This window comes from Methanosarcina sp. UBA411, from assembly GCF_002495725.1.
Lineage (GTDB): Archaea > Halobacteriota > Methanosarcinia > Methanosarcinales > Methanosarcinaceae > Methanosarcina.
Genome location: NZ_DAGK01000017.1, coordinates 37,247 through 152,589, shown reverse-complemented (window position 1 = coordinate 152,589; position 115,343 = coordinate 37,247). Strand labels below are relative to the sequence as shown.

Genomic DNA, 115,343 nt, shown 5'->3' with positions numbered 1-115,343 from the left:
TCACTGTTGTCTTTGCAGCCTGTGCTGTAATCGCAATAGCCCTCAACAATATATACCCTGAAATCGCAGAAATGGGTTATCCTGCAGGAATGGCCCTTGCAGAGCCCGCACTCTTATCCTTTGTCGTTGAACGCTTTGTCTCTTCACCTGCAATAATAGCTTTCAGTGCAATAGGGCTCGCAGCAGCTTCCATGTCCTGTACGGACACTTTTTCAACCTCAGGGGCATCCTGTATCTCAAGGGATATTTACCAGAGATATATAAATCCGGATGCCACAATGAAGGAAATGATGCTGGTAAACAGGATCAGTGTACTGTTTATTATAGTCGCTGCAACAGCAGGCTCATTTGTCATCACCAACATTATTGATGCCATTCACATCGCAACTTTCGTTGCAAGTTCCTCTTACTTCTTTCCACTTATGGGCGGGCTATACTGGAAGCGAGCTACCAAGGAAGGAGCTTTTGCAGGCATGGTGGTAGGGTTTATTGCTCAGGTGGCCCTTGTGGCACTTGACCTGATATATACCCCTCCTTTTGCTACTAATTATCTGGAAAGTATTCACCCGGTTCTCATGGGCCATGGAGTTATCGTAGGAATGGCTCTGAGTGCAATCGCTTTCTTTGGAGTTTCCCTTATGACAAAACCCTCAAGCAAGGTGAACCTTGCGCCTTTCTTCGAAGAAGAGGCGGAAGAACTTGCCCGCTATGAGGCACGTGATATCAGTGAAAAAGATCCTGAATATGGCGTTTTCCTTGAAAATCTAGATGAGAAAGTTACAGGAGAACGTGTTCACCTCCAGCTCAACCTTCATATTTCTGGAAATATTAGCTGGAAAGAATTAGTTGAAAAGCTTAAGACAATCTCCCCTGCCTGGGTAACGCCTACAGGGCTTGATTCAATATATAGATTGACCCATGGAGACATGCTCGCTTGTGTTGCAGTTACAAGAGGTACCGAAGAGAGGGATATCTGGCTCAAAGCAGAGCCCAGACTTGAAACTCTCGGAAGGCAGAGAAAAGAGCTTTTCACGGCTTATGAAGAGTTGAAAAAAGTATTTGGCCAGAAAGGAATTAAACTGGATTACTTTTAAATGATCTGGGTCCCAAGTAAGCTAAGGTTCTTAGTCGAACCTTTGCTTCTCTTTTTTACAATTTTAATATATTTTAAAGCTTTAAGGCGTTTTCAAGGGTCTTTTTTCCAAAAAGGAGGTCTTCAAGGGAAAATACTTCAAAATTGTAGACCCCTCTATATCCAGAAAGCAGTTTCAAGACTGAAAAGTCCACACAACCTTCTCCAGGAGCCATGTGTTCATCTCCATCGTATTTTTCTGTCCATTGTCCACTATTATCATGCAGGTGAAGATGAATTATATGTTCCTGCAAGGTTCGGACAAATTTCCTTAGCTTCTCTGGATTGCCTCCGCAGGTAAGGTTTGCGTGTCCTATATCAAAGGTAGCTTTCAGGTGTCCTGAATCCACAGCCTCTATGGTCTGGGAAAGCTCTTCGGCCTCACAGCAAAAGTTCGAAGGATCTGTACCTTCCTTATTTTCAAGACCTATAGTAACTCCGTAATCTTCAGCTACGGATGCAAGCTTGTTAAGGTTTTTGACCATGGAGAAATAAGATTTTTCCCTATCATGGCCAACCCTGCCTGGGTGTATTACCACAACAGAGGCTCCGATCCGGCTTGCAAGTGCAATTGATTCTTCCATAAGGGTAAATTCTCTCTTGCCCATTTGTGCAGTGTCAACTTGGAGAGCTGAAGGATATTTCAAATCTCCCGCAAAGTAAGGGGCATGAACTGTGACTGCAAAATCATAGATCGAGATTTCGTCAAGCACTCTGTCAAGCTTTTCTATTTCAAGCGCTGAGCCATTGTAGATTCCAAGTTTGGGAATATATAACTCTATTGACTCAACATGTTCCTTTAAATCCTCAGGGGGGCTGGTAAAGGATGAAGCTCCTAGAATCACACATTATGCAAGGAAATTAAATATAAAATCCTTTTCTGCTACTTGCAGAACTAAAGTTTGTGTGACTTTTATAAATAATTGACCAACATTGTCATCAAATTAAAAACATGAAGGAAGTTTCTCTTAAATTGTAGCCAAACTTTCTCATGCTACTAATAGGATAAAATTAGGCTATTGTCAGCCAACATATTTATATATAAATAAATGTTTTCTGGGAAACAGTATAATATTATTTATAACAATTCTTTAAAATAAATATATAGTTTCTTGTGATAAATATATTTTATTAATAATATATACAGTATTAAATAATTTGCACTTTATGTTCAGAAAACATATTTTATTTTTTTATTCGAGTACACGATGAAGTTAACACAATTTACATTTTATATTATTCAATATTATAAAAACTACAGCGGAAAACTCATTAATATAAAAATAAAAATTATATATTTAAATCTAAACAAAAAAAATTTATTATTTATAATCGGAATCTTTATATTATATTGGAAAAAGTAGAATTTTTTTATTTATATAAATATAAGATTTTGTTTATTTTAACCAGCTTTATCTGTCTTATAAAATTGATTATATATTATATGCCTATCTAATAATATTTTAAAAGCCTACATATTTCGAAAGGTTTATGAATGATCCTCTCTAATCAAAAAATTAACGCGCGTCATAATCATATTTATTTGTAATGATATGGCAGACGATTTCAAAAAAATGTACAGCGTTTTTTGAATCCAATTTATTACATGTAATAATATAAAGGAGGAAAATGAATGGAACCACTCATAAGCATGGGAGTGCTTGCACTTATCGGAGTGGCTGCGACCATTGCAGGTGCCTCGGAAGACCTGGAATCTGATATAGGCTCGCAGAGTAACCCTAACTCTCAGGTGCAGTTAGCTCCCCAAATGATGTTTCCCCACAGAATATACAACAAAGCAATATCTGGAGAACCACCATCTAATGCATTAATGTGTTCTATTGGTGCAGCCATTGCAACAGTATTAATTAGTGAATTTACACTTTCCCCATTATTTGCACTGGTATTTGGTTCCCTCATTGCAGCATGCGTACATGGTACCTTTTCGGTAACTGCTACAATGGGTAGATGTGCTAGTCAGAGTCGGTTCAAGCAACCGATTTATCTTGATATGATAAGATCTCACACCCCTGCAATTATGGGATATTCGTTCATAACTACTTTCTGTGTTCTAGTGGTATCATATTTGATGACCGTTGTACTCGGACACCCCTTCCCGCTAACTATGCTGGCTTTTATCTGGGGTATCACAGTAGGTGCAATCGGATCGTCAACAGGCGATGTTCACTACGGTGCAGAGCGTGAATTCCAGCAGTTTGAATTCGGTTCAGGACTGAACGCTTCAAACTCAGGAAATATTGTAAGATATGCCGAATCTGGGCTGAGGAATAGTTTTGATAACTCCTGGTTCTGTGCTAAGTTTGGAGGTCCTGTTACAGGGCTTGCTTTTGGTATGACCGTATTCCTGGGAAGCTGGATAACCACTATTTTTGATCCTGCAAAAGGCCTGACCATGGGATGGCTTTCTGTTATTGCAGGTGTTGTTATTGTCCTTATTTTAATTATCTGGAACTGGAAAATCGAAGTTGGAGCCCGCAAGGCATTTGGGCCTTACAAGGAAGACAAGTCTGAGGAGGCTTCAGCATGATGGACGCTATCTTAGGAAACATCATCTGGATGATCGCCATCACTATCGGCGGCGCTCTTATTTCCTGGAGTGTTCACTTCGTGCCTGTAGGTGGTGCACCGGCAGCTATGGCTCAGGCGACAGGTATCGGTACCGGTACAGTGCAGCTGGCAGCAGGCGCAGGTCTGACAGGACTTGTTAGTGCAGGCTTCATGATGAACGTAACAGACAACCTTGCCCTGATTCTTGCCTCAGGAGCAGTGGGTGCAATGATCATGATCGCTGTGACCATGATTGTCGGTACCTGGGTCTATGTATATGGTGTAGGATGTGTGCCTTCTTCCGCAAAAGTAAAGTATGATCCTTTTACAAAGTACAGGCAGGATCTGTATGTATCCCAGGGTACTGAAGGGCACGGACTCCCTACAGTCAGTTTTGTAAGCGGAGTTATCGGCGCTGCGCTTGGTGGAATTGGAGGTTCCCTTGTTTATTATTCACTCATCGAAGTGGGTATGAGCGTAGGCCTGCAGGGTTCTGGAGTTACCAATTCAGTCACAGGCAACGCGCTTGTAGCAGTTGCAGCAATATTTGCAATAGGCATTTTCTTTGTGAACGCTGTAATTCCTTCCTATAACATAGGAGGTACAATTGAAGGGTTCCACGATCCGAAATTCAAAAAATGGCCAAAGGCGGTAATTTCTTCCCTCATAGCAACACTACTGTGTGCTATCGTGGCGGTAATTGCAATCGCACAGCTAGGAGGTATTTAATATGTCTGTAGGTGGAGCAGGAGGAGCTAAAGGCGGATATTCTCCACAAAATATAATGGCTTTAGGTATAGTTGGCGGCCTTGTCGGGATTTACCTTGGTCACTTCGCACCTCCAGCATATTCCTTCTTCGGAGGACTTGGAGCAATCTGTGCAACAGTCTGGGGTGCTGATGCTGTCAGGCGTGTTGCAAGCTACGGTCTCGGTACAGGTGTCCCATCAATTGGTATGTTGGCCCTTGGTATGGGTATTATAGCAGCCCTCTTCGGACTTGCAGTAGGAGGTATTGCAGGGCCTATAGTTGCTTTCATTGTTGCAGCAATTATAGGTGGTGTAATCGGTGCTCTCTCAAACAGGGTAATCGGCATGGGTATCCCTATTATGGAACAGGCTATGGTAGAGATTGCAGGCGCAGGTACTCTTGTAATTCTCGGGTTGAGCGTCGTCATTGCTGGGTCCTTTGATTATGCTGCAGTCGTTCAATATGTAGTCGCAAACGGATACATTGCACTGATCTTCATTATAGGTGGTATGGGAATCCTTCATCCCTTCAACGCTAGCCTGGGACCTGATGAGAAGCAGGACAGAACCCTTATGCTTGCTGTTGAAAAGGGAGCCATTGCACTAATAATTACAGGCTTTGCCTCTTCACTCCATGAAGGATTAATGGCTGCTGGCTTAAACATGCTTATAGGAATTGTCATCTGGTATGTTGCTTTCAACAAGCACTATGCACTTATTAAGAGAGATGCATATGCAGTGGTTGGAACCGGTCTGCTGCCAAGTGCGGAGGAACTACAATGAGCATGGTTAGAATAGCTCCCGAGTTAAATTTAGTTATGGACCCGGAAACGGGAACCGTGACACAAGAACGGAAAGACTCGATTCAGTATTCCATGGAGCCCGTCTTTGAGAGAATGGACAAACTGGATACAATTGCAGATGACCTGCTGAATTCCCTTTCGCCCAGCAAACCGCTCCTTAATTCCTGGCCAGGCCGTGAGAATACCTCCTACGTGGCAGGAATTTACGGAAACTCTTTCTACGGAGTCGTTGTAGGTCTTGCCTTCAGCGGGCTACTGGCCCTTATCATTTATATATCAAGTTTGATGAAAGGGGTGGTGTAAAATGGCAGATAAGAGAGAACCAGCCCCAGGATGGCCTATCCTGAAAGGTGAATATGAAGTAGGCAATGTCAAGAACTGCGTACTGGTAATTACCTGCGGATCACACCTTCCCGGAAATCCAATCCTTGATGCAGGAGCAGCCGTTACCGGATCATGTAAAACTGAAAACCTCGGTATTGAAAAGGTAGTTGCTCACATTATCTCAAACCCTAACATCAGATACCTGCTTGTAACTGGCTCTGAGGTTAAAGGACACATTATCGGACAGTCAATCCTGAGCCTTCACGCAAATGGTGTAAAAGACAACAGGATTTCAGGGGCACTGGGTGCAATTCCATATGTCGAAAACCTGGATGCAGCCGCAATTGCCCGTTTCCAGGAACAGGTTCAGACTGTCAACCTTATTGATACCGAGGATATGGGTGCCATTACTTCCAAAGTGAGAGAACTCGCCTCAAAAGACCCGGGTGCTTTTGATGCAGAACCTATGATTGTTGAGATCAGTGAGGCAGGTGAAGAAGAAGAAGAAGGCGGCGTTGTCAGGCCGGTCTCCGGGGAAATTGCAGTTATCCGCAGCAGACTGAAGGCAATCGAAGCCCGCATGATGGATATAGGAAACTTGAACAAGTTCCACTCAGGAGTTCACGCAGGAAAGATCGAAGGCGCCATGATAGGGTTGACAATAACCATATCCCTGCTTGGATTATTACTAATAGGGAGGGTATGAAAATGGCAGAAGAATACGATAAAGGCGTACCAATGGTGCTTGCTCCTCAGATGGGTGCAATTGATGCTACTCTTGAGAGCATTCGATATAGAGCACAGTTGATTGCGAGAAACCAGAAGCTTGACTCCGGGGTTGCGGCTACCGGAATAGTCGGCTTTGCAGCAGGTTTCATCTTTTCGCTGCTGATGGTCATTGTACTCCCGTTACTTGTCTGGTGAGGTGAATAATATGGATGGAAAAGCACCAGCAGCGTTTGTAGAGCCAGGTGAATTTAACGAAGTAATGAAAAGGCTCGATAAGATCGATGAGAAGATTGAGTTTGTCAACAGTGAAGTTGCACAAAAAATAGGAAAGAAAGTAGGAAGGGATATTGGAATTCTGTACGGTGGAGTCATTGGCCTGCTGCTCTTCCTGCTGTATACCTTTGTATCATCAATGTTCATTTAAGTGAGGGATCAAAATGTTCAAGTTTGACAAGAAACAGGAAGTTTTTGAAATCGGCGGAGTTAAGTTCGGTGGACAGCCGGGTGAATTCCCAACCGTGTTAGTCAGTACTATGTTCTATGCAAGGCACAAGATTGTGACCGATGAAGACAAGGGTATCTTCGACAGGGCTGCTGCAGAAACCCTCTGGAACACCCAGGTCTCAATGAGCGATGCCACAGGAAACCCCTATGTAAACCAAATTGTAGGAGAAACCCCCGAATCAATTAATCGCTACATTGACTGGTTTGTTGAGATCGACGACAGGACACCTTTCCTGATTGACTCCTCAGCCGGAAATGTGCGTGCAGCCGCAGCTCAGCACTGTACCGAAATCGGTGTTGCAGACAGGGCAATTCACAACTCGATCAACGCAAGTATTGAACAGGAAGAAATCGATATCCTCACAGAAAGCGACGTAAAAGCTTCAATCGTTCTGGCTTTCAACGCAACTGATCCAACCGTAAAAGGAAAGATGGACATTCTTGAAGTCGGTGGTTCTGGATTAACAAAAGGAATGCTTCAGATCGCAAAAGAATGTGGAATCGAGTATCCCTTAATCGATGTCGCGGCAATGCCTCTTGGTGCAGGTTCTGGCCCTACTATCCGCTCGATACCCACAATGAAAGCAAAATTCGGATTGCCAATCGGCGGTGGATACCACAACATGGCTTCTGCATGGGATTGGCTCCGCAAATTCAAGAAGACCCAGCCTGACCCCAAGGCAATCTACATGCCTGCAGACATTGGTACCAACCTGGTAGCCCAGATTGCAGGTTCCGACTACCTGCTCTATGGTCCTATCGAGAACGTCAACCATATTTTCCCGGCTGTTGCAATGGTCGACATCATGCTTGGAGAAACTGCAAAGGATCTTGGCGTCGAGATCGCAGACCTGGCAAACCACCCGGTAACCAAGCTGACATAAGCAAAAAAACAAAATTAAAAAGAGTCTCAGGACTCAAAAGCAGAGGAAAATTTCCTTTGCTTTTTTCTTCTTTTGAATATTTTTGTAGCTTTTTATCTAATTTAGTCTTTTATTCTCTTTACCTTTCTGACCTTATTACTTGTCATTTTCGGGAAAACTTAGTTCTATTTGTCTACTTTTAGAACATCCAGACTTACCTGGAGATAAGATGTTTTGATAGGCCAGAGAAAACCTAATTCTCAAGCGAATCAGAAAAATATGAATTTATGTCAGTCAAAAAGAATATGCCATGGATGAACCCGAAAGGAAAAACGATAAAATATTTCCTAAAGGTTTATGTCACTTTCTCGGGAGAAAAGTACCTGGCTAGCCAAACAATTCCATCTTAATTTGCCAGGTACTTATGAATCCACTCCCAAACTCGCTTTTTGGGACTGTTATCGCCTTTGAAGATCGTGAGTTTTCAGGATAACTAATAATAACCTGTGAGTTTTTACCCTGTGCTTAAAGCAAGAGCCATAATCTACTCCTAAACACACAGCTTTCGAAAATGTCAACCTATGACCTTCAACTGATGCTCTTGAGATTAATTAGGGTAAACAATAAAAGGTTAGACAAACTTGCAAGGACAGGGTGAAATCAATAACGCAATCTTCCAGGTTATAGCAGTCCAATATACATTAGAACTTTTTTGATTTACATGTCGTACACTCTCTTAACATATATATATAAAGAGTTGTGAACTGGTGTCATTGATTTCTGTTAATTTGTCAAGCTTTTCACTTTTAACATTTGACTGAAAATCAAATCAAGATTCGAAAGTACGACAAAATATAAACATGTGCATCCAAGTAAATCGACAAAATTTATAAGTATGAAAATATTGTAATAACACATCAAGATCTATAGGAATAATTCGTGTAATATGTACCGATTTTGTTCATAAAGAAGTAGTACTAAATAGAAAGATTTAAGATTCGGTAGCACTTACCAGTAACATAAATAAGGCTCTAAGTAAAAACTTTTGGATTTACAAAGTACTTCTTTATAAATAAATTTTTTCTCACTTTTTAACCGAAGCTATATAATAGTCCTGATCTTACGGGTATCAAAACGGATCATAGCATAAAGAGCCAGGAAACCGAATACATCGGGTGGAAAATATGCTGATCAGAAAGAACATATCCCTGGATGATAAGTACCTTAAAAAGTTACAGCCCCTTCTGGATGCCAATAATGGGAATTTAAGCGCTGCAGTCAGGGACACCATTGAAGTTGCGGATACAGCTCTTACAAATCATAAAAGTATTGAGGAAGCAATCGAATTTTTAAAAGAAACTCCTGCAAAAGAAGAGTTAAATGAGACTATCCAGAGTGGAGAAAATATTGTTATAAATACAACAATGCTTGAATGGTTGTTCAGGTGTACCAGGGGTAGGCTTACTGATGAAGAACTTGTTAATGAGCTTATCAATCCGTTTGAAATTCAGGACATGAAACAATTAGAGGATTATCTTAACAGAGTTTCCAGAAGCTATCAATGGGCAATTCGAACTTCAATAAAGTGCGAAGATATTAATAATCCTGAATCTGCATTGGTGCTTATTTCAAACTCTACTGTAAACAGCAGAGATTTTTTTGCCCAGCTGGTGGCTCATTTTCTTTCCAGATGGAGACAGCTTGATGTTGAGCATGTTTTCAGGAGATCAAACTCGACTCAAATCTCTTTCAAAAAGAACGCATCTGTCTCTTCGAATGAGATTATGCCCGGAATCCGAAAACACTTTGGATATCTTGATGTTTTATGTAAGGAACTAGACGACAATACCGAATTCTGGACTCAGCTTATGTATACTTATAATGCTGAGAGGTTCAATCTCGTGACTCTCCATCGGAGTCAGTTTGAAGTTTTTGCAACAGGAGAAGTCCCAAACCCGACAAAAATCATTGAGCGCCTTTGCAAGCAGTCGGTAAGTGATATGACTCTTCCAGAACTGCTGGTTCATTTCAGAAAAATGTACCTTGCAACCCAGCTTGTTAAAAATATAGAAATCTCCCTTGAACCTGGAAACGAATCAGTAACCATTTTTCATGACTTCAAGGATGAAAGGGTTATTCGTAACCTTGTTGGATATTTTTCAAACATATTCAGGGAAAATGGCACGCCTTTTAAGGCATTCTCGTATTCAAGTATGATTGTATTTAGATTCTTCCAAGGACGAGAACCTGACAATTCGGATTTACTTTTAATGGAAAAAATGGAAGAACCCGAATAATACTAAGAAATTCAAATTTCTATGTACCAGATCAATTGATTCCCTAATATTATTTTAAAGAGAGTTTAAAATAAATTAAGGGTTAAAACTTCAGCCCTTAGGCTAAAGTTTTCACGAAAGCTTCAATATCTAAAGCCTACATTTTCTAACGTTTATTATTTAACGATCAGACTGTTTTCTCACTTAGCCTTTTGCAACCCCTAAAGGAAGAACTCTTGCGACCTTACGGGCAATGCCCAGTTCGTGCACGACATTTACTACGTCGCTGCTAGACTTATATACACCTGGAGCTTCTTCTGCAATTACTGATGGGTGTGTGGCTCTTACTGTAATACCATGAGCTTCGAGGTTTTCTTTTATGCTCTGTCCGCGGAATTCTTTTTTTGCGTGTGCTCTACTCATGACCCTGCCGGCCCCGTGGCAGGCACTACCGAAAGAAACATTCATAGCTTCTTCTGAACCGCATAATATAAATGAGGGTGTACCCATACTTCCAGGAATCAAAACCGGTTGCCCTACATCTCTGTACACGGCCGGAACTTCAGGATGGCCTGGAGGAAAGGCTCTTGTTGCCCCTTTCCTGTGCACATATACCTCTTTTTTCCTTCCATCCACGATATGTTTTTCAAGTTTTGCCACATTGTGAGCAACGTCATAAAGCAGATTCATGCCCAGGTCGTCAGCATCTCTTCTAAATATCTTTTCAAATGATTCCCTTGTCCAGTGAGTAATTATCTGACGGTTTGCCCACGCATAATTTGCAGCACAGAGCATGGCTTTAAAATAGTTCTGGGCTTCCCTTGACTGGGCAGGGGCACAGGCAAGCTGTTTGTCCGGAATTTCAATTTTATAATTCTTTACAGCCTGAGAAAGTTCCTTCAGGTGGTCAGTACAAATCTGGTGCCCTGCCCCCCTTGAGCCACAGTGGATCATTACCGTAACCTGGCCTTCTTCAAGTCCAAAAGTTGAAGCCATTTCCTGATCATAGATTTTATCAACATACTGAACCTCAAGGAAGTGGTTGCCGCTTCCGAGAGTTCCTAACTGAGGTTTTCCCCTAGTTCTGGCTTTCGTGCTTACCTGGGAAGGATCGGCCCCCTCCATATACCCGTTTGCCTCACAGTGTTCGACATCAGCTTCCACGCCATACCCGGCCTCTACAGCCCATCTCGCCCCTTCCAGAAAGGCACTGTCCAGTTCTTGGTCAGAAGCTCTGATCCGACTTTTGGAACCAACACCTGCAGGCACATTATTAAAAAGCTCGTCAGTTAACTTCTTTATGTTCGGAATTACCTCTTCCTTCTGAAGGTTAGTACGAATGAGCCTTACCCCACAGTTGATATCAAAGCCCACCCCGCCCGGGCTGATAATCCCTTCTTCTACATCAAAAGCCGCAACCCCCCCTATAGCAAAACCATAGCCAAGATGAGCATCAGGCATTGCCATGGAATACTTTTGAATGCCAGGGAGAGTTGCCACATTTGCAATCTGGTCAATAGTTCCAGGTTCAATGCCTTCAAGCAAATTTCTGGATACAAACAGGCGGCCCGGAACCCGCATATTTGGGATGTGCCCTACAGGAATCTCCCATTCGTTTTCGGAAAGCTTCTTTACCATACCCCTTACATCCTCCTGTACATTTTCCGTGCTTAATTCCTCAATAGCCGTATCTTCATTTTCTACCATGGTTTATGCTCCCTGTTCCTTTATGCTTTATATATAATTCTGGAACTACTGATTTACCTTCTGTTTCCCGAGGATTCTGCAAATTACTTGGAAATATAATCAAGATACACTGTGTCAGGCTGGATTAAAACCACAATGAATTTTGGAAACGCCTGATTAAGATCGGTTCGATATAACAACATCGATCTAAATATGACTGAATCAATTCAGGACTAGATAACTCAACTTGAGATATGCTTGAAATATTATAGTACTTGAGTTTTATATTGAAGGATAGGATAATAATTCCTATACATGAAGATATGCATGGCGCAAATGGTTAGAGAAGAAAGAGCCAGTATCCGGGAAGCCAGTTCCAGGTAGGAAGAAAACTTCTACTCCCTCAAATATCCACAACTATTTGAGCCTTCCAGCCGTCAGCAGTCTTCGTTATTTCTAACTGGTTATAGGTAACAGCTTTAATTTCAGTCTCAAAGGGGAGGCTTTCAAGATCGTATTTTTTGCCCAGTGCCTGAGCTGTTATTGAGTATTCATCTTTTTCTTCCTTGATTTTTTCAACCCGAAACTCCCTGAACGCGATTTCATCAACTTCAAATAGATATAAAAGCTCGGAAAGCCAGTCCACAAGCAGGGATTCAAGGTCAGGCGACTTAAGAAATATTTCCCTTGAGGTATTTCCAGAGACTTTTTCTGTATCAATTATAACATTGAACATAGCGAGAGCCGCATTTTCGAATACTTCTTCCTTAGTTTTTCCATAAGCCTGGAACTTGATATCTGCAGTGTGATCCAGATACTCATATTGTTTTCCTTGAAACGACATAGCCAGATAGTTGTGTTTTGTGTTACATTAACTTATTCGCCGTAAACTTGTGTTCAAGTCTGAGTAAAATTTTCTCTGACTGAGATTACGAACTGAGATAACATATTTTAAAAATTATAAAAAAGGTGTATTATCTCAGTTCCTTCCATATATAATAAATTCTCTGGACTGCCGTTACATGGCTGGTTACAGCAATAAGGATAACAGCCCAACCCAGAATTGAAAAACCTGCAATTAGCACTGGAAAGGCAAAGTTGCCGAAGGCTGCGAGAATTATAACTACAAGCCGGTCAGCCCTACCCATGATTCCTCCATAATATCTCCCAAGGTTGAGCGCTTGGGCCTGAGTTCCCAGATAACTGGTAAGCAGTACACCTACAATTGCCGCAACTCCTACCTGCCAGGAGGCATAACCTGCAAAAAAGATGCTACATATAATAAAGACATCAGAGTAGCGGTCGATAACGTGATCCAGAAAATCACCCCTTGGGGTGGCCTTATTCGATTTCCGTGCAATTACTCCGTCAAGAGCGTCAAAAATCGAGTTAAGTATTACTAGGATACCTGCCAGCAGGATGAATTCCCTGGAAGCAGGTGAGTAATAAAAACTCACTCCTGCAAAGAACGCACAGATAAGGGAAATTATGGAAACCGCATTAGGTGAGACCTCATATCTTATGAAAAAGTCTGCCAGTGGTTCGATAACTTTTGAGGCAAAAGGTCTCAGGGTATTAAACGTCATGGTGCTCGAGATTCTTCCTTTCGGTGATACCCTTAATAGAAAGCCGTACCAGAAACAGGCACTTTATCTTGTTCAGTATCCCGATTTGGATTTGCTTTTTTATATCATTTCTGTGTTTACCTGCTTTTTTATATTTATACTTAAGCTGTATGGCTATCCTCTTACTCAATACCTAAGTTTACTTATTTCCTTTTTCTGTTTTTCAAGCTCTTACTTATAAGCGCGGATTAAATGGGCGAGCGTTTATAGTTTACTTATTTTCCTTTTTCTGCTGCCGCACACGTTCATACAAGTACTTAACTTTGCAGGAGTGCTCAAGTTGTGTGGTCACTATATAAGCGTCTCCAAGTGTTCTCCCGACTGCAAAAGTTCCGTGACTATAAACTATAGCACCTCTATGCCTTGAGAGCGCGTTTGCAAGATTTCCTGCAAGCTCGCAGCTCCCTATTCCTCCTCCAACAACTGGAATTTCGCCAAGGAAGTACTGTCCTTCACTATCTACAGGTGAAATTTTTTCTCCAGGGCCTGCGAGCAGAGACTCAACAACTGCATATGGAGCGTGAGCGTGAATGATTGCAAGTGCGGAGGTCTGCCTGTAAATTTCCCTATGTACGACAGCTTCGGAAGATGCGATTATATCCATAGAGGAGGTATCTCGAATATCAACTTCAACAACGTTATTTACTGTAATTTCATCAAGTGCGGCCCCTGTCCGGGTAATAATCATCCTGTCGCCAGCCCTGAGGCTGATATTCCCGAAGTTAGATTCGACAAGCCCGTGTTCAACCAGTTTGCGCCCGTATTTTGCGATTTCCTGCCACATCTTAGCGAGATATAAACAAAGGACTCCATAAAGTTTATGTACTATAACCTCGGGAACCCGGCAAAAAAAAGGAAAAATAACAGGCAAAAGACTATGGTTTGCCTCCGGATAAAGAAACCTGCCATAAAGTTTATCTGTGAGTATTGTATTTAGGTAAGTCGCAGTATTTTCCAATTGCCTCGTTGGCTCAGCCCGGTAGAGCGAGTGACTTGTAATCACTAGGTCGCGTGTTCAAATCACGCACGGGGCTTATCCTTTTTTAAATTCAAAGCCTACTTTTTCATTGGAATAAGTGATAAAAATACACTCATTTTTTATAGTAGGTTGCTAATTCACGGACATAATTTAAAAAGAATTAATTTTTATCACTTTTTACTGGTGTTTAACAGTGTCCAAGAAAACTCCTAAACAGATGTCCCGTAAAGAACACGATCAAATGAAACGCAATAAAATAGATAATAACAAACCATCGAATAATAACAAATCGTCAAACAATAACAAACCATTGAATAACAAGACATCGAATAACAAACCGTCATGTAATAAGAAATCTGCGCCGCAGAATCAAAATATAATAGAAAAATTCAAGAATCTTCTCAAGGAAAAAACTCAGAGAATTAAGTAAAATAAGATTAAAAATTACTTCTACTAGGATTTCAGATTCATTATGCGCTTTACGGTGCACTTTATCTAGAGAAAAGAAATAGAGTTTTTATAGTCATTTCAAAAATGTTGATTATTCAATACACTTTTATTTACATTATTTTTACTTCTTTTCTCACAATTTTTTAAATCCAACTCATTCTTCATGTAATTTTTATAGTTTATACTAACTTTGAACCTTCTCTCGTTTCAATCGATACTTCATACTGACAAAAATCTTAACAGGTCAGCAGACAGACAATTTATTAAAGATAGATGATTTTATTAAATTGGGGAAATTTACCATGAGCGAGATTAAAATCGGGGATAAAATCCAGGATTTCAGGTTAAAAGATCAAAAACAGAATGAAGTGCACCTCTATGACTTTGCTGGCAAAAAAGTCCTCTTATCATTTCATCCTCTTGCCTGGACGAACGTGTGTGCAGAACAGATGAAATCACTTGAGGAAAACCACGAAATCTTTACCAGGCTGAACACAGTGGCTTTTGGAATAAGTGTCGATCCCATCCCATCAAAAAGAGCCTGGGCCAAGGAACTGGGAATTACGCACACCAAGCTTCTTTCGGACTTCTGGCCGCATGGAGAGGTTGCAAGAGCATATGGAATATTCAGGGAAAAAGAAGGGGTCTCTCAGAGGGCGAACATAATTATCGATGAGGAACAGAAAATCATATTCTTCGAAGAATATCCTATGCATGAACTTCCTGATGTTGCAAAAATTACAAAAGTTTTGGAACAGTAAACTATATGGTCCAAGATATAGAGTTCAGATCTATAAAACAAAAGAATACACCTAAAAGACAAACTCTAACCATGACTATGAAACTTTAAGCAAGGTTCAGTACTATAATAGAATTAAAAACGCGAAAGAAATCTAAAGAAAATGGTTGGAAAAGGTAATAATCCTCACCAACTAAATACTTTTTCACTAAATACTTTTTCAATTTTCTATAAGCCTATAATTAAAGCCCATAATTATTTACTTCCATGTAAATCCAATATTATTTAATTCCGTATCAATTCCATCAAAGAGTTCCATCAGTGCTATCCTGAGCCTGCGGGCTTCCACCTGCCAGATTCTTTTGCTGACCTGCGTGTTTCCTCCGGCTTTGACAGCTGCAATCCATGAGTATTTTCTTGCGATTTTTGCGTTGTTTGAGGGAAAATCGAAAGCTTTTCCTGTTTTATGGTTAGTGTATTTTTCATTGATCAGAAATTCGTATATCTCCTGAACTCTTTCAAGCAGTTTTTTTTCACTTTCGGAACCTGATGCTCCAAACATCACAAGATTCCATAGGCGAAACTGCACATTATGAAGCTTGATGGAAAGCTTCTTAGAAGCCGAGACTTTCAGCATCTTACTGAATTCAAGATAAATGTCCGTGTTTCCGAAACCTGAAGGCAGGATGTTTCCAATCGAGATCATAACGTGAATGCACTCGTGAAAAAGAATTCTGGCTATCAGGAATTCAACCCTCTCCTGCAAATTCCAGAATTTGTTTACAATAGCCTCGTCCCAGAGCTGGTAAGGGTTAACCAGGATCATGGACCTGTAGACAATCCTTTTTTCTTTCTGTGAAACCAGGCGTTTGGGATAAAGAGTCATTCCCAGCATTTTTCCGAAAAACTGAATCCTGACAGCCAGATCCCAGCAGTACTCCCACTCCCCTGAACTTACACACTTTATCCTGTAGTAATTTCCATCAAAGTGAACTTTCTCAAGTAGTCGGTACATATCTTTACTGTGTACCTTGATCAGTGATTTTACCCTAGACTCCCGATAGATCCTAAGATCAAAATAAGGCGCATTCGGGATAGAAGCAGAAGATAAATCATGTGACGTAATATTTAGATCCTGGAATCCATAAGACCATAAACTTGAGTTCTCGTCCAAACCATTGACTTCCTTCTCAACTGGAATGGTCTTCTTTCTCATCAAATCCCCTCGCACAAGATTCCCTGTAATAAGATCCCCTATAGGATATTATTACTGAAGATATATATAAATTGGCTAATAGACAACAGGAACTTGAAATAAAGGTTTACCCTGGTTTGGAAAGGTGAAATTTTTCATTTATTTTCGCTTTTTTCCTTAAGATTTCCGCAAACAGGGCAATTGTTTAACTTTGATAGTGAAATTTCACTGAAATTTCCTGAAAGCCCGTTCCAGAACAGAAGGCGGCCTTCCAAAAGCTTACCCTGCCCTGTCAGGAATTTAATCACCTCATTTGCCTGAATGGAACCGATAATCCCCGGGGTTGCCCCTAAAACCGGAAAAACTTCCTTTTTAGAAATGCGCGGGAAAATACAGTAAAAGCAGGGAGTTTCTCCAGGCATTATTGTTGTTACTTGGCCGTCATATCCGGTAACTGCTCCATGGATTAAAGGAATCCTTCTTTTTACGGCAAGCCTGTTAAGCATATGTCTCGTTTCAAGGTTATCAAGCGCATCAACTATAACGTCACATTCGGGAACTAGGGCTTCGAGATTTGATTCGGTAAGCATTTCGGCTATGGTTTCAACCTCAATATCCGGGTTCATGGAAAGCAGTTTTTCCTTTGCCGATTCTACCTTAAGCCTTCCGATATCTTTTTCGTGATGTAGGAACTGCCTGTTTAGATTGCTAGGATCTACGGAATCAAAATCAGCAAGAATTATTTTTCCGACGCCTGCGATTGCAAGATAGGTGGAAACCGGACTTCCCAGCCCGCCTGCTCCGGCAACTAGCACTTTTGCTTTCTTCAACTTTTCCTGCCCTTCTTCCCCAAATAGAAGGATCTGCCGGCTATATTTTTCACGTTCGAAATCATTCATGTAAGGACTTCCGGAATTTGCTCTATCTCTGGATACTGGCTAATTTCAGGATACCAATTGATCTGGTATTAATTAATTTCAGGGTACTGGTAATTTAAGGACGTTAATTAATTTCAGGAAATTGGTCTCTCAAAATACGATTTCTATTTTTCATCACCAGGAATATTCTCATTCAGGTGGATTTGAATCGTTCTCATTAGTGATCGACTTCTTTATGCATAACTTCTTCGGATGGCAAAAGGCAGAATCGGTAGGAACTTTAGTCAAGGTGGATACCAGACCAATCCATAAAATCTGATAAAACCAGGCTTCCGTATTAAGGCAGAAAGATATATCTCTGAGAAGAAACATAATCCGCAGACATATTGGTATTAGGGACATATTGGGTAGGGACAAGAATTTTTAGAAAAATTAATTAAGGCAAGGCCCATAAAAATATGGAGTTCATTTTTAACAATATTCAAGCAGGCTATTGCAATCCATTATTGTAGCATTTTTCTCATATACTGATGGCTTGGTGCTGAAAAAGAGAAATTTATAAAGGTTTTGGAGCTTATGAGAGTCCTGGATTTAAAAAATACGGTTATCAATATTAAACAGGAATTTTCAGACTACTTTAAAGAACGGGATGCGGAAATCAATGGGTCTCTTCTTGCACTCCTTTCCGGCGAACATATCCTTTTACTGGGTCCTCCAGGAACTGCAAAAACTCTTCTTGCAAACAAGATTTGCGAAACTATTGAGGGAGGAAACTTTTTCCATTATCTCCTGACTCGCTTCTCCACTCCTGAAGAGGTATTTGGACCACTTTCACTTAAGGCGCTTGAGAGGGACGAGTTCAGCAGGCGAGTAGAAGGCTACCTTCCAACTGCCCATATAGCCTTGCTTGACGAAATTTTCAAAGCCAATAGCTCCATCTTAAACAGCTTGTTAACTGTATTGAATGAGAGGAAGTACCACAACGGCAAGGAACTTATTGAGGTACCTCTTTTTACTGTTTTTGGGGCTTCCAACGAGCTTCCCGAAGAAGATGAAAGTCTCGAAGCTCTTTACGACCGTTTTTTGTTCCGGTACAGGGTGGATTATATCCAGCACGAAGAGAACCTTGAAGACCTGATCTTCAAAAACACCGATGATTTCATACCCTCAACAAAACTCAATATAGAAGATATAAGGGAAATCCAGAAGAGAGCAAGGGATCTCCCGGTTGATCCCGAGGTTAGGGTAATTATAAAAGCACTCAGAAGAGAACTTAAGAACTCAAATATCTTTATCTCGGACAGGCGCTGGAAAAAAACTGTAAGTATACTTAGGGTTGCTTCAGTCGTAAATGGACATACCAGCGTAAACCGGATGACTGCTGTCCTGCTACAGCACATGCTCTGGGAAGTGCCGGAACAGAAGGAAGCAATCAGGAAGCTTATTCTGAATAGTGTTGTTTCAGGGGGTACAGATACTGGAAAACTGAAACTGGATGTTTTTGACCTAAAAAACTCTATTTACAGTTGCTTGCAGCAGGAACTTCCAGATCTTGTAGCTTGTAATAAGTGCTACGAAGAAGATAGAAGAATAACAGGAAACCTGAAAAGCTCAAGGTTTTCAGGGGTGAAAGCCCAGAAGAACCTCACATTTGACAATGCCCTTGATCTGCTGAAACACCATACCGAGTTTCCAACCCATACTTACAGTTTCGGGCTCGATTTCAGCAATGTCAATAGCTCTCTGAATTTCGAGTCTCTTGCAGAGCAATTCCGCAGGAAATACGGATTTGAGTTCAAGATCAGCCTTGACTACGGCGATAAGAAGCTCTATGAAAAAGAGTACGAAAATTTGGAAGAGCGACTGAACTATTTCAGAAGGCAAATCCAGGAAGAAGAAAAAGCGCTTGAGAAAACCCTGAGGGAAAATCTATGGGTTTCAGAGCAGGACAGCCAGGAAATCCTGATTAAATATCGCTCCAAAAACACGGATATTTACGAGATTGCAAGCAATCTAAACGAAATAAGGCTCTTGCTGGAAAAACCCAGGGTATTTGATGTGACCGTTGAGAAAGCAGAAGAGGTCGCCTGAATACTGAAAAGCCTTTGAGAAATAAGAGATGAATGAAATTAAATTTTTCTACGAATTCTAAAAGTTTCTTGAAATCTATGAAACACTCTCAAAGCTTAAAAAAAATTCCCGGAAAAGAAAGATATGCAGGAAATAAAAAGGCGGAAGGAAGATATCGAAGGCACTCTCGGATCAGGATCGTCCTTATCGTTCAGCCATGCTTTCAATCCTTCTGCAATATTAAATCTCGAACTCAGGGAAGTATTGGCTACTCCGCGAACAATGCCAAGGAAAATCAGGGAAGAAATTGCGGAAATTCTTATTTATGAACTTTTTTCAGAAAATGGGTACGAAATAAAAGATGAAAAGCTATTTATGAGTAAATTCGGAGCTTTTTATCCGATTTTATTAAGTTTGAGGGACTTCAAAGCCTGGACTGAAATAAAAGCTCTTGCCGAAACTAATAACCTGGCAGGTGTTTTCATCCTTAGGACTTTGCTTGAAGAACTCTTTACACTTCTGGATGAGTATGGAAAGATAAAGTCTAAATCTTCAAAAAAGTTTGCAAATAGCTTCGAAAAAAGCCTTAAAGCCCTGAAGAATCTGATCGAGGAAACTCAATCAGTATGGGAAAGAAACAGAGTACATGATATTGAGAAAAATTTCCCATTGCAGGATAATCCAGATAGGTTGCGGGATAATCCGGATATATTCAATCAACAGTCAACTCAAGAAAGCAAACAACAAAGTTCCCTCAAACAGGAAAGTTTCCTACAAGACCCTGAATACGAAAACTCGGAAGATCCAGATCTTCAGGCTGGAAAAGCTGCGGGATCCGAAAGACTTGCTTCAATGACTCTGAACTTCATGTCTTCAGAGAAGGCAGGAGAGGCGTTGGATTCTGTTATAGAAGAAAGCATAGCTGTAAAAATTGAAGAGCTTATCCCTGTGCTTGAAGATCACCTTGAAGTGCTTGAAATTCTCTCAATGCTTTTTCCTGGCAGAGCCTGGGATCATTCCTTGAAGGCTCTTCACAGAGAATATTTCGGAAACCTTGAAAAATACGCTTCAATTCTGAAAAAGAGTTCTGATCTTAATGAGATTCTAGAGCAGGTCGGAAGAATTGAACTTGAGTACGGCTCAAAAAAGCTGAGCCTATCGCCATACAGTAAAAATGAGGTTCATTCGGTCACTTTTTCAGGTGATATCCAGACATTACTTCCAGCAGAAACCGTAAAGTTAAAAAATCCTCTCTTGAAGCGAAAATTCTATGCTGATATGCTTGAAGGAAAACTCCTGACCTACCAGCTAAAAGGAGAGAACTGGAACTCGGATACTGCGGGTAAAAAAAGAAAAGGGCCTGTAGTCGCCCTAGTAGATACTTCTGCGTCGATGCGAGGAAGTCCCGAACTTCTTGCAAAAGCCGTGATTCTGGCAGTTACAAGAAGAATGCTGAAAGAAAACAGGGATGTTAAAGTAATCCTTTTCTCATCTAAGTGGCAGACTGTTGAGATTGAGCTTACAAATAAAAAGCGTATGGGAAAGGAATTTCTTGAATTTCTGAAATTTACTTTCGGCGGCGGTACCGACTTCAATACAGCGCTCCGTGCAGGCCTTAAAGCTATGAAAAATGAAAAAGCCTTTGAGGGAGCTGATCTCCTTTTCCTTACCGATGGTTTTTCAGAACTCTCAGAGAGGCCACTTATCCGGGAATGGAATGAGATAAAAGCTGAAAGAAGAGCCAGGATCTTTTCTCTAATTATCGGAAATTATGATGCCGGCGGGCTGCAACAGGTTTCTGACTACACGTATCTTATAGGGAATGCCGAAAATTGGGATGTTGGGGAAAGCCCTGCAAGTTTTGTGAAGGCAATAAGCAAGCCCTACAGGTTTTAAGTTCTCGGATTTTTTTAAGATATTTCCTGTCTTCTTGCTTCAACTCCTGCGCTTGAAAAGTTTTTGCAGACCCTCTGCGAAGTCCTCTAGGTCTTTCCTGCCTGGGGTTTGATGTCTGGAGATACTTGACAGGATAGCAAACGTAGCCTGTTTACTCCGGCTGGCTCCTTTAAGCAGCCCGATTTCTATCATTGCTACTATCAATTCGGAGATAATTTTGCGATCTCTAGGGCTCAGGTTATTCCATTTTTCATTGAGCTTTCTCGAGGAATCCATTATTGATTCTTTTCTTTCGGATGCTATAGATGAGGCTTTTGAGGAAGCAACTTTTGAAACGCTAATTATCTGCTTCCTTCCATAGGAAGCCGTTTCCAGAAATACTTTAAAGGCATTTCTTGAGATCTTTTTTATTTTTGTTCTTTGATTAATAGGGATTTCCTCTCCAGACTCCTTTTGGAAATTCCTTTCAGAAGCTCTGCTCTCCAGAATTTTACGGACCTCTTCAAAGATTTCGGAAATTTCCTCCTGAGACCTCGTTCTAAGGTATTCTCTGAGACCCTCCAGAAGGTCAGGGTCAACTGACCCGGAATTCAGCTTAGTAGAAGAATCCGGATCGTGGAAAAAAGTTTCATCTATTTCCACGAAATCAGCATCAATTATAGAACTGGATCCAAAAAGATCTTCATGCGATGAAACCTTTCTGAATTTGGATTTCTTTCTGACCCTAAAACCTGCGTCTGAAAATCTGTCGAACACTCTCTCTTTAAGCAAGAAAAATGCACTCCTTAGTGAATAAATGCCTTCGTTCTTAAAATGAAAATCCTCTATTTATTTCGGAACAATTCATAGCCCGGATAACTTTGGCATCAACTCGCTGTTACATATATAAATATATACATATATAAATATAATTAACTGTGTCTCAGTTTATTACCTATCAGGAATTTAACTTTAAGATTTGATATCTTTTTCTGTTCATGGTTTTTGAGTCTTTTTAATTTTTCCCGATTTTGTCCCATGTACGATATTCTCTATAAAATGAATACATGTTCCATTATATTATCGTATAAGATGTAAAATCTTTTGAGAATATACAACAGCGCTGATAATCGTATCAGAGCGTATTTCTCATAAAAATGAAAAGTTTCCTAAAAAGGAAAAATAAGAAGATATACTTCTTTCCGTTTTTTCGTTAATGAGTTCCCAGATTCATTTAATTAAAAAAATATTTTTTACTCAGGGATAATTCACTGTGTATCCTGCGGCTGCGCCATCGTCAACGGCTGTAACTCCACTTCCCTTATCATGGGGAACCCAGACCTGACAGGATCCTGTTGCCGTATTTCCGGATGCATCCATAACTTTATAATTAATTGTGTACACCCTGCCGTTTCCATCTCCCTGTCTTTCTGCTCTTAAGTCAACTGTTTGAGGACTCTTGATAACGATATCCTCTAGGGTATTCCCATCTCCTTCGCCAGAAGCTTCCTTAGGTTCATCGCTGCTCACTGATGTGATTACTATATCATCCATGTTTACATCAGGGTCGCAGGTATCAGTTACAGAAATTCCGCAGTCGGATATTGAGACAGTTTGATATTTATGGTTTGGTGGCCAGAGCACTACTGGTTTACCTGAAGTTGTTATAGTCGGTGCGGTTGTATCCTTCACTGTTATGTCAACGGTATCAGTACTTGAGAATTCCCCATCAAAGACAGTAAGAGTCACTGTTGTTGTTCCCTGGGGAAGGTTTACTATAGGGTTTATACCTTCGGCTGATCCACCGTTCCATGTCCAAGTATATGTCAATGGTGAAATCTGGCCGTCATCAGTAGAGCCTGATCCATCAAGAGTTAAGTCTGCACCTTCTGGATTAGCCTGCTCAAGGACCTGATCAGGACCAGCATTTGCTACTGGCGCGTTATTAGCTGCCATAACTGTTATATAGTTCACAAATTTTTCAGAACATACGCCCTTAGCGTTCCATACCTGTAATCTGACAGTATATACCCCGGGTTTAGTGTAAGTATGTGTTGGATTCTGTTCTCTTGACAGAGCACCATCACCATCACCGAAATACCACATCCATGCAGTTGGACCGCCTGTGCTTTTATCAATAAATTGTACCGTAAATGGCGCTGTTCCTGTTTTACTAACTGCAGTAAGGTGTGCCATTGGTGTTTCTGTTGCTGGATCTGTACCAGGAACTGTTATATTGTGAGAAGCTGTGCTGTAGTAGGGTCCTCTTGTTATTTTCAAAGTAACGGTGTAATCCCCAGGTTCTAGATATGTATGTCCAGGGTTCTTATTTCTTGATGTGCCTCCGTCACCGAAATCCCACATGTAAACCGAAGGGCTTCCGGTACTTTTATCGGTAAATAATACAACGAGCGGTGCGTTTCCGGAAGTTGGGTCCGGAATAAAGTCCGCCTGCAGAACCTCAGCACTTGCAGGCATTGCAAAAATTATTAGCACCACGAGTGATGCTAAAATTAGCGATGCTAGGGAGTTTCTTTTGTTCATTTATGTTCGCCAGATTTATGCTGTTGAAGATTTTCTTTAATGGTCGATGGTAATATGCTTATGAACATCGATCTTAAAAAATATATTATTTATAACTCATATATAAGTGATAAGCCAAATGAGAATACTTTTTATTGCTCAGTGATTTTTGATTAATTGCAGTCAATTGCTATTGTAAATGATGGTATATTTTGGTGATTCTAGAAGATGTTAAAAAGTCTCTAGTCTTTTGGTAACGTCTTAATTTCCGTATCGTGCTAGCAAAAACTGGGGCTAGGTAAAAGTTGGGACTCTGGAAGTAATTAAATTACTTTTTTGAACAAGATACGTAAAAAAGGTGGAAATCAAAAAATAATCTTTCAAAAATAATCTTTCTTATCCTTTATTCTCTAAAAATAACTGCAAATTGGTTCGAAGTTTAAGTAATTATTTTATATGTTTCACGCCTTAGTAGATAATGAGCGAGGTGAAAAGTATGCGTATATTGGATATTAAGGCATTAAAAGGAATTGTATACGGACTCCTTGTCATAGCAGTCCTTTCGGTTGCCTGTGCAGGAGCAGGGGATGAAGATACTGCTGCCATACCTGTAAAAGAAGAAGTACAACCAAAAGTGGCGGCAGATACCGTATCATCTTCGAGTTATGCAGGAGATTATTTCCCCAAATTTGAGAAAATCAAGGTTGACCCGGCTTATAAGCACCTGGAAATTAAACCCGGAGACAGTAAAAATTTTATTGTAACCGTTGAGAACAAAGATAACAAGACAATTGAATTGAAGCCGAAGCCTATAATCACTCCTTACACGGAAAATTTCATAAACGAAAGCTGGATCAGCATAAGTCCTTCCGAAAAGGCTCTTAAGCCCGGAGAAAAACAGGAATTTCAGGTAACGGTGGACATACCGAAGGATGCGGACCTTGGAAGCTATGCCGTACTCCTTGCTTTAACGGAAAAAGTGCCTGAAGGAGACGTAGCCGGTCCTTATTCAAATTTCCCGGGCACGATGCAGCTGAACATACAGGTATGGGTCAAACCATCAATCCAGATTCTTACACCTTATGTAAATGACCTTGTCGAAGCCGGAAAGAATTATACTTATGAAATCAAGCTGAGGAATACAGGCAGTAAAGATATCACAATTTCCCCTGAGCTTACTAAAGACATGTTTTACTCTATGGGAATGCCGGAACAGGCCTTCGGAGACGATGCAATACGCGTAGAAGCTCCTGACAAAATAAAAGCCGGACAGACAGCTATTGTAAAACTTACACTTGCAGTTCCATCTACTGCAAAGGGCAGCTATAGCGGTAGTATTGACCTGAATATTGACGACCCTGGGGTTCGCGAATACGAAGGAATGATTTCCCTGAACTTCCGTATCCTTCCGGTTCCTGAAAAGCCTTATGAAAATACATTCGAAGCCGGAACCGATGGCCCCATTACCCTGGAAATTAGAGCTAACCAGTACGGATACGGCCTGTATACCACCGGAGGAAATCGAAATCTTACGCCTTCCTTTAATGTGAGCCTGATAGATCCTTCAGGAAATAAGGTTACCCCTACCTTTGTAGATACGAAATATAGCGGCTCGGTAACCATAGTAGATGATGCGTACCCGCAGCCATTCTATTTTGCTTCATATCCATTCTTTAGAGGTGAAGGCGATATGGCAACTGGCGGTATGGAAACTAAAAATCAAGGAAGTTACCAGGGAGGAACTACAACCTTTGTTAAAACTTATACCGCACCAGGAGCTGTGGGAAAATGGAAGCTTTCTATCTTTCCCGAAAATACAGAGAACTTTGATTATACAGTAACAATCGGAGCTGCTGAAAAATAAGTAGCTTCTACTTTTTTTCTTTATTCCAGGGCTTTTTTTCTTTTTATTCAGGTATCAGGAGAGAATATAAGTCAGGTTTTTATTTAACTTCTGAATTATGAAAGTTCTAGACTGTTTCAGAATTTTTAAATTTTTTCAATCCTTTTTTATCTTAATCATTTTATTCTTTTTCCTTTCTTTTTTACCCGATTTTGCAGTATATAAAATATGTTAAAGGACTGGTGTGTCTTAAGCTAGAGTAAAAATCAACAATTTTTATACTGGTTAACATATAATTTACACGAGGAATTATTTTGAGGTTTTGGGGAAAAAGCAGAGGGCAACACCTTCAATTAAAGCAAACTTTTGTATGTAAAAAGGGTGTAGTAAACCCGAAGGAATAAAATAGTCTTAAGATAAGATGGGGCTTTCATACAATAAAGAGACTCACACGATAAAGAGAAAATCTATAATATTATGGTTTTATTTTCATATTTTTGCTGGAGGTAAAAAATCTATGAGAGAAGGTCCAGACCCATTTGGGGTAAGAGACACTATTGAAACAGCTGCTGGAAAAGCTACAATTTACAGATTGGGCAAACTGGAAGAAAAAGGCTTTGAGGGAATTTCCCTGCTTCCTTACTCCATAAGGATCCTGCTGGAATCCCTGCTCAGGCACGCAGATACTGAAAAGCATATAATAACTGCCGAGGATGTGGAGGCTCTTGCCCGCTGGAGCCCTGAAAACGTAAGTGACAGGGATATCCCGTTCATTCCGTCAAGGGTAATTATGCAGGACTTTACAGGAGTTCCGGCTGTAGTAGACCTTGCAGCCCTTCGCTCGGCAATGCAGCGCCTTGGAGGCGATCCTACGAAAATAAACCCTGTTATCCCTGCCGACCTTGTTATTGATCATTCGGTCCAGGTGGATTCCTACGGCACGGCATATTCCCTTGAGGAAAATGAGAAAAAGGAATTTGAACGCAATACAGAGCGTTATTCCGTCCTGCGCTGGGCCCAGAAAGCCTTTGATAATCTCAGAGTGGTGCCTCCTGGAAGGGGAATTATCCATCAGGTGAACCTTGAGTACCTGACCCCACTTGTGCATCTCAAAGAGAAAAATGGGGAGTTATTTGCATTTCCTGACACCCTTGTAGGGACAGACTCTCACACTACAATGATTAACGGGATTGGAGTACTCGGCTGGGGAGTAGGAGGCATAGAAGCCGAGGCTGTAATGCTCGGGCAACCTTACTATATGCCTGTACCTGAGGTCGTAGGCTTCAAGCTCTACGGGAAACTTGCACAGGGAGTCACTGCCACTGATCTTGTCCTGACAATTACGAAGATGCTTAGAAAAGTGGGAGTTGTCGGCAAATTCGTGGAGTTTTACGGACCAGGTTTAAACTCACTCAGTCTTCCTGATAGGGCAACGATCTCCAATATGGCTCCTGAATATGGAGCAACCCTTGGAATTTTTCCACCAGATGCCGAGACCCTTGCCTACCTGAGAAGAACTGGCAGGAGCGAAGAACAGGTTGACCTTGTGAAAAAGTATCTGGAAGCCCAGGATCTTCTGTACTCCGTTAACAAGCCTGATCCCGTTTTCAGTACTACCCTGGAACTGGATATGAGCACGGTGAAGCCCTGTCTTGCAGGCCCGAAACGCCCTCAGGACCAGCTTTTCTTGAGTGAGGTGCCTGAAAACTTCCGTGAAACTATGCAGCAGACCTTTATCCGAAAGAAAGATTCAGGGCTTGAACTTTCCCAGGATCCTGCTTATCAGCGCTGGATTAGTGACGGAGGGGCGCCTGTAGAGGAACCTGAAACCTATGTTACAGAAGAGGAAAAAGCAGAATCTCTGGAGAAAGCCTTCAGGGTAACACACGGCTCCGTAGTGATTGCAGCAATTACTTCCTGTACCAATACCTCAAATCCTTCAGTTCTGATAGGGGCCGGGCTGCTTGCGAAGAAGGCTGTAGAAAAGGGCCTTCATGTCAAGCCTTTTGTAAAAACAAGTTTCTCCCCAGGCTCAAGGGTAGCTACGGAATATCTTAGAACTGCAGGCCTTTTGCCTTATCTCGAAGCTCTTGGTTTCCACCAGGTAGGTTACGGCTGTACAACCTGTATAGGTAACAGTGGTCCTTTACCTGAAAAAGTCGCTAAGGAGATTGAGGAAAATGACCTTACTGTTGCAGCCGTACTCAGCGGAAACCGGAACTTCGAAGGTCGGATTAACCCTCTTGTCAGGGCAAATTTCCTTGCTTCTCCACCTCTTGTTGTAGCCTATGCAATCGCAGGTACTGTAAATATCAATCTTGAAACAGATCCACTTGCTTATGACCCCAACGGGCGCCCGGTTTACCTCAAGGATATCTGGCCTGCAGAGGAGGAGATCAGGGATGCTGAAAAGAACAGCATCAAACCTTCAATGTTCGAAAAAGAATATTCCGGTGCGCTTGAAGGCCCCAAACGCTGGAAAGAGCTGGAAGCCCCGACAGGTACCCTATATGATTGGAACCCTATGTCCACATACATTCAGGAACCTCCATATTTCATGGATTTCCCGCCTGCTTCACCATCACCTGCGGATATAAAGAATGCAAGAGTCCTGGCCCTTTTCGGGGACAGTATTACTACTGACCACATTTCTCCTGCAGGGGATATCCCGTCAGACAGTCCTGCAGGCAGGTACCTGATTTCCTGGGGTGTGAGCCCTGAAGATTTCAATTCTTATGGGTCTCGAAGAGGTAATCACGAGGTAATGATGCGCGGAACTTTCGGGAATATTCGGCTCAGGAACAGGCTTGTGGACAGGGAAGGAGGCTGGACCGTATACCATTCCAGGAAAGAGGACTTCCCCGAGGAAGCCTGCGGAGGAATCCCAATTTATGACGCGGCTATGCTTTATGCGGAAAATAATATTCCCCTGATCGTTATTGCAGGAAGAGAATATGGGACCGGCAGTTCCAGGGACTGGGCGGCCAAAGGTACGTTCCTGCTCGGAGTTAAAGCAGTTATTGCCGAGTCTTTCGAGCGTATTCACAGAAGCAACCTTGTAGGCATGGGAGTTCTTCCATTGCAGTTTAAAGAAGGTGAGAACGCCGATATCCTTGGTCTCACAGGAAAAGAAAGCTATGATATTCTGGGCATTGAATACATGGAACCCCACGGAAAACTTATTGTGAGGGCAAAGGACGAAAATGGTAATGAAGTGCAGTTCCAGGTTACTTTGAGGCTGGATTCGGCCGTAGAAATCGAGTATTACACGAATGGCGGGATTTTGCATAAATTCCTGCGAGATTCAGTGAAGAAAAAATAACAGGTTAGCAGTACCAGAATTAGACAAAGAATCTTTTTGAAAGGGTTTCACAAGCTTTATATAAACTCTCCTGTTTTTTTGAAACCTTTTCTTTTTCTTGGATCGAAATGAGGGTTATAGAGAGTTCTTTTAATTCTCAAAGGCATTTTGAGGGAAACTTTATTCTAAAAGAGCATATTTCTTTTTTAATATAACCTATAGGTTTAAGGCCGTGGCATCTTTAATATTTAAAAAATAATTATAAAGATTCAGAGATATAATTTCAACAAATTTAATATACTTATTCGATAATAATAGGAATGAATTGTCACCCTATTTTTGGGTCCTAATAAGACCCTTCGTGTTAAATCTTCCACGTATAAGCAGAGGATTCCCCAAACTTCAAAGTTTTTTGAAAATCCTCTAGGCATAACTGTGAGGTAGAAAATGAGTAAAAATATATGTTTCATCGATGGGTTAGAGGGCATTCTGAAATACAGGGAGGTAGATATTAACCAGCTGGTTGAGCTTTCCTATGATGCCGTTTCCTATCTGCTTATCCAGGGAGAGCTCCCCGGAGATAAGGAACTTGCCGAGTATTCAGCCTGCCTGCATGGGGAGCGTGAAGTCAATAGGGAGGTTCTGGACGTTATCCACATGTGCAATTTCAATATTGATTCTATGGAAGCGCTGCGTACAATAGTTTCCTTTATATCTCAGTTCGATCCGGACATTAACGACAGCTCTCCTGAAGGAAATATGAGAAAAGCCACACGGTTAATTGCCAAGATCCCAACGATAGTTGCTGCGTATTATAGAATCGCAAATGGAAAGGAACCTGTGCCCCCTGATCCCTCTCTCTCCCACGGAGCTAACTTCCTGTATATGATCAGGGGAAGCAAACCAAGTCAATTGGAAGCTGAGATCATGGAAAAAGACTTCATCCTCAGCGCCGAACACGAATTAAATGCCTCTACTTTTTCTTCAAGAGTTACTGCCTCTACCCTTTCAGACCTCTATTCTGCTGTTGTTTCAGGACTCTGTACCCTTAAAGGTCCTCTGCATGGAGGGGCAAGATCAGAAGTTGTGAACATGATCGAAGAAATTGCCTATCCGGAGAATGCGGAGAAGGTTGTGCTTGAGAAACTCGCAAAGAAAGAAAAGATAATGGGTTTCGGGCATAGAGTATACAAGACTTATGATCCAAGGGGCTTAATCTTTAAGCAGCTTGCCAAGCAACTCGCCGAAGCAAAAAGGGATATGCACTGGTACGAAATAGCGGAAATAATAGAAAATACTGTTGTCTGCGAACTTGTGGAAAAGAAAGGAAAGCCAATTTATCCCAACGTTGATTTCTACTCGGGAGTTGTTTACAAGTATATGGATATTCCCCCTCAACTTGCAACATCAATTTTTGCAATCGGGCGGGTCTCAGGCTGGATAGCTCATTGCTTTGACCAGTATGAGAAGAAAAGGATTATAAGGCCAAGAGCTTTCATGCTTGACGAGTGTTAAATGACTTTTGGTCAAGCACAACCATTGCGCAGTTGATCACGCCAAGTCGAGCCTTTGGTTAAGCTTTCCTTAGGAAAGGTTGCGATCAAACCTTTTTTAAAAAGGTTTGCGGACAATCTTTTTATTATCTGACAGCTTTTTGATATCCAGATGCCCATGAGTTTTAGAGTTTTCATCGACCAGTTGAAAGAAAACGGAAAACTGGTAGAGATTTCGCATCCCGTTTCTCCGAGGTTCGAGGCTTCGCGAATTGCGAAAAATACAAAAGCTCCTGTTCTTTTCCATAATATTTCGGGTTCAAAAGTCATAATGAACCTTCTTGGATCAAGGGATGAACTGGCTTCCATGCTCGGAGTCCCTAAGGAAGAAATCATAAAAAGACTTTCGAAAGTTTCTCCTGAAGGGGAAGTGCGACTGGTTTCAAAGTCTCCAACCCTTGAGGTAATAGAAAACGAGGTTGACCTGACAAAACTTCCTATTCTTACACATTTTGAGAAAGACGGGGCCCCGTATATAACAGCAGGGATTGTAGTTTCCGAGTATGGAGGCACGATTAACGCTTCCATTCACCGTCTTATGCTTGTAGGAAAAGATAAACTTGCAGTCCGCTTGGTTCCTCCAAGGCATACCTATCTCCTGCACAAAAAAGCTGCCGAAAAAGGCGAATCTCTGCCTGTTGCAATCGTGCTTGGCTGCGACCCGGCAATTATTTACGCGACTTCTACAAGGGTTCCTGTAGGAAAAGAATTCGAATACGCAGCCGCCCTACGAGGAGCTCCTGTTGAGCTTTTTGAGTGTGCAAATGGGGTAAAAGTTCCTCATGCTGAGATTGTGCTTGAAGGTTATATTGATCCTGTAGAGAAGGTTGATGAAGGGCCTTTTGTGGACATTACCGGAACCTATGATGTGGTAAGAAAAGAACCTGTTATTCATATTACCCGAATCATTCACAGAAAAGACCCAATCTATCACGGGATTCTGCCAGCCGGCCCTGAGCATCTCCTTATGATGGGCGTGCCTTACGAACCAAGGATTTACAGGGCTGTCGGGGAGGTTACGACTGTCAAAAACGTTGTGTTGACCGAAGGAGGATGCTGTTATCTCCATGCAGTCGTTCAGATTGAGAAGCAGACTGAAGGGGATGGAAAAAATGCTATTATGGCAGCCTTTGCAGCCCACACGAGCCTTAAGCATGTAGTGGTTGTGGATGAGGATATAAATATTTTTGACCCGAACGATGTTGAGTTTGCAATTGCCACGAGGGTAAAAGGAGATATGGATATTCTGATTATTCCCAATGTCAGGGGCAGTTCTCTGGATCCGCGGGGAGCTCCTGACGGAACGACTACAAAAGTGGGAATTGATGCTACAAAAGTGCTTGTAGAAAAGGAAAATTTTGAAAGGGCCGTAATTCCGGAAGAATAAATAAAGGTTATTTTAAGCATCTGGCAATTACCGAGTGAATTTCAATGTATCTTACAAAAGAAGAAGAGCGAATCTTGAATGGAGAAACCGGAGAGACTCTAAGGCAGGCTATCGAAATCTTGGTGGCTCTTGGAGATATTTACAGTGCAGACAGGCTTATTCCCATCAAAAGCGCCCAGATTGCAGGGGTTTCTTACAAAACTATGGGCGATGCAGGCCTTGAATGGATTTCAGACCTGCAGGGCAAGGTTAAGGTTCCTGCGATTCTGAATCCTGCCGGGATGGATCTGCAAGACTGGAAAAGGCTCAAAATCTCGCCCGATTTTGCGGAAAAACAAAAATTGATTGTTCAGGCATATGAAAAACTGGGAATTCGATGTGAGTGCACATGTACGCCTTATACTCTTGAGGGTTTTGACGCCGGTTACGGCGACCACCTGGCATGGAGCGAATCGTCAGCCGTCTCTTATGCAAATTCTGTACTTGGAGCCAGGACAAACCGGGAAGGTGGACCGTCAGCCCTTTCTGCGGCACTTCTCGGGAAAACTGCAAATTATGGATTCCATCTGGATGAAAATCGTGTGCCTGAGGTCTCATTTGACGTAGAATCTCCATTAAAGGGGTCAGATTATGGTGCTCTCGGTTATGTAGCTGGCAAACTTGCAGGTAGCAAAGTACCTGTTTTTCAACTCAGGAATACACCGGATGCGGATGAATTAAAAGCACTCGGAGCTGCAATGGCAGCTTCAGGAGCAGTTGCCCTTTACCATGTGGAAGGAGTGACGCCTGAGATTTGTAGAGTGAATTTTGAAGCCCCGGCAGAAAAAATAACTATTGAGAGAAGCCAGCTTGACGAGGTTTATGAGAGCCTGAAAGAAGCCTGCAAAAAACCCGAATTGATAACTATAGGATGTCCTCACTGCTCGGCAAGGGAGCTTGAGAAAGCAGCCGAACTGCTGAGAGGAAAAACGGTTTCAAAAGAGTTCTGGATATTTACCTCAAGGGAACTTGCAAACCGCTATCCGGAGTATATCAGGACTATCGAGAAAAGCGGAGCTAAGGTTGTCTGCGATACCTGTATGGTAGTTTCTCCTGCTACCAACAGCTATTCCTGCGTTATGGTAAACTCAGGAAAAGCGCTTGCTTACGTGCCAGGGATGTGCGGGGCTGAAGCCGTATACGGAAGTATGGAGGCGTGTGTAGAGGAAGCAGTCGGCAGGACTGAAAACAAGGCAGGTGATTCCAATTAAACTTAAAGGCAGGACAATTTCCAGAGGATGTGCAAAAGGGGAAGTACTACTCTCTAGAGATCCCATTTCCTTCCTTGGCAGTGTAGACCCGAAAACCGGGGTTGTAATTGAAGAAAATCATGCCCTTGAAGGAAAATCAATCCAGAATAAGGTTCTTGTTTTCCCCCATGGAAAAGGCTCTACAGTTGGCTCGTATGTTATGTATCAACTGAAAAAAAACGGAGTCGCCCCTTCAGCGATAATAAATCTGGAAACCGAACCTATAGTTGCAGTTGGAGCTATTATTTCTGAAATCCCACTTGTTGATATGCTTGAGAGAAACCCTTACGAAGTATTAAATGATGGAGACCTTGTTCTGGTTAACGGAAGCAAAGGATATGTTGAGCTTCTCAAACAGGAAACTAATAAACCTGAAAACGATGAAATGAAAGATAATCAGGAAAATTAAAAACGGTAATTTAAGGCCCAAAGGCTGACAGATAAAACTGAGAATGAATAAATCTAAAATAAAATCTTAATCTGGGAGATAGGAACTCCAAAATGAACCAGGAAAACCATAAGAAAGGCAAAGGAAAATTCAATGCCGAAGAAACGGTTTCGCGTTTGTACCCTTACATAGTTAGGGTATTTGACGTTTATGAGATCCAGAATTCCGGGGAAGCCCTTTACTTATATGGAACTCCTAAAACCGATGCTGCAAATATTACGGGAGAACTCTGGGAGCCTTTACAGCAATTTGGGTTTGGATGCACGCTGAAGTACGAGCTTGGAGAATATGTACTGCTGGTTTTTCCTGAAAAGAAGAAAAAGGAAAAGACCTGGGTAAACATTGTTCTTTTCATAGCGACATTTTTTACAACCATGGTTTGTGGAGCCTGGATGTCCGGAGCGGACCTAGAAAACGGGCCTCTCCAGCTTTTCCGGGGCTTACCCTTTACCCTTGCGATAATGGCTGTTCTCGGTTCCCATGAAATGGCTCACTATGTAATGGCCAAGTATCATGGAATGGAGGCATCTCTTCCTTATTTCATTCCTTTTCCCACATTTATCGGGACTATGGGAGCGTTAATTCGCTATAAAGGACCTGTGCCTAGCCGAAAAGCACTTTTTGATGTGGGAGTTGCAGGGCCACTGGCAGGTCTGCTCATGTCAGTTGCAGTTACTGTAATAGGACTTAACCTTGAGGCGCCTACAGTAAATCCCTTGACCAATTCTACGATGCTTGATCTCGGCCTGCCTCCCCTTTTCGTGTTTATCCAGAATCTTGTCGGAGCTACAGGAGAAACCCTTCATCCTGTAGCCTTTGCAGGCTGGGTAGGAATGTTCGTAACCCTACTCAACCTTCTTCCTGCAGGGCAACTTGACGGTGGGCACATCCTCAGGGCTATGATGGGTAAAAAAGCGGAGAAGATCTCGTTTCTAATGCCGCGTATTATGTTGTTGATAGGGCTTTATGTAATTTACTGGCTGAAGGAAGATGGATTTATATGGGTTTCCTGGGCTCTTTTACTCTGGATTTTTGCGGCGGCAGGACATCCTTCTCCCCTGCACGACAAAGTAGAACTGGACAAAAAACGTATCTTTATAGGGATCATTACTTTTATCCTGGGCTTACTATGCTTTACTCTGATACCTTTTAAGTCAATTTCCTAAATGAGCTCGGGGTTCTAAAAACGGAGGAAAATAATGGATGTAAACTTCCGGTACAGCAAAAAAAACTCTTACAGCTTTGCAGTCCTTTCGCCTTTACTGCCGGAAGCCGGGTTTGTAGATAGGCCTGTAAACGGGATCATGATTTACAGCTTTACAACGCGCCAGGCCGAAAAGGTATTTCTGGAAGTAAATAATGCAGGCACGAATTCGATTTTTATTGCAGGAGGCCCTCATCCATCTGGATCACCAGAAGAGACGCTTGAATACTTTGATTATGTCGTAATTGGAGAAGGGGAGGAAACCCTTCCTGAACTTGTGAAAGCGATTTTGGGAAATGGGGATCCACAAAAAGTACCTGGCATTGCATACAGGGACGCGGAAACGGGCAAAGTTATCATAACTCCAAAAAGGCCCTATGCAGACCTTGATTCCTATCCCTGCTTTAATCCTGAAAAACTCAGGGCTCCTATTGAAATTAGCAGGGGATGCCCCTGGGGATGTAAGTACTGCCAGACTCCTAGGCTCTTCGGGAGAGAAGTCAGACACAGAAGCATAGATTCCATTGTGAAAAATGCAGGATATTATAACGATCTTCGCTTCATAGCCTCAAATGCCTTTGGTTACGGCAGTGATGGGATTCACCCCAGGTTTGATAAGGTGGAGAGGTTACTTTCCGCACTGCACAAACTGCCTGATAAGAAAATCTTTTTCGGGACCTTTCCTTCGGAAGTGCGTCCGGAATTCGTAACCGATGAATCTGTTGAGCTTGTGAATAAATACTGCGCAAACGATAGCCTTAGCCTTGGGGCTCAGTCTGGCAGCGACCGAATTTTAAAGGAGATCCAAAGAGGGCATACTGTTGGAGATAGTATTTCAGCAGTTGAGTGTTGTCTGGATCATGAAATCGTTCCTGCGGTTGATTTCATCTTTGGCCTTCCTACCGAAACCGAGGAAGATCAAGAAAAAAGCCTTGACCTTGTCCGCTGGATATGCAAGAAAGGAGGTATTGTAAGGGCTCATTACCTGACTCCCCTTCCAGGAACTCCATATGCATCGGCTGTCCCTGAAGAAGTAAGTGATCAAGTAAGGCGAGAGCTTGGAAAACTTGCCCTTGGCGGTAAACTCACAGGATACTGGGAAAAACCCCGAAAATTTGAAAAAAAGTAAAATTAGAGAAAAAGGAAAATTAAAATATCCAGGTTAAAAGCCTAATCTGGAATTCCAGTCTCAGCTTTAAAACCAGGCCTAACGTTTTGGATTCGATACATCCCTTGATAAATTCAGCACAAGTTATTTGCTAGACAATTCCGCACATATTGTTTGCTTTTAATTCTATTAATAATATTCTTTATCAACTCCATTATCCGAATTTGGTTTTAATTCGATTTTTCTATTTTTTTCAGTCTGTTATCTGGAATATGCTTTTTGTTCCTTATTTTTGACTGAGTCTCATTTTTTGAATTAATTTCTTGATCTTGCACTTTCGATTGATCTTGTACTACCGGCTGTTCCTTTAATCAAATAATACTTCGAGTTTAGCTACTTTTCCAGTTCAGAAAGTGTACGTTTTGAGCTTAGGAGGTTCTCATACTGACATACTTATATTCGGAATGATTTCCCATTTTTAATTCCATATGTAATAAAGTAATTGATGTATTTATAATTTGTTGCTACTAATTTTAAATTTATGCATACCTATCTATAAAGTGCTCTTGAGCGCTACTACTTTTTTGTGAGTGCTTTAAGCTTTCTTTGAAAAAGCTTGATCGCAAGCCTTTTCAAAAAAGGCTTGAGCGAAAACCCCCTAGCGACATTAGGGTTTGAGGAACTTGTCCCCAAACCCTATACGGCGTGATCAACCGGCGCAACGGTTGCGGTACAGCATTTTTGATATTGTGGTTTTCTGCGGTTACTAAAGAATTTATTTTAAATGCTTTGTTCAAAATTGTATTCGAAGACGTAGTTTACGAAGATATTTATTATTCATTTGGCAACTGAAGCTTTTTCGGCTCTTATGACCATTTGCAGACCTTCCTGCATGAGTTCTTCTGCTCGTTCTTGCTTTTTTGCTTCGGCAAAGATTCGGAAAATCGGTTCCGTGCCTGATGGGCGGATAAGAACCCAGCCGTCTTCATACCAGATTTTGACTCCGTCGATTGTATCCATTTTAAGCCCAAGGCCTGAGGCTTCGTATTTTACTTTTTCCATTGTGGTATGCGTATTTACAGAAGGTATTTTGGTTTTTGCATTGAAGTATTGAGGTACACTCTTAGCAAGCTCGGAAAGCTTTTTCCCGCCAGCCAAGATTTCTAGGATTTTGGCACAGGCCATTGCTCCATCCCTGCAATACTGATGTTTGGGGAAAATAAGGCCTCCATTGCCCTCGCCTCCGAAAACCGCATTTACTTCCATCATCTTTCGGGCGACATTGATAGAGCCAACTGCTGTCCAGTAAAGTTCGGCGCCTTCCTCTTTTGCCACATCGGCCATACGTTGCGAAGAACTGACAGGAGTTACTATAGGTCCTTTTTCACGTTCAAGAATATATTTTGCCATCATGGCAAGCAGAACTTCCTCATTTAAGAATTCGCCATTTTCATCCATAAAGACAATTCTATCCGCATCCCCGTCGTGAGCTGCTCCGAGGTCGGCCCCGGTAATTTTCACAAGTTTGGAGAGTTCAGTTAAAGCATCGGGTGTGGGTTCAGGATTTCGCCAGGGGAAAGTCCCATCCGGTTGAGCTTCAAGAGTTAGCACATTGCAACCAAGTTCCCTGAGCAAGAAGGGAAGAGTAAGTGAACCTGCTCCGCAACCTGTATCAACAACTACCTTGAGTTTGCGGCTGCGAATCTTTTCGGCATCTACTGCGTTGATAATATTCCTAATATAATAATCATTGGCACTGGGATCAATTCTAAAACTGCCGGTCTTATCCCAAGATACAATGGAGTATTTTCCTGAAGAGTAAATTTTTTCGATCTCTTTTTCTCCATCCCTAGGAAACTCTGTACCATCCCCAGCGATTAATTTGATCCCGTTATATTCTCTTGGGTTGTGGGAAGCAGTAATAACTATCCCGGCATCAGCATAATCGCGCACATAATACTGAATAGAAGGAGTAGGAAGAGTTCCCACGTCAATTACATTCAGGCCTGTTGAAAGAGCTCCGGCAATTGCGGCAGACTTCAGCATCTGACCTGAAATCCGGGTATCACAGCCTATAGCAACCGTGCCTTTCGAACCCATATATGTACCAAGGCTCCTGGCTAAATTGACAGCCATTTCTGGATTTATAAATTCATTGGCGATACCACGTACACCATTAGTTCCGAATAATGCCATGTAAGGTCTCCATCTTTGTAATTTGAATGAAAAACTTGGTATTCAGGCAAATCTGCTCTTTAATTTGAATTATTACAGTAAATAAAGCTCTGATACGAAACAAAGCTCTTGTAATAAAAACATTACAACGATTTTAAGATGCCGCTACTTTGAGAAGATTCTCAATTAGAAATAGTGTCCTTTAAGTAAACCCATAAATCCCCTTTTTCAGCTATTTTAAGTTGCCTGATTATAGGGCTGGCAAATACATATATCTTATTAGCTGAAAATCCGTTATTAATGGCTACTGATAAGATAAAATTGATAAAGGAGGCTATAAAAGCAAGAGAAAGTGCGGTCATTGCATTTTCAGGAGGAGTAGACAGTACGACTCTTGCAGCCCTTGCTTTTGAGGTACTTGGGGAAAAGGCCCTTGCCGTAACCATAGATTCCCCGCTTTTTCCAAGGAAACAGCTGGAAACTGCTGTCGAGACAGCCTGTGAAATTGGAATTGAGCACAAAATTATACATTATTCTCAGTTGAGCCTTCCTTATTTTTCCGCAAATACATTAAACAGGTGCTATTTCTGTAAAAAAGCCCTGCTTGAAACCCTGCTGGATTTTGCGGAAAAAGCAGGATACAATGTTGTACTTGAGGGCACAAATTCCTCTGAAATGCTTGGGGAGAACCGTCCTGGGTACAGGGCGGTGCAGGAAGCTGGAGAGAAGGTCTTTTCTCCTTTCGTGGAATTTGACGTGACAAAAGATGAAATCAGGGAGATCGCTTCTGAACTTTCCCTTTCAGCAGCCAGCAGGCCGTCTGCAGCTTGCCTTGCCACTCGTATTCCCTACGGAAAGCCAATAACTGTCGAAGTTCTCCAGAAAATCGAAAAGGCTGAAGAATTTCTCTTTTCCCTGGGGTTTACCCAGTTCAGGGTCAGGGTGCATGAGAACATTGCCCGCATAGAAGTAATTCCAGAGGAATTAGAAAATGCTTTACTAAAAAGAGAGAAAATTTCCAGATATTTAAAATCTCTGGGCTTTGACTACGTAACCCTTGACCTTGAGGGCTTTCGGAGTGGGAGCATGGATGAACCTTATACCTTAAAGAAAGCTTGATTATCTGAAAAAATAATCTGAAAAAATAATTAAGGAAAAATATGACAGACATTCTTATCCGAAGAGCCAGAAAATCAGATCTGCTGGCAATTCAGAGACTCCTATCCACTTACTTTCTTGACATGGAAAAACTTGAAACTGAAGATTTCGTACTGGCTGAAATCAATGGAAAAATTATGGGATGTGCAGCCCTTATAAAATCCGAATCTCACGGTAGAAATTTCCTAGAGATTCATTCTATTGCAGTCCATCCGAACTTCAGAGGAAAAGGGATTGGAACCAGGCTTGTTAAGTACCTTCTAACAACTATCGAGGATCTAAGCTGCGGCTTGTATGTTAGGACAACCGCCCCTATATTTTTTGAAAAATTGAATTTTAAAAAAATAGAGAACTCCGAAAAGTTATCCCTCTGGGAAGACTGCGAAAAATGTGAACATTTTGAGAAGTGCACGCAGCATGTGATGAATTATTCTTATAAATTCTAAACTTCCGGCTCAATTGTTAAGCTCCCTTCCTAGGCTCTCCGAAAAACTATCTAGTGTCGTCTTGTTTTGAAAATCGAGAAATACGAGTCTTTTTCCATGTTCTAAGTTTTTTGATTGATAGGTCAATTGTTGTTAGCTGAAGCGGTATCTAATTTTTACGGTCTTAATTTTTACGACTTTCAAAAAAATGAAAAAGATTTCAAAAGTATTATATATGGGGACAACTTTCATTTAATCTTAGCAACCATCGCAAATAGTTAGGATTTTTACGAAGAAAATTTTCAATGTTTTCCAGGGTGTCTAGCGATGGTAGCCAATTACAAGTAGAATAAATGCTTGATTTATCGATTTTCAATTTTGATAACCTTAGAGGATAAAAAGCACTAAAAGAAATAAAAAAAATGGAAGAGGAATGAGAAATGAAAAAGAAAACTTATTCAATAGTTTTAGCTTCAATATTTATCATATTTTTAATTTTTGTTTCATCTATAGCATCGGCATCTCCTGAACAAAATATGCGAACCACTGCTCCACCACAGATCACAAGTGGAGCCGGCGACCCGTCGGATGACCAGGTTCTATCCGATGAAGTATCTACAGATGGAAACGGTATAGCTACAGAATCTATACAAGCTGCCGCACCCAAGATCGCTGAAACAAGGATCACAACCAATGCATCTGAGCAGTATACCCCTGTTATCTATGGTAACAAGATTGCGTGGGAAGATTATCGTAATGGAAACTGGGATGTATACATTTATGACCTTTCTACTAAAAAGGAAACCTCTACTCTCAATGCATCAAATCAGTATTCTCCAGATATCTACGAGAACAGGGTTGTGTGGACAGATGAGCGTAACGGAAACTCCGAAATCTATCTGCAAGATCTTTCTACTAAAAAGCAAACTCGTATAATCACTAATGAAGTATATAATTGGGACCCTGGAATCTACGGTGACAAGATTGTCTGGACAGGTTATCCGGGTGAAGACTACGAAGGTTACAATATTTACATGTACGACCTTTCCGCTAAAAAGGAACAAATGATAGCTGCCCAAGCATTTTCTCCTGCTATATATGGTAACAGGGTTGTGTGGGTAAACGATAACTTTGGATATAGCGATATCTACATGTACGATCTCTCTACTAAAAAGCAAACTCAAATTACCAATAACGGACTCGCAAACTATCCTGCAATCTATGGTAACAGGATCGTGTGGACGGATTGGCGCAATGAAAACGCTGATATCTACATGTACGACATTTCCACCAAAAAGGAAAAAAGAATAACCACCAATCCATCAGCTTCGTATTCTCCTGCAATCTATGGAAACAGGATTGTGTGGATGGATGATCGCAATGGAAACTGGGATATCTATGTGTACGATCTCGCCACTCGACAGGGGAGTCACACTACCGATAAGTCAGATCAGTGGAGTCCTGATATCTATGGCGACAAGATAGTGTGGATAGATTCCCGCAACGGAAATGCTGATATCTACATGGGCACCCTTTCAACTTCCCCGGTTGCTGCATTCTCTGCATCTCCGACCTCAGGAAAAGCCCCCCTGAAAGTGACATTTACTGACAAGAGTACAGGATCGCCAACTTCATGGAAATGGAGCTTTGGAGATGGAAAATCTTCAACATCTAAGAGTCCTGCATATACTTACAGTAAAGCAGGAAAATATACTGTTAGCTTAACAGTAAAGAATGCAGCCGGAACAAATACGAAAACAATAAAGAATTATATAACTGTAAAAACAGCTCCTGTAAAACCGATTGCTGCTTTTTCTGCAACTCCAACCGCTGGAAAAGCCCCACTAAAGGTGCAGTTTACTGATAAAAGTACCAATAGTCCAACTTCTTGGAAATGGAGTTTTGGAGACGGAACATATTCAACAGCAAAGAGTCCTGCGCATACATACAGTAAAAAAGGAAAGTACACTGTGAGCTTGACAGTAAAGAATGCTGCGGGAAGTAACACTAAAACTATATCTGGATATGTAATAGTTAAAAGCAAATGAATATCGTAAATTGAAAAACAAATAAAAAGGGCAAGACTAAAGGACAGTGGGGGATTCACATATTTAATCTATAGATTCAAAATTTTCTGCCTTCTTTTGGTTTGATTTGGCGGCCATTACTTTGAATATTTATTTCATGTATGTTTTTCCATTAACTGACTATATCAGAAACTTTAAAAATCTAAAAAAGTTTAAACATAATCAACACAGGTTGACGAAACATTATTTTACGAAAAAAGATAATGAAGCACCTTATGCTCACCCTTGGGATAGTAAATACCTACGATAAGATCAAAATTCTCGATGCGCATTATCGGGCAATTGCAAGAGCTGCTCCAATCTGTCATGCTTTTGGATTTCACCTTGCCCTTTATGATTTCCCTTTCAAGATGACCGCAGAAGAACTGGTGGCTTATGTGATGGAAAAGACCACAATCGGGGAATCGGGAAGTTATCTCAAAATCCTTTATGAAAAAAACCATCTGTCAGTATCCGATCTTCCAAAGAAGGGGTTCCCTTCTCAGTTTGGGGAAATTGTAATCACTACCTCAAAACCTGACCCAAAAAGACAGGTTACACCCATAAAGATTGCCGAGGAAGCCCTTCGAAATCGCTCTTTTCTGTTTCTTGTAGGGCTCGGGCATAAAGGGCTTCCAAAAGAGCTCTTTGAGAGAGGAAAATACCATCTTGACATTACTTCCAAAGGGCTTTCTCTTGAGACCTGCACAGCAATAGGTGCGATTCCGGCCTACCTTTCAGGACTCATGGTAAACCTTGAAACGAAAAAATAGATTTCTGGCGCAAATTTCTGAAATTGAAAACTGGGGGTTATTCCACTTATTCGCTCAAATAATTTGGTTTAACTAAAAGAATTTCGAATTAATTTAAAGAAATTCCGGAACCGATATATATTACAATTGACAATTAATACTTGTTGTGGGTAAGAACAACGCTTGTTGCGCTGTTGTGGGGTTTTTAGCCCAAAGGAATACAACCTATCCTGCTTTTAGGTTTTGTCCAGAAGGATTGAAGGCTAACCTTATCGCAGGAATTTGTACACAGGGATTTAGAGAATGATTTTGATTAAAATTCCTGGGAAGAATTTTGGGAATTCTAACCTGCACTCAATTGCCGCTTCCGAAAAAGGCTGGGAACTTTTACCCTGATTGCAGGGCCCTTGTATCCAGAAGGACTAACTCTACCCGCATTTAAGCGCAAACCTTGAAGAGACAGGAGGAAAATTTATGAGTGAATTAAAGCACGAACACAGAAAAAGAAACGAATATGGATGTAAGCGCCAGGAAAGCGGTTATCATGCCGTTGTAAAAGGCCGTACCGACAACCTGGACTCGGATGAATTAGACCTTTACCGCTTTATGATAGGCGGGGTGCAGGGTAAATAACCTGCAAAACCTTTTTTTATTTCTCGTTCCTAAAAAAGAAGCATGTACGACGTATATGCGGTCCGTGAAGATTTTCCTGTTTTAAAAGAAGTCGTGTACCTTGACAGCACGGCAACTACTCAGACGCCGATACCTGCAGTTGAAGCGATGGTCGAGTATTTTTACAGGTATGCTGGCAATCACGGGAGAGGAGCCCATCGTCTGGCCAGGGAGGCTACAAACCGCTACGAAGACGCAAGGGAGACTGTTGCTCGTTTCTTAAACGCAGAACCTTCAAAGACTGTTTTTACGAAAAATACCACTGAAGGAATCAATCTTATTGCAAACAGTTACCCCTGGGAGGCCGGAGATCATATTGTTACAACCGTGCTCGAACATCATTCTAATCTCCTTCCTTGGCTGCGCCTGCAGAAAAAAGGAGTACAGGTTACGGTTTTAAGTCCGAACAGTGAGGGCAAAATCGATATCTCTTCGGTAGAGAAAGCCTTTACCGAGAAAACCAGGCTGGTTGCCATAAATCAGGTTTCAAATGTCTTCGGTTCCGTCCAGGATGTAAAAAGTATTACCAAACTTGCTCACCGATATGGCATAAAAGTTCTTATTGACGGCGCTCAATCTGCAGGACATATGCCAGTCAGCCTTAAAGACCTGAACTGTGATTTTTTTGCAACTGCAGGGCATAAAGGCCTGCTTGGACCGCAGGGCACTGGCGTACTCTATATCAAAGAACCGGATGTGCTCGATAGTGCCTCAGTTGGAGGAGGTACGGTTTCGGATGTTGAAGGATATACTTACGTGCTGGAACCTTCTCCTGCCTGTTTTGAAGCCGGCACTCCGAATATTCCTGGAGTTATAGGGTTAGGAAGAGCAGTCGAATATGTTGAAAAAATAAGAATTCCGGAAATCGAAGCACACGAATTAAAATTGTCCAGGGAAGCTGCAAAAAGACTATCCGAACTCGAACATGTAGAGGTCTACGGGCCTGAAGACAGAGCAGGAATAGTACCTTTTAACGTAAAAGGGCTTCACGCTCATGATGTCGCCTTGATCCTCGACCAGACAAGAAAAATCTGTGTCAGGAGCGGGCATCACTGTGCAATTCCTACTATTCGTTTCCTGAATGTGGACAGCACTGTAAGAGCTTCTTTTGCACTCTATAATACCGAAGAAGAAGTGGATATACTGGTAAATGCAGTTGCTGGGCTTAAGGCACTTGTTTCTTGAAACCAAGCCTTTTTAAAAAAGGCTTGAGCGAAAACCCCTTGCAGCAGCATGGCCAACAGATGCTCTTTTTGCTCTGCTGCGCTTCGCTCAAGAGGGGCAATTTATGGTCAATATAAGTTGATCTCCAACTCGCTCAGGACTCATTTATTTAAATTTCATTTTTAGGGGTAAAGGAAACCGTTTTTAATCAATGCAACATTTTTCACTTGAATTAATGCTGATTTGTGCAGATTTTATTCCTCATCTCTTAAACTTTTATTCCATCATCTTAATAATTTAATTTTTAAAATAAGCTACTATTCTGTCTTGTGAGATTAGATGGTCTGTATTACGTAAAACAGAGTGGAGAAACTGTATTTTTGAGGTTTGTATTGCGGGTTAGAAGGGGGATGCGCAACATGTAAAGTTTTTATAAGATGTTCTTCTTATATGACCTAAGGAAAACCTGAAGGCGAGAGTTTGGATGAAGTAAAGGAAATATTAGCGAAGAATAAGCTTATTTCGGGGTTATTGAGGAAAAAAGGTGGTTATAACTCCATAGCAGAGGTCGTAAAAAAGGCTAGAAGCTACTTAGATAAACCTATAAGGACTCTACCAGCTTATGATCCTGAAAAAGAGAGACCTCTTGTAGATTTTATAGTGCCTGATGGGTTAAAAGAACTCGAAAGATACTGGCTTCAGGAACCTTACACTTTTGTGTCGATCCTAGAAGACCGCAGAGCAACATATTACAGACTTATTGAGCCTTCGCTCACAAAGTTTGAGAAGGAGCTTCTTGAACGAATTTATGAGGATTTTCAAGATATACTGGTTCTGGGCACTACAGCTTCCAGATTCGAAAAGGATTCATTTCTGGTAGATAGGGCTCTCTTTCTTCTTGAACGTTATAAGGCTGACATTTCAAAAGCTGCGCTTCTAAAAATTATATATTATCTTAGAAGAAACCTATTGGGCTATGAGAAAATCAATCCTCTTCTTTATGATTCATACATCGAAGATATTTCATGCGATGGAGTTGGAATTCCTCTCTACATTTATCATACAAGGTATCTCAATATTGAAAGTAATATTACTTTTGAAGAAGAGGAACTTGATGCCCTTATAATCAAGATGTGCCAGTTGAACAATAAACACGTTTCTGTAAGCCAGCCAATAGTGGATGCGACAATCCAGGACGGCTCAAGACTTCAGGTGATTTTAGGGAGAGAGATTACTCCCAGAGGTAGTTCTTTTACTATCCGTAAATTCAGAAAAGATCCGATGACTCCTATAGACCTGCTCGGCTATAAGACATGCGATCTTGACATGCTTGTATTTTTCTGGATGGCTATCGAAAACGGCTACAACATGCTTTTTGCAGGAGGGACAGCGTCAGGAAAAACGTCTATACTGAATGCTACATCCCTGTTCATGCCTTCTACAACCAAGATAGTCTCGATTGAAGATACAAGGGAACTTTTACTCTACCACAATAACTGGGTGTCCGGGGTTGCAAGAGAGGGTTTTGCTGCAGACTCTTCAGGAGAAATTACCATGTACGACCTTTTGAGAGCTGCTCTCAGACAGCGCCCAGACTATATCATTGTGGGTGAAGTAAGAGGCAGTGAAGCTCTTACTCTTTTCCAGGCAATGTCAACAGGACATGCAACAAGCTCAACAATGCACGCAGGAGATGTACAGACTGTTGTAAACAGGCTTACCCACGAGCCAATAAATGTGCCTCATGTCATGCTGCAGTCTCTAAATGTGCTATGTATTCAGGAGCAGGTGTACATAGAAGGAAAAAGAGTTAGAAGAACCCGGAGTCTTGTTGAAGTCCTGAATGTCGACCCTGAGACCGGAGATCTCGGCATAAATGAACTTTTTAACTGGGAACCTTTGGAGGACTGCTTCATTAAGGTTGGAGATTCTCACATTTTACAGGAGATCATGAACGTAAGAGGCTGGGATTCCAGTCAGTTAAGAAATGAGATGGAAAACCGGAGGAAAATTCTGGATTATATGTATCAAAAAGGCATAAGGAACTACGTCCAGGTGTCCATTGTAGTCCAGGCATACCAGACTCATCCGAAGATGGTTATGAATGCTGTAGAAAATGATACCCTGCAAGATATGATACAGGGTATTGCTGCTTAAGCGCAAACCTTTTTAAAAAAGGTTTGATCGAAAACTCCAGGCAGCGTTTGGGTTTGAGGATCTTATCCCCCAACCCTATCGGCGTGATCAACCGGCGCAACGGTTGCTATACAGGAATGATGGTTAAGAGGGGGGAGTATGACTTATACTATTTTGGATGAATTGGCATACCGATTTTATGGGGATTTTTTTTACAGAAACAAAGCGCATTTTGAAGACTTAAAGGTAAAAATACGCTATTCCCATATCTCTATGTCAGTGGATCAGTATCTGGCTTCTGCTTTCATGTACTCTGTTATTGTAGGAATTACTACGGGAATCTTCGGTTTATGGCTGGGACTGAAAACCTTCGGGGATCCAGTTTCCCGGCTTAGCCTTTTTGCGGATCCTACACGCGCCGACCTTGCAGGCGAATATGTATATCCTCTTGCGATTCTATCTGGACTTGTACTATTTCTTGTAAGTTTTTTTGCTGTGTTTCTCGTGGCGTATATCTATCCTTATTTCCAGTCAAATAACCGGCAAGCTGCTATCGACAAATCCATGCTTCCGGCGATAACTTACATGTATGCCCTGACAAAAGGAGGCATGTCGATCTATGATGTGTTTAGGTCTTTGAGCAGGTATGCCTATATATTTGGAGCAACTGCGGAGGAAATTTCTTACGTTGTAAGAGATATGGACTACCTGGGAAAAGATTTCATAGGTGCTCTTAAAATTGCCAAGGACCGTACCCCCTCAGAAATTTTCAAGGATTTTGTTGACGGATTAATTATTGTTTCAAGTAGTGGAGCCATAACTGAGTACATAAAAAATAAGTCCGAGCAATATCAGGGAATGGCCGAGCTGGCGAACAAAAACCTGTTACAGAGACTTGATGTGCTTGCCGAGATTTATGTGACCGCGCTGGTTGCAGGCCCTCTTTTCGTGATGGTAACCATTGTTGTGATGCAGTTTTTCCAGCCGGCTTCGGCCCAGATCCTTTACATGCTTATTTATGTGATACTACCTCTTGCAACCCTGCTCTATCTGGTACTTCTCGATACTGTAGGAGAACTTTCAATTGATCCGAAAAAAGGCAGCGTTCGCAGCTTTACAATAAACCTGTCTGACATCCCAGAGCTCGACTCCGGGCTTAGTGAAGAGAAGGAGCAGAAAAGGAGAAAAATGTACAGGCTGTACAGAGAACTTAACAAACTCAAAGACATGATTCTTAATCCTTACAGGACTATCCGGAATGAGCCGAGATACACATTCTTTTTCGGAATCCCACTTGGGCTATATTACCTTACCCAACTTCCAACAAACCTTAAACACAAACTGTATTCTAACTTTAATCCCCTGAATATAAGTTTTGATCATGTAACTGACAGTGCTATAAAGCTGGTCACTACTGCTGATGATTATTTTATTATCTTCATTGTCGTTTCCCTGATTCCATTTATAATTTTTTATGAAATCAAGGCGTGGCGGATGCGCAAAATTGACGAGAAGATGCCTGACTTTTTGAAAAGCCTTTCCAGCATGAATGAATCAGGGATTATGCTTGCAAATTCGTTAAAAATAATAGCAGAATCCAAAATGGGAATTCTCAGTAAAGAACTTAAAAAGGTAAAGGAAGATATTTCCTGGGGCACTTCCACATCAAGAGCCCTTATGAACCTTGAGGGAAGCATAAGAACGCCTTCTTCAAGCCGGACTCTCCACATTCTCGTAAAAGCAAATGAGTCTACAAGTGACCTCAAAAACGTACTTGCTATTACCTCCAAACAAGTCAGAAATGACGAAGACATGAGAGTAGAGCGCTCATCAGCAATGGTGGTCTACGTTGTCACGATCTATGTATCCTTTTTTGTCTTCCTGTTCATAGTCTATGTCCTGGCTACAAACTTCTTCCCGCAAACGGCTGCATTCTCGACTTCTTCACAGGGAATGGCTGGAATAGGCGGATATTTTAACGTAGAGGAGTACACCATGCTCATGTTCCACTCCGCCCTGGTACAGGCTTTTACTTCCGGAATTGTTGCCGGAAAGATGGGACAGGGTTCTTCATATCTGGGCCTGAAGTACAGTGTAAGCATGATGATAATAGCTTACGTGGTTTTTACCTTGTTTGTTTGAGTCTTGTAGAGAAATTGAGGTATTGATCTGAAAAAGCCCTCATTTTATCCTTCTTTTTAAAAAACACGGTCGTCCATTTGTATTCCGTTGTTATTATTTCACAGTAATAGTAATAACGTCTACCCTCATTCTTTTTCTGTGAGGTTGGTGTTTGTAGAGCCATCATGTTGCAAAAGCATCAAAACGCAATCAAAAGTCGCATTGGGTATTCTATCCTGAAAACACCAATCCTGTATCAGTGGACGACCAAAAACACAAAAGTCTGGAAATTATTTTGAAAACTATAATTATTCAGCCTATACGATATAACATCAATCGTTATCTTTAGTAAAATCCACTGGGTAAAATTTTCTAAGTTTATTTTCTTTAACTGTGGACGATTGATTACGTTTTTCTTTTACCACTGGTTCTTTGCACTATAATTATGTTGAAATCAACATCATTAGACTGATTTTTCATAAGCTGATAATTACGATATTATTTGAAATGAAAAGGTAAAACATGAGTGAAATCAAGATATCTATATAACCTACATTCCGCTTTTTTAGGCGCATAAGCTTCCCATGATATCGAATTATGTGCTTAAACTTAAGCACATGACCTTCAGGCTCGAATTTAAAAATCATAATCATCTGACCTGCTAAACTTGTGAAATTAGGTTTATGCGCTTAAAATTTGGGAACTCCGGATATAAGTCTATGCCGAATAGACAACTAGAAAATTTCGAAAAAAAGGAAGTAGGATGAAAAAGAGTAAAGCACCTTTTTGAGGTGCTTATGATGTTTTTGGAGGTATTCCTGTAACAAATCTGACATTCTTGTCACAGATTAGCTGGTTGGTTTCTTTATCAGATATTTTGACATTGATACTATCACCATTTGCAATAGTATCATTCACAGTGATCGGAATGACGTCACCAGCAGCAAACTTACCAGACGCAGTCGTAAAATCTGTAGTTGTATACTCCACTGCCCCACCTTCCTCATCAAACATCTTAAGGTCTGTGTTCGCAATAACAAATGTGTCTCCACCAAGATGCTCGATTATTACACCCGTGCTACTTGGTTTTACATTGATATTCGCCTGCGGTGCTGATTGTATCGTTCCCTTACTGAATACAGAAGATCCGATTGCGGCGGCGAGGATGACGGTTATTGCAACCATCAGAATGACACCGATAACCGGAGAAACTGCTTTATCATCTTTTCTGAGTAATTTCTTGAAGTCCATATGTTTCTCCCTCCTGGTTAAATGTATTCGGACAGGACAGCCTGCCAGATACTTTTAACACCTTAAATGCACAATTAACATTGTTTAATTTTTTTGTTTTATACCATCCTATTTTCTATAGTATATAACTTTTTGCTGAATGTGTTAAAGAATAATTTGTATGAACTTATCTATTTATTTCAGCAAGATATTTATTCGCAGTTCTACTTTAATAAATTTTCTAAGACAGTCGGGTTAATATTTGATTAAAAACAGTTTAAAATGTTGGTACTTAAATTTTTAGAAGGTGATTTTTATCGTGGAAGGAAAAAAGCTCAGGGTGCTTTGCCAGGACTGTCGGGCAGTTTCAGAAGTATATGGGCAACTGCTTATGATAAGTATGGTTGTTATAGCTTTTTCTGGAATAGCCTTAACCGTATTTTCTGATGGGGGAGCTGAGAAACCTGAGCATACCCCGCATACTGACCTGCAAGAAACCATCAATACAACCAACAATACTTTACAGATCATCCACAGTGGGGGAGAACCTATTGACCTTTCAGCAATCAAAATAATACTCATCATTGGAGGGAAGCAGCAGCCTGATGTGTACGAACAGAATAGTTTTACAATTAAAAAACTAGAAGACAGTGAGCCTAAAAATATTTTTATGCTCGGGGATTGCATAGAAATTAAAGATAAAAACATTACGGGTGACGTTGACATAGATATGTTCTTTGTGGATACACCATCCCAGCAAGTGATACAAAGAGTTACACTCCAATGTGGAAATGAAGGAAAAGAAGAAAATTCTGGAACTAACGGACGTTATTGGATAACTCCTTATCCGGACGGAACTCCAACCGATACTTCAGGTGGGTGGATATCCACAGAAGCTGTTAATGAAATAGGAGACGGAATTTTCACTGTATATTACCCTCCAAGTAAAAATAATGATGACCCGAACTCTACAGCCCAGGTATTCGATTTCAATATCAACACAACTAAAGAAGGAGTCTCAGCTCCAATTCACAAAGTAATCTTAAAAATTGTGTATAGTGTGAACGATGGCAGTTACAAACATCTCGCACTGGATATCAGCGTTGCAGAACCTGAAAACTGGATAAGGGTCGATTCGGATATGACAGCATATAAGCACGATTTCGACGCTTACGAGATAGATATTACCCCCTATGTGAAGACGATTACCGACCTCGAGAAATTTAAAGCAAGAGTTGTAATCGTTACTCAAGCAAGCGAAAATGCCAAGAAGAAAGCATGGATTGACTTCCTGGGAATCCATGTAGAGTGAAAATGTACGTATGAAAAGGAGGATAAGCAAAAGGGGAGAGGGGAAAATGAAAGGGTTTAAGAAGGGTGAATTCAAACTGGGTCTGGATTCTTTTTTCCGGCTGGAGTCTGCTTCATCGACAGCCTTAGCAACTATTTTACTTTTTGGAATAACATTCTCAATCTTCTCCGTGGTTTATCTGGGATACGTACCGGAATGGAAAACCGACGAAGAACATTCTCACATGTCTAAATTATGGGAGGATATGATAGAACTCAAATCAAAAATAGATAAGACGACAATAGTTATGATGTCAACCCCTAACTCTTCTGTCCCAAAATTTACAACGACTATGATCCTTCACACTGGAAACCCTAAAATACCTTTTATTAGTTCCACAAAATCCACTGGAACTCTTTCATTAAATACCAACCTATGTAAAATGGTAATAACTCCTACAAATGAAAACGCAACGGTCATTAACTGTGGCACAATTGCCTATAACTCAAATAATAAAGATTATACGGATCAGATTTTCAAGTACGAAAACGGAGCTTTAATTCTTGCACAGAAAGAAAAGGCAGTTATGAGACTTTACCCGTCAATCCGAGTCTCTGAAGTTTCGTCTGGAAATTACACCTTTTTTATTAACACCGTAGAAATCCTGGGTATGGCAAATACGCTCTCATCAAACTCAGACGGCTCTATTCGCCTGAAGGGGGGCTCTTTTGAAACCCTTTATGACAGTGATACTTCCGAAAATGAGGGAGCCTTCCTGTTAACAGTATATACGGACCATCCTGACGCCTGGGAGGAGTATTTTAACGAAACAATGGCAGGAGCAGGGCTAGTTACAGATGAAGATTATGCTCTTGACCGTATAGGGAGTAATTATCTGACCTTCATATTTCCAGAGAAAGGGAGCACAAATAGCCTCAAAAGGCTTTACGTTGGAAAAACTGCAATTAATGCAGAATTGGGGATCGGCTGAAATAGATTTGCAGAACTGAAATTAAATTTGTAAAGAATACAGAAACTGCACTTTTTAGTAAATTAAAATTAAAAAGTAACAAATGAATTACGAGAATAAGAATTAAAAATTATGCGATGTCCCGCTATGAAAACTAGAAAGAATATAAGCAAGGAAAAGGCTGGAAAGAGCTTCTTCAACTCAGAATCAGGAGTAGCCACAGTCATTGCGGCAGTATTGCTACTGAGTATTATATTTGCTGTACTTGTAATGATAAGAGTTGAGTATGTTCCAGAATGGAAAATTGATGCTGAAAAATTGCATATGAATGAAGTCCAGAAAGACATGACAGGACTGAAATCAACAGCAGATATGGTATCTCTTCTTATGGCTTCAGACTCGAATTTCTCAGCCTCTGGATTTCCAGTAACTATTCCATTTAGTATGGGTGGAGGAGAAATTCCCATTTTTGAGCCTTCAAAATCAAGCGGGACACTTTCGGTAAACAAAGAATGTTGTATAATGGCCATAATCCCCATAAGATCTTCGGGAACAGGTTCTCCTCAAATTGTAGAAAGTGCTAAAGTAGTAAATTGCGGAGGCATTACTTATCATTCAAATAACAGAAAATATCTTGACCAAACATTAAGGTATGAAAACGGAGCCCTGATCCTTGCCCAGGGAGAAAAATCACTGATGAAGCAACTTCCCTCTTTTAACATACAAGAAACCAGCAAAAATAACTATACTGTTTCGATCCAGGCAATTAAAATAATAGGAAAACCCGATGCTGTCTCCTCTAATACCGATCTTTCGTTGAGGCTGACAGGAATTAGCAACAACTTTACCTACAATAGCAGCGATACAGGAGATATTGATTCATTCAACTGTACCATTATCACTGATTATCCAGATGCCTGGATCTCTTATCTAAACGAAACTGCAAAAAACGCAGGACTTGATTATGGTACGGACTATGAGTTTGAAAGACCAGATTCCAATTACGTATATTTTGAGTTCATGCCTAAAGGCGATAAAAAGCTTGAAAGGCTTAAAATAAGCGAATCTTTAATCCAGGCGGATCTAGGAGCTGGAAACACCTTGAGCATTGAGGATGATGGTTCTCCAGATTCTGGCGGAGATGAGGATAAACCTGTAGATGAGGATAAATCCTTTATGGAGCTGGGCAAATGGTACTACTTTGACATTTTTACAGGAACTTATGAAGGGACTCTAATATCTGCTAGTATCACTAATCCAAATATGTTGACAGATCATGATGAAGACTATTCACTTCCAATAGGAAGTTTCAAAAATTATGAGCTGAGTTCATACAGTGGGGTGAATGACTTCAACTATGATATGGGGAAAAATGGTAAAACTCTCAACTTGACCTTTGGATTTAACAGTTTCAGCTCATTTAACTCCACTTCGACTCCTACTCACGCAACGATATGCATGATCTATAGTTTCAACAACAGCGATAAACCCAATATAGTAATGACTCTAGCGGGAACCGGAAATGACGCATTCCAGCCGAAGGATGGTTGGTGTCTGTACAATCAAACATTATCTATAACTCCAGAAGATCCCAAAGATATTACCCTCAATCTAAAAGTTAATACTGATAACGGAAATGATGCATCAGGTACCTTCTATATCGACTACCTTGCAGTTTACCTGAGTTGACGGAAAAGAAAAAGGCATATGGGTACATATGTTCGCCATACATTGAAAAAGCGAGAAAACCGATCCATATGCCCGAAAAATATACCACTTCATACCCTGCAAAAAGAATTTATTCCGATGGCAGGGCCGAAGATACTAAAGTGCTGCTCGCAAAGGAATGCCCTGTTAAACTTTTTCTTGATGGAAAGCTCTTTACGACACTTTTTTCCTCTCCATACGAACTAAAAGAGCTTGCAGTTGGCCATCTGATAACAGAAGGCGTTGTCCGCTTCAGAGAAATTGAAAACGTTGAGACCGAAGGCAGCGAGGTTCGCATCCGGACCCGAAAGGGTACACAGTCTCTCAGTCCAGAAACCGCCGGAGAAGCCGGTAAAGATGAAAAGGCCGGCAGCGAAATTTTTGTCGATTCGGACTCGGTTTTCGACCCGCAAACCGTCTTTGCAGGAATAGGCTACCTTGAATCCGACACATACAAACTTACCAGAGGAACGCATCTCGCAGCCCTGATTGACAAATCTGGAAAACTTGCGGTACAGATTGTCGACGTCGGCCGGCACAATGCCGTAGACAAAGCTGTAGGAGCCGCTTATCTCAAAGGCCTTGACCTCTCACAACATTATCTGCTCTCTACAGGCAGGCAACCAGCCTATATGGTTACAAAAGCCGCTTGGGCAGGAATTCCTCTTATAGCCACCAAAGCCATGCCTTTCGACTCAGGTGTTGAGGCCGCAAAAAAAGCAAACATCTGCCTCATAGGGCAGCTCAGAAAAGAATCCATGCTCATCTTCGCCAACAAATGGCGGGTAAAACTCTAATTTTTTTCAAAAGGGTTGTGCCGCAACCGTTGCGCCGGTTTATCACGCCGGATGGGGTATGGGGGATAAGACTCTAAAATCAAAACGAACGTTTTCGGTCAAGCCTTTTTTGAAAAGGGTTGTGCCACAACCGTTGCGCCGGTTGATCACGCCAAATCGAGCCTTTGGTCAAGCTTTCCTCAGGAAAGGTTGCGATCAAACCTTTTCAAAAAAGGTTTGCTTCGCTGAGAGGGTTTTCGCTCAAGCCTTTTTTAAAAAGGCTTGGCGTTGAGCTTCTTCAAAAGCCATGCCATATTCTGGCCCAGAACCTGCATGGTTTGAATCCCCTCTTCGTCTTTTTCAACATCCCCTTCGGCAAGACCTAATCCCATGTTCCAGTAGCTTGATCCCGGGATTATCATCTGGGAAATAGTGAAAAAATGGTTGATTGAGTCAAAGACGTGAACTGATCCAGCTCTCCTTACTGCAACGACTGCTGCTCCGATTTTATGTCTGAACATCTCGTTGTTGGCTTTAGCAACAAAACCTGCCCTATCTATAAGAGCTTTGAGTTCAGGAGTCAGGTCTGCAAAATAAGTAGGTGAAGCTAGAATTATGCCATCGGCTTCAAGCATCTTTTCAATGCATTCATTGACGATATCCTTGTCAATTACGCATTTTTTGTCTGCATTTTCATAGCACTTCCCGCAGGCTGTGCAGCCGTGGATACTCTTTCCGCCAACCTGCACAATTTCGGTTTCTATTCCTTCCTTTTCAAGTTCTGTAAATACATGTTTTATAAGGGCAGCCGTGTTCCCTTCCTTTCTCGGGCTTCCGTTAAACGCGACAACTTTCATTTCTTTATTCCCCCAGTGGATGATCTTTTTTTCTCTATTGCACCGAATTTTATACTGCTTTTCCAAAAAGTGTTCGAGAATAGGATTTTAAAAATGAAATAGATAAAATACCCCGGATAAGTAAGATTTGAACAAAATGTTCCTGAATAAATTTCAATTGGATAAGTCGTAGCTAGACAAATCACAGTTAGGCTCATTGCAGCTATATAAGCCGCAGACACAAATCAAAGTGTTTTCCTGTACACATTGATTTCAGTCTCTTTTTCAAGATACTCTGAAAGCAAAGGAAATATTTCTTTAAAATGATTGGAGTTTAAATGTTGATCCAGGCTTTTTTCATCTGTCCACTCTTCTAAGAATGTCAGAGTTTCTGAATTTTCCAACTCCTGATAAAGCCCATAATCTATGCAGCCTTCATCCTTTAATGATAATTCAACAAGGTTTTTGCACAGTCCCAGGAATTCCTGAACCTTTTCAGGCTTGACATAATTTTTTGCAACCACTCGTATTGTCAATTAATCACCAGCTCTTAGCAAAAATTATATTTCTGAATTTCCACACTTTCTCTATTTTTCTTTGTTGTGGTTTCATTCTCTTCTCTGGCCGTACCTGTTGTGGTAAATTTTCGCTTTATCAAACCTCTCCTGAGGGCCTGGTTTCTGGTCAGGATAACCAACTGGTACAAAGGCCAGAGGAATTACATGTTCAGGCAGTCCAAAGGCTTTCCGAAAACCTTCAACCCGGTCCCCCCTCGGATAAATCCCGGTCCAGACTGCCCCAAGTCCGGCATCGTGAGCTGCAAGTAGAAGGTTCTGAGTAGCTGCCGAGCAGTCCTGAACCCAGTATCCTGGAGCTTTTTCAAGCGTTGTATCTCCACAGACAAGAATTGCAAGAGGAGCATCTCTGCACATTCCTGCATAGGGGCTGAACGTGGGAACTTCGTCAAGTAGCTTCCTGTCATCAACAACAATGAAAATCCAGGGCTGGGCATTGACCGCAGACGGAGCACTCATTGCAGCTCTGAGTAGTTCAGTAACAAGCTCCCTCGGAACTGGTCTGTCAGTATATTTTCTAATGCTTCGGCGAGTGTGTATTGCTTCAAGAGTTTCCATGTCGAGACCCCTTCTATTCATTCTGAAATATCTGGGCGAGAAAGTCTCACTTCAGTTTTCTCCCGCCCTATCCTATTTCCCGTTTTTTGTTTCATATCCCATTTTGTTTTTATTTCTTTTTTTATTTTCCTTTCACTATTTGGTTTATTCCTAGGTTTTGTTTTATTTTTCTTTTCTGCTTCGTTTTTTTTCCGGTTTTGTTTTCTTTTATATCTCTTTATTTGAAGAGGTTAAGGCCCGCATTTTTCGCTTTTTCCATAAGCTCTATATTATCCTTAACCTCTCCCGGTAAGTGATAGCCAACTCCTACAAGGATATCCTTTACTTCTGCATGCATGACGCCGGATATCTGCCCTGCGAATTCCTCACATACATTTTTAAAAGTTTCAGGATTAAGATCTCCCTGAGTTTCTATAACCACGGCTTTTTTTCCTGCAGGAAGACGGGGAGAGAAATCTGCATTTATAAGGGAGTAGCAGCGGTCAAGGAAAAGCCTCATCTGGCCTGTAAACTGGCCAAAGTAAATAGGAGAACCTAAAACAATTCCATCTGCTGATGCAAGCTCATCGAATACTTCCGTAAGGTCGTCTTCAAGGTTGCATTTGTCATGGCTCTTGCAGTATTCGCAGCCCTGGCAGCCTTTGTAGTTCATCTCGTTGAGAATAAATGCCCGGGTTTCGGCACCTGCTTCTGCTGCGCCTTCCAGGACCTGCTGGACAAGAATATTCGTATTTCCGTTCTTTCGGGGGCTTCCTACAATACCTATAACTTTCATTCTATTCATCCTCTTGTTCTTTAAACTCGGTCTGAACTCAATCTGGGCCTAACCTGAATTTAGTTCTAACCTTAATCCAGGTACTAACCTTAGTTTCGTTTCTTTGAATCTATACCGTATCAGTTTTTTAATTTATGCCAGATTTTTCTTTCTTTAAGAAAACGTATTTATTGATATCTGATTTGCAGTAACTATACTTATATACTATACACGCAATCCGGATACTAACTAACAAAATGGATACTATGTGAGCATATGGTAAGTGAGGTACGGAATAACAAACATTGCCAGTGTCCTGTGGAAGCAACCCTGGAGGTAATTGGAGGCAAATGGAAGCCTATTATTCTCTGGCAGTTGAGGACAGAAAAACTGCGTTTTTCAGGACTCCAGCAAAGCATGCAGGGTATTTCACCCAAAATGCTTACGAAACAGCTCAGAGAACTCGAAGAAGATGGACTTATTCTCAGGGAAGTTTATCCTGAAATCCCTCCTAAAGTTGAATACTCACTGACTGAATTCGGAAAGACCGTTCTTCCGGTTCTGGATGCTCTATCCAAATGGGGAAATGAGTATCTCGGAAGAGAATGCTTACTGGATAAGCAGTAATCGCCTGGCAGAAAAAATAGATCGTGACATCGAGGATAAGCCAATATAAAGACACAGACAACGCCCACGCAACAAGTAAAAGTAAATCCTCTTACTGTATTTAACTTTGTGTTGAATTTACTTTTATCCAGAAGATCTAAAACATTAAGGAAGATCCTAAGGCATTAAGAATATCTAAAAGGGCATTAGAAATTTCTAAATCACTATAATATGCTGGCACTGAGCAAATTAAAAATCGGAACTAATATTCCTTTTTCAATATTTTCAGAAACATTGAAACTTTTGAAAGTCCAATTTATTAATTATCGGCAGGTAAGAAATTACTGAGAACATCAGAAATTGGAGAGATCCCAGGTTAAACGTATGACTCAAAAGAACGGATATATGCGGTATTTTACGAAACAGAGTTGTTACCCTAACCAGGCAGAAGCCATGGAGAAAATCCATTCAGCTCTCCTGAACGAAAAAATAGTGCTTTTTGAGGGGGCATGCGGGACAGGTAAGACTTTGAGTGCACTTGCTCCTGCCTTGAGTGTGGGGAAAAAACTCAATAAGGTCGTTATTATAGTCACCAATGTCCATCAGCAGATGGTTCAGTTTATAAATGAAGCAAGAGAGATTTCTCAGGGCAACGACATAAAAACAATCGTTTTTAAGGGCAAGACTTCGATGTGCCCTGAAAATCTCGATTATGAAGAATGCAGGCTTAAAGGAGAAAATACCTATGATCTCCTTGACCTTGAACGAGAAGTATCTTCAAAAGAAAAAGAGCTCAAAGATGCCTATGAGAAATACAAGCGGACAAAAGACCCTGCCCTTTACGCTCTGAGAACGGAGCTTGAAAAAGAACTCGAAGAAACTAAGAAAAAATCTCGGGCTTTGAGGAGCAATTCCTGCCCGGAGCTTTATGAAGTCTTGAAATTTGAAGGTAACGAATTTTCCACCTGGCTTTTTTCCGATGTAAGGAGCCCGGAAGAAATTCTGGAATATGCCGAAGACCGGGATATGTGCGGGTATGAACTGCTTAAAAAAGAACTTAAAAACGCTGAACTCCTGATTTGCAATTTTCATCATGTCCTCAGTGCCGAAATTTTCATGATGCTGCTTAAGTGGCTCGAACGCGACCCTGAAGATATTATCCTGATTTTTGACGAGGCACATAATATTGAGGCGTCTGCCCGTTCGCATTCTTCAATAATGCTCTCGGAACTGACTATTGAAAAAGCCCTCTCGGAAGTAGGGGAAACTCCCGAACCTGACAATTCCTTTATGTTTGGGAAAGGAACTGGCTTAGGAGGCGGTATTCCTCTAGACCAGGACTATGCATCCCGACTATATGCTAAAAGGCTATTTACCTGCCTTCTGACCGCTCTTAGGGATACATATGACTCAAAGTTGAAATTCGGAGAAAGGAACAGGCTTGGAAAGAACTGGCAGGACATTCAGATCAGTGATCCTTATGAGCGTCTTGACATCCTGAAAGCTCGCTTTTTGCGAGAAGCGATAAAGGAGGGCTTTGAAGATGAAGAAAAGGTACTGACCCGACTGAGGGAAATTGGTGAATTCGGAGGAAGGCTGGAAGAAATTTATGCGGATAATTACAAAAAAGGCCTGCTTGCAGTTCCGAAACGTTCCCAGATCCGTTATGTTGCCGATTTTTTATCCTCTTACCTTGTACTTTCCGACAGACAAAATTACTATCCTGTCCTGAACGTGCGCAGGGATTTCAAAAGCGATAGGGTCGCCGGCAGGATTGAACTTTTCACCTGCATTCCTAAAAACGTGACCCAGCCTTTGCTTGATTCCGTTTACTCGGCAGTGCTTATGTCGGCTACACTCCGGCCTTTTGAAATGATAAAAGCCACACTTGGTATCTCAAGAGAAGTGGAAGAGATTTCCTACGGCACGACATTTCCCAGGGAACGAAGGCTTACCCTTGCGGTTTCAATCCCTCCCCTTTTTGCAAAGAACCGCGACAGCCCGGACACGCTTGAGAGCTTAAAAGAGGCCCTGCTTGCAGCTACTGTGGCATCACCCGGAAACGTGATTATTTACTTCCAGAGCTATGCTGAAGCGCTCCGCTATACCAAACTCCTTGAGCCTGAACTTTCCATTCCTATTTTCCTTGACGAAACAGGAGTTTCAGCCCAAGAAATCCGGAGGGAGTTTTTCAAAATCGGGGAGCAGGGAGGAAAAGCCTTACTTATAACCTATCTCTGGGGAACGCTAAGTGAAGGAGTTGATTTCAGAGATTCCCGGGGCAGGACAGTAATTGTAGTTGGAGTCGGATATCCTGCCCTAAACGACCGAATTAAAGCTGTCGAATCTGCCTATGATGCGGTTTTCGGTTGCGGGGAAGGCTGGGAGTTTGCAGTTCAGGTGCCGACAATCAGGAAAGTAAGACAGGCAATGGGAAGGGTAGTACGTTCTCCCCACGACTATGGAGTAAGAATACTCCTTGATTCCCGCTACCAGGGCTCCCAAATGCGTAAACTCGGCAAGTTTTCGGTTTTTGATTATTTCCCGCCTGAAGAAAAGAGAGAGTTCATTGACATTGCACCAAGGGATGTAGGAAGTGCAGTGGAAGAATTTTTTGCACACTTCACGCCGAGTAATCTCGCAAAAAATGAGTCGGAATCCCAGACTTCAAGTTCCCAGGCTTCAAGTCGCATGGATTTTGGGAACCTTGCTGAAAAGCTTTGAGATTCTTCGAGATAAATACTAAAATTTAAACTTTTTAGGAAAACTGATTGATATATTAAACGTATTTGGAAACCGATGTCGTTATCCAGTATTGTCATTTAATAAAAAGAAGAGTCGCCTGTCGTTCATATTTGAGCTTCAGGCACTAAATTGTTTATTAACAGGTTTTTACACCTGGCTTTATGAAACTTTCACTTATGTTACTTTTACTTATGCTACTTTCATTTATGTTACTTTATTTGTGTTACTTTTACTTATGTTATTTTTATATAATTGGCTCTGGTCTTCGTACCGGTGCCGGCTGCGTTACTTGCCTTAAGTGTTACTGAATAGGTTCCGGCTTTTGAATAAGTGTGCCTAGGTCTCTGTACTGTTGAATAGGTTCCATCTCCAAAACTCCAGTACCAGGAAGTAGGGGTGTTTGTACTTGCGTCGGTAAAAGTGATAGTAAGAGGAGCCGTTCCAGAGGTTCGTGAACCCCAGAAGCTTACAACAGGTATTGTTGCATTCGTTGTATTTTTTGCTGTCACTTTTATGTAACTGGATTTCGTTGTCGTATTATTGCCTGTAGAATTGCCTACTTTAAGCGTTACACTGTAACTTCCGGCTGTCGAATAAGTGTGTACAGGGGTCTTGACTGTTGCACTGGTTCCATCTCCAAAGTTCCATCTCCATGTTGTTGGCGAACCTGTACTGCTGTCAGTAAAGATCACATTCAAGGGTGTATTTCCAGAAGTTGGGGACGCCGAAAACGCAGCAACAGGGGTCTGCGAAGAGGTTCCTGACACTTTTATATAGTTCGTTTTTGTTGTGGTATTACTACCTACAGCATTTGTTGCTGTCAATGCTACTGTGTAATTTCCTGCTTTTGAATATTTATGTGTAGGATTTTTTGCCGTTGAATTCGTCCCATCTCCAAAACTCCATTTCCATGCAGTAGGGGTTCCTGTACTTTTATCAGTAAAAGCAACGTTTAATGGTACTTTTCCTGATGTTACATTGCTTGTGAAGCTTGCAACTGGTTTTATCGTAGTTGCTGTCACTTTTATGTAATTTGTTTTTGTTGTAGTACTACTGCCTGCAGAATTGCTTACTGTAAGTGCCACTGTGTAATTTCCTGCTTTTGAATACTTATGCGTTGGATTCTTTATTGTTGAATTTGTTCCGTCCCCAAAAGTCCATTTCCATGCAGTCGGTGAACCTGTACTGCTGTCAGTAAAAGTGACATTCAAAGGTGCTTTTCCTGATGTCGGAGAAGCCGAAAACGCAGCAATCGGTTTTATTTTCTCGGATTTATTAACAAGAGGCAGGTTGTCAGAATAGATGCTACCTGTTATATTTTTATACGCAGAATCGGAAATTCCGTCTCCATTGTTATCTACTGCAGTATTGGAAAATCCGGTACCATCAGGTTTTCCCCAGAAGTTTCCTCCTATATACGGGCCGCCTACAATATTGGTACCTGAGGCTTTTGTAGTGTAATAATAGTTTCCGATTCCGTTTCGAATAGTCATATTAGTGTCATTGAAATAATTGTTGTAAATCTGATTACTATCACTTCTGGGACAGACATAAAGCCCATAAACACTGCTGCCTTGAATTGTATTGCCTGAGAAGGTATTGCCGTCAGAGCTACCAACATGAATCCCGCGACCGTTATTAATAGCCTTATTTCCTGAGAGGGTATTGCTTGTGGCCGTCCCAAGCACAATCCCATAATCTTTATTATTTGTAGCCGTATTCTTTGAGAGAGTGTCCCCTTTGGAACGCAGAACATAGATTCCATAACAGTTGCTCAAAATTTTGTTGTTCTCTATTATGCAGTTACTGCATGAAGACAAGCAGATTCCTGAATAGCCGGATCGGGTTGCCCCCATGATCTTGAGCCCAGTTATTTTTATATTGCTTCCCTGCAGGAGAAACACATTGGCTCCTGAACTTTTAGCTTTGATTATTGTGTTATCAGGGTTTCCAGACTCGGATCTGATTGTAAGATTACCTTTAGCTACGTTGATATTTTCAATATAGGTTCCGGGTTTTATAGTTATTATATCGCCTGAAGTCGAACCATTTACAGCTTTTTGAATTGAACTTCCTGGCTGAACAATAATCTCGGCCGCAGCTCCGGTACCGGATACGAATAATAAAATAAAAAAAGCTACTAACAAGGGGTTTAATTTTTTTATTCTAATTCCTCCGTTAATTAAAAGAAGTTTTGGGCGACTTCTATTGTAACTAAGTAACTTGTTTACAATGAATGCCCGTTTGAATTCACGGATACGAGGATTGTTCTTATCTAAAGAATTAATCTATCCATTGTAAAAATCTTCAGATAAAAATCACTTTGACTTGAAGAAAACGAATATAAATTAATATAAGCATTCCTATTTTATACCATTTATTTTTAAAAAGTAGATGCTAACCAATCATTTGTTTTTAACTTCACTTTAAGGCAGTACTTCTGTCTATCTACTTCAATTAAGCATTATTTTATTTAATTATCGTATTTTTATTTGGCAACTATAAATTGATTTCTAAAATAAACAGTAAATTAATCCCAAAACATGTGTTAATTTCAATGTATCCTCAAATTTGGGAATAAGAAATCTGTAAAAAGAAACTGAATTTAAATATTAAGATAGATAAATAAAATCTTTATCAACTGCTTTCCTGCATAAAAAATCCAATATTTATTTTTTATTCCTCTGTTCTCATTGTAATCTTTCTATTTTTGTAATCACTTCACTTACTCAAAATCAATTGATAGAGTTTGATTTTGACATCACATATATGTGATTACTAACTAATAAACAAAAATAAAAAAGCAATCAATAGCCAACGATTAACGAAACTGGTTGAGAAATATTTATCCCTTGAATGCTATAAAAGATGGCTATTGATATTCTTTATTCCAAAACTGAATAGTCTCTTTTTTGTTCGTTTTCTAAGTAGTTCACTTTTCAGACAATTAGATGAACCTTCTATTTAGTCAGTAAAACTTACTTTCATAGCGCATTCAGATCTTTATCACTTTTACATAGTTTGCTTTATTTTTTGTACTACTACCTGCTGTATTTGTTGCTGTAAGTTTAACCGTATAAGTTCCTGTTTTTGAATATGTGTGTGTTGGGTTCTTTTCTGTTGAATAAGTCCCGTCTCCGAAATCCCATTTCCATGCAGTTGGCGACCCTTTGCTTGTCTCTTTAAATGTTACTTTTAATGGTGCTTTTCCTGAGATCGGCGTTCCCCAGAAGTCTGCAACTGGAGCTTTTGAACCTATTGTCACTTTTATGTAGTTTGCTTTATTTTTTTTACTACTACCTGCTTCATTTGTTGCTGTAAGTTTAACTGTATAAGTTCCTGTTTTTGAATATGTGTGTGTTGGGTTCTTCTCTGTTGAAGATGTTCCATCACCGAAATCCCATTTCCATGCAGTTGGTGATCCTTTGCTTGTCTCTGTAAATGTTACCTTTAGTGGAGCATTTCCTGAAAGTTGTGATCCCCAAAAATCTGCAACCGGTTTTGTCGCAGCTGTCGTCACTGTTATATAATTCGATTTTTTAACCGTGTTACTTCCAGCTTCATTTGTTGCCGTAAGTGTTACTGTGTATTTTCCTGCTTTGGAATACTTATGTGTTGGACTCTTGGCTGTTGATGATGTTCCGTCTCCGAAATTCCATTTCCATGAAGTAGGAGTTCCTGTGCTTTTGTCAGTAAATGCAACTGTTAATGGTATATTTCCTGAGGTTGGAGATGCCGAAAACTCAGCAACTGAATCTTGGAAACCTGTTGTCACTGTTATATAATTTGATTTTGTAATCGTGTTACTTCCAGCTTCATTTGTTACTGTCAGTGTTATTTTGTATTTTCCTACTTTAGAATACTTATGTGTTGGATTCTGTAGGGTTGATGATGTTCCATCTCCAAAATTCCATTTCCATGCAGTAGGGTTTCCTGTGCTGGTATCTTTAAATGCAACGTTTAATGGTGCTTTTCCTGATGTGATATCACTAGTGAAACTGGCAACTGGTTTTGTTGTAGTTGATGTTACTGTTATATAATTTGATTTTGTAATCGTGTTACTTCCAGCTTCATTTGTTGCTGTCATTGTTACTGTGTATTTTCCTGTCTTGGAATACTTATGTGTTGGATTTCTGGCTGTTGAAGTTGTCCCGTCTCCAAAGTTCCATTTCCATGCAGTGGGTGTTCCTGTGCTCTTGTCAGTAAATACAACGTTTAATGGTGCTTTTCCTGATGTCGGAGAAGCCGAAAACTCAGCAACCGGAGCTTGGGAAGTTGCTGTTACTGTTATGTAATTTGATTTTGTTGCTGTATTGCTACCTGCAGAGTTAGTTACTGTAAGTGTTACTGTGTATTTTCCTGTTTTAGAATACTTGTGTGTTGGATTCTGTAGGGTTGATGATGTCCCATCTCCAAAATTCCATTTCCATGCAGTTGGCATTCCTGTGCTGGTATCTTTAAATGCAATGTTTAATGGTGCTTTTCCTGATGTGACATCACTAGTGAAACTGGCAATTGGTTTTGTTTTCCCTGATTTAAACATAACTAGAGGCAGGTTGTCAGAATAGATACTTCCTCCTATGTTTTTATATACAGAATCGGAAATTCCGTCTCCATTGTTATCTACTGCGGTGTTAGAAAATCCTGTGCCATCAGGTTTTCCCCAGAAGTTACCTCCGATATAAGGGCCGCCTACAATATTAGTGCCTGCGGTTTTTTTAGTGTAATAAGAATTTCCTATCCCATTTCTAATACTTACGCTTTTATCGCTAAGGTAATTATTATAGATTCGATTAGTGTCACTTCTGGGGCAGACGGAAAGCCCATAAACATTATTGTTTTGAACGGTATTTGCTGTGAGTGTGTTGCCATCAGAGTTGCCAACATGAAGCCCACGGTAATTATCAGAGGCCTTGTTTCCTGAGAGGGTATTGTCTGTGGCACCCCCAAGCACAATCCCATATTCTTTATTATTTATAGCCGTATTTTTTGAGATCTTGCTCCCTTTGGAACGCAGGACATAGACTCCATAGCAATTGCTCAAAATTTTGTTGTTCTCTATTATGCAGTTACTGCATGAAGACAAACATATTCCTGCATAGCCTGATCGGGTTGCTCCCGTAATCTTGAACCCGGTCACTTTTATATTGCTTCCCTGCAGGAGGAACACATTGGCTCCTGAATTTTTAGCTTTGATTATTGTGTTGTCAGGATTTCCGGATGCTGATCTAATTGTAAGACTGTTTATGTTTACATTGATATTTTCGGTATAAGTTCCAGGTTTTAAAGTTATTACATCACCTGGCTTCGAATTATCCACAGCTTTTTGGATCGAACCTCCTGGCTGAACAATAATCTCAGCTGCGGTTCCAACACTCGATATTAATGCTAATATGAAAATAGCTACTAATAAATTGGTTAATTTTTTTATTCCAATTCCTCCGTCCATTAAAAAAGTTCTGAACAAAATTTTTAGTTTAACTAAGCAAACATTTACACTGAATGCCCAGTATGAGTGCAATAACGCGAAGGAAGCCTCTTATTAAAAGAATTAGTTACCTTTTATATAATTCGGAAGGTAAATTCCTTCTGTTTACTAGGATTAAAATAATATGATATAAATATGTTGAAACTATTCTAAATATACAAACACACGCATAAAAATACTATAATATATAAAAATACTGTATTATATATCTTTTTATTTGCAGGCAAAGGAAAATAGCTCTTAAAAACAATAATAATAAATAATTTTCCTGAAGTTATATGTTCATTACATTAGTGAATGCAGGATTACTCAAATATTATCAAACCCAAGTTTAATCTAGCTAGAACTTGATTAAATTAGGTTAAAAATAAAAAATAATAGAAAACGTTTATCATCATTATAGACAAAAAATATGAAAAAGGGGACGGAAAAGATGGGTGTAGAAGCCACTATTAAAGAAATTGCAGGCGAACTTGAGAAAATTGCAACTACCAAAGCCGTAGTAGGAGACCCTATTACTGCTTCCGGGAAAACAATTATTCCAATATCAAGAATTACTATGGGTTTCGGAGCAGGTGGAGGAGAAAGTAAGAAAGATCCCGAATCCGGATACGGAGGAGGCGGAGGGGCAGGCGCGAAGATAGAGCCTGTGGCATTCATTATGCTTTCTGAAGAAGAAGCCAGAATCTTCCGGCTTTCTGAAAGAAGCGATGCCGGATCACTCTTAAACTCAATTCCTGATCTTGTGCCTGAGATTATGGACAAGCTCAAAGGCATGGTAGGTAAGAACAAGAAAGATGAGAAATTGAGGGAACAGGAAATTAAAGAAAAAGAAGCTCCGGAAACGGAAACTGTAAAAGGAACCGATATCAAGATCGAAGAAGGGGGATGTTTCCACTAAAGTTTCCACCGAACTTTCTGGAATTTAAACCTTTTTAAGGGATTTTCCAGGGGACGGCATTAAAAAGTCTGGGTTTTCAGGATAGCTAGGACTATCCTTTTCTCCCGAACCTGTTAATATGCTTGTAATCACTCTTCTTCTGCTGGCTTTTCTGTTAATTTTATTCATACTTTTTACAGCAATAGGCCTCACCTTCAAGCTTAAGGTTCTAATCCTGGAAGAAAAGAAAGAACTTAGAGGCTTATTCACTGTAAAATGGCTGCTCTTTTCCCATACCTTTTCCATCGAAGAACCCGGAGAAAACGAAAGCTTTCCTGAAGAACCGGAGAAATCGGAAAAAGACAAAACAATAAAAGAAGAGCAAAGTGCTATCGGTCTGGAAGAACCTGAAAAGGTACAGGTCACTTCAGAGACACAGAGTAAGGCTGAAGTAAAGAGAAAAAGGGAGATTGAAGAAAAAAAGGCCGAAGAGAAAAGCATAGAAGTGGGTGAAGGCAACGAAAAAAGAATAAAAGTAGGTGAGAGTAGAGAAAAAGGAATAGAAGAGGATGAGAATAAAGAAAAAGGAATAAAAGTAGGTGAGAGTGAAGAAAGAAGGAAAAAGATAGATGAAGATGAAGGAAAAAAACCAAAAATAAATAAGGAAGACGAAAAACAGAACATAATTTCGAAGATAAGAGGAAAAAAGGAGCCTGAAACTGAAGAAACTCCTGAAACAGGAATGACTACCCAGGAAATATTTCACTGGGGCCTAGAGGCATACAAAGCTCTCAGAAAACCTTTATTCAGGCTATTTTCCGATTTATTGAATGGGATAAAAATTAAACGTCTGGAATCTTGCGTGACATTTGGCCTTTCCGATCCGGCAGAGACGGGCATGCTCTGCGGATTTATACATGCCATTGCTGGGCTGGCCTACAGCCGGTGCAGGAAGTGCAGTTTTTCCATTAATCCTGTGTTCATAAATCCGATGATGGATTTCAGGGGGAACATGGAGATTAGTGTAAGGATATATTCTCTGATTTTTCCGATGCTCAAATTCATGTTTGACAGGAAAACTTTATCTTTTACTTATTCAATTATTAAGGAAAAACTTTGGGGGAAACGGAAGTTTAATTCCTGAGCTAACGGAAGTTTAATTCCTAAGTTTTATGAATAAGTAATGAGGTACAGATAGATATGATTAAAGTAGTGACTCCATCCAGACTCCATCTTACCCTGATAGATATGAATGCAGAGCTAGGCAGGGTCGACGGGGGAGCAGGAATCACCTTGGAATCTCCCTGCCTGGAAATTTCTGCTACTGAAGCTGATACTATCGAAGTTTTCGGTGGTGATCTTCTTCTAGCAGGCAGAATGCAAAGAGCTGCACAGGCTCTTCTTCCGGCAGGAAAAGGAATAAAACTGCAAATTAAACATAGTCTTCCTGATCATGTAGGGCTCGGTTCCGGGACTCAGGCTGCACTGTCGGCAGCAGTAGCCGTAAACAGGATTTATGGACTTGGGAAAAGCATAAGGGAACTTGCATTTGCAGTCGGCAGGGGTGGCACATCCGGGATCGGAGTTGCTGCTTTTGAAAAAGGTGGCTTTATTCTGGACGGAGGACATAAGTTCAAGGATAAAGGTGCATTTTCTCCGTCTTCGGCGAGCCATGTGCCTCCCGGACCTGTACTTTTCAGAAGAAACTTTCCTGATTGGCCTATTGTCCTTGTAATTCCCAATGGAAAAGGAGCTCACGATGCGGAAGAAGTGGATATTTTCAAGAAGTATTGTCCAGTTCCACTTGCCGAAATTCAGGAAATTTCTCACGTAATCCTCATGCAGATGCTTCCTGCACTTGTCGAGGAAGACCTGGAAAGTTTTGGCAAGGCAATTAACCACCTCCAGACTGTAGGTTTTAAGAAAAGGGAAGTAGAACTTCAGTCACAGCCTGTTCTGGATATCATGAATTACATGCGGGATAATGGCGCGAGTGGTTCAGGCATCAGTTCTTTCGGACCGGTAGTTTACGGAATTGTCGGAAGTGTCAAGGAAGGCAAAAGGCTCCAGCAAGAAACCCAGCGCATGCTTGACGAGTCCCTTGGAGGGAAAGCCCTGCTCACAAAGGGAATGAATCGAGGCGCAGACATCACTGGAGGACCTGATTGAAAATCGATACCTGGTTTGGAACTCTTGAAACGGGCAGAGCAGGAGAAATTCAGGAAGCCAGACTTCTTTCAAAAGACATCAGGGAGCTTGCTCTGCATTCTCTTTCTCTAAGGGACAGCAGGTCGGATCTTCCTCCAGAAGGCTTTGACCTAAAAGCTGCAGCTTTCGACTGCGGATTTGCAGAGTCCCCTGCCGAATATTACTTCCTTTTGCATGAAGTTACGCTGGAGGCTGCAAAACTTCAGGTTTCAGGCGCCCTCACTCCTGATCAGCGAATTATTCAGGCTGTCGAAGCCCTGGACGATATCAATGAAACGACAAACGCCCTGTCGGAAAGGCTTTCTGAATGGTATGGAGGCTATTTTCCGGAAAGTGGATTAGGTGGAGAAGACCTTGCACTCTTCATCGTAAAATACGGTTCCCGTGAAAATGTCGGTCCTGAAGCCCCGCTTTATTCAAAAGCCAGAAACTCTATGGGTGCAAAACTTGAATCTGCAGACGAAGCACTCCTGAAAGGTTTCGCAGAAAGCGTGTGCAGCCTCTATGAACGGAGGCGGCAGATAGAGGCTTATATTGAGAACAGTATGGAACTGATTGCACCCAACCTGAAACTTATTGCAGGCCCAATGCTCGGGGCAAGGTTGATAAGTCTCGCAGGAAGCCTCGGAAAACTTGCGGAATTTCCCTCTAGCACTGTTCAGGTTATAGGAGCCAGTAAGGCTCTTTTCAAGCATCTCAGGTCTCGGGCTCCATCTCCAAAGCACGGGATCATCTACAGCCACCCTCTTATAAATACCGCGCCCTGGTGGGTAAGAGGAAAGGTGGCAAGAGCCGTTGCATCAAAGCTTTCCCTTGCTGCACGTATTGATTTTTATTCCGGGGAAAAAGATCTCTCTCTGACGGAAAAACTTGAAGCAAAGGTCTTACAGATCAGGACTTCAAACCCCAGGCCTCCTCAAAAAAAGCAGGAAAGCGGGGCAAAGCCAAAGAAAAAGAGGAGAAAATAAATGCCTGAAGTCAAAAAGCTTTCAGATGGGATTTTTGAAGTTGTAAAAGACAAAAAACAGCTTGCTACTAAGAACCTGGACCCTGGAAAGACCGTTTATGGAGAAAAGCTGATTCCGGTTGAAGGAATTGAATACCGAACCTGGGACCCTCGCAGGAGCAAGCTCGGAGCAATGGTCCTGAAAAAATTCAATATCCCACTTAAGGAAGATTCGAAGGTGCTTTACCTCGGGGCGGCTTCAGGCACAACGGTCAGCCATGTTTCCGATATCGTTTCGGAAGGGGAGGTTTATGCCGTTGAGTTTGCTCCAAGAAGCATGAGAGATCTTATAGGACTCGCATCAAGGCGAAAAAATATCCACCCGATTCTGGCTGATGCTGGAAAACCGGACAGTTACTCTCATCTCGTTGAGCCTGTAGATATTATTTTCCAGGATGTTGCACAGCCCAACCAGGCCGAGATAGCTGCAAGGAATGCGGTCCGCTTTTTAAAAAAGGATGGATACCTCCTGCTTTCCATTAAAGCACGGAGTATAGATACTGCAGCAAATCCCAAAGAAGTTTTTAAGGAAGTGGTAAGGAAACTCGAACATGCTTTTGAGCCAGGATTTGAGATCCTTAATGCAAAGGATCTCAAGCCCTATCATGAAGACCATCTTGGAGTTCTGGCGAAGTTGAGGTGACATATCCACTTTTCAGGAATTTTCTGGTTTTTTTCAGGGATAAAGTTTCATTTTTTCAGCAAGTTCTTCAAATCTTTTAAAGGCTCCATGAATAGACATTTTTAAGATTTCATAAGTAAATATTTTGCAGACTCCATGAACAAATATGAGCTTCTAAAGGGGTTCAGCATTGTGGGCTTTTTATCTCCTGATATTTACCAGCAATCTTTTTTTCGTTACGGGCACTAGCTTTTTCCACTCAACTACAGCATCTTCGTAAAATTCATATTCGTCTACAGTCTTATCCGAGAATTTGCCATCCACTTCATATATGTAAAATCCCTCTTCCCCATCCGTAGAGACGACCTTGACTTTGTTCCCCATTTTCTTAACTTCCACAGCAGCTACGCTTTTCAGGGCTTCAAGCAGAGTCGTACCCTGTTCAACCTCAAGCCTCCTGTTTTCTGCAAAGTGGTCCAGAAAAGAATAGATATTGTTCAGTTTTATGCCTATCATATGAGTATTTCCGATCTTTTTTCTTTCTATAAGTTCGGCTTTTTCTAATATTTTCACATGTTTAGCAGCCACAGGCACGGAGATCCCAATTTCTCTTGCCAGGCCGGAGATATGCATATCTCCTTCACTCAGGTGTTCAAGAATTGAGAGGCGTGTGTCACTTGAAATTGCTTTGAAAAGGTTTTCTCTGCCTCCGTTCATTCCAGAATCCTGCATAACGTTTACTACCATGATGAGCTCTATTTTATCTCAAATACTTATAATTATTGTTTTTATTAGAACAAGTAAAGTAACCCATCAGACCTTTTCATTGCTTTTTTTATTTCTAATTTTAACAAATTTACTTTAATTATGGGTTTTTCTTTCCGTTTTTTCTACAGCATTACCCGGTAAGCAGAATGAATTTTTACATAATATTTATTAAATTTTAATTTTAATTTATTATCAGAGCCAACTGATACCGTTTTAAAACGGGGAACCGTGTTATAATATTAACGATCTTGCTATCTTATTAACTATCACACTGTCTGAATTTATTCTGTACTCTGTTTTTAACTTTTTTAATTATATTCTCCTTCTATGGTAGAAAGTAAGGAGAAGTTAAACTCCTATTCTAAAAAACGCACTCAATTGCCCTTATTACCCCAAAAGATAACAAATATTACCCAAAAACCAGTTTTTATTTAATTCTACTATAAATGCTCAGAAGGTATTATGGACTCTGCGGCATTAACTGTTATCGGGATTTTGATAGGTATCCTTATCTTTGGAATTAAATCTGGAATAGGATGTGGATTCTCAAACATAAGTACAAGAGAAATTTTTGCAATTGGAGGTAGTTATTTTCTTCTGGCCCTTTTATTCGGAAGCGTTGCTGACCACATAAGCCTGGAAGTTTTTGGGAAGTTTTCTTCAATGGGCATGGGAATCCATGTACTTGTCTCCCTGCTTCTTATATGGACCGGGATTTACACCCAGAAAAAGTGGAATTCAGGAAAAGATGTATCCAGGCACACTTTTCTCGCTATATCCATACCCTGCCCGGTCTGTCTGGCAGCCCTTGCAGCATCCTGCCTGCTGCTTTCAGAAAGTCTTAATCTTTCCGGAATAAAAGTAGGACTCCTTGTTGGGATTGCTTTTTTTATAGCAGTGGTAGCTTCTTCATTTCTTTTCAGGTTTGGGAAGGTCCGGCTTGGAAAAACTCCTGAAACTATGGGGAGTGCTATGATGCTGATAGGAATTTATTATCTTTTAGGGGCTCTGCTAATCCCGGCATATGTGCAAACAAAAAAGATGAACCTTGTTTCAACTGGGGGAGGAGATACAGGAATTGTGCCTCTTATGGCTTTTGGGGTCATCGTCCTTGCAGGTTTTTTCCTGGAACGTATAAGGAGGCATGACCTGTGAGCCTGATGAATTTGTTATCCGACATGATGAATGTTTTCTCAACAGCTTTGCTAGTCCCTGTAATGTCTCTTCTCACTCTTCTTGTTTTTCTTTCTTTAATTCAATTAGGAGAATTCCTTTCCGAATATACAAAAAGGCACAGGGATTGGAATAATCTGGAAACTAATTGTAAGAAAATTGAGCATGACCTTCAGAATTCAGATTTTTCGGAAGCGTCAAAAGCTCTCGAAAACATAAAACAAAACTACATGGTCACTTCCTTTGCAAGAGACGCTGCAAGATATCTGAAAGAACGACATTTCTCTGCAATTGAGAGGCTTTCGCAGGAATACGAGATCAAGATGGCAAAGCGCCTTGAACATACAAAGATAACTTCAACTGTTGGCCCTATGCTGGGGCTTATGGGCACCCTGATTCCATTAGGTCCTGCTCTTATAGGGCTTTCTGCAGGAGATCTCGAAACCCTTGCACAGAACTTGATGATTGCATTTGCAACGACTGTTGTAGGGCTTTTTGCGGCCGGAATAGGCTACGTGCTTACTCAGGTTAGACGGCGCTGGTACTGGGAAGACATGTCCGATATTGATTATATTCTGGACACAATTGAGGAAAAGAGCTGAGGTTAGTACCTCTTAATGTATTAATAACGAGGAAGAAATCATGCCAAAATCCAGAAGGTACAGGCGTACAGGGCTTTTAAAAGACGAAGATGAGCAAAGCCCCATGGCCAATGTTGCCAATGTTTTTGATGTTGCAATGGTCTTCTCTGTGGCTCTGCTGGTTGCGCTTGTTATGTCTTATCATCTCCCTGAGCTTCTGAACTCTAGCGAGGATTTCACCATTGTTAAAAATCCGGGAGCTCAGGACATGAAGATAATCATCAAAGAAGAGGGGAAACCCATTGAAGTCATGAACATGACCGAAAATATCGGAGGGGGAACTGGTGAGGCTCTTGGAACTGCTTACAGGCTCGGCGACGGCAGGGTGATCTACGTGCCTGAGGATGCTGAGAGCAATACGTCCTCCTCTTCGACTACATCCGCTTCAACTAAAACAATTCCAGTTAAATCTACTTCAAATTAAATTTTTTTCGACAACTTACACAAGTTTAGTTGTTTTTACTTAAATTTATATTTAGTTCGACTCTAAAATTCCCAAAAATCCCCTCGCTATTCTTTCTTCTATTTGGAGAAACCGATGGCGATATTTAGCGAGCTGTATCTATGAAACAGAAATACAAAACTGAGAAAAAAATATTTTATGTGCTGTTATTGTTTTTAATATTTTCAGCACCTGTATCGGCAGAAGACAACGAGGTAAATATAACCTATGTCTCGCTTTCACAAAGTGATGCACTGGAGCTTGCCAGCCAGACAAATCAATATAGCGAGTCTATAAAGTACACCTGGATCTCTGCATTTAATGCCAGCACCTATGCTGCAAGCGATGAGTTGCTTGCTGCAGGTGAGAGTGGATTCTTCGAGACTCAAGACGTAGTTCTTTGTGATATGCTCTGGGAACCTGTATATACACCAATGAATGAAAGCTTCAAAGCAGCTTTCAGCAATGGAACTGCATTTCTGGCTATTCGCTCCTCAGATACACCTTCATATTTTGCTTATAATTCAACTGGTTCTATTGATGACTCTGTTTGCAATTACTACAACAATATGAGTACTGAAGGAGATGGTCTCAAGAATGCAGAAAATCTATTGACATACCTTGCAACAGAATATGGAGATCTTTCGGAGATCAGTGAGGATTCAAATAACACTAATGAAAGCTCAGGTAATGAGTCTTCTCTGGAGAATACTACTGATCTCATCATTGATTCTAACAGCACAAATGTAAACCTGGGCAACGAACTTCTTTTTATTCTTGGCTCGGAGGTCAATGAGCCTGCCCTTAGAAATGCTGCATCAAATCCCGGTATTTCATCGGAATTGAATATCACTATTTTTACAAAGAACGAGGCAGTTCCGGAAGGTTTTGATTTCTCTAAATATTCGATGATCTTTATCGAGTCGCAGGCCGAATCCGTAGTAGAAGGCTGGAAAACAGACATAGCTTCTGCCGAAGCAAAGGGCTCCAAGGTCATAGGTTACAACCTTTCATCCAACATTACCTTCCCTAATGTTGACCTGTATTCTGATAACTACACTGACATCGAAAGATACTGGGTGCAGGGTGGCGAAACGAACATGGAGAGCATGCTTAAATTAATGGGGCAGAAGTTCTCAGGTGTTTGGGAAGGAGAAACGATTACTGAGCCTATAATGTTACAGCCAAAGACCAAGATCACATACATTATCAATTCAGACTCCGGTGTTTCTTACCTCAAGCAGATACTTGCCGAAAGGAAAATCATCACTGACCTCTTCGATGTTAATGTTATGACAGGGCTCGAAGCTGTAAACACCACACTGAATGTTTCTGACAATGATGTAGTCATACTGTACATGGTCGGAGCAAATGAGTTTCCTCAAATCAAGGATGAACTTCTTGTAGCAAAGGGAAACGGTGCACAGATAGGAATGTTCGGCATGCTGACAGATCCATATGGCGTTGCAACCATAAACATGTCGGAAGCCCCTTACAGTGCAATGACGAATTATCTCTACAATGATGGCTATAAGAACATGGAGAACTGGATTCGTTGTATAGGGGCAACTCTTGAAGGCGTATATATCGAGTATGCTCCTGCAGAGGAACCGGAAGTCTCCGAGGACGGAATTTACCACCCGGATGCATTTCCGAGAATCTTTGAGAACAGTACAGAATATCTTGAGTGGTATGCTGGTCATGGATATAATCAATCTGCTCCTACAATAGGAATAATCGGAAACAAATTTGGCAATAGTTCTCTTGAATTCAATACAGGAAACGCCATAATCAGGGAACTTGAGTCCAGAGGATGTAATGTAATTTATACTTCCTACAAAGTATGCACGGATGATGTGGATTATTTCACCAGTAATGGGACAGTGCTTGTTGATTCTATCATTTCATTGAAAGGTTTCTATCTCAACTATGATGACCAGGAAAAAGGGATAGAGTATCTCGAAAGATATAATGTCCCTGTAATAAAAGGAATAGAAGATTACTACCAGACTCCTGATGAATATAATGAAAGCGTATCCGGGTTGAGTTCCAGCTCAATTGCCTATCAGGTTACTCAGCCTGAAATCGACGGACTTACAGACTATATATGGGTGGCCGGAAGAGTCCAGGACGAGGCTACTGGACAGTATTATTATGAGCCTCTGGATTCTCAGGTTGAATGGATCTGTGACAGAGCTATTTCTTGGGCAGAGCTCGGAAGAAAGGAGAATACAGATAAAAAAGTGACTATCCTGTACTATAACCATGACGGAGGCAAGAATAACATTGGGGCCAGTTATCTTGATATCGGTTCAAGCTTTACTCTGCTTCTGGAAGATCTGAAGTCAGCAGGGTATGATACCGGAAACAGTACCACTCCAAACGGCAGTGAATTCATAGACCTGTTCATTGAAAGCAGGAATGTTGGGACATGGGCACCCGGAGAACTTGAAAAAGTTGTTGAATCCGGACTTGTAACCCTCTTGCCTGAAGCTGAATACCTTGAATGGTACAGTACTCTGCCTGAAAGCGTCCGCACCGAGGTTGAAGGAACATGGGGAGAAGCCCCAGGAAACGTTATGATCTATGCGAACGAGAGTGGGAAGTATTTTGTAATTCCAACTATACAATTCGGGAATATCAACTTCGTACCCCAGCCAACAAGGGCAGGGCTCTCTGATGAGTCCCTCATATATCATAATTCCTCGATACCTCCAACGCACCAGTACCTTGCAACGTATTTCTGGATAAATAATGTATACAATGCGGATGCCATGATCCATTTCGGTACCCACGGTACGCAGGAATGGCTGCCTGGAAGGGAAGTCGGGCTGTGGAAATATGACTATCCGTCTATTATGGTGGACGAAACACCTGTGATCTACCCCTATATCATGGACAATGTTGGAGAAGGCACACAGGCTAAGCGCAGGGGAGATGCAGTCATTATCGACCACTTGACGCCCCCAATAGTTGAATCAGGTCTTTATGGAGATCTTGCTGCAATGGGAGATAAGATCGAGAGCTATCAGAAGGCTGCAAGTAATAATGATACTTCAATGATGTCACTCTATCGCAACAGCACGATAGAAATGTATGGCAATCTAAGCCTTGTGAATGATCTCAATATCTCAACTGATGAATTGAACGTGATGACTGACGATGAATTTGAGAATTTCCTTGACACCGTACTGCTTGATTATTTGGGTGATCTGGAATCCACACTAATGCCTTACGGACTCCATATCTTTGGTGTAGCCCCTGAAGGAGAAAAACTGGTGTCTATGGTGAAGTCCATGCTTGGAAACGATTTCACTGACCACATTTACAGTTTGATTTCCAATGGTAACGGAAGTGTGGGCTACTGGGAAAATGAGTCAGATTCAACTGCCTTTTTACTTTTGAATACTACTTTGCTCAATGGGACAAACGTATCAACTGCGCAGCTTGACATTCTTGGCGAAACAGATGAAAATATAACATCTGATCTTAATCTGGCACTTGAGTATGCTGAAAATCTTAACCAGACAACCCGTGAAATTAATCAGACACTCAGTGCACTCGATGCGGAGTACATAGAACCGGGCACAGGAAATGATCCTATCCGCAATCCCGGAGCATTGCCTACAGGGAAAAACTTCTACAGTTTTGACCAGAGAACGATTCCTGATGAAGAAACCGAAGAAATGGGAACTGTTCTCATAGATAACTGGCTTGATGGGTATTATGCAGAAAATGGTACATATCCAAATAAAGTAGCCTTTACCCTCTGGTCTGTTGAAACCATGCGTCATGAAGGGCTCATGGAAGCAGAAATATATGCTCTCATGGGTGTGAAACTGGAAAGATCTAGTGGAAGGATAACCGGATTTAGTGTGATCCCTCAGGAAAATATGACACATCCGAGAATTGACGTGTTGCTTGTGCCTTCAGGACTCTACCGTGACACTTTCCCGTATCAGATTGAATTGATGGACACGGCAGTACGCATGGTTGCGGAGCTCAATGAAACAAATGAGACAAACTATGTAAGGTGGAATTCCCTGAATATTGAAGATTCAATGCTGGAAAGCGGATATAATGAGAGTACGGCACATAACATCTCGATGTCCAGAATCTTTAGTGAAGCTCCGGGTACTTATGGGACTGGAGTGACTGAGGCTGTAGAGGCAAGTAACACGTGGGATAATGAATCTAAAGTTGCAGATCTATTCATTTCCAGAATGTCTAACATTTATGGTCTGGACGATTGGGGTACCAATTACGAAGATGTATTTAAAAAGAATCTGGAAAGTGTAGATACATCTATGCATAGTGATACATCAAACCTCTATGGACTCATAGACAATGATGATTACTATTCCTACTTCGGAGGACTTTCACTCGCTGTGAGGTCGCTGACAGGAGAAACTCCTGATATGTATATATCTGACCTGACAAGTGTGGATAACTCGGAAATAGTCACGCTGAATGAAGCTTTCAGGACAGAGCTGCGGTCAAGGTACCTTAATTCAAAGTGGATCTCAGGTATGATGGAGTTCGACTACGAAGGTGCCAGAGAGATGATGAAATTCACTGAATATATGTGGGGCTGGGATGCGACTACACCTGAACTTGTCACTGATTCAGACTGGAACCAGATAAATGATGTCTATGTAAATGACAAGTATAATCTTGGTCTGGACGAATACTTCAAGGAAAACCCATACCAATACCAGTCCATGACCGGAAGGATGCTTGAAACCTCAAGAAAAGGCTATTGGGATGCTTCTGACGAGGTCATCCAGAATCTGGTTAAAGAATATGCGGAATCTGTGGTCGAAAGTGGGGTCACTTGCTGTCACCACACCTGTGGAAATGCCCTTCTTGATGAATATGTCCAGGGTGTAATGTCCGTTCCAGGTGTTGTTGATCAGGCAACTGCAGACGAATATAAGAAATTGATGAAGGAAGCAACTGAATCTTCCCAGCAGCAATTCGGTGAGAGCAGCAGCAGTAGCAGCAGTCATCATGATCATGATACTGGAAAAGCTACTGTAGTTTCAAGAGATAGTACACCCAGCAACCAGACTTCAAGTGCCGGAGAATCGGCTAATAATCAGACAGTTCCGAATTCCGATGCAGGGTATGGTACTGATTCTCCAGAACCTGCTCCTGAAGCCAGGCAGACTTCTCAAACTTCTGATTCCGATTATGTTGAAGGCTATGAGATGCAGAAAGAAAGTCCTGTAAAGGAAGAAGAAAGCGGAGGTATGTCTTTTTCTGGTGCTGATATTTTCGGAGTTCTCTTCGTGGTAGCAGCAGTTGGCGGAATATATCTGGGATTCAGGAAAAAGAGGATGTAAATTAGATTCGAAAAGGGGTTAAGCCCCTTTTCAAATTTCATCTGAAAAAAGGACTTTATTTTTGATCTATCAACTTAATGTATTAATTTTTTGTTCATGTTTAATCCTTTGCTTCTTCATCCTTTTCTTCAATTTTTTCATGTAGGGCTTAAGGGTGTGCCAGTGCAACTTTGGCAATAGTAGGAACTTATATGGTGGGATAACGTTTGTTACCCAAATAATCAGATATAAATAATAATATTCTAATTTTTTTAAATACTCCAATTAGTCCATTAAATATCATCTTTTGGGATTAGCTGGGTGCAGACTGTGAGAAATTGCTCGGCGAATAGACTTTTATTGTTTACTCTTGGAGTTTGCAAACCTCACACGCGCCGAGTAGAAAGTTTCTCCCAGCTTCCTTCTAGAACTCATAAGCGAAAACTAAACTTGGATTTATCTATCGGGAGATGATAACTTGAAATGGAAGAGAATACTCGTATTAACTGTCGTTTTTGTACTGTTTATCCTGATCTCAAACTCCGCATCCGCAGCTACTCTTTATGTAAAGGAAGGAGGAGGTACAGGTGAATATGGAAACCTGCAGGAAGCCATAAATGCCGCTTCTGAAGGTGATGTTATCCTTGTCAAGGAAGGAAGATATAGTGAAAATGTACTTGTAAATAAATCGCTGGATATAATCGCCAAGAACCCATACCCTAATAAAACCGTTATCACTGCTCTGGACCCTGAGCATCCTGTGTTCCATGTGGTTTCTGATTCCGTAAATATCAGTGGATTTACTTTGAAAGGAGCAGCTTCAGCATATGGAATTTATCTGGACGGAGTTTCAGAAAACAATATCAGCAACAACCATTTTTCTGGAAACTGGAGAAGTATTGTACTGAGAGATTCACATCAGAACTCTCTGGAAAACAACTGCTTATCTAACAGTGACAATGGAATCTGGCTTGAAAGTTCAGGACAAAACTCAATAAAAGACAACAAAGCAGATTCTAACCATCATTACGGTTTCTATTTGAATGCGTCCGAAAACAATACCCTTCAAAATAATTGCGCTTTTAAAGGAGCAATTGGCATCTACATGGAAAACTCTTCCAGCTGTCGTATTCTTGACTCGGAAACATCAAACAACTTTTACGGGATCTACCTTATCGACTCTGGAGAAAGCCTGCTCGAAAACAACACCGCAAACTCAAATGAGATGTATGGTATATATTTAGGAAACTCGAATGGAAGCACTCTGGAAGGAAATATTGCAAATTCAAACAAGTGGGGGATTTATCTCGACTCAAGTTTTAACGTGCTTAAAAATAACACAATGTCTTGCAACAGCAGGAACTTCGGAGCTTATACCTACCACTATACTGGAGAGATGAATAACACAATCGACACCAGCAACACCGTGGATGGTAAATCAATATACTATCTTGTAGGGGTTTCGAACCAGACTCTTGATTCCGACTGGGATGCAGGAGTTGTCTACTGCATTAACTGTGAAAACATAACTATCAAAGACCTATTCCTTGAAAACAGCACTTTTGGGATTTTCCTATATAATACTCAAAACTCGCTTCTTGAAGAAAACAATATCTTGAACAGCGAACATGGAATTTACCTTGGAAATTGTTCTCTTACAACTCTTAGGAATAATGATGTCAATTCAAGTGAAGGGGACGCCTTCATTTTAAGTAGCTGCAGAAACTGCCTTGTAGAAAATAACAATGCTTCGAACAATATGGCGGGTATATGGCTCTGTGATTCCAGCAAAAACAATGTCCTGAAAGAAAATACAGTTACTTCAAGTAGCTGGTGCTCTATAGATCTTGGAGATATAAGCTGCAACAACACTCTTGAAGGAAATACTCTTTCCGGGGCTTATGAAGGAATCTACCTTTACGGGACCAGTGAAGAAAATATTTTGAACAATAACACTATCACAGCCAGTTTTTATGGATTATTTACGGAAGGTTGTGGCAACAATACTATCTCAGGGAATAGAATTTCAGAAAATGATGTTGGAATATCTTTTAACTTGAACTGGACAGATGGGGCAAATTCGAATTACAACACCGTCTACAACAACTATCTGAATAACAGTAAAAACGTCGAAGACTACGGAAAAAACACCTGGAACATCTCGAAAGCAGAAGGTGAGAACATCGTTGGAGGACCTTACCTGGGTGGAAACTTCTGGGCTTCTCCGAAAGGAGATGGGTTTTCAGAGACTGCTTCGGATGAAGATGGAGATATGATTGCAGACCTTTCATATGACGTAACGGAAACAAACTATGACTATCTTCTCCTTGTGTTCGAGAAGCCGGTAGAAAAAACCAAAACGGACGGAAATAAGTGCAATAAGACCGAGTAAGCCTGGAGAAGAAAGGAGAGACAAAATATGTACGGAAAAAATTTGAATTTATTAGCTCTGTTAATCCTGGGCATAGTTATTTCACAATTAATCTTCCCGATGTCAGTAGGAGCTTGTTGCGAGCAGGAAAATGAGAGTATGGGAACAGTAATAATCGCTACTGTTGAAGGAGATTCTCACACTTTTGGGAAGGATAGCATTGCGGCTGCACTTGAGGAGGAAGGTTTTGAAGTAATTAATCTTGGAAATGGTATTTCGGCTGAAAGTTTTGCTGCAAATGCAAAAGAAAAGAAAGCCGATTTTGTATTCAGTTCAGCCTCCATGAGTACCACCATGGTCCACCAGATCCAGATTGAAGAGCAGCTCAAAGCTACTGGTATCAGGGATAAAGTTATAACAGGTGTAGGAGGATCGCTGGTAACTCAGGCCTGGGCTGACCAGATAGAAGCTGACATTTATACTTCAGGCCCTGCAGACGCGATGTCCAAAGCAAATCGTCTCACTGAAAAGTAACAATAATGTTCTAAAAAATCATATTAAAGTCAATGAAAGTACCAGTTTCAAAAACTATTATAGATAAATTCCTGTTTTAAATCTCTATTTGAAATGCGGCGTATTAAATCACCGTACTTTTTCTTTTTATCTGATTCTGAACCTAATTTTTTGTAAATTCAGTTTATTATTGTTTTTTTGAATTAACATACTTATATCGTTTTTAATTTCGTAAAGATGCTCTAAAATTCTCTTTTTACCCGAATAGCTAATAATTGTGAGTCAAAAACCTCTATTTATGTATTTTATCCCCTAATGCTCCAACGTTGAATATCTCAAAACAGAATCTTCTGCCCATTTTTTTAAAATTTTCTGGAGTGAATTAAAGTCAGAACCGAAAGCTTCCACTTCTTCTTTTAAAATTTGAAATCTGTTTCTGTACAAGTTCCGATATTAGAAAATTTCAAATTAAAATCGTATTGTGAACCCAACAACTTGATTATTTTCCTCTGGGTTGCCTGGGTTCATGATATTTGTCTGGGGATAAGATGCGTACGGCACAAAGTAGGTTACTGGTTTTACGTGCGTCGGTTCTTTTACTGCTAGCACGGAATGTATCGGCTGTTGAAAACAGGGTAAATAACTATAATTTTTTTCTGTAAGGCTCCAGGATTTACGGTACAAGAGATCAATCCTCAGCAATTAAAGAAAAGTAATTTAGAAACATTTCTTCGTTGGATTAATACATACTTACAGCTGGAAGTTAAGGTATCGAAATCGCCTTTTTGGTGCTTGAGATAATTGACCATAAAAACACGACAAAAAGGGAAAAATTGAATGGTTATTTAAAGGCAAATCACTCCCGGGAGACTGCAGTTTTAAGGAGCTATAAAATGGCAAATTACTTCTTGAAGACTGCAGATTTAGAGAGATTTAAAATAGCAAATTACTCCCGGAGTACTGCAGTTTTAGGGAGCTATAAAATGGCAAATTACTCCTGGAAAACTACAGATTTACGGAGATTTAAATGGCGCTTTATATGATAAATCAAGTAAATTTGATTTATCTATATATAAAATTACTTCTGAATATATAAATATTTCGTAGTCTTGGGGCTTTACTTATAAAATAAGGATAATAATAACACAAGTTAATATGAAAAACTTTATTATATAAAAATATTACTATATATCAGTTAATAAAAATATAATTAGAAATTGATACGCAATTTCATTTGTTGCAAAATTATTCAATATATCGAATTTTAATAATTTTTAAAGAATCTCGTTGGTTTGTGGACGAAAGAATAATGGCTCTTCGCTATTTCGAGTGGATGATTTATAGTAACGTTCTAAATTTGATCTAACACATATAATATTTGAAAAGATTCCCGTGGAAATCACATTCAAAATTGAGGATTATCTATTTTGTGTAGTTACGTCTCAACTGAAAAATTATCTTCAACTCCTACAAAACAGCGAGGAATCATAATATATTACGTAAAAACGCAATCTTTTCCATTTTTACCCAAGTAGCTAACAATTATAAGCCAAAAACCTTGTTTTATGTATTTTATTCCCCAATGCTCCTGATATTGAATCTATCATACAGAGTGGCTATTTATTAGTTTTTTGGAAGTTATGGATTTTAACCGCATGTTAGAATCAAGAGCACCCGAGTCCATTTTTGATATTTAATAGCTGTTTCTGTATCATTTCTAAGATTCACAGCCTTTGATAATAAAATCATTCTGTGGGCCAGGCGTTCTGGTGATTTTTCTCCCGGGGTGTCCAAAGGTTCATGATAAATATCTGGGGATAAAATGCGTACAGCACAATACAGGTTTTTGGTTTTATGTGCAGTAGTCCTTCTACTGCTAGCACAGAACGTATCGGCTGGTGAAAATCAGGTAAATATTACTATTATCTGTTATGACGGAAGCGCCCTTGCTGCGGCAGAGCAGTCCAATCCATACAATGCAAGTATAAATGTAACCTATATTTCTGGATATTCTGACTTTAGCAATGTCACCTTTGAAAACCAGGACGTGATATTTTCCTACATGCTCTGGTCGCAGTTCAAAGATATCGGAGACGACCTTGAGAGTGCTCATGAAAATGGGACTGCACTCATAGATATTACATCTATGATTGATCCGATATATATCAACACTTCAAGTTATGATAAAATTTTTGCCGGTACTAGCCCATATAATTCTACCGAAGAGAAATTCCTCTACAATATGGGTTCCAGAGGGGTTCTGAAGAAAAACGCTGAAAACTTCCTTATCTATCTCGCAAAAAATTACGGAGATAAACCTGAACTTACGAGCAGCTGGATTTACGAGGATCCAATTGAGTTTCCCGAAGCCGGGATTTACCATCCGGATGCCCGTTCTTCTACAAACGAATCTCAGCCCGACTGGTTTGAAAATACCACTGATTACCTTGAATGGTACTCTAATGCAACTGAGCCACGACATGCTTATGATAAGAGCAAACCCACTATAGGGATCTGGTTCCATGCTTCCGATTATACCGGTGACAACCTTGAAGTCATAGATGCTCTTATCCGTGATCTGGAAGGAAAGGGCTGCAACGTAATTGCAGGTTTTGATATTTTCAATGACATCCACAAGTTTTACTTTGACGAAAACGGAGAACCTCTTGTCCAGTGCGTGATTTCTCTTAAGAGTTTCCGCTTGAATTACGAAGATCCTGATAAAGGTGTACAGGAGCTTGAAGACCTTAACGTTCCTGTGCTTACGGGACTGGTTGTTACAAACCCTGCTAATTCTACCGACATAGCTGACGGTAATAGAGGTATCCCCAGTGAAGAGGTTGTATACAAGACTCTGCTCCCGAGCATTGATGGAATTTTTGAGTATATTGTGATTGGAATTGATAATTACGATTCCGAAACCGGTGAAAGCAACTATGAACCTCTCCCCTCCCAGATTGACTGGATGGCAAATAGGTCGATTAACTGGGCAGAACTGAAATTCAAGGATAACGAGGAGAAGAAAGTAGCTGTCATCTATTACAATTACCCTTCGGGAAAGGACAATATAGTGGCAAATTATCTCAATTCCACCCAGAGTATGTTTGAACTCCTTAACGCCATGAACGAAAGCGGGTATGAGGTCTCTGGAATTCCTGATAACAGCAGTACCCTCCTGGAGATGCTTCAGGCTCAGGGTATCAATGTCGGCTCCTGGGCTCCGGGAGTCCTGAATGGAATGGTTGAAAATCGGACTGAATGGGGGCTGCAGCTCATACCAATGGAGACCTACAGAGAATGGTTTGAGTCTGAAATTCCGGAAAACCTGAGAGCCAATGTAACAGCTGAATGGGGAGAGCCCTGGTCTGAAGATCTGCCTCAAGATAAGAGCGTTATGATCTATGAGAACGAAACCGGAATATATACTGTAATTCCTACGGTGCGTTTCGGGAATGTCTGGCTCATGCCTCAGCCTGCCAGAGGAACAGGACAAAATAATGACACCCTTTATCACAGCAGCGTTGTACCTCCCACACACCAGTACATAGCTTTCTATCTCTGGCTAAACCACGAATTCAAGCCTGACGCACTTATTCATATGGGTACTCACGGTACGCACGAGTGGCTTCCGGGTTCTACTTACGGTATGAACCGGACTTCAGACTGGTCTCCTCTCTTGTTGCAGGACATTCCAAACATCTATCCCTATATCGTTGCCAATATAGGAGAAGGAATAACTGCGGAGTACAGAGGCAATGCTCTGATTATTGACCATCTGACTCCAACCCTTGAACGCAGTGGGCTTTATGGAGATTTGCTAAACCTTTCGACTGATGTGGAGGAGTATTATGACCCTGGTATTTCTTCTCAGACAAGGACAGGATACCAGAAGGCCATAGTAAATGAGATAACAGCACTCAACCTGAGTGTTGATCTGGGAATAGATAACGTAACCGCTCTTCAAGATTACAATGAAACAGAGTTTGGGAATTTCGTTAAAAACACTCTTCATGAATATCTGGAAGACGTAGGAAATGAAAATATCCCATACGGTATGCATATTCTCAGCCATGTTCCTACGACGAATATGACAGATCCTGAAAGTGATGAACTTACCGGAATGGTAAGGTCTATGCTTGGAGGAAGCTTTGAGGATAATGTCACTGCTGCCTTCTACCCTGGGTCTGTTTACCCTCTTGGAATTCCGTTGAACGATACAAGAGTTACCAGACTTGTCTGGGAGGTCGTAACCAATAATACGAGCGTTTCTAAGGCACAGACTGTGGTTTATGGGAAAACTAACAGTACAGTTACACTTGATCTTGAACAAGGGTTGGAATACAAGGACAGGCTTCTTGACTGCGATGTGGAGATTGACAGAATTCTTTCAGCCCTAAACGGAGGCTTTATCCCACCAGGCTCAGGGCTTGATCCCATTATGAATCCGGATGCAGTACCTACAGGGCGCAACTATTACAGTATAAATTCAAAGCTCTATCCTTCAAAGGCAACATGGGAAGTAGGAAAATCTCTTGCAATCCAGATGCTTGAGGACTATTACAATGAACACGGGGAATATCCTAAAAAAATTTCATTCTCAAGGTTTGGGGTGGAGTTTATTGCAGACCGTGGGACTCTGGAAGCCGAAGTGCTTTACCTACTTGGAGTACAGCCTGTCTGGGATGAGTATGGGTATGTGACCGGAGTTGAGGCTATACCTGAAGAGGAACTATTGCCAAACTATGATACTTCAAAATCTGGGAGGCCACGTATTGATATCGTCTACTCAACCGCAGGAATAAGAGATGCTTTCCCGGATAAGATCAAAATGGTAGACAGCGCTGTGAAACTTGCAAGTTCTCTTCCTGGCGTGAACTATCCCAACTACGTTAACCAAAGCTCCCTTACACTCTATGATTCTCTGCTTGCTGAAGGGTACGACAACGAGACTGCAACAAAACTCTCCACAATGCGCTGTTTTGCGGTAATGGACGGTACTTATGATATAGGCGTCTCAGATGCAGTCAGTGCAAGCGGGACATGGGAAAATGAAGAAGCTATTGCAAATGTATACCTGGACAAAATGGGATATGCTTATGGAGAAGATTTCTGGGGCATACAGTGCAGAGACCTCTTGGAGGGTAACCTGAAAAGCGTTGAAGCGTCAGTGCATTCTTCCTCTTCAAACCTTTACGATTCTCTTGATAATGATGACTTTTTCCAGTACTTTGGTGGCATGAATTTAGCTACAAGGTACGTAAAAGGTGACGGAACTACTCCAGAAATGTATGTTTCGGATACCAGTAACCCTGACGAGGCTCAAATGATTGGGATGCAGGAATACCTTAGCAGGGACCTGAGATCCAGATATTTTAATGACAAGTGGATCGAAGGAATGCAGAACTCCGGATACTCAGGCGGCAGCATGATGTCCGATTTTGTGAACAACCTTTTCGGCTGGGAGGTAAGTGATTCTGACCTTGTGGATGATACTGTCTGGCAAGAGGTGTATGAAACATATGTAAATGATCCTTCTATGAAAGAGTGGTTCAAGCAGAATAATCCTAATGCTTACCAATCTGTAACAGCGAGAATGCTTGAAGCGGTCAGGCACGATTACTGGACACCCTCAGAGGATGTTATCGAAAGCCTTGCAAAGGAATATGAGGAGTCTGTAGCTGAGAATGGGGTTTCATGCTGTCACCATACATGTGGAAATCTCCTGCTTCATGAGTTCGTGAGTGGAACGGTATCTGTTCCGGGCTACTCCGAGAAAATAGAAGCTGCAACTAAGACCAAAACTCTGGAGACCACAGAAAAGACCCAGAGCAGTAGTAGTGATAGTCATCATGATCATAATACTGGAAATGCTACCGTAGTACCAAAAACCAGCTCATCCAGCAACCAGACATCTCAGGATTCAAATGGAGGATATGGTACAGATACTTCCGAACCTGATCCTGGAACTCAGAAATCCTTAGATACTGATTATGTTGAGGGGTATGAAATGCAGAGAGATTCTTCCGAAGAACCTGATAATAGTGGTTTTTCATTTTCGGGCTCTGATATTTTCGGGATTTTCTTTGTGGTGGTAGCCGCCGGTGGAATTTATATAGGCATGAGGAAAAAATAACCAGAAAAATGTAACCAAGTAACCAGAAAAATGTAACCAAATAAATAAAAAAGTAAATAAAATTCGAAAAGGGTTAAACCCTTTTTCTTTTTTCTTAAAAAGTGACTTTTTATTTTTTAATTTTTGATATCGATTTCGGCACTAGTTTTATTCTTTTTCAGTCTTTTGTTTCCTCATCCTTTTCTTCAGTCTCTTTTATGTAAGGCTTAATATCCAGTACGGGTGTCCCATTGATCGCATCAAGCCCCTTTACATGGAGCACATTGCCATCCACTCTCAAAAGCTCTACAATAGTAAGCCCTATTCCATTAGGGCGGAATGGGCTTCGGCTGGCAAAGACTCCTGAATCCTTCCCGTCATAACGTCGGCGGCTGACAAGTTTATATCCTTCCGATCGGCTAAAGTAAAATAGGATGTACAGTTTTTCAAAGTCCTCGATTCTATAAAGCCCGTCTGTAAATTCTTTTTTGAGAACTATCTTTGAGACTTTATTGTATACCTCTTCATTGTATACCGGCTCAAGGTAGTTATTTTCAACGTAGCCTACAGGAATCATTTCAATTTTTTCGGAAACCTCAGAAATTTCATTCATTTTTTGCCTCAAAACATGGAATGCAAACGACTTGTCCATTTTTCATCCTGCCGAGAGGTTCCATAAACCCTTCGCCGCACTTGCTGCAGATCAGGGTGGGATAAACTATGGCTTTTTCCGGCGGCTCGGCTTCAACTTCCCTTACCCAGAAAAGCTCTTCTTCGGGCATTTCCAGAACTCTCTGGCTTTTTGCCTCGTGCGAGGCCCGAAACTCTTCTGCCTCTTCAGGGCTTGCAGTGCCTACCCTCAATTTCGCGAAGAGGGCGGTATGCTTTTCATCCACAGGGAGAGCATCGGGCTTCAGGGAAATCCTCAGGGCTTTATTATCACCTCTTTTGAAATATGTGTAAACGTGTTTCCCATGTTCCTTGAAAATAAGGTTTCCTTTCCCACAGGTGCACCCGTTTATTGCCTGAATAGCATCCACGGCACATGATCGGTTTTCTACGATTGCGACCAGCTCTTCATCTTTGCTGCGGTCTTTGAAGTGGGTGGCGGCAAGTGATGCTACCCTGTAGCCAATGGAAAGTCCGGGGCAGACATGTCCATGAAACTGTACTGCAGTATCGAAATTCAAGTTTTTCACTCCTAGTTTTTTAATTCTTATTTCTAATTTTTCCGTCAGATTTTCATGTTAGAAATGAGTACATTTGATGATTAATTTCCATATTTCCTGGCTATTATTTATAGATTTTTTATTCGATTTATGTTACAAAAAAGATATCTCGTAATAAATAGGCTTGCTTTCTAGATTTGAAGGATTGAAATGCTCCTTCTACTTTCTCATCTTTTTAAACCTGCCTTCTTGAATCGCAAAAGGACTTAACTTGGGTTTAAAAATTTACATTTGCTAAAAACTGATGGAAAAGTGCAGATCGGGTTTGAGGTTATTTAGTGAAGAGATTTATGAACTGATTCCGTTCACTTTATATACTATTAATTTCGAGTATTCCACTTTATCCTGATATTATTTTAATAAAAATGATCTAAAATTAAAACACTACTCTATGTGAAGTACTTCAAAAAACACTACTCTATGTAAAGTACTTCAAAAACGATTTATAATTGGGAGCCTTGTTTGCCACCTCTGATTGGCTCCCAATCGCGTGATTCAACCCCTACGATTAAGAGAAAAACCCCTTAACTCTTAATCGTTGACTTTCTCTTTATGTTATAGAGGTATATAACCTATACGACTTTGAAATTTTTGCTACATTAAATTATTTAGCCGCTTCAAAATTGGATCTTTTTGACTAAATATCCCCTTGAACTTCTATACTTATTTTTATGTTTAGCTTCAACAAAAACCGTTAAAACGACTTTAAATGCAAAAAAACATTTTTAATTGATTATTTTATTAATAAATTATATTTACTGACTATAAATAGCACTCCAGCATTAGATGAATACGACATTCGCTGGTAATTACTAATTAATAATTTATATATTTCTAAAATTAACATTCAATCTAATATTTCTCTACTTATTGCATAAAACTATAAATAATAGTTATGTATTGAAAATTAATTAATGGTTTTGTACTTGATTATAGGAATATAAACTTGTTTAACCAGGTTTAGTGAATAATTAGTACATTAAATTCATTTTAAAGGTCCTTGCACGAATTGTTTTTCAAAATGGGCTTTATTTTTTGAAGAATTCTCTAAAGAAAGATTCTTCAGAAAAGTTGTAAATCTCGCTTTTATAAATTTAAACTCTTTAAGTAATTTATAATTTTGCGATGATTAACTAATTATTTTCAGTATCTATTAGGTTTATGTTAACAGTTAACGATTTTCAGAATAAATATCGTTGCTAAATGGGGAAGATATTTATCAAGTATCTGCATATATAGCAAAAACATGAACAGCCCGCTTCTCGAATTGATTTTCCTCTCCGAAAAAAGGAAAGATCTTCTTTTATTTTTGAAGGATGGGCCAAAATCAATCTCAGAGATTAAAGAAAGCTTGGATGTAGGCCTAGTAGCAATTCTCCCTCAACTAAAAAAGCTGAGGGACAACTCCTTGATTTTTAAGAGAGGTGACATTTACAGCCTGTCTCCTCTTGGGATAGCGGTAGCTGGCAGAATGAAGCCAATGACGGATATCTTAACTGCTTTCGGAAGCAAATACGAATACTGGGCAAACCACGCAGTTGAGGTCATACCCTATCCTTTGCGAGAAAGGATTGGAGAGTTGTCTAGCTGCAAGTTTTCCGCCCCTCCTGACAGGACATGCCTCTTTGAACCTCATAAGGAATTTGTGGAATACCTTATGAAGTCAAAAAAAATAAGCGGTATTGCATCGGTTTTCCATCCTCTTTATCCATCTCTTTTCCTTACTTTTGCAAAAAAAGGAGCGGATGTTTCTCTTCTTGTAACTCGCCCGATTTATGAAAGAATAAAAGAAGAGTACAGAGCCGACATAAGTGAGTTTATTACATTCGAAAATGCCAGTTTTTACGTTTACGACAAAAAAATAGAACTCGCCTATGCTGTTACCGACATATTCCTTTCCCTTACTCTTCCTTTTTCGGACGGCACTTACGACCATAAAGAAGATGTCCTGTGTTTCGACTCGGTTGCCCTTCAGTGGGGAGAAGACCTTTTTGCTTACTATAGGAACCTCTCTGAAAAAATAACTGAGATCTGAATTTCTTCGAGGGCAACCCCCGGAACAGCCGGAAGATAATTATAAATTGCACCCCCACTATCACTTATACTATGCAAAAAGTTCAGGAAACCGCAGAAAAAATCCGGACAATGGAGATCCGGGGCGCAGGCAGGATTGCAAAAGCTGCTGCTGAAGCTATCAGGGACTATGCCGCAGGGCTGGACGTAGCTTCAATGGAAGAGTTCAGTGCCAGAATAAAAGAAGTCTCGAATTATCTCATCAGTACTCGCCCGACTGCCGTCTCCCTCCCAAATGCTGTAAAACTCTCTTCAAAGTATTCTTCGGCAAATGTGGAGGAGGCAAGGCAGGAAATCATTAAAAACGCCAACCTTTTTATTGAGAGAGCCGACAGGGCCCTTGAAAAAATCGGAAAAATCGGGTCAAGAAGAATCCGGGACGGGGACGTTATTATGACCCACTGCAACTCCCATGCTGCTCTTTCGATCATCACTACAGCCTTTGAAGCCGGAAAGGATATCTCGGTAATTGCTACCGAAAGCCGCCCCAGGCGCCAGGGCTTATTGACGATCCGCCACCTTAATGGTTTTGGGATCCCTACAACCCTTATTGTGGATTCTGCGGTGCGCTATTACATGAAAGATGTGGATAAGGTTATCGTAGGTGCCGACGCGATTGCAGCTAATGGTGCTCTTGTAAATAAGATCGGAACCTCCCAGCTTGCGCTTGCAGCTCATGAGGCCAGAAAAAGTTTTATGGTAGCTGCCGAGACCTTCAAGTTTAGCCCGAGCACGATTGTCGGAAACCCTATAGAAATTGAAGAAAGGGCTTCAGATGAAATCGTAGATCCTGCGCTTATTTCCGATCTCGCTCACGTGCAGGTAAGAAATCCGGCTTTTGACTTCACCCCTGCCGAATACATAGATATGATCGTAACAGATATCGGAATTATCCCTCCCGCAATGGCTTATACCGTTATAAAAGAGCATCTGGGCTGGGAGCTTGGAGAAATTTGAGCAGCTTGAATTATTTTTTAATTTTTAGCCAGTTTTGATTTACTTTTTCCTTGATTTTTTCATCCTCTCTTCAGCTGATTTTAGCTATCTTTAATAATCCCATCTGTAATCCTGAGCACCCTCGAACACTCCTTTGCAACCTCAGGGTCATGCGTCACAACAAGAATTGTCTGCCCTTTTTCGCTCAACTCTTTAAAGACCCGCACAATCGAATCCCTCGTTTTGCTGTCCACCTCCCCAGTGGGCTCGTCAGCCAGGATAACCGCCGGCTTATTCGCAAGTGCCCTGGCAATAGAGACTCTCTGTTGTTCCCCTCCTGATAATTCGGAAGGCTTATGGGAGAGCCGGTCTCCAAGGCCAAGTTCTTCGAGCAGCTTTCTTGCCCTTTCTCCCCTTTCTTTTTTTGGCACCATGGAAAAACGCATGGAAAGCTCAACATTTTCAAGCGCAGAAAGGGTTGGGATAAGGTTATAGTGCTGAAAAATAAAGCCTATTTTCTCTCTTCTCACGCGAGGAAGTAGTTTTTCAGGTACCGATGTAAGGTCTATTCCATCAAGGATAACTTTTCCATCCGTGGCCTTTTCAAGTGTTCCGATCAGGGCAAGGAGAGTTGATTTTCCGGAACCTGAAGGCCCCATTATCGCAAGAAGTTCCCCTTTTCTTACGGTTATGCAGGCACAGCGAAGGGCATGGACAAGGATTTTACCTTGGGAATAAGTTTTGGAAAGGTTTTCAACCTGCATTATGATTTTTTGTTCTTTGTTTACTAAATTGCTTTTATTCAATTCTTTTTCCAGCTTTTCCGCAGTTTCAAGCCCGTTTTCTTCAATTCTGATTTCAGGCATGCTTCAAAGCCTCCATCGGGCTCATTTTTGAGGCTCTATACGCAGGATAAAGCCCTGAAAGCGCACCTATCAATAAGGCGAAGAGCATAGCAATTACAAGAAGTCTGGGCGTTATCAGGAAAAGCACTATCCTTGTATTTGCAAGCCAGGCATTCATAATATAAACAGCCACGGAACCTACAAGAATTCCAAGGATCCCGCCAAGAAAACCCATACATGAGGCTTCCCCTAACGTAAGAAGTAAAATATCCCGGGTTTCGGCCCCGATGGCTTTCAAAATCCCGAATTCTCTTGTCCTCTCTGTAACGGACATTAACATAGTATTCATCACGCAAAGCCCGCCTATGATTGCTGCAAGGATCCCTGAGCTGATAGTTATCACGCTGAAAATCATAAAGGATTGCCTTGCCTGCACCTCAAGCTCGTCGGGAGAAAGGGTGCTTGTACCTTTAACGCTCAATTCTATGCGCTTGGAGAGCACTTCTGCATCCACCCGCTCATCAGGAACTGCAAAGATATAGGAAACCGAATTGCCTACATCGTAGAGATCCTGCGCAGTTTCAAGAGGTATGATTACCGCATTGTCAAAAATCGAGCCCGTGTAGTCCAGAATTCCTACAACGGTAAAATATTTGTCATGAATCTCAAACTTGCTCCCTATCTCGAGTTGATATTCCCTTTTAATGTTGCTTCCGACAACAACATTGTATGAATCCCCTGGATTGAGGAAACGGCCTGCTTTCAGCTCCACTGGATAGAGAGCAACGCTAGATTTTTCCGGGGGCACACCAAGGATCTGTTTCCCGGTCATTCCCATTTTGTCCTCATCAAAAGTAGTCATTAAAAGTCCATACGCATCTTTTACCCCTGCCACCCGAAGTACATCGCTCACCTTTTCGTCCGTGAGTCCTCCTCCAAAGACTCCACTTTCGGCAAAGACCCGGATTTTATCACTGGTCACACTCATGGAGCGCTCAAAGGTCTGGTGGAAATTCTCGGACATGGCGCCCATAACTATAACTGCAAAGATTCCAAGGGCAATCCCGCAGACTGTCAGTGCACTCCTGACTTTCCTGTTCATTATATTTCGGATGATGAGGTCAAACATAATGATCCTACATTCGAATTTTACATGGATTTAGCTATCAAGTCAAGAAAGCTTTCAAGGTTCTCAAGACTGTCAAGGCTTTTAGGGCTTCAAGGCTTTCAGGAATTTTATTTTTCCTTTCCTTACAAACAAGATTCCAGCACAGAGAAAGGTTCCCAGAACCGTGAGAAAGCCAGAGGCTGGGGATTTTTCTACAGGGCTTGCTTCGGCCACGGGCTCAAAGATCCTGAGAACAGTTTCATGGCTGTCAAGAACTTCTCTTTCGGAATTCAGCACATAAATCTTTACATTATAATCTCCCTTCGGGACTCCTTGCCATATTATTCCTACTGTATCTTCTTTTCCCGAAGTCAGGATGTCCGTGGTCTCTTCAAAAATCTTTCCTTTCCCATTTTCAGGTGTCAGCACAACCCTTACAAGCCCGTCAAAAGGCACCTGGGATTTTCCTACAATAGTAACACTGGCTCCGTATTCATCCACGTCAATATCCCGATCAATAATTTCCACCTTTTCTTCGGCCCTGAAATTCGATATATAGGCTGCGGTGACATCAGGAGAATGGGAATGAACCTCCAAAAGAGCAGTATAGTTTTTATTGTTCTCAAGCAGGAAAGGCCAGTAACTTGCATTATAATAGGTGTTTGTAATAGGGATATTCTTCTGCTTTTCAGAATACACAATTTCCGTGCCTGAGAGAAGCTTAAGGTCAAGGTCGATCATACCGGGCTCAGGCAGCTGTATACTCCCAAAATTCGTAGGACTTGTGAGACTCATCAAAACCGATGCTTTCTCAGAATCTGCGGAAAAGTCCACAAGTTTAAGCTTTGAAAGAATAGGATTTCGGTCGGAAAATGAAAGTTCTCTAAAAGCAAGGTTTTCATTCCCGTTTTTCACAAAAACCTGCACTGTATAAGATTCCCTATCTTTTCCGAAATCCTCCTCAATTCCCCAGAACAGGACTTTTGTGACTTCCTGTCCTTTCTCCACAGACCCAAGAGGAAAGGTTTCCGATTTCAGCAGTTTCTTCTTCGAATTCAAAGTAAAAACAAGAGAGGCGTTTTCAAGAGGCTGCTCAAACCGAACTGTAGCATCCGCGAGCTCATGGTCCGAGAAAAAATCTGTGATAACGACATCTTCCTGCCTTTCCTCTTCAAAGGCTGCACTATTTACTGCTGCGAAAGCAGGGCTGAGCTCAGCACAGAAGATGGTCAGGAATAGAAGCATGGAAAAAAAGCGAAAAACAAATCCTTTATTAAAAGAACTCTTTTTTTCAGGCAGGTTCAAGCCCGGTTCCTCCTCCCGTTCAGAGATTTCAGGACAGAAATTTCAGGAAACTGGCTTTTTAGGAATCCTAAACTCTAAACCGGTACTTCCGTCTGTTTTCTGTTATTGGGATATATGTCGGAACCTCTATGTTTAAGTTTTCATCTTCTGTAAATATGAAGATTTTAAACCAAGCCTTTTCAAAAAAGGCTTGAGCGAAAACGCTATTGTCGGCATGATTAACCGGTGCAGTGGTTGAGCCTCAACCGTTGTGCTTGAACGAAAAACCGTATGAGATTTGGGTCTTAAATTGGTCTGAACTTTATACCTTTGTTGTAATCCAGGTTCCGCAGGGTATTGGAGATTTTTTGGCTGCTTCTCCATTGAGTACTTCTCCAAGTACGGCAGGGTCCCGGGCATCCATGACAAGAGCATCGAGTTTGCAGCGTTCGATAATTTTTGCGGCTACAGGGTCAACAGGGGATTTGGAGCCTGCTTTCATCTCGATTGCCATGACTATGTTTATGAGCTTCGCAGGAGAGATTTTGTCGTACTTTACTGCCGAAGGATCACAGTTAGGGTCTGCGGAATAAACTCCGTCAATCGAGGTTGCAATTGCCAGCAGGTCTGCTCGCAGAAACTCCGCAAGAATTGCAGCAACAGCATCCGTGGTCTGACCGGGGATAACTCCTCCCATGACAACTACCTTTCCAGGACGCATGGCCTTTGCAGCTTCCAGATAATTTGTCGGGATTTCAGGACAGGCATCGGGCCCGAGGGCTGCAGCAAGCAGGCGTGCGTTAAGGCGAGTAATTTCTATACCTATATAGTCGCAAGTTACCTCGTCGGCGCCAACTGCCCTTGCAGTGTCGATGTAATTCCGTGCTGCTTCTCCTCCGCCGGCTACCACAAGCAGAGTATGTTTTTTCGAGAGCTTCCGGAGAACGTCCGCATATTTTAAAAAACGATTCGGGTCAAGGTTTTTTGCGAGAATTGAACCGCCTAATGAAAGTATTATGAGCATGATGATCTCTACACATTAACAATTCGGATTTTTAAATGTATCGCTGAACACTTTTTGTTTAAGTAACCAAAAATCCCATATAACGAGAAACCCTAAAGACCCCCAAACCAATAAATTCTTGCTTGACCACTTATTGTTTAAGCTCATGATTATTTAAGGCAGATAACTCTTTTCAGTGCAGGGTGGTATATGGATCTTACTGACATACTTAGAGCTGTTAAAGACGGAAAAATGGATCTTGAGAGCGCAGAGCAGCAGGCTCGAGGCCTGGGCTTTGTCTCCTATATGGACATAGCAAAACTTGATTCCCACAGGAAAAGCAGAACAGGAGTAATCGAGGCTATTCTTGCCGACTGTAAAGCTCCTGACGATGTGGTAGAGATTGCGAGGGTCATGGTTGCTGAGAGCAAAAGAGCCCTTATCACGCGGGTTTCGCCAGGGCATCTTGAAGCCTTAAAGCAGGTCTTTGGTGAGGATAAACTTGAGTGGAACAGCAGGGCACGTACTGTTGTTATCCATGACGGTACGCCTGCTCCAAGAACCGGCGGGATAGTAGGAATCGTTTCGGCAGGTACGGCCGACATCCCGGCTGCGGAAGAAGCTAAGGTTGTAGCATCAGAAATGGGCTGTGAGACAGTTGCAGTTTATGATGTGGGGGTTGCAGGAATCCACAGGCTTATCCCGGCAATGGATAAATTAAAAGCCATGAGGCCCGGAGCAATCGTGGTTGCAGCCGGAAGGGAAGGAACACTTCCCACAATAGTCTCGGGATTAGTTGACGTACCTGTAATCGGGCTTCCAGTTTCGACAGGTTATGGAGCAGGCGGAGGAGGAAAAGCTGCCCTGCTGGCAATGCTCCAATCCTGTTCCACACTTGCAGTTGTGAATATCGATGCAGGCTTTGTTGCGGGAGCATATGCGGCTAGGATCGCAAATATGATTGCGGCAGCCTACACACATGGCAAGGAAGAAGGGACAGGCCAGAAATGAGAGTAACAGGGTAATAAAAGGGAATAAACAGGAAAGAAATTGAAATGCAGGAAGAAATCTTATGAAAGCACTTGTATTCAACCCTTTTTCCGGGGCAGCAGGAGATATGATCCTTGGATGCACTCTCGATCTCGGGGCTGACCGTAAAACGGTTAAAGAACTGATAGAAGCTTCTGTCGATGTATCCGTGGATATAAAAGAAGTTATAAAAAAGGGAATAAAAGCCCTGGATGTTAGGATAAACGTACCTGAAATAGAGCCAGTCCGTACATATCCGGAAATTATAGATGTGGTAAAGGCTGCAAAGCTGCCCGCGCGTGTGGAAGCAAGTGCCCTTGATATCTTTTCGAAGCTGGCCGATGCCGAAGCTTCAGTTCACGGGCAGCCTGACCTTGAGAAGCTTCATTTCCATGAGGTTGGACAGAGTGATGCTCTTGCCGATATAATCGGCTCTTCAGCAGCTATCCATTCCCTTAATTGTGATGCTGTTTACTGTACTCCTATAAATGTGGGAAGTGGAACAATAGAATGCGCACATGGAGTTTTGCCTGTGCCAGCGCCTGCAACTCTTGAACTTCTTAGGAGAGGAAAATTCTATTTCAGGGGAGGAATTGAGCAAAAGGAGCTTCTAACTCCGACAGGAGCTGCTATTCTTGCCCATTTTGCAAGACCCATGGAAACTTTTCCTCATGGCAGGGTAATTTCAATAGGTTACGGAGCAGGGGATTCTGAGCTTGCCGGGCCCAACGTTCTTCAGGGAATATTATCCGAACTTGATTCCTGCCTGATTCCGGATATAATTGAGGTTCTAGAAACGAATGCGGACGATGTGAGCGGGGAAGTCTTAGGTAACCTGTTTGAGGAATTGCTTGCTATGGGAGCAAGGGATGTTGCAATTCTCCCGGCAACAATGAAAAAAGGCCGTCCTGCCCATATTATCAAGGTCATTGCAAAGCCTGAAGACACTGCAAAGCTCGCTCGAAAAATCATTATCGAAACAGGATCCCTTGGAGTAAGAGTTATACCTACCCGACACAGGTTGATGGCTGCCAGGCGGATAGAATCAGTTAAGTTTGAGGTCGAAGGGCAAGTGTATGAAGCTGCGGTCAAGATCGCCAGGGACTCTGAGGGCATACTACTCAATATTTCTGCTGAGTTTGAGGACTGCAAGAATATCGCAAAAATGAGTGGCGTCCCTGTAAAAGAGGTTATGAGAAAAGCAGAAGAGGCTGCAAGAAAGCTTTTCTCATGAAATTCTCAAAAGACGAGAAAAGTAAAACTTAAAAGTAATAGTGGAAAGTAAAACTGAATAGTAAAAATAAGTAGTGAAACTGAATTGTAAAAATAAGTAGTGAGACTGAATAGTAAAAAACTGGAAAGTAAAAGCCTGAATCTCTGAGGCTTTTACTTTTATTTCTCTATCTTTTTTTGCTCAAATCAGAGTTTACCCATGGAATGCAGGAGTTCCGCATTCAGCACACTTGCTCCCGCTGCTCCGCGAATGGTGTTATGTCCCATTGCGATGTATCGGATTCCTTCTCTTATGCGGCCTACTGAAACACTCATGCCTTTTCCCATATTGCGGTCAAGACGTGGCTGAGGCCTGTCGACTTCGTCTCTTACTATTAAAGGTCTTTCAGGCTCGGAAGGAAGTTCTTTAAGTCTGGGGTCAAAGTTCAGGAAAGCTTTCCTTACTTCTTCAGGCGTCGGTTTATCCCTCATTCCGGCCCAGATGGCTTCTGTATGTCCATCTATAACAGGGACTCTGTGGCAGGAAGCACTGACTCTCATATCTGCAGGCACGATTTCAGAGCCGTTGAAATCTCCGAGAAGCTTTAAAGTTTCAGTTTCTATTTTCTTTTCTTCGCTTCCTATGTACGGAATTATATTATCATAAATTGCCATCGCGGCAACTCCGGAAAAACCTGCCCCTGAAATCGCCTGCATTGTGGCTACCTGTATGGTTTCGAGTCCAAACTGCATAAGAGGCTTTAAGGTAACGGTCATGACAATTGTGGAACAATTGGGATTTGTAATAATATACCCATCCCATCCCCTAGAATCCTGCTGGACTTCGAGAAGGCCAAGATGTTCTGGGTTTACCTCGGGAATCACGAGAGGAATATCCTTTTCCATCCTGTAAGACGAGGCATTGCTTGCCACTGCAAACCCGGCTTTTGCAAATTCGGGTTCTACGGTCTGGGCAAGGTCTGCGGGAAGTGCCGAGAAAACCACATCTGCATCTACGGCTTTCGGATCTACCGGGACGACTTTGATATCTTCAACGCTTTCCGGCATAGCTGTGTCTAACCTCCAGCCTGCAGCTTCTTTATATGTTTTGCCGGCGCTTCTCTCGGATGCTGCAAGGGCTGTAATCTCAAACCAGGGGTGGTTTGCAAGTGCTTCTACAAATCTCTGCCCGACAGCGCCTGTGGCGCCTAAAATACCCGCTTTAATTGCTACCATCTAAAAAGCTACCTCCGGAAAGATAGAAATGATCAGTAATAGTGATTGATTATTAATAGTGATTAATAAAAAGGAAAAAGAAAATTGGAATAAATAGATTATTCCAACTGATTACCGTTTTACTCTTCTACTTTAATTGCCTGGTTCGGGCATGCCTCTTCGCATGCACCACATTCTACGCATTCGTCATTGTCGACTACTGCGATTCCCTTTTCTTCATCAAGAGCAATTGCATCATTGGGGCATTCATCGACACAGGTTCCACATCCGGAACATTCATCTGCATTAACTGTTGCTGGCATATTTATTCACACTCCTTTTGATTGCTCGATATATACCTGGAAATTAAATAGGGCGTTTTTGAAACTTCCATAGGATATCGAAAAGTTTGGTCATAACGCCATTGACAAGACAAACATAAAAACTTATCGCTTTTTAACAAAAGGAAGATTTCTAAAATCAGGATGGAGTTAACCATCAGGAAACTAGAAAATCTCATTGAAAGTTATAAAATAAAGGGAAAATTGAAAAAAGTTTATTTAACATACCGAATCATGCATAGCAATTCCGGCATCAGTAAGGTGGTACGTTCCTTCTTCAAGTTTCAGGAAGCCTTCCTTTAGCAGGAAATCCATGTGGAACTTAAAGAAGAAATCGTTCAATCCGGATTCTTCTTTTAATTGTTTTTCGGTCTTTCCAAATATCCCAACAGTCCGGAGGAGCTTTCTTCTTGCAGGATTTATGGAAACTTTTTCCATCATCATATGTTCCAGCTTGACAGCTTCGCCTTCGGTAGGCTCGCCTTTTTTTTCAAAATAGGCGTCAAGTTCATCTATTTCCTCGTTCATGTCAAAACTCCATTATTTCTTGTATTATTAAAACTGACCTTTTTTTAAAGAGTTCCGAAAAGAATAAGTGTGATTGTAACTCTCCTAGTTAAGTCACAGGTTTCTACCATAGCTTTAAATTTAGCTTTAAGTTGAGTTTTACACTTTTTTCATTCATTTTTCCTGTATATATTAATCCTGCATATTTGCTCATGTTCGTGCTCATCATGATTATCAGTATCATGCTTTTTAATTTCTTTTTCAAAAGCGATCCCTGATTTCTCAAGATTCTCTTCAAGAGCACATTCAATTATCTCTATGAGTTTATATTTAGGGACCTTTGTAACTGCGGAAAGCAGCCTGAGTTCTGTTTTCTCACTTTCCAGATCCGGGATTATCTCTACCTGAGGTACTTCTTTAGAAGATGTTATACTGCCTTTAACCACAGATTCCGGGGATTTCATGGAAAGCTTTACATGCCCTACAAATTCAGGATTAATTCCCCGTATCCTCTCCTGAACGATCTGAAGATTTTTTTCTACGAAACGTACACTTTCTTCAGGACTGAAATCCAGCGATTCGAGGGTATAGAGAGCTGAATAAGCCGAGACTTCGGAAAGCTCAATGGAATTTTTCTTTTCCTGAGAAGGCTTTTTAAGCCCTGGAACAGCGAGATGGAGAAGTAGTTTTTCGAATTGATCATCTTGATGTTTTGCGGAAAATTTTAGAATCCTGGCTTCTGGGTTCATCTCGTGGAGCATTTTTTCAGCAGCAAGGACAGTTTCTAAAGGCGTTATATCAATCTTGTTTATACAGAGAATTTCAGCTTCTTTTATCTGCGTTTCTATAAACCTTGGGATCTCTTTTGCTTCGGTCCCAAACCTGCCAGGATCTAAAAGAGTTACTATCGGGGCAAAAGAGATCTCAGAGAGCCCCATTGTTTCTATCTCTTCCCTTATCTGCCCCGGGAAGGCGATTCCTGTCGGTTCAATAATTACAATGTCAGGTGCAAACTCTTCCTCAAGGGTCTGAAGGGTATACTGCATACTTATCCTGAGTGTACAACAGATGCAGCCGCTTGTAAGTTCCTCAGTTACAATGCCAGGACTTGTAAGAATATCTCCATCAAGACCAATTTCTCCTATTTCATTTACAATGATTGCAGTCTTTTTCCCTGCGTCACTGAACTGCTTGCTGATTCGAAGTATAGTGGTTGTTTTCCCGCTTCCGAGAAAACCTCCTATAATCATGACTTTCATGTCTCTCTCCTTTTTTCGCACAATAAAATTGTTTTTGAACGGTCTGAGGAATATAATCTATTTTATGGTATATATAAAATAGCAGGAATGGTCGATCTGATATGTGAGGTAATTCAAAAGAAGATCATGATATGATCTGATATTGAAAAATAGATTGCGTTCTCATCAAAGAACCTGGAAGTTCCGAACGGCTTTAAGAGATTTTGTTTATCTGGGAAGAGATACTGAGGTACTAGACTCACGGGTTGCGAGTTTTAATTAATTCTCTTTCAGTTTTTCCCCTTACTTGTGGAGTAGATATTGACGAGTGGGGTATTAAAGGGATGAGAACGCAATTTATACTACACGCTTACAGTATTTAATATTTTTAACACACAATGTTATTCTATTATCAATATATTAACACATTGTTATAATTTTAGTCCATTGTTCTAAGCTTATATTATTTCTATAACATTATCTTATGCCTGTATATATGGGGCTTCTGCATCTTATTTTCATTCTTTATGTTTGAGGTTTGGTTATATTTAAGTCTTAAATAATCTTTTTCTAGGCCTATATATGAGAAAATCAGTTTTATGGACTGAAATGCCTACAAAATCTGACTTTCAGATTTTAGGGGACTTAAGGCAAGGTATGGGGTAAGGTCTAGGAATTTTTCTTATGGTTTTTAATTGGTCAAAAACAATTTAATTTATATAAACAGAATAATTTATATATCTCTTAGTAATGATGAGAGAAACAAAAGGAGTTTCAGAACTATATTTATTTGTAATCACCTTGTAATTACCTTGTAATCCTTTTGTAATAGCTATGAGGAGCATTTGCATGCAAAGCAAGTCAATTACGCCGGAAATAAAAGCTTTCCTTATTTCCATAGGTTCGGTTTCCGTAGATCCCTCGCTTATCCCACGAGCTCGGGGTTCGACTGCGGGTCCGGGGGCAGGTACAAGTTCAGTTTTCTTCAGATCTGGAGACAAACGGGTAAGGCTCAGCATAAAAGAAGACTCTCCTCTTTCAATTCTAAAGGTTCAAGACGAAGGATATGTTGGGATTTTCTATCAAGGAGAAGAACTTGTGCGAGGGAAACTTGAGCCTGCCTCTGCGCACTGTCCTGATCAAGCTTTTATAACTCTTTGTGAAAGGTGTGTATTTGACTGCAAATATTGTTCTGTTCCCAAATTGCAGGGGCATGTTAAAAATGAAGAGGAAGTTCTGAGCATAATTGATGAGGTTTTGCAAGCAGGAAATCTGAAAGCTATTTCCCTTACCTCGGGCGTTGAAACCTCAATAGAAGGAGAGGTTGAACGAGTGCTCAAACTGCTTCCTGCTCTCAAAAAGTACAATGTTCCTGTTGGAGTTTCGGTGTATCCTACTAAAGGTTGCTCCAGAAAATTCTATGAAGCAGGAGCTTCTGAAGTCAAATACAATGTTGAAACTATGGATCGTGAAATCTTCAAAACAGTCTGTGGAGACCTTTCCCTTGATTATATTCTGGATCGCCTCAGGGAAGCTGTCGACGTTTTCGGGAAAAACCGGGTTTTCAGTAATTTTATAATAGGCCTCGGAGAAAGCGACGATTCTGTAAGGGATGGAATTGAGACCCTTGCAAAAATCGGAGTAATTCCTGTTCTGCGGCCGGTAAACCCGCATCCTCTGAGAGCTGGATATTGTTTTATGGAACGGCCGTCCCCTGAACGCCTTCTAAAGCTTGCAAAACTTGAAGCCGAGATTCTCAAGAAATATGGGCTGGATCCAGGGCTTGCAAAAACCATGTGCCTGAAATGTACAGGCTGTGACCTTGTCCCTTTTATTGATTTTTAATTTCTACTTTGGTTTTATTTTTTTGTTTAAAAGTTGATTTTTTTCTCAAAGAATTCGTCTTAAATAGGACTTGAGCACTTGGGTAGTAAAACCAAGAACAACAGACGTTTCTGTTAAACCTATATTTCAGGAAACTAAAGATCTTTTAATTCTATTGATCTCCATTTCAACCATATAGGTTCTACTTTTTCTTCTAAGAGGGACCCCATTATTTCTATTGGAAACTTTTACGGGTTAATTTTTTATTACTACTTATTATTTCATTTTTTTCTTTTTTATTTCCTTTCTATATATTTTTCAGTTTGTCCTTCGAGTTTTTATTTTTTATGTGAAATAGATTCTGTTTTCTTTTTGATGCGGCTTTTAAAAATTCTAATGTCGAATTTTATTTCTTATAACTTATTTACAGTTAGCTTACTGTGCTTAAATATTTGTTTCCTTATTCGCATTCACTCTCATCTTTTTATTTTTCGTTCCTGAAAATTCAAGTGCCCCATTATTTCCACTGGAATCTATGTGTTAACAGCCGATTTTTCCTGAAATATATACATAACCCAAGTTTAACCAAAGGTCTTTCCGGCAAGCACAAAAAATCTCTCGAGAAAAGTTCCTGAATAAAGTTCCAGCCTTATGAAAATTACTTTCTCTTATTCTGAATTTTCTCTTTTTTAAGTCTGCTTATCTTTTTCTGTTCATTTGCCGTCGTGGCTTTTATTTTTGCCCTGTATATCATTCCTGAATCAGTGATTTTTAAAGTAATTTACTCTAAGTAATGCTCCTGAAAGCTATTTGTTAAAATTATAACTTTAGGGCTACAGGAGTACAAAGAAAGTATGTAAGTCCAGCTTTGAGGATGTAAGTTCAAAAAAATAATCAATTATATAAATTTTTAAGGGATACTTTAAAGATTTGGCTCTCAAATGAAAACATGTTTAGATAGACTCTAAGCTAGCAGCTTTAAAAATAGGAAATGAAGAAATTTGATTTAGAAACTGGAATTAAATTTAAAAAATATGAAAAGAGATTTTAAGTGAATAAAGGGCTTGAAATTTAAAATATTTAATCCAAGGATGTTTCATTCTTAAGATCTAACTTGAGTTTTACTCAGGTTCCTTGTTTTTTATTTACGGCGTCTATTTATCCTTTATATTTTCGAAGAGTTTCTCTCTATAAAGAGTTTCTCCCTATAAGAAAATTCTAACCCTTTTATTCCCACTGGAAATATTGAAATCGATTTCCTCTGACCTTATCCTCTCTGTTCAAATTTTAATTTTTTTCTTTTCTGCTTTTTTCAAATCCTGTTTTTATTTTTCTTTTTTATTTTTCCTGTCAGACCTTTAACCTTCAGGCTTGCTTGCCTAATTTCGATAATTCTTCTGCACTTACGCCCTCGTGAACTACTTTTGCAATCCTCCGGACAAGACCTGTTGGGTCCTGAGACTGGAAAACATTCCTTCCAATGGCAACACCCCTTCCTCCGGCTTCGAGGGATCCTTCGATCATCTCCAGCAGTTCCTGTTCAGAGTCCATTTTCGGGCCGCCTGCGATAATTACAGGTACAGGGCATCCGTCAACTACTTCTTTAAAAGTTTCAGGGCTTCCGGTATAATTTGTCTTGACTATATCGGCTCCGAGTTCGGCTCCGATTCTAGCTGCATGTTTTACGACATCCACATCATATTCAGAGCGAACCTTTTTTCCGCGTGGGTACATCATTGCAAGGAGTGGAATTCCCCATTCGTCGCACTTTCCTGCCACATAGCCTAGCCCATGTAGCATCTCATACTCGTCTTCAGCCCCTATGTTTATATGAACGGATACCGCATCGGCTCCGACTTTTATAGCTTCTTCTACGGTTGTTACCAGAACTTTATGGTTAGGATCAACGGAAAGAGAAGTTGAAGCTGACAGGTGGATTATAAGACCAACATCATGTCCATACCCTCTATGTCCGTATTTGGCAAGTCCCATATGTCCGAGCACGGCATTTGCCCCACCTTCTGCTACCCTGTTTACAGCTTCCTGAAGGTTTTTAAGTCCTTCAATTGGACCTGCACCAACTCCGTGGTCCATAGGAATAATAATCGCGTTACCGGTATTTCGATTGAATATACGTTCCATCCTTACGGATTTACCTATTGCATTCATAGCTGCATATTACGAATTTGATGATATATATTTTGTCAGTATATTTCTGAGGACCCAAATATCAGGGTTTCTTTTGCTCACTTCCCACGAATCTAATACATGAGCCGGAGACTAAATAGCTTAAAAAATAGTTTATAAAAAGTTTAAAATAATTTAGAAAAAGCTTAAAGACTTTTTGATAACTTACTTTGTATTCTCGTTCTGATAGATCCCTGAATACCCTTTTTCTACTTCCGTGTCCAGGGTATAGAATAAAAGCTGCATAATTCTGGCGTCTTTTTTCAGCCTGAAGCCTGCAGTGTTGTAAACTACCAGCATCGACTCGCTACGGCCCCTGTATCCTGCATCCCATACCGCGGTTTCAAGGGTAGCTCCGCAGCGAATAAGGGTTGACCGCGGCTTTGCAATTGCAGCCAGGTTCATGGGAATATTTACAATCTCATTGAAAAGCACCTTGTAAATCCCAGCAGGCAAGTGAATCCAACCGTCGCTCTCAAATTCGAGTTTTTCCCCATCTGGAAGCTTTCTCTCTGAATTATCAAAATCCACAGCTCCAGAACCTTCTATTGTTTTCACTTCTTTCAGGGTAAGTTCAAGTCCGTTAGGCTGGATCTGAGTTTCTATATCAATGGCATTTTCAAGCAAAGGAGGTTTTGCCTGTATAAGTTTTCTCAGTTCGTTGCTGGATAGAAGCGTCATTGGAACCGTAATTGCAAAGGTTCTTTATTACTGTTTCGGATTTATCTCTGTGGATTTTATTGTTTTTTTGATTTTCTTTTATTACAATTACTAATATCATTGTCTTTATTATTTTAGACAGGAATTTATGAAAAGATTTATTCTTTTCAGGAAAATAATCACTATCTATCAAGATTTTCATATTAATGCTCAATCGGGTTTAATAAAGAGTTTACGAGAGGCTTTGAATGATAGCAAAAAGATCTATTGTATACGTAATTTTCTCTGTATTTTTCATCTTTTCAATAACAGGCTGTGCCTTGGCTGCTACGGGCACGTCGGATCTTTCCACAAAAGAAAATTCATGGAATTGCTCCAAGGAAATCCTAATTACTGAGAACACCGGTAAAACCCTACAAGGATACCCTGTCTCTGTTAGTTTGAACTCTTCTAATTTTAACTTCTCCGAGGCAAAAAATGACGGTTCAGACATTCGATTCTCCTCAGGAAATAGAACGCTCAATTACTGGATCGAAATCTGGGACCCTGAAAATGAAGAAGCTCTTATCTGGGTCAGGCTTCCGTCTCTCTCTGCAAATCAAACCGGTAAGATCCTCATGAGGTATGGAGACCAAGAGGCTGAAGCTATGAGCAATGGAGAAAAAACTTTTGACTTTTTTGATGATTTCGAGGGCAATAACCTCAACGAGCTTGACTGGAACGCTGAAAGTGCGGGAGGAGGCCTGGTTGAGGTTAAAAATGGGATCTGTAATGTCTCAGCTCCAAAGGTTCATGCATATGATTCCTCTATGATCTACAGCAAAGAAAATTTTGAAATTAATTCTATTTTTGTGGTCAAAAGAATGAAAGTCACCACAGGTGATGACAATAGAGGGCCTGTGCTGCAACAGGGTTTCATAGACCAGGTCGACAGTAGAAAAAATCAGATCAAGCATGAGACCGAGCTTGCCAATGAAAGCCGCGTAGACCTGGAGACAATTTACAGGAAGGAAAAAAATAATCTATATGATCTCACTGACGTCAACGTTCCTGAAGGAGAGTGGTATGTCTCAGGAATTGCCTGGTATGAGGAAAACGATACCCGCAAAGTATCCTGGTTTAAAAATGGTGTCCGTGACCCAAGAATGGACTTCGCCTCAAACGATTCGATAACCAATTTCCCAATGCATGTTTACCTGTATGCTGCTTCCTACAAAGACGCCTCGAAGAACACAGGCTATATGGCAGTCGACTACGTCTTAGTTCGGAAATTTGTCGGAACCGAGCCCACGGTAAAAATTATTTCGGCTCAGGGAGAAGGTAACGTTTCTTCAGAAAGCGTTTCTGAGAATAACTCTAAAAACTCATTGAGAGATAATTCTGAGAATATCTCTGAAAATAATTCTGAAAACATCTCTGAAAATATTTCCGAGCCTCAAGCCGATCTTGAATCCGAGATAAATTCCGAAACTTTCGCTTCTGAGGAAGCGGCTCAAACACAAAAAAATCTGAGTCAGAACAAGACCGGCACTCCAGAACTCTCATTCCCTGAATACAAGACCGGAATCTCTGGAATTAGACTTTCTTCCCCGTACGGGTTCGATTTCTATTCCCTGGTAAATGAACTTAACTCCTCGGGAATAGATACGATTTTCCTTAGTGTAGATAGCGAAGACGTATGGCAATACGAGCGCTTTGTGAAAATGGCCCATGAAAAAGGAATTTCCGTACATGCCGTGATTCTGGAAGATGTAAATTGCACAAAAACGGGAGCTGGTAACCTCTGCCAAAATTCTCTTGATACAGTACTTGGTTATAATGAAAAGTCCCTTGCTCCTTTTGATGGGATAGAGATCTACATAAACTCGTCTGCCTGGAAAGGTTCTGACGAAAGCGAAATCTATTACAAGACACTGTTTGAAACAGCCAATAAAGAGGCCGAAGAGAACTTATCTATCTCAGCAAGCCTTCCACTTAATTATACTGCATCTCATATGAAGGAAATTGCTCCTTTTGTCGATTCATTTGTTATAAGGGCTTATCCCGGTGAAACTGGAGAGCTTAATTCCGTTTCAGGTATTGTTGATGTCATTGCCCTTGAAATGGGAGAGATAAGAGGAGCGGGTTCAAGAGGAATAATAGAAATCTCTGTTGAAGAAGGCTTTATGGATAAATATTCAATACAGAAACTTTTTGCCGGTCTCGCAGATTATTATTCCAATGATTCAGCTTTCATGGGCGTCTCTATCTTTAATTACAATACCTATAAAGAACTGCCTCGAACAGAGCCAGAAGAGAAGGAGTTTCCAATTCCCGGATTTAACGCCCTCCCTGTAATTCTTGCAGGGCTTGGAGCGTTCGCCTTTTTAAAAGTAAAGAGGAGTTAAATCCAAAAATTGAGAGAAACTGAATTAAAAAAGAAATTAGAGCAGGGAAGAACAGGACAAAAGCTAAAAGAAGCATAATTCTTTCTTTTCTGTCTCCTTTTAATTTTTTATCTCTTCATTCTCTTTTTCTTATCTTTTTTCATCCTTTTTTTCTTTTCCTGATGGTTTAATGAGACAACTTACTTTTTAGATAAGAGAAATCTTTTTATGTTAATCGATCATTTATACTTTAGCCAATTTTGCATAAAGTCTGGATTTTTTATACATTTAAACGGGGGTTCTAGCATTAAAATTCTTGGATTGGTGGGTAGTCCTAATATCAATGGAAACACTGCAAAGCTTGTAAATGCAATTCTCGACGGAGCTGCTGAAAACGGTGCAGAAAAAGTAATTTACAATCTAGCTTCTCTAAATATTAAGGGTTGTGATGCCTGCTGCAGATGCCAGGAATCTGGTTGCTGTGCGATAGATGATGACATGCAGGAACTTTACCAGGAAATCCAGGCTGCAGACACTGTTGTACTTGGCTCTCCTGTTTACATGTGGCAGATGACTGCCCAGACTAAACTCTTTATCGATCGCCTGACAGCCTTCTTGAAACCTGATTTTTCGAGCCGGCTTGATAATAAAAAACTTATTCTTGTTTTTTCCCAGGGAAGTTCGGACAGGGATGCCTTCAAACCATATTTTGAATATACAGCCGGAATTCTCTACTACCTCGGTTTTGATGTTTTAGAAACCATTATTGCTGCTGGCACGGATAATCTTGAAGTCTCCTTCAGGCCCAGACTGCTTGAAAAATCAAGAGAGCTCGGAAAATTGGTCTCGACTACTCATCTGTCTGGCCCTGAATTTAGAAGAGGCGAATCAAGCTTGATCCCACTTATATGATTTCTCCCCTATTATTTTTCTTTTTACTTCCAATTTTTACCCTTTTAAGCCTGCTTTATCCCATTTAAATCGTTTTTCCTTCTAAGATTTTTCTATCAACTTCAACTACGAATGGATGTTTAGGAATAAACTTCGAGTTTTTCTTGAGATTTTCAACCATTTTTCCTTCATTATGTTTTGGTATCACTTATCTTTACCCATGCTTGTTTTTCATTACTTTTCCTTGCAATCTTCTACGTATTATTTATCCATTCGTGCTATTACTGGAAAAAAATAGCTTGAAAACTACGAAGATAAAGATAAATAGCCCAAATCCTATCTGGATAAGGACTTTTCCACGCTCAATAGGCTCTTTTTTGGCTTTAACAGCTCCGTAACAGACCTGACCCAGTCCAATTCCGGTGGGAAAGATTAGAGCCCACATATAGATCCAGCTTTTCAAATTTCCTGTTGTGTATTGATAAAGGAGAACCAAACCAAGCATGTTAAATGTCCAGCTCAAAGAAGCAAGCCATTCTCCTAGTTTATTTTCGGATTCCATAGCTGTAGCAAAGAAAAACATTCCAATTACTATGAGATAGAACGGCAGGATAAACTTTCCAAGGTTAATTTGTTTAAAAATGATAACTACAAAGACTGCTGCAAGAAGTATAAAAATAAATGCAGCGGTTATTATACTGTAGTCTTTCTCCCTTGTCAGATTGTCTCCCATGCTGACTCAAACCAACAAGTTCTATTCCAAGACATTATTTTATACCAAATATTATATAATTCCTTTTTATTTATTATCTCTATCTGACTACCGCACTTTATAATAAGCTACTTTTGTCATTTTATTTCTATGCGTATAATTTTTATTGGATCTCTATAAATGTAATTTATCATTTTATTCCATACACATACATTGACTCTACTTCTGAGTTCGCAATTGGTTTTTCCTGTATCGAAGAAACAGTAATATTTCTAAAACAACTACTTACATTCATAGGGGGTTTACAACTGGCACAGAAAGCAATCGAAAGATCCGAAGAAGAATGGAAAAAGGTACTCACACCTGAGCAATATCATGTCCTGAGGCAAAAAGGTACGGAAAGGCCTTTTTCCGGCAACCTGTACTATAACAAGGAAAAAGGAGTTTACACCTGTGCTGCCTGTGGGCAAGAACTCTTTTCCTCGGACACAAAATTCGAATCCGGAACCGGCTGGCCAAGTTTCTATGATGTGATTTCGAGTGACAGGGTAAAGCTCAAAGAGGATACCAGTTATTTCATGAACAGGATTGAGGTAGTCTGTTCTCGCTGCGGAAGTCATCTGGGCCATGTATTTGAAGACGGCCCTGTACCAACCGGAAAACGCTACTGCATTAATTCAGTTTCTCTTAATTTCAAGAAAGAAGGTGAAGAAGGCAAGAAAGGCGAAGAAAGAAAGTAAGAAATTTTTTGATCAATCATAACCGTTGAGCTACAACCGTTGGCCGCAACCGTTGCGCTGTTTGATCACGCCTCCACGTCGTTTTCGCTCAAGCCTTTTTTGAAAAAGGCTTGTGATAATCTGCCGACCACCTCGTTGCTTGAATTTTCGCTCAAGCCTTTTTTGAAAAGGCTTGCAGGCAAGCAATTTTTTAAAAGCCGTAAATAAGTCTAATTCCATAAGTTACAGATTTTAAGGTTGGGGAGAGGAGGTTCAGATAAAACTTGAGACTGGAAAAGAAACATGTCGAGATAATTGTATCTTTAATCTTTTTAATTTCTTATCTTTTATTTTTCAATCTTTTATTCCTCATTGAGGGATTAGGCCCTTCTATCTACGCCCCAGGCACACTAATTTTTGCCCTCCTTGGGTACTGGCTAGGTGGTTACCTGTATGATAGGTATTTCAAGTGAAAAAGTCCAATCAAGGAAAAAGTATTCTGATTACTACTTGATATGTGTCTATATATAGATTTTTCTGAACTTGGGTTTTCATAATATTTATTATAGATTATAACAATCTATTGAATAGATGTTAAAAGCAATAATTTTTGATGTGGATGGGGTTCTTGTAGATTCCATGCGTTTCCAGGCCGACGCCTGGGTTAAAACCTTCAAAGAAATTGGTATTACCATAACTAGGGAGGATATTTACGAGCTCGAAGGCTCAAACAACAGGAGGTTAATTAAATCAATTTTTGAAAAGGTCGGAAGAGAGCCTGAGCCTTGGCATTTAGATCAACTGCCTGAGAGGAAACGTGAGGTTCTTGAGTTTGATCAGATAAAGCCTTTTGAGGGTATTCTGGATTGCCTTAAGGAGTTGAAACGACACTTCAAGCTCGCTATGGTTTCCGGATCTCATGTCGATACAATAAATAAAATTATTGATAAATATTTTTCGAACTGTTTTGAGGTCATAATTACCGGGAGCGACCTGGAATATGGGAAACCTGATCCTGACCCTTACCTTAAAGCCCTTGAAATGCTTGACCTGACAAAAAACGAGTGTGTAGTAATTGAAAATGCGCCTTTAGGGATAACTGCCGCCAAGAGAGCAGGGCTTTACTGTGTTGCAGTTGCAAGTATGCTTGAGCCTAAAAAAATAGAGCATGCAGATCTTGTGCTCGAAGACCATGCTGCTCTTCTCGATTATCTGAAGAGCCTCATTGCATGATCATAGATTTTTTCCAGATTGTTTTCTTCACTCAGCCAGGTTGGTAGAAGTATTGCGGAAACTGAAAAGAGTTTTCATAAATTTTTTCTCTAAACTCTTTTTCAAGCATTTCTCTTACAGCACGAGGCCCATCTAGTTCTCTGGCAAGTTTTCAAATTAACTATTTATGGAACAAATCACAGCTAAAGAATCTTAACAATTGAAAATAGGTAATATCAGGATCAGTATGTAAACTGAATATTCTCAAAGCTGAGCATTAGAATGCTCGTTTTGTAAATAATCATACAATTGAAATTTTTCTGGTAAAAATAGTCTAAAAACTTGAGCTTTATGATTTATTGGGCAAGTACTGGAACAGAGTTCATCTGTAAAATTTAACTTATTAGTTCTTAAAACGGGATCATTTTGAAAATTCAATAATTATAGAAAGAAAGTAACATGGGAGAGTTGTCTAAACTCCTTACTGATGGCACGGTTTTTTAGTCTGTTCGTATATTTTTTGTCCCACGCTACTAATTATCGATACTCCTCTCTTATATATATGTTTTTCCTTTTTCTATGTAATTATTAAATTAAATATGCTCTTCTTCTCTGGGAATATATTTTAGTCCTAATATTTAATTTTACTATATTACGTCAAAATTATCTTATTTTTGTAGTAATATTCTTTATATTAATTTAATTTTTGATTAATCTGCTAACTGGGTGAATCTCCCTCTGAACCTACTGCCTGAATCCCACAAATCTTCTTAAAAGATTTTGCCCGCAAGCTCAAAAAAGGCTTGAGCGAAAAAACCCCGCAAAGAAATGGCCGGCGTGATCAACCGGCTCAACGGTTGCGGCTCAACGGTTGCGTTTAAGAGTACTGGTGTATAATAAAAAGGAACTTTGTGTGAGTTTTCATGTCCTTGTGATTATAAGTTCTGGTTGAACTAAAACGCAAGTATATCAAAATTATAAGGGGTGCAGAGAATACAGAGGAGACACAAGTCATGCAAAAACAAAGGCCAAGACGGCGAGAAATATAAACGAATCTGTGTATTCTAAGCTAGTTCTCAAAAAGAAAAAGAGAACCGGAGGATTCGGCTTAGAAGCCGTAGTTCTCCGGCAGGAAGACTTTAACTTCACTCTTGTATTTTGTAAGACAGTCGTCCATGAACTTGTCCATGTCGTCTGGAAGAGATTCGAGAGCTGCCTTTGCGTCTGCGAGGGCTTTGGCTTCGAATCTGGAGAGCTCGAGCTTGTCAGCTGCACCTTCTTCGACAATCTTGCAACATTCGACTGCAGCGTTCTTTGCTCTGAGGTAGATATTGTCTCCGTCCTTTACAATTGCCTGACCGACTCTGTAGGCGTTGTCGTATGCAAGGACGTATGCCTGTGGGTCTCTGTATCTGTCGGAGAGCATAAGGAGGTCCCTGAGAACCTTGTCGTTCTTGGTTTCAAGAGCGGTGTTCATGAGAGCGCAGTCGTATGCAAGGGACTCGGACCAGCACTGAACAGTTGTACCGCCGAATTCACCGTGGTACTCAACAGACTCATTGGACCAGCAGTCACAGCACTGCATGACCAGGTTACCCATTACGTCAGAGTGGGCACAGGTTGAGGTTTTGCCTTCCATGGTCATTGGCATACCTGTGATGGCTTTAACAATGATGTTTTCATATCCACAGTCCTTACCAGGGCCGACAGCACCGCATTCATATGCAACGAGGGATCTGGGGGCGGAAATTGCCCTTGCGAGGATTGCGAGGGTGTGAGCAAGGTTCTTGTCGAGCAGTCCGCCGCCAATGAACATTGCAGTGTTTGCCTGGGCGCAGTCTGTGTCGCCTGATGCTACAGTTCCGGTCTTCTTTGCAATTGCTGCGATGTCGGACCAGATGAGTTCCATATCAATGGAACCGAGACAGCCGATTGAATAGAGCATACCAGCGATATCGTTTCTGAGAACTGCGTAGTCGAAAACTTCCTTACCACCCATGCTCTCAACGGCCAGAAGGTCAGCGCCTGCCTTAGCGCATTCTTCGAAGGCTTCGAGGAAGACAGAGTACTTGTCGCCTCTGAGCTGGAGGAAATCCCTGTTCTCACGGATGTCACCAATGGTGTGGCGGAGTGCGCACTTTATTCCGTATTCATCGTGGAACTCTTCCATGATGGTTTTCTGAGCGTGTGCAACTTCTGCTCCCCAGGAGGGGTTGTTGGACATCTGCTGAACGTGTTCGGTTTCGAGAATAACTGCTGGGAAACCAACCTGAACCATCCTTGACATAATGTCAGTGGTGATCCTCTCGTATTCCTTTACGAGTTTTTCCTTGGATGCACCGGCTTCAGGTCTTGGGGCATAGTTAATTTCAGGAATTGTGTAGCCT

General features: G+C 40.9%; 91 protein-coding genes and 1 tRNA gene (1 of these 92 cut by a window edge). 59 read left to right on the top strand and 33 right to left on the bottom strand.

Annotated features, from left to right (window positions below; all coding sequences use genetic code 11):
* Positions 1-1,094: the 3' portion of a sodium:solute symporter family protein gene (locus BP861_RS07155; RefSeq protein ID WP_292373919.1), read on the top strand. The gene continues 826 nt to the left of window position 1, outside the view; only the last 1,094 of its 1,920 coding nucleotides appear in the window; its start codon lies beyond the left edge, outside the window; its stop codon occupies positions 1,092-1,094.
* Between the two features lie 73 nt (positions 1,095-1,167).
* On the opposite strand, the gene BP861_RS07150 is transcribed toward BP861_RS07155, so the two are convergent.
* On the bottom strand, positions 1,168-1,977 hold the full coding sequence (locus BP861_RS07150; RefSeq protein ID WP_292373917.1) for a sugar phosphate isomerase/epimerase family protein: 810 nt from the start codon (positions 1,975-1,977) through the stop codon (positions 1,168-1,170).
* A 788-nt stretch (positions 1,978-2,765) separates the two neighbouring features.
* Here BP861_RS07150 and mtrE point away from each other — a divergent pair.
* The 9 genes from mtrE to BP861_RS07105 all read left to right on the top strand — a co-directional run bounded on the left by mtrE (position 2,766) and on the right by BP861_RS07105 (position 9,968).
* Positions 2,766-3,680: a tetrahydromethanopterin S-methyltransferase subunit E gene (gene mtrE / locus BP861_RS07145; protein ID WP_292373915.1), complete on the top strand. Its 915-nt coding sequence runs from the start codon at positions 2,766-2,768 to the stop codon at positions 3,678-3,680.
* Positions 3,677-4,429 (top strand): tetrahydromethanopterin S-methyltransferase subunit D, encoded by a 753-nt coding sequence (mtrD, locus tag BP861_RS07140; protein ID WP_292373913.1) that lies wholly within the window; start codon positions 3,677-3,679, stop codon positions 4,427-4,429. Before mtrE ends, mtrD begins: the two co-directional genes overlap by 4 nt.
* Position 4,430: 1 nt before the next feature.
* Positions 4,431-5,231 (top strand): tetrahydromethanopterin S-methyltransferase subunit MtrC, encoded by an 801-nt coding sequence (gene mtrC, locus BP861_RS07135; protein WP_292373911.1) that lies wholly within the window; start codon positions 4,431-4,433, stop codon positions 5,229-5,231.
* A complete protein-coding gene (locus tag BP861_RS07130; RefSeq protein WP_292373910.1) occupies positions 5,228-5,554 on the top strand; it encodes a tetrahydromethanopterin S-methyltransferase subunit B in 327 nt (108 codons plus the stop codon). The genes mtrC and BP861_RS07130 overlap by 4 nt, the downstream gene beginning before the upstream one ends.
* Position 5,555: 1 nt before the next feature.
* Entirely contained in the window at positions 5,556-6,281 is a 726-nt protein-coding gene (mtrA, locus tag BP861_RS07125) for a tetrahydromethanopterin S-methyltransferase subunit A (protein ID WP_292373907.1), read from the top strand.
* Positions 6,278-6,499: a tetrahydromethanopterin S-methyltransferase subunit F gene (locus tag BP861_RS07120; protein WP_292373905.1), complete on the top strand. Its 222-nt coding sequence runs from the start codon at positions 6,278-6,280 to the stop codon at positions 6,497-6,499. Before mtrA ends, BP861_RS07120 begins: the two co-directional genes overlap by 4 nt.
* A 10-nt stretch (positions 6,500-6,509) precedes the next feature.
* On the top strand, positions 6,510-6,728 hold the full coding sequence (gene mtrG / locus BP861_RS07115) for a tetrahydromethanopterin S-methyltransferase subunit MtrG (protein WP_292373903.1): 219 nt from the start codon (positions 6,510-6,512) through the stop codon (positions 6,726-6,728).
* A 13-nt stretch (positions 6,729-6,741) separates the two neighbouring features.
* Positions 6,742-7,692, top strand: coding sequence for a tetrahydromethanopterin S-methyltransferase subunit H (gene mtrH, locus BP861_RS07110; protein ID WP_292373901.1), 951 nt, complete (start codon positions 6,742-6,744; stop codon positions 7,690-7,692).
* 1,163 nt (positions 7,693-8,855) lie between these two features.
* Entirely contained in the window at positions 8,856-9,968 is a 1,113-nt protein-coding gene (locus BP861_RS07105) for a hypothetical protein (protein WP_292373899.1), read from the top strand.
* A 183-nt stretch (positions 9,969-10,151) separates the two neighbouring features.
* Here the strand turns inward: BP861_RS07105 and BP861_RS07100 are convergent, their stop codons facing one another.
* The 4 genes from BP861_RS07100 to BP861_RS07085 all read right to left on the bottom strand — a co-directional run bounded on the left by BP861_RS07100 (position 10,152) and on the right by BP861_RS07085 (position 14,042).
* Positions 10,152-11,654, bottom strand: coding sequence for an RtcB family protein (locus BP861_RS07100; RefSeq protein ID WP_292373898.1), 1,503 nt, complete (start codon positions 11,652-11,654; stop codon positions 10,152-10,154).
* Between the two features lie 382 nt (positions 11,655-12,036).
* The gene (locus tag BP861_RS07095) at positions 12,037-12,477 is read right to left on the bottom strand and encodes an archease (protein WP_292373896.1); all 441 of its coding nucleotides are present in this window, start codon (positions 12,475-12,477) and stop codon (positions 12,037-12,039) included.
* A gap of 130 nt (positions 12,478-12,607) precedes the next feature.
* Entirely contained in the window at positions 12,608-13,219 is a 612-nt protein-coding gene (locus BP861_RS07090; RefSeq protein WP_292373894.1) for a CDP-alcohol phosphatidyltransferase family protein, read from the bottom strand.
* A 250-nt stretch (positions 13,220-13,469) separates the two neighbouring features.
* Positions 13,470-14,042, bottom strand: a complete 573-nt coding sequence (locus tag BP861_RS07085) for an aldolase (RefSeq protein WP_292373892.1) — start codon at positions 14,040-14,042, stop codon at positions 13,470-13,472.
* 176 nt (positions 14,043-14,218) lie between these two features.
* Here BP861_RS07085 and BP861_RS07080 point away from each other — a divergent pair.
* Both BP861_RS07080 and BP861_RS07075 read left to right on the top strand, forming a co-directional pair.
* Positions 14,219-14,292, top strand: a tRNA-Thr gene (locus BP861_RS07080).
* A 697-nt stretch (positions 14,293-14,989) separates the two neighbouring features.
* Entirely contained in the window at positions 14,990-15,448 is a 459-nt protein-coding gene (locus tag BP861_RS07075) for a peroxiredoxin (RefSeq protein ID WP_292373890.1), read from the top strand.
* 237 nt (positions 15,449-15,685) lie between these two features.
* Here the strand turns inward: BP861_RS07075 and BP861_RS07070 are convergent, their stop codons facing one another.
* On the bottom strand, positions 15,686-16,642 hold the full coding sequence (locus BP861_RS07070) for a hypothetical protein (protein ID WP_292373888.1): 957 nt from the start codon (positions 16,640-16,642) through the stop codon (positions 15,686-15,688).
* Positions 16,643-16,776: 134 nt separating this feature from the next.
* Positions 16,777-17,520, bottom strand: coding sequence for a HesA/MoeB/ThiF family protein (locus BP861_RS07065; RefSeq protein ID WP_292373886.1), 744 nt, complete (start codon positions 17,518-17,520; stop codon positions 16,777-16,779).
* A 555-nt stretch (positions 17,521-18,075) separates the two neighbouring features.
* Here BP861_RS07065 and BP861_RS07060 point away from each other — a divergent pair.
* Positions 18,076-19,590 carry an AAA family ATPase gene (locus BP861_RS07060; protein WP_292373938.1) on the top strand — a complete coding sequence of 505 codons (1,515 nt, stop codon included), beginning with the start codon at positions 18,076-18,078 and terminating at the stop codon, positions 19,588-19,590.
* 123 nt (positions 19,591-19,713) lie between these two features.
* Complete coding sequence (locus BP861_RS07055) at positions 19,714-21,465, top strand: vWA domain-containing protein (protein WP_292373885.1); 1,752 nt, start codon at positions 19,714-19,716, stop codon at positions 21,463-21,465.
* A 39-nt stretch (positions 21,466-21,504) separates the two neighbouring features.
* On the opposite strand, the gene BP861_RS07050 is transcribed toward BP861_RS07055, so the two are convergent.
* Together BP861_RS07050 and BP861_RS07045 are read right to left on the bottom strand one after the other, a co-directional pair.
* Positions 21,505-22,236: a hypothetical protein gene (locus BP861_RS07050; RefSeq protein ID WP_292373884.1), complete on the bottom strand. Its 732-nt coding sequence runs from the start codon at positions 22,234-22,236 to the stop codon at positions 21,505-21,507.
* Between the two features lie 465 nt (positions 22,237-22,701).
* Positions 22,702-23,988 (bottom strand): PKD domain-containing protein, encoded by a 1,287-nt coding sequence (locus BP861_RS07045; protein ID WP_292373883.1) that lies wholly within the window; start codon positions 23,986-23,988, stop codon positions 22,702-22,704.
* A gap of 475 nt (positions 23,989-24,463) precedes the next feature.
* On the opposite strand from BP861_RS07045, the gene BP861_RS07040 reads away from it, so the two are divergent.
* The 8 genes from BP861_RS07040 to BP861_RS07005 all read left to right on the top strand — a co-directional run bounded on the left by BP861_RS07040 (position 24,464) and on the right by BP861_RS07005 (position 36,121).
* Positions 24,464-25,831, top strand: coding sequence for a hypothetical protein (locus BP861_RS07040; RefSeq protein ID WP_292373882.1), 1,368 nt, complete (start codon positions 24,464-24,466; stop codon positions 25,829-25,831).
* Positions 25,832-26,327: 496 nt separating this feature from the next.
* Positions 26,328-29,132 (top strand): aconitate hydratase AcnA, encoded by a 2,805-nt coding sequence (gene acnA / locus BP861_RS07035; protein WP_292373881.1) that lies wholly within the window; start codon positions 26,328-26,330, stop codon positions 29,130-29,132.
* A 426-nt stretch (positions 29,133-29,558) separates the two neighbouring features.
* On the top strand, positions 29,559-30,626 hold the full coding sequence (locus BP861_RS07030; protein WP_292373879.1) for a citrate/2-methylcitrate synthase: 1,068 nt from the start codon (positions 29,559-29,561) through the stop codon (positions 30,624-30,626).
* Between the two features lie 156 nt (positions 30,627-30,782).
* On the top strand, positions 30,783-32,051 hold the full coding sequence (locus tag BP861_RS07025) for a UbiD family decarboxylase (RefSeq protein ID WP_292373878.1): 1,269 nt from the start codon (positions 30,783-30,785) through the stop codon (positions 32,049-32,051).
* A gap of 44 nt (positions 32,052-32,095) precedes the next feature.
* Positions 32,096-33,301, top strand: coding sequence for an aconitase X (locus BP861_RS07020; RefSeq protein ID WP_292373877.1), 1,206 nt, complete (start codon positions 32,096-32,098; stop codon positions 33,299-33,301).
* Positions 33,288-33,749, top strand: coding sequence for a DUF126 domain-containing protein (locus BP861_RS07015; RefSeq protein ID WP_292373876.1), 462 nt, complete (start codon positions 33,288-33,290; stop codon positions 33,747-33,749). Before BP861_RS07020 ends, BP861_RS07015 begins: the two co-directional genes overlap by 14 nt.
* A 92-nt stretch (positions 33,750-33,841) precedes the next feature.
* A complete protein-coding gene (locus tag BP861_RS07010) occupies positions 33,842-34,954 on the top strand; it encodes a site-2 protease family protein (RefSeq protein ID WP_292373875.1) in 1,113 nt (370 codons plus the stop codon).
* A 33-nt stretch (positions 34,955-34,987) separates the two neighbouring features.
* Complete coding sequence (locus BP861_RS07005; RefSeq protein WP_292373874.1) at positions 34,988-36,121, top strand: TIGR04013 family B12-binding domain/radical SAM domain-containing protein; 1,134 nt, start codon at positions 34,988-34,990, stop codon at positions 36,119-36,121.
* 816 nt (positions 36,122-36,937) lie between these two features.
* Here BP861_RS07005 and glmM read toward each other — a convergent pair.
* Positions 36,938-38,296: a phosphoglucosamine mutase gene (glmM, locus tag BP861_RS07000; protein ID WP_292373872.1), complete on the bottom strand. Its 1,359-nt coding sequence runs from the start codon at positions 38,294-38,296 to the stop codon at positions 36,938-36,940.
* A 279-nt stretch (positions 38,297-38,575) separates the two neighbouring features.
* On the opposite strand from glmM, the gene larE reads away from it, so the two are divergent.
* From larE to BP861_RS06960, 8 genes are all read left to right on the top strand, one after another.
* Positions 38,576-39,394 carry an ATP-dependent sacrificial sulfur transferase LarE gene (gene larE / locus BP861_RS06995; protein WP_292373870.1) on the top strand — a complete coding sequence of 273 codons (819 nt, stop codon included), beginning with the start codon at positions 38,576-38,578 and terminating at the stop codon, positions 39,392-39,394.
* Positions 39,395-39,435: 41 nt separating this feature from the next.
* Positions 39,436-39,879 carry a GNAT family N-acetyltransferase gene (locus BP861_RS06990; protein ID WP_292373868.1) on the top strand — a complete coding sequence of 148 codons (444 nt, stop codon included), beginning with the start codon at positions 39,436-39,438 and terminating at the stop codon, positions 39,877-39,879.
* A gap of 419 nt (positions 39,880-40,298) precedes the next feature.
* Positions 40,299-41,906 carry a PKD domain-containing protein gene (locus BP861_RS06985; protein ID WP_292373866.1) on the top strand — a complete coding sequence of 536 codons (1,608 nt, stop codon included), beginning with the start codon at positions 40,299-40,301 and terminating at the stop codon, positions 41,904-41,906.
* A 242-nt stretch (positions 41,907-42,148) separates the two neighbouring features.
* Positions 42,149-42,697: a DUF531 domain-containing protein gene (locus BP861_RS06980; RefSeq protein WP_292373864.1), complete on the top strand. Its 549-nt coding sequence runs from the start codon at positions 42,149-42,151 to the stop codon at positions 42,695-42,697.
* A gap of 453 nt (positions 42,698-43,150) precedes the next feature.
* Positions 43,151-43,309: a hypothetical protein gene (locus BP861_RS06975; protein ID WP_292373862.1), complete on the top strand. Its 159-nt coding sequence runs from the start codon at positions 43,151-43,153 to the stop codon at positions 43,307-43,309.
* A gap of 42 nt (positions 43,310-43,351) precedes the next feature.
* On the top strand, positions 43,352-44,533 hold the full coding sequence (locus tag BP861_RS06970) for a cysteine desulfurase (protein ID WP_292373860.1): 1,182 nt from the start codon (positions 43,352-43,354) through the stop codon (positions 44,531-44,533).
* Between the two features lie 459 nt (positions 44,534-44,992).
* Positions 44,993-46,669, top strand: coding sequence for a type II/IV secretion system ATPase subunit (locus BP861_RS06965; RefSeq protein ID WP_292373858.1), 1,677 nt, complete (start codon positions 44,993-44,995; stop codon positions 46,667-46,669).
* Between the two features lie 252 nt (positions 46,670-46,921).
* Positions 46,922-48,790 (top strand): type II secretion system F family protein, encoded by a 1,869-nt coding sequence (locus BP861_RS06960; protein WP_292373857.1) that lies wholly within the window; start codon positions 46,922-46,924, stop codon positions 48,788-48,790.
* Positions 48,791-49,564: 774 nt separating this feature from the next.
* Here BP861_RS06960 and BP861_RS06955 read toward each other — a convergent pair.
* Complete coding sequence (locus tag BP861_RS06955) at positions 49,565-50,020, bottom strand: type IV pilin N-terminal domain-containing protein (protein ID WP_292373855.1); 456 nt, start codon at positions 50,018-50,020, stop codon at positions 49,565-49,567.
* Positions 50,021-50,318: 298 nt separating this feature from the next.
* Here BP861_RS06955 and BP861_RS06950 point away from each other — a divergent pair, with 298 nt between their 5' ends.
* The 4 genes from BP861_RS06950 to fdhD all read left to right on the top strand — a co-directional run bounded on the left by BP861_RS06950 (position 50,319) and on the right by fdhD (position 54,764).
* On the top strand, positions 50,319-51,311 hold the full coding sequence (locus BP861_RS06950) for a type IV pilin N-terminal domain-containing protein (RefSeq protein WP_292373853.1): 993 nt from the start codon (positions 50,319-50,321) through the stop codon (positions 51,309-51,311).
* 46 nt (positions 51,312-51,357) lie between these two features.
* Positions 51,358-52,281, top strand: a complete 924-nt coding sequence (locus BP861_RS06945; protein WP_292373851.1) for a hypothetical protein — start codon at positions 51,358-51,360, stop codon at positions 52,279-52,281.
* 126 nt (positions 52,282-52,407) lie between these two features.
* Positions 52,408-53,949 (top strand): DUF7289 family protein, encoded by a 1,542-nt coding sequence (locus BP861_RS06940; RefSeq protein WP_292373849.1) that lies wholly within the window; start codon positions 52,408-52,410, stop codon positions 53,947-53,949.
* Positions 53,946-54,764: a formate dehydrogenase accessory sulfurtransferase FdhD gene (gene fdhD, locus BP861_RS06935; RefSeq protein WP_292373847.1), complete on the top strand. Its 819-nt coding sequence runs from the start codon at positions 53,946-53,948 to the stop codon at positions 54,762-54,764. Before BP861_RS06940 ends, fdhD begins: the two co-directional genes overlap by 4 nt.
* Before the next feature lie 251 nt (positions 54,765-55,015).
* Here fdhD and BP861_RS06930 read toward each other — a convergent pair whose 3' ends face one another.
* From BP861_RS06930 to BP861_RS06915, 4 genes are all read right to left on the bottom strand, one after another.
* Positions 55,016-55,600, bottom strand: a complete 585-nt coding sequence (locus BP861_RS06930; protein WP_292373845.1) for a flavodoxin family protein — start codon at positions 55,598-55,600, stop codon at positions 55,016-55,018.
* Positions 55,601-55,824: 224 nt separating this feature from the next.
* Positions 55,825-56,115: a putative quinol monooxygenase gene (locus BP861_RS06925; protein ID WP_292373843.1), complete on the bottom strand. Its 291-nt coding sequence runs from the start codon at positions 56,113-56,115 to the stop codon at positions 55,825-55,827.
* A 72-nt stretch (positions 56,116-56,187) separates the two neighbouring features.
* Positions 56,188-56,733: a nitroreductase family protein gene (locus BP861_RS06920; protein WP_292373841.1), complete on the bottom strand. Its 546-nt coding sequence runs from the start codon at positions 56,731-56,733 to the stop codon at positions 56,188-56,190.
* Between the two features lie 196 nt (positions 56,734-56,929).
* Positions 56,930-57,487 carry a flavodoxin family protein gene (locus tag BP861_RS06915; RefSeq protein WP_292373839.1) on the bottom strand — a complete coding sequence of 186 codons (558 nt, stop codon included), beginning with the start codon at positions 57,485-57,487 and terminating at the stop codon, positions 56,930-56,932.
* A gap of 255 nt (positions 57,488-57,742) precedes the next feature.
* Between BP861_RS06915 and BP861_RS06910 the strand changes: the two genes are divergently transcribed.
* Together BP861_RS06910 and BP861_RS06905 are read left to right on the top strand one after the other, a co-directional pair.
* Entirely contained in the window at positions 57,743-58,093 is a 351-nt protein-coding gene (locus BP861_RS06910) for a winged helix-turn-helix transcriptional regulator (RefSeq protein ID WP_292373838.1), read from the top strand.
* Between the two features lie 363 nt (positions 58,094-58,456).
* Positions 58,457-60,796: an ATP-dependent DNA helicase gene (locus BP861_RS06905; protein WP_292373836.1), complete on the top strand. Its 2,340-nt coding sequence runs from the start codon at positions 58,457-58,459 to the stop codon at positions 60,794-60,796.
* 254 nt (positions 60,797-61,050) lie between these two features.
* Here the strand turns inward: BP861_RS06905 and BP861_RS06900 are convergent, their stop codons facing one another.
* A complete protein-coding gene (locus tag BP861_RS06900) occupies positions 61,051-62,964 on the bottom strand; it encodes a right-handed parallel beta-helix repeat-containing protein (RefSeq protein ID WP_292373834.1) in 1,914 nt (637 codons plus the stop codon).
* 848 nt (positions 62,965-63,812) lie between these two features.
* A complete protein-coding gene (locus BP861_RS06895; RefSeq protein WP_292373833.1) occupies positions 63,813-66,266 on the bottom strand; it encodes a right-handed parallel beta-helix repeat-containing protein in 2,454 nt (817 codons plus the stop codon).
* A gap of 451 nt (positions 66,267-66,717) precedes the next feature.
* Between BP861_RS06895 and BP861_RS06890 the strand changes: the two genes are divergently transcribed.
* From BP861_RS06890 to BP861_RS06870, 5 genes are all read left to right on the top strand, one after another.
* Entirely contained in the window at positions 66,718-67,206 is a 489-nt protein-coding gene (locus BP861_RS06890; RefSeq protein ID WP_292373831.1) for a GerW family sporulation protein, read from the top strand.
* A gap of 118 nt (positions 67,207-67,324) precedes the next feature.
* Entirely contained in the window at positions 67,325-68,329 is a 1,005-nt protein-coding gene (locus tag BP861_RS06885; RefSeq protein ID WP_292373829.1) for a DUF2953 domain-containing protein, read from the top strand.
* Between the two features lie 56 nt (positions 68,330-68,385).
* A complete protein-coding gene (locus BP861_RS06880; RefSeq protein WP_292373827.1) occupies positions 68,386-69,354 on the top strand; it encodes a beta-ribofuranosylaminobenzene 5'-phosphate synthase in 969 nt (322 codons plus the stop codon).
* Positions 69,351-70,361, top strand: coding sequence for an NOP5/NOP56 family protein (locus BP861_RS06875; RefSeq protein ID WP_292373825.1), 1,011 nt, complete (start codon positions 69,351-69,353; stop codon positions 70,359-70,361). Before BP861_RS06880 ends, BP861_RS06875 begins: the two co-directional genes overlap by 4 nt.
* The gene (locus BP861_RS06870; RefSeq protein WP_292373823.1) at positions 70,362-71,042 is read left to right on the top strand and encodes a fibrillarin-like rRNA/tRNA 2'-O-methyltransferase; all 681 of its coding nucleotides are present in this window, start codon (positions 70,362-70,364) and stop codon (positions 71,040-71,042) included. It begins immediately after the preceding gene.
* Between the two features lie 180 nt (positions 71,043-71,222).
* On the opposite strand, the gene BP861_RS06865 is transcribed toward BP861_RS06870, so the two are convergent.
* Positions 71,223-71,768 carry a helix-turn-helix domain-containing protein gene (locus BP861_RS06865; RefSeq protein WP_292373821.1) on the bottom strand — a complete coding sequence of 182 codons (546 nt, stop codon included), beginning with the start codon at positions 71,766-71,768 and terminating at the stop codon, positions 71,223-71,225.
* Between the two features lie 483 nt (positions 71,769-72,251).
* On the opposite strand from BP861_RS06865, the gene BP861_RS06860 reads away from it, so the two are divergent.
* The 8 genes from BP861_RS06860 (at position 72,252) to BP861_RS06825 (ending at position 88,386) form a co-directional block, all read left to right on the top strand.
* Complete coding sequence (locus BP861_RS06860) at positions 72,252-72,944, top strand: DUF2162 domain-containing protein (protein ID WP_292373819.1); 693 nt, start codon at positions 72,252-72,254, stop codon at positions 72,942-72,944.
* The gene (locus tag BP861_RS06855; RefSeq protein WP_292373817.1) at positions 72,941-73,564 is read left to right on the top strand and encodes a MotA/TolQ/ExbB proton channel family protein; all 624 of its coding nucleotides are present in this window, start codon (positions 72,941-72,943) and stop codon (positions 73,562-73,564) included. Before BP861_RS06860 ends, BP861_RS06855 begins: the two co-directional genes overlap by 4 nt.
* A gap of 40 nt (positions 73,565-73,604) precedes the next feature.
* Entirely contained in the window at positions 73,605-74,027 is a 423-nt protein-coding gene (locus tag BP861_RS06850) for a DUF2149 domain-containing protein (RefSeq protein WP_292373815.1), read from the top strand.
* Between the two features lie 140 nt (positions 74,028-74,167).
* Positions 74,168-79,390, top strand: coding sequence for a cobaltochelatase subunit CobN (locus tag BP861_RS06845; RefSeq protein ID WP_292373812.1), 5,223 nt, complete (start codon positions 74,168-74,170; stop codon positions 79,388-79,390).
* Positions 79,391-79,847: 457 nt separating this feature from the next.
* Positions 79,848-81,761, top strand: a complete 1,914-nt coding sequence (locus BP861_RS06840; protein WP_292373810.1) for a right-handed parallel beta-helix repeat-containing protein — start codon at positions 79,848-79,850, stop codon at positions 81,759-81,761.
* A 27-nt stretch (positions 81,762-81,788) separates the two neighbouring features.
* Positions 81,789-82,274, top strand: a complete 486-nt coding sequence (locus tag BP861_RS06835) for a cobalamin B12-binding domain-containing protein (RefSeq protein WP_292373808.1) — start codon at positions 81,789-81,791, stop codon at positions 82,272-82,274.
* A gap of 767 nt (positions 82,275-83,041) precedes the next feature.
* A complete protein-coding gene (locus BP861_RS06830) occupies positions 83,042-83,296 on the top strand; it encodes a hypothetical protein (protein WP_292373806.1) in 255 nt (84 codons plus the stop codon).
* Between the two features lie 779 nt (positions 83,297-84,075).
* On the top strand, positions 84,076-88,386 hold the full coding sequence (locus BP861_RS06825; protein WP_292373804.1) for a cobaltochelatase subunit CobN: 4,311 nt from the start codon (positions 84,076-84,078) through the stop codon (positions 88,384-88,386).
* A gap of 157 nt (positions 88,387-88,543) precedes the next feature.
* Here BP861_RS06825 and tsaA read toward each other — a convergent pair whose 3' ends face one another.
* Together tsaA and BP861_RS06815 are read right to left on the bottom strand one after the other, a co-directional pair.
* Positions 88,544-88,978, bottom strand: a complete 435-nt coding sequence (gene tsaA / locus BP861_RS06820) for a tRNA (N6-threonylcarbamoyladenosine(37)-N6)-methyltransferase TrmO (RefSeq protein WP_292373802.1) — start codon at positions 88,976-88,978, stop codon at positions 88,544-88,546.
* Positions 88,971-89,564 (bottom strand): FmdE family protein, encoded by a 594-nt coding sequence (locus BP861_RS06815; protein ID WP_292373800.1) that lies wholly within the window; start codon positions 89,562-89,564, stop codon positions 88,971-88,973. The genes tsaA and BP861_RS06815 overlap by 8 nt, the downstream gene beginning before the upstream one ends.
* A 1,276-nt stretch (positions 89,565-90,840) precedes the next feature.
* Here BP861_RS06815 and BP861_RS06810 point away from each other — a divergent pair.
* The gene (locus BP861_RS06810) at positions 90,841-91,629 is read left to right on the top strand and encodes a helix-turn-helix transcriptional regulator (protein WP_292373798.1); all 789 of its coding nucleotides are present in this window, start codon (positions 90,841-90,843) and stop codon (positions 91,627-91,629) included.
* A gap of 71 nt (positions 91,630-91,700) precedes the next feature.
* On the top strand, positions 91,701-92,624 hold the full coding sequence (locus BP861_RS06805) for a ribose 1,5-bisphosphate isomerase (RefSeq protein WP_292373796.1): 924 nt from the start codon (positions 91,701-91,703) through the stop codon (positions 92,622-92,624).
* Positions 92,625-92,704: 80 nt separating this feature from the next.
* On the opposite strand, the gene BP861_RS06800 is transcribed toward BP861_RS06805, so the two are convergent.
* The 4 genes from BP861_RS06800 to pyrH form a co-directional block, all read right to left on the bottom strand.
* On the bottom strand, positions 92,705-93,469 hold the full coding sequence (locus BP861_RS06800; protein ID WP_292373794.1) for an ABC transporter ATP-binding protein: 765 nt from the start codon (positions 93,467-93,469) through the stop codon (positions 92,705-92,707).
* Complete coding sequence (locus BP861_RS06795) at positions 93,462-94,577, bottom strand: ABC transporter permease (RefSeq protein ID WP_292373791.1); 1,116 nt, start codon at positions 94,575-94,577, stop codon at positions 93,462-93,464. The genes BP861_RS06800 and BP861_RS06795 overlap by 8 nt, the downstream gene beginning before the upstream one ends.
* An 81-nt stretch (positions 94,578-94,658) precedes the next feature.
* Positions 94,659-95,861, bottom strand: a complete 1,203-nt coding sequence (locus BP861_RS06790; protein ID WP_292373789.1) for a hypothetical protein — start codon at positions 95,859-95,861, stop codon at positions 94,659-94,661.
* Between the two features lie 301 nt (positions 95,862-96,162).
* A complete protein-coding gene (gene pyrH, locus BP861_RS06785) occupies positions 96,163-96,864 on the bottom strand; it encodes a UMP kinase (protein ID WP_292373787.1) in 702 nt (233 codons plus the stop codon).
* Positions 96,865-97,053: 189 nt separating this feature from the next.
* Between pyrH and larB the strand changes: the two genes are divergently transcribed.
* On the top strand, positions 97,054-97,854 hold the full coding sequence (gene larB, locus BP861_RS06780) for a nickel pincer cofactor biosynthesis protein LarB (protein ID WP_292373785.1): 801 nt from the start codon (positions 97,054-97,056) through the stop codon (positions 97,852-97,854).
* Positions 97,855-97,915: 61 nt separating this feature from the next.
* On the top strand, positions 97,916-99,106 hold the full coding sequence (gene larC, locus BP861_RS06775) for a nickel pincer cofactor biosynthesis protein LarC (RefSeq protein ID WP_292373783.1): 1,191 nt from the start codon (positions 97,916-97,918) through the stop codon (positions 99,104-99,106).
* A gap of 185 nt (positions 99,107-99,291) precedes the next feature.
* Here the strand turns inward: larC and asd are convergent, their stop codons facing one another.
* From asd to BP861_RS06755, 4 genes are all read right to left on the bottom strand, one after another.
* Positions 99,292-100,320, bottom strand: a complete 1,029-nt coding sequence (gene asd / locus BP861_RS06770; RefSeq protein ID WP_292373781.1) for an aspartate-semialdehyde dehydrogenase — start codon at positions 100,318-100,320, stop codon at positions 99,292-99,294.
* A 119-nt stretch (positions 100,321-100,439) separates the two neighbouring features.
* Complete coding sequence (locus tag BP861_RS06765; protein WP_292373780.1) at positions 100,440-100,622, bottom strand: indolepyruvate ferredoxin oxidoreductase subunit alpha; 183 nt, start codon at positions 100,620-100,622, stop codon at positions 100,440-100,442.
* A gap of 237 nt (positions 100,623-100,859) precedes the next feature.
* Positions 100,860-101,168, bottom strand: a complete 309-nt coding sequence (locus BP861_RS06760) for a hypothetical protein (RefSeq protein WP_292373778.1) — start codon at positions 101,166-101,168, stop codon at positions 100,860-100,862.
* Positions 101,169-101,317: 149 nt separating this feature from the next.
* The gene (locus BP861_RS06755) at positions 101,318-102,406 is read right to left on the bottom strand and encodes a CobW family GTP-binding protein (RefSeq protein ID WP_292373776.1); all 1,089 of its coding nucleotides are present in this window, start codon (positions 102,404-102,406) and stop codon (positions 101,318-101,320) included.
* An 828-nt stretch (positions 102,407-103,234) separates the two neighbouring features.
* On the opposite strand from BP861_RS06755, the gene BP861_RS06750 reads away from it, so the two are divergent.
* Positions 103,235-104,230, top strand: coding sequence for a radical SAM protein (locus BP861_RS06750; RefSeq protein ID WP_292373774.1), 996 nt, complete (start codon positions 103,235-103,237; stop codon positions 104,228-104,230).
* A gap of 1,344 nt (positions 104,231-105,574) precedes the next feature.
* On the opposite strand, the gene BP861_RS06745 is transcribed toward BP861_RS06750, so the two are convergent.
* Together BP861_RS06745 and BP861_RS06740 are read right to left on the bottom strand one after the other, a co-directional pair.
* Entirely contained in the window at positions 105,575-106,378 is an 804-nt protein-coding gene (locus BP861_RS06745; protein ID WP_292373772.1) for a 2-amino-3,7-dideoxy-D-threo-hept-6-ulosonate synthase, read from the bottom strand.
* 183 nt (positions 106,379-106,561) lie between these two features.
* A complete protein-coding gene (locus BP861_RS06740) occupies positions 106,562-107,077 on the bottom strand; it encodes a deoxyuridine 5'-triphosphate nucleotidohydrolase (protein WP_292373770.1) in 516 nt (171 codons plus the stop codon).
* A gap of 227 nt (positions 107,078-107,304) precedes the next feature.
* Between BP861_RS06740 and BP861_RS06735 the strand changes: the two genes are divergently transcribed.
* Together BP861_RS06735 and BP861_RS06730 are read left to right on the top strand one after the other, a co-directional pair.
* Positions 107,305-109,443, top strand: coding sequence for a DUF2341 domain-containing protein (locus tag BP861_RS06735; RefSeq protein WP_292373768.1), 2,139 nt, complete (start codon positions 107,305-107,307; stop codon positions 109,441-109,443).
* A gap of 207 nt (positions 109,444-109,650) precedes the next feature.
* The gene (locus tag BP861_RS06730) at positions 109,651-110,334 is read left to right on the top strand and encodes a flavodoxin family protein (protein ID WP_394339165.1); all 684 of its coding nucleotides are present in this window, start codon (positions 109,651-109,653) and stop codon (positions 110,332-110,334) included.
* Positions 110,335-110,398: 64 nt separating this feature from the next.
* Here BP861_RS06730 and BP861_RS06725 read toward each other — a convergent pair whose 3' ends face one another.
* On the bottom strand, positions 110,399-110,521 hold the full coding sequence (locus BP861_RS06725; RefSeq protein WP_292373766.1) for a hypothetical protein: 123 nt from the start codon (positions 110,519-110,521) through the stop codon (positions 110,399-110,401).
* A 57-nt stretch (positions 110,522-110,578) separates the two neighbouring features.
* Positions 110,579-111,046, bottom strand: coding sequence for a hypothetical protein (locus tag BP861_RS06720; RefSeq protein WP_292373764.1), 468 nt, complete (start codon positions 111,044-111,046; stop codon positions 110,579-110,581).
* Positions 111,047-111,333: 287 nt separating this feature from the next.
* On the opposite strand from BP861_RS06720, the gene msrB reads away from it, so the two are divergent.
* The 3 genes from msrB to BP861_RS06705 all read left to right on the top strand — a co-directional run bounded on the left by msrB (position 111,334) and on the right by BP861_RS06705 (position 112,977).
* The gene (gene msrB, locus BP861_RS06715; protein ID WP_292373935.1) at positions 111,334-111,765 is read left to right on the top strand and encodes a peptide-methionine (R)-S-oxide reductase MsrB; all 432 of its coding nucleotides are present in this window, start codon (positions 111,334-111,336) and stop codon (positions 111,763-111,765) included.
* Between the two features lie 39 nt (positions 111,766-111,804).
* On the top strand, positions 111,805-111,972 hold the full coding sequence (locus BP861_RS06710) for a hypothetical protein (RefSeq protein ID WP_292373763.1): 168 nt from the start codon (positions 111,805-111,807) through the stop codon (positions 111,970-111,972).
* 363 nt (positions 111,973-112,335) lie between these two features.
* The gene (locus tag BP861_RS06705; RefSeq protein ID WP_292373760.1) at positions 112,336-112,977 is read left to right on the top strand and encodes an HAD family hydrolase; all 642 of its coding nucleotides are present in this window, start codon (positions 112,336-112,338) and stop codon (positions 112,975-112,977) included.
* A 1,087-nt stretch (positions 112,978-114,064) separates the two neighbouring features.
* Here BP861_RS06705 and mtaB read toward each other — a convergent pair.
* Positions 114,065-115,343, bottom strand: a 1,279-nt coding sequence (gene mtaB / locus BP861_RS06700; RefSeq protein WP_292373759.1) for a methanol--corrinoid protein co-methyltransferase MtaB, incomplete at its 5' end; no start/stop codon positions are given.

What these genes read in the sequence shown, in the direction of transcription:
- BP861_RS06765 (WP_292373780.1), bottom strand. Translation starts at nt 100,622, where the DNA reads ATGCCAGCAACAGTTAATGCAGATGAATGTTCCGGATGTGGAACCTGT.
- BP861_RS06870 (WP_292373823.1), top strand. Translation starts at nt 70,362, where the DNA reads ATGCCTGAAGTCAAAAAGCTTTCAGATGGGATTTTTGAAGTTGTAAAA.
- BP861_RS06860 (WP_292373819.1), top strand. Translation starts at nt 72,252, where the DNA reads ATGGACTCTGCGGCATTAACTGTTATCGGGATTTTGATAGGTATCCTT.
- BP861_RS06980 (WP_292373864.1), top strand. Translation starts at nt 42,149, where the DNA reads ATGAAGCACCTTATGCTCACCCTTGGGATAGTAAATACCTACGATAAG.
- BP861_RS07075 (WP_292373890.1), top strand. Translation starts at nt 14,990, where the DNA reads ATGAGCGAGATTAAAATCGGGGATAAAATCCAGGATTTCAGGTTAAAA.
- BP861_RS06735 (WP_292373768.1), top strand. Translation starts at nt 107,305, where the DNA reads ATGATAGCAAAAAGATCTATTGTATACGTAATTTTCTCTGTATTTTTC.
- BP861_RS07005 (WP_292373874.1), top strand. Translation starts at nt 34,988, where the DNA reads ATGGATGTAAACTTCCGGTACAGCAAAAAAAACTCTTACAGCTTTGCA.
- BP861_RS06805 (WP_292373796.1), top strand. Translation starts at nt 91,701, where the DNA reads ATGCAAAAAGTTCAGGAAACCGCAGAAAAAATCCGGACAATGGAGATC.
- BP861_RS06955 (WP_292373855.1), bottom strand. Translation starts at nt 50,020, where the DNA reads ATGGACTTCAAGAAATTACTCAGAAAAGATGATAAAGCAGTTTCTCCG.
- BP861_RS06740 (WP_292373770.1), bottom strand. Translation starts at nt 107,077, where the DNA reads ATGACGCTTCTATCCAGCAACGAACTGAGAAAACTTATACAGGCAAAA.
- BP861_RS06750 (WP_292373774.1), top strand. Translation starts at nt 103,235, where the DNA reads ATGCAAAGCAAGTCAATTACGCCGGAAATAAAAGCTTTCCTTATTTCC.
- mtrA (WP_292373907.1), top strand. Translation starts at nt 5,556, where the DNA reads ATGGCAGATAAGAGAGAACCAGCCCCAGGATGGCCTATCCTGAAAGGT.
- BP861_RS06885 (WP_292373829.1), top strand. Translation starts at nt 67,325, where the DNA reads ATGCTTGTAATCACTCTTCTTCTGCTGGCTTTTCTGTTAATTTTATTC.
- tsaA (WP_292373802.1), bottom strand. Translation starts at nt 88,978, where the DNA reads ATGAATGAAATTTCTGAGGTTTCCGAAAAAATTGAAATGATTCCTGTA.
- BP861_RS06905 (WP_292373836.1), top strand. Translation starts at nt 58,457, where the DNA reads ATGACTCAAAAGAACGGATATATGCGGTATTTTACGAAACAGAGTTGT.
- BP861_RS07020 (WP_292373877.1), top strand. Translation starts at nt 32,096, where the DNA reads ATGTATCTTACAAAAGAAGAAGAGCGAATCTTGAATGGAGAAACCGGA.
- BP861_RS06720 (WP_292373764.1), bottom strand. Translation starts at nt 111,046, where the DNA reads ATGGGAGACAATCTGACAAGGGAGAAAGACTACAGTATAATAACCGCT.
- BP861_RS06755 (WP_292373776.1), bottom strand. Translation starts at nt 102,406, where the DNA reads ATGAAAGTCATGATTATAGGAGGTTTTCTCGGAAGCGGGAAAACAACC.
- pyrH (WP_292373787.1), bottom strand. Translation starts at nt 96,864, where the DNA reads ATGCTCATAATACTTTCATTAGGCGGTTCAATTCTCGCAAAAAACCTT.
- BP861_RS06890 (WP_292373831.1), top strand. Translation starts at nt 66,718, where the DNA reads ATGAAAAAGGGGACGGAAAAGATGGGTGTAGAAGCCACTATTAAAGAA.
- BP861_RS06730 (WP_394339165.1), top strand. Translation starts at nt 109,651, where the DNA reads ATGTTAATCGATCATTTATACTTTAGCCAATTTTGCATAAAGTCTGGA.
- BP861_RS06970 (WP_292373860.1), top strand. Translation starts at nt 43,352, where the DNA reads ATGTACGACGTATATGCGGTCCGTGAAGATTTTCCTGTTTTAAAAGAA.
- BP861_RS06705 (WP_292373760.1), top strand. Translation starts at nt 112,336, where the DNA reads ATGTTAAAAGCAATAATTTTTGATGTGGATGGGGTTCTTGTAGATTCC.
- BP861_RS06915 (WP_292373839.1), bottom strand. Translation starts at nt 57,487, where the DNA reads ATGAAAGTTATAGGTATTGTAGGAAGCCCCCGAAAGAACGGAAATACG.
- BP861_RS06895 (WP_292373833.1), bottom strand. Translation starts at nt 66,266, where the DNA reads ATGGACGGAGGAATTGGAATAAAAAAATTAACCAATTTATTAGTAGCT.
- BP861_RS06975 (WP_292373862.1), top strand. Translation starts at nt 43,151, where the DNA reads ATGAGTGAATTAAAGCACGAACACAGAAAAAGAAACGAATATGGATGT.
- BP861_RS07070 (WP_292373888.1), bottom strand. Translation starts at nt 16,642, where the DNA reads ATGAGAAAGAAGACCATTCCAGTTGAGAAGGAAGTCAATGGTTTGGAC.
- mtrH (WP_292373901.1), top strand. Translation starts at nt 6,742, where the DNA reads ATGTTCAAGTTTGACAAGAAACAGGAAGTTTTTGAAATCGGCGGAGTT.
- BP861_RS06800 (WP_292373794.1), bottom strand. Translation starts at nt 93,469, where the DNA reads ATGCCTGAAATCAGAATTGAAGAAAACGGGCTTGAAACTGCGGAAAAG.
- BP861_RS06930 (WP_292373845.1), bottom strand. Translation starts at nt 55,600, where the DNA reads ATGAAAGTTGTCGCGTTTAACGGAAGCCCGAGAAAGGAAGGGAACACG.
- larC (WP_292373783.1), top strand. Translation starts at nt 97,916, where the DNA reads ATGAAAGCACTTGTATTCAACCCTTTTTCCGGGGCAGCAGGAGATATG.
- BP861_RS07010 (WP_292373875.1), top strand. Translation starts at nt 33,842, where the DNA reads ATGAACCAGGAAAACCATAAGAAAGGCAAAGGAAAATTCAATGCCGAA.
- BP861_RS06795 (WP_292373791.1), bottom strand. Translation starts at nt 94,577, where the DNA reads ATGTTTGACCTCATCATCCGAAATATAATGAACAGGAAAGTCAGGAGT.
- BP861_RS07095 (WP_292373896.1), bottom strand. Translation starts at nt 12,477, where the DNA reads ATGTCGTTTCAAGGAAAACAATATGAGTATCTGGATCACACTGCAGAT.
- BP861_RS06910 (WP_292373838.1), top strand. Translation starts at nt 57,743, where the DNA reads ATGGTAAGTGAGGTACGGAATAACAAACATTGCCAGTGTCCTGTGGAA.
- BP861_RS07055 (WP_292373885.1), top strand. Translation starts at nt 19,714, where the DNA reads ATGCAGGAAATAAAAAGGCGGAAGGAAGATATCGAAGGCACTCTCGGA.
- asd (WP_292373781.1), bottom strand. Translation starts at nt 100,320, where the DNA reads ATGGTAGCAATTAAAGCGGGTATTTTAGGCGCCACAGGCGCTGTCGGG.
- BP861_RS06810 (WP_292373798.1), top strand. Translation starts at nt 90,841, where the DNA reads ATGAACAGCCCGCTTCTCGAATTGATTTTCCTCTCCGAAAAAAGGAAA.
- BP861_RS06835 (WP_292373808.1), top strand. Translation starts at nt 81,789, where the DNA reads ATGTACGGAAAAAATTTGAATTTATTAGCTCTGTTAATCCTGGGCATA.
- BP861_RS07030 (WP_292373879.1), top strand. Translation starts at nt 29,559, where the DNA reads ATGAGTAAAAATATATGTTTCATCGATGGGTTAGAGGGCATTCTGAAA.
- BP861_RS06920 (WP_292373841.1), bottom strand. Translation starts at nt 56,733, where the DNA reads ATGAATAGAAGGGGTCTCGACATGGAAACTCTTGAAGCAATACACACT.
- BP861_RS06850 (WP_292373815.1), top strand. Translation starts at nt 73,605, where the DNA reads ATGCCAAAATCCAGAAGGTACAGGCGTACAGGGCTTTTAAAAGACGAA.
- BP861_RS07060 (WP_292373938.1), top strand. Translation starts at nt 18,076, where the DNA reads ATGAGAGTCCTGGATTTAAAAAATACGGTTATCAATATTAAACAGGAA.
- mtrE (WP_292373915.1), top strand. Translation starts at nt 2,766, where the DNA reads ATGGAACCACTCATAAGCATGGGAGTGCTTGCACTTATCGGAGTGGCT.
- BP861_RS06945 (WP_292373851.1), top strand. Translation starts at nt 51,358, where the DNA reads ATGAAAGGGTTTAAGAAGGGTGAATTCAAACTGGGTCTGGATTCTTTT.
- BP861_RS06825 (WP_292373804.1), top strand. Translation starts at nt 84,076, where the DNA reads ATGCGTACAGCACAATACAGGTTTTTGGTTTTATGTGCAGTAGTCCTT.
- BP861_RS06960 (WP_292373857.1), top strand. Translation starts at nt 46,922, where the DNA reads ATGTCAGTGGATCAGTATCTGGCTTCTGCTTTCATGTACTCTGTTATT.
- BP861_RS07120 (WP_292373905.1), top strand. Translation starts at nt 6,278, where the DNA reads ATGAAAATGGCAGAAGAATACGATAAAGGCGTACCAATGGTGCTTGCT.
- BP861_RS07040 (WP_292373882.1), top strand. Translation starts at nt 24,464, where the DNA reads ATGCGTATATTGGATATTAAGGCATTAAAAGGAATTGTATACGGACTC.
- mtrD (WP_292373913.1), top strand. Translation starts at nt 3,677, where the DNA reads ATGATGGACGCTATCTTAGGAAACATCATCTGGATGATCGCCATCACT.
- BP861_RS07090 (WP_292373894.1), bottom strand. Translation starts at nt 13,219, where the DNA reads ATGACGTTTAATACCCTGAGACCTTTTGCCTCAAAAGTTATCGAACCA.
- BP861_RS07130 (WP_292373910.1), top strand. Translation starts at nt 5,228, where the DNA reads ATGAGCATGGTTAGAATAGCTCCCGAGTTAAATTTAGTTATGGACCCG.
- BP861_RS07085 (WP_292373892.1), bottom strand. Translation starts at nt 14,042, where the DNA reads ATGTGGCAGGAAATCGCAAAATACGGGCGCAAACTGGTTGAACACGGG.
- mtrC (WP_292373911.1), top strand. Translation starts at nt 4,431, where the DNA reads ATGTCTGTAGGTGGAGCAGGAGGAGCTAAAGGCGGATATTCTCCACAA.
- BP861_RS06990 (WP_292373868.1), top strand. Translation starts at nt 39,436, where the DNA reads ATGACAGACATTCTTATCCGAAGAGCCAGAAAATCAGATCTGCTGGCA.
- BP861_RS06745 (WP_292373772.1), bottom strand. Translation starts at nt 106,378, where the DNA reads ATGAATGCAATAGGTAAATCCGTAAGGATGGAACGTATATTCAATCGA.
- BP861_RS06985 (WP_292373866.1), top strand. Translation starts at nt 40,299, where the DNA reads ATGAAAAAGAAAACTTATTCAATAGTTTTAGCTTCAATATTTATCATA.
- BP861_RS07065 (WP_292373886.1), bottom strand. Translation starts at nt 17,520, where the DNA reads ATGAATGATTTCGAACGTGAAAAATATAGCCGGCAGATCCTTCTATTT.
- BP861_RS07045 (WP_292373883.1), bottom strand. Translation starts at nt 23,988, where the DNA reads ATGAACAAAAGAAACTCCCTAGCATCGCTAATTTTAGCATCACTCGTG.
- BP861_RS07025 (WP_292373878.1), top strand. Translation starts at nt 30,783, where the DNA reads ATGAGTTTTAGAGTTTTCATCGACCAGTTGAAAGAAAACGGAAAACTG.
- larE (WP_292373870.1), top strand. Translation starts at nt 38,576, where the DNA reads ATGGCTACTGATAAGATAAAATTGATAAAGGAGGCTATAAAAGCAAGA.
- mtrG (WP_292373903.1), top strand. Translation starts at nt 6,510, where the DNA reads ATGGATGGAAAAGCACCAGCAGCGTTTGTAGAGCCAGGTGAATTTAAC.
- glmM (WP_292373872.1), bottom strand. Translation starts at nt 38,296, where the DNA reads ATGGCATTATTCGGAACTAATGGTGTACGTGGTATCGCCAATGAATTT.
- acnA (WP_292373881.1), top strand. Translation starts at nt 26,328, where the DNA reads ATGAGAGAAGGTCCAGACCCATTTGGGGTAAGAGACACTATTGAAACA.
- BP861_RS06880 (WP_292373827.1), top strand. Translation starts at nt 68,386, where the DNA reads ATGATTAAAGTAGTGACTCCATCCAGACTCCATCTTACCCTGATAGAT.
- BP861_RS07100 (WP_292373898.1), bottom strand. Translation starts at nt 11,654, where the DNA reads ATGGTAGAAAATGAAGATACGGCTATTGAGGAATTAAGCACGGAAAAT.
- BP861_RS06865 (WP_292373821.1), bottom strand. Translation starts at nt 71,768, where the DNA reads ATGGTAGTAAACGTTATGCAGGATTCTGGAATGAACGGAGGCAGAGAA.
- BP861_RS06940 (WP_292373849.1), top strand. Translation starts at nt 52,408, where the DNA reads ATGAAAACTAGAAAGAATATAAGCAAGGAAAAGGCTGGAAAGAGCTTC.
- BP861_RS06760 (WP_292373778.1), bottom strand. Translation starts at nt 101,168, where the DNA reads ATGAACGAGGAAATAGATGAACTTGACGCCTATTTTGAAAAAAAAGGC.
- BP861_RS07105 (WP_292373899.1), top strand. Translation starts at nt 8,856, where the DNA reads ATGCTGATCAGAAAGAACATATCCCTGGATGATAAGTACCTTAAAAAG.
- larB (WP_292373785.1), top strand. Translation starts at nt 97,054, where the DNA reads ATGGATCTTACTGACATACTTAGAGCTGTTAAAGACGGAAAAATGGAT.
- BP861_RS06845 (WP_292373812.1), top strand. Translation starts at nt 74,168, where the DNA reads ATGAAACAGAAATACAAAACTGAGAAAAAAATATTTTATGTGCTGTTA.